Raw genomic sequence first — 115,343 nt, forward strand, 5'->3', positions numbered from 1 at the left:
ACGTCGAGGAGCACCCGAACACCGAGCCCGGCTGTACCAGGCTGGTGCGCGCGGACAACCTCGCGAAGGCGCTCGGCGTCAAGCGGATCTGGATCAAGGACGACACCGGCAACCCGACGCACTCCTTCAAAGACCGCGTGGTCGCCGTCGCGCTGGCCGCCGCCCGCGAGTTCGGGTTCAAGGTGCTGGCCTGCCCGTCCACCGGCAACCTCGCCAACGCCGTCGCCGCTGCCGCCGCCCGTGCCGGCTGGGACTCGGTGGTCCTCGTCCCGTCCAACCTGGAGCGGGCCAAGATCCTGATGAGCGCGGTCTACGACGGCTCGCTGCTCGCGGTGGACGGCAACTACGACGACGTGAACCGGCTGGCGACCGAGCTCGCCGCCGAGCACGAGGACTGGGCGTTCGTCAACGTCAACGTGCGGCCGTACTACTCGGAGGGTTCCAAGACCCTCGGGTTCGAGGTCGCCGAACAGCTCGGCTGGCGGCTGCCGGAGCAGATCGTGGTGCCCATCGCCTCCGGCTCGCAGCTGACCAAGGTGGACAAGGGCTTCCGCGAGCTCGGGCAGACCGGCCTGGTCGAGCAGAGCCCGTACCGGATCTTCGGCGCGCAGGCCCACGGCTGCTCGCCGGTCGCCAGCGCGTTCAAGCAGAACCACGACGTGGTGCAGCCGGTGCGGCCGGACACCATCGCGCGTTCGCTGGCCATCGGCGCCCCCGCGGACGGCCCGTACGTGCTGGACGTGGTCCGGCGCACCGGCGGGGCCATCGAGGACGTCACCGATGAAGAGGTCGTCGCGGGCATCCGGCTGCTGGCCCGCACCGAGGGGATCTTCGCCGAGACCGCCGGTGGCGTCACCGTGGCGACCGCGAAGAAGCTCATCGAGGCCGGTCAGATCGACCCGGACCAGGAGACGGTGCTGCTCATCACCGGCGACGGCCTCAAGACGCTGGACGCCGTACAGGACCAGGTCGGTCCGAAGGCGACGGTCGCCCCGAACACCGATGCCGTGAACGAGGCCCTCGGCCTGTGATCGGTGGCCGTGGGCCGCGGTGCGCCGCGGCCCACGGCTCGACTTCCCCGTCACCTCTCGTCCGGCCGCAGCGGATCGCCCCGCTCCACGGCGGCGCGCCCTTGGCCTTCCGGCACGACCGCGATGTCGCCGGCCTGATCGGTGCGGTGGATCCGGGCGCCCATCCGTTGCAGCTCGCCGAGGATCAGCGGGCTGGGATGACCGTAGTCGTTCCCGGCTCCGACGCTGATCACCGCCAGTTGCGGGCGCACTCGCGCGAGCAATCTCGGCGTCGTGAACCGCGACCCGTGGTGGGGCACCTTGAGCACCTCCGCCCGCAGGTCCGCACCTGAGGCCAGCAGCGCTGCCTGACCTGGCAGCGCGACGTCCCCGGTCAGCAGCACCCGCCCCGCCGGAGTGGTCGCCTTGACCACCAGCGAGGCGTCGTTGGCGTCCTCCGCCGAGTCGCTGCGCGCGAGCGCTCCTCGGGGACCGAGCACGTCGAGCACCAATCCCGGCCACCGCAACCGCTGGCCCGCCCGCAGCGGGACGACGGGTGTGCGGTGGGCGCGCGCGGTCGCCCGCACCTCGCGAGCCGCCCAGGCCGGTTCGCCCAGCGGTCCGACGGCGACCGCGCCGACCTGCCGCCCGGACAGCACCGCCGAGATGCCACCGACGTGGTCGGCGTGCAGGTGGGTCAGCAGTACCAGCGGGACGCTGCGGATCCGCAACCGGCGCAGGCATTCGGCCATCGGTGCCGGGTCCGGGCCGGTGTCGACCACGACCGCTTCCCGGTCCCGGCCGGTGGCCAGCACCAGCCCGTCTCCCTGTCCCACGTCGCAGGCGACCAGCGACCACCCCGGCACCGGCCACGGGAACACCTGGTGGCGGACCGGGATCACCACCACCACGACGACCAGCACCAGGCTGGTCAGGACCAGCCGAGCGATGCGCCCGCGCAGCACGATCAGCAGCACCAGCGCGAGCACCGCCAGCGAGGTCCCGCCCACCACTCCGGACGGCCAGTCGACGGCGGCTCCCGGCACGGCCGCCGAATGCCGGGCGACCGCGAGCACCCATTCCAGTTCGGGCCCGGCCAGCCACACCAGCGCACCGGCCAGCGGCGCGCACCACGGGACCACCACCGTCGCCGCGACGCCGAGCACCGTCGCGGGTGCCACGAGCGGCCCCGCCAGCAGGTTCGCCAGCACCGCGACCAGGCTGACCTGCCCGGAGATCGCCGCCACCAGCGGTGCCGTGACCAGGTGCGCCGCCGCCGGTACCGCGAGCGCCTCGGCGAGCCCGACCGGTACTCCCCTGGCGTGCAGCGCCGCCGACCAGCCGGGTGCCAGCAGCACCAGCCCGGCCGTCGCGGCCACCGACAGCGCGAACCCCGCCGTGGTCGCCAGACCCGGTGCGAGCAGCAGCAGGCCGATGACGCTGCCCGCCAGCGTCGGCAGCGCCGAGCGTTCCCGGCCCAGCGCCAGGGCGAACAGCGTGATGGCGCCCATCACCGCGGCTCGCAGCACGCTCGGTTCCGGTCCCGCGAGCACCACGAACCCCGCCATCGCCGCCCCCGCGCCCAACGCGCACGGCACCGGCCCCGCGCCGACCAGGCGCAGCACCAGCAGCACCGCCCCGCACACGATGGCCAGGTTCGCCCCGGACACCGCCATCAGGTGCGTCAGCCCGGAGGTCTCGAACTGCTCCACCACCTCCGGTGGCAGCAGTCCGGTGTCGCCGACGACCAGGCCCGGCAGCAGGCCCGCCGCTTCCGGCCCCAGCACGGTCCGGGAGGTCGAGCGCAGCCCTTCCCGCAGGTCCTCCGCGATGCGCTGCCAGCCGGGTGGTGGGCCCACCTGCTCCGGTGCCCGCCCGATCTGGACGGCGGCGGTGAGCAGTTCCCCTCCGCGCGGCGGCACGGCCCGGCCGGTGGCCGTCACCTCCTGGCCCGCGATCAGCGAGCGCCACGGTTCCGTCGGAACCAGCAGCAGCGCTCGGCCGCCGACCGCGGTCCGCCTGCCGTCGACGTGGACCGAGCGCAGCCGCACCTGCACCACCGAGCGGTCCTGGGCGCGCCGGGCGCCGTAGGACGCTCCCCGCAGCGGCTTCGGCCGCGAGGTGAGCGATGCCCGAACCTCGACCCGGTCGCCCTGCTGCGCGGCGAGGTGCAGCGGGTGCACGGCGGTCGAGTGGGCGCGGACGCCCACGCCGGTCGCGGTGATCCCGGCCAGGACCAGAACCGCCAGCAACCCGTTGCGCCAGCGCCGGATCCGCCGAGCCCGCACCAGCGGCAGCAGCACGACCGCGGCGATCGCCAGCGCTGCCGCCACTCCCCACCCGCCGAGCAGCCCGGCCAGCGTCACGGCCCAGGTCACCACGGCCGCGGGCACCAGCCGCAGGTCGAGCACACCGGTCCGCGGGTACGACGTGACCTTCACACCTGGACCAGGTCGCGCAGCTTGGCCAGCTTGGCCGCGCCGATGCCGTCGACGTCCTGGAGTTCGTCGACGGAGCCGAAGCGGCCGTGCTCGGTGCGCCACTGCACGATCCGCTTCGCGGTGACCTCGCCGACTCCTGGTAGTGCATCGAGCTGCTCCTCCGTGGCGGTGTTCAGGTCGGTCTTGGCCGCCGCCCCGGAGCCGGGTGGGCTCGCGGCCTGGCCGGTGTCCGCGCCGGGCGGTACCGGGACGGCGACGTAGAGCTGTTCCCCGTCGGTGAGCCGGCGGGCGAGGTTGAGCGCGGTGATGTCGACCTCCGGCCCGGTGGTGCCACCGGCGGCGCGCACCGCGTCGGCGACCCGGGATCCGGGTGGCACCGCGACCAGACCGGGGCGGGTCACCTCGCCGACGACGCTGATCACCAGCTCGGGCGGGGGCGGCTCGGGCGCGGCGGGGGCCGCGGCCAGCGGGAGCGGCGGGGTCGGCGCGGGCTCGGCGACGGGTCGATCCAGCCAGGTCGTGACCGCGACGGCGAGCAGCGCCAGCACGGCCGCGAGCAGCAACCCGATCCGCCCCGCGCGTCCGGGGTCGATTCTGGCGCGCAGCACGGAATCGGGCAGCCACCTCTGCAAGTGCCTGCCGATTCCGGCGAACTGCCCGCGGGACGGTTCACGGGCGGAATGCCTACCGGTGGAATCGGGTCCGGCGCGCGATTCCGGTTCGCCCGCCACATCGGGTGGATCGGTGATTTCGTCGTCGGACGGGCGGAACCGGAGCGCTCGCCCGGTGCCCGCGCCGTCGCGCTCCGCCTGCTGCTTCAACGCCAGCAGGCGGCTGCGCGGGGTGTCGTCGGGGGCGGCGGAATCGTCGAGGATGCCGCGGAAGAGAGTGGGGACGGCCATGAATTCGACGGTAAGAACGGACGCCGACTTCGACCAGCCCCGAGTTCGACATCTGTGGATGGATCGCCGACCTGTGGACAACTCAGCACAATTCATCACGAACGGGCGACGGAGAATTCCCCCGAAAGGAATCGAATCCGAATTCGCCTACTGGAAATTCATCCCGCGAGCCGCCAGCCACCGGGCAGCACCACGGCCCCGAGCGCACCGGGACCGATGTGCGCCCCCACCACCGGCCCCACCTCGGAGACCACGCAGTCCAGCGCCACCGACGCCTGGCGCCGCAACTGCTCGGCCAACCGCTCCGCCCACTCCGGGGCGTCCAAGTGGTGGATCGCCACCGACAGCGAACCCGACTCCGCCCCCCGGGCCACCAGGTCGAGCAGCCGGGCGTGCGCGCGAGCCGTCGTCCGCACCTTCTCCAGCAGCTCCACGCGGCCCTCGTGGACGTGCAGCAGCGGTTTGATGGCCAGTGCCGTGCCCAGCACCGCCGCCGCGGCACCGATCCGGCCACCGCGGCGCAGGTGCTCCAAGGTCTGCACGGAGAACAACGTGCGGGTCCGCTGCGCGATCAAGGCCGCCCGGCTCTCCACCGCCGACAGCCCGGCTCCGGCCCGGGCGCTGTCCGCCGCGCCCAGCGCCGCGAAACCCAGCCCCATCGCGGCGGACCGCGAGTCGACCACCCGGATCCGCTCCGGATCGACCTCGCGCGCCGCCAGCCGCGCCGCGTCCCAGGTCCCCGACAACCGGCGGGACAGGTGCACCGACACGACACCGTCCGCGCCGCCCTCCAGCGCTTCCCGGTAGGCGGTGGCGAACTCGCCGACGCTCGCACCGGACGTGGTCACGCGCTCCTTGCGGTCCCACGCGGCCGTCAACCGGCCCGAGTCGAACTCGTGCTCCGGAACGGAATCCGCGCCCTGCACGCTCACGTGCAGCGGCACCACCCGGAGCGCGTGCCGCTGCGCGAAACCCGCGGGCAGGTACGCGGTCGAATCGGTGACGACGGCTACGGACACGCGCGCAACCCTAACCAGGAGCGGTGCTCAGGCGGGGACACCACCGTTGTACGTGGTCAGCCGCCACCGGTCGGTCCCGGTGCGGCGCGTCAGCACCACCCAGTGGCAGTTGGAGATCCCGCCGAGGCTCGGCCACAACTCCACCGGCAGCTCCAGCATCCGGGCGGTGAGCCCGGTGATGAGGCCGCCGTGCGCGCAGACCAGCGCGGTCTCCTGGTAGGTGGTGTCCAGCTCCGACACGACCTCGAAGGCCCGCTCCGCCACCTCGACGCGGGACTCACCGCCCGGCGGGGACCAGGTGGCGTCCGAGCGCCACACGGCCATCGAGCCCGGCCAGCCGTGCTCCACCTCGGCGCCGCTGAGCCCCTGCCACTCGCCCAGGTGCGTCTCCCGCAACCGCTTGTCCTGGCGCACCGGCATCCCGGAGAGCTCGGTGAACGCGGCCGCGGTGGCGCTCGCGCGACGCAGGTCCGACCCGACCGCGACCTCCGGTTCGAAGGCCGCGACGACCGGGGCGGCCCGCTGCGCCTGCGCGATGCCCGCGTCGGTCAGGGAGGTGTCCAGGTGCCCCTGGATGCGGCCGGCGGCGTTGTAGTCCGTCTCGCCGTGCCGCCAGAGCACCAGGCGAGCCAAGCTCACTCGTCGCCGTCCCGCTGCTCGGCGCTGTCCACGAAGTCGATCCGCGGGCAGTCCTTCCACAGCCGTTCCAGCTCGTAGACGGCGCGTTCCTCGGTGTGCTGCACGTGCACGACGACGTCGACGAAGTCGAGCAGCACCCAGCGCCCCTCGCGGGCGCCTTCGCGCCGCACCGGCTTGGTGCCCGCGGCGCGCATCTTCTCCTCGACGTTCTCCACGATCGAATCGACCTGGCGCTCGTTCGCCGCCGAGGCGATCACGAAGCAGTCGGTGATGACCAGCTGCTCGGAGACGTCGAGCAGCACGAGATCGTTCGCCTTCTTGTCGGCCGCGGCCTGCGCCGCGACCAGGGCCAGCCTGCGGGCTTCCTCAGTGGCTGCCACGTCTCTCCTCTCAGGCGGGCACGGTTCCGCCCACGCGACCCAGGATAGCCAGCGCGTGCACGCCTCCCGCGACCCGCCGGGGTCGGACGGCGGAACGGGAAAACCGGTTGCCACCGATCGGATGCTGGAACGGTGCGAGGAGGCGAGATGCGGATACGTCCGGCACGGCAGGACGACGAGCGGGCGCTGGCGCGGATCGTGCGCGCCGCGTGGACCCCGGAATCGTCCGTGTTCCCCCGACCCGCCGCCGACGCCCCGTTCTTCCGCGCGCCGGTCGTCCCGGAGAACGTGCTCGTGGCGCTCGCCGCGGACGAACCGATCGGCTTGATCAAGCTCGTGCCGATGGCGACCGCCCAGCCCGGGCTCGGCGCGGCCGCCGCGCACGTGCAGCAGATCTACGGCCTGTCCGTGGTTCCGGAGCACCAGGGCCGCCGGGCCGGGACCGAGCTCCTCGGGGCCGCTCGCGCGGAGGCGGTCGCCCGGGGCGCGCGCCGCATCACCCTGCGGGTGCTCGGCGGCAATCCGCGGGCGCAGCGGTTGTACGAGCGGCTCGGCTACCGGGTCGAGGGCGTCGAGCGCGAGCAGTTCCTCCTGGGCGGGACCTACGTCGACGACGTCCTGCTCGCCTTGGACCTGACCTGACGGCCACCCCGCGCAGTCGGGGCGGCGCGCCGAGTCCGGTGCTCGAGCGCGTACCGCTGCCGACAGCCCACCGGCCGAGCGCCCGGCACGGTCTCGACGGCGGCGAAGTGGTTCCACTACGGCCGCACGAGGGCTCCGGACCGCTACGTTGGCTTGCGTGACTCCGGAGCGGACGCCGCCACTCGAACCGGCGATATCGGCGGACGTCCACGGTCTCCACCGGCTTCGGCGAGAGCTCGAGGACTGGCTCCAGGCGAAGGACGTCGACCAGTGGAAACCCGGCGAAGTGAGCCCGCACGACATCGCGGCCCAGACCGCGCGACACGAGTGGTACGTCCTGCGAGACGCCGATCTCGGTCTCGTCGCCGCCTTGCGGATCCTCCGTGCCGACCCGGCCTTCTGGGGCGACGACCCCACGCCGGCCGTCTACGTCCACGGCCTCATGGTGAGTCGGCGGAGAGCGGGACAGGGCTCGGTTCTTCGTTGTTGCGCTGGGCCGGTGATCGAGGTCGGGCGAGTCGGGCTCGGTTCCTGCGGCTGGACTGCGACGAGTCGAACGAGGTCCTCCGCGCCTTCTACCGCGGCCTCGGTTTCCGCGAGGTGGGACGCCGCGATCTCACCGACGGGCTGTTCAGCGTCACCCTGTTCGAGAAGGGGCTCTGACCGCGCCGGGGACGGCTCCCGGTCTGAGTCGTACCGAGGTCGTACCGGACGCTCACGGCCCCCACTCCGGCGCGGGTCCGGCGTCGTCGGGCCGGTAGAGGCCGCGCTTGGTGATGTACTGGACGATCCCGTCGGGGACGAGGTACCAGACCGGCAGCCCGGCGTGGACGCGTTGGCGGCAGCCCGTGGAGGAGATCGCCATCGCCGGGATCTCCACCAGCGACACCGACCCCTGCGGCAGGTGCGCGTCGTCGAGCGAGTAGCCGGGACGGGTGACGCCGATGAAGTGGGCGAGCTCGAACAGCTCCTCCACCCGGTGCCAGGACAGGATCTGCTCCAGCGCGTCGGCGCCGGTGATGAAGTACAGCTCGGCGTCCGGGTACAGCGCGCGCAGGTCGCTGAGGGTGTCGGCGGTGTAGGTGGGGCCGCTGCGGTCCACGTCCACCCGGCTCACCGAGAACCGCGGGTTGGAGGCGGTGGCGACCACCGTCATCAGGTAGCGGTCCTCGGCAGGGCTGACCGCCTCGTGACCCTTCTGCCACGGCTGACCGGTCGGCACGAAGATCACTTGTTCGAGGCCGAACTGGGCCTGCACTTCACTGGCCGCTACGAGGTGGCCGTGGTGGATCGGGTCGAAGGTGCCACCCATGACCCCGATACGGCGCCGACGAGACATGACTGCAGACCCTAAACGAGCGACGCCCCGACCAGCCCCGACGAACGTCGTGACGGTGACCGATCCCACCCCGGGGACCGGTCACCGGCGGACTCAGCCCGCGGGCCGCACGTGCCCGTCGCCGTACACGAGCCACTTGGTGGAGGTCAGCTCCGGCAGCCCCATCGGGCCGCGCGCGTGCAGCTTCTGGGTGGAGATGCCGATCTCGGCGCCCATCCCGAACTCGGCGCCGTCGGTGAACGCGGTCGAGGCATTGACCATGACGGCCGCCGAGTCGACGCGGGCGGTGAAGGACCGGGCGGCGCGCACGTCGTCGGTCACGATCGCCTCGGTGTGCCCGGAGCCGTGCGCGCGGATGTGCTCGGTGGCGGCCTGCAACGAGTCGACGACGGCGGCGGCGATGTCCAGCGAGCCGTACTCGGTGTCCCAGTCGGAGTCCTCGGCGGCGACGACGCCGGAGCCGCCGAGCCGGGCGACCTCCTCGTCGCCGTGCACGGTGACGCCCGCGGCGCGCAGTTCGGCGACGGCGCGGGGCACGAACTCGTCGGCGATGTCCCGGTGCACCAGCAGCGTCTCGGCCGCGTTGCACACGCTGGGACGGCGGGCCTTGGAGTTCAGCAGGATGCGCAGCGCGGTGTCGATGTCGGCGCGCGCGTCGACGTAGACGTGGCAGTTGCCGACGCCGGTCTCGATGGTGGGCACGGTGGACTGCTCGACGACCGTGGAGATCAGCCCGGCGCCGCCGCGCGGGATCACCACGTCGACCAGCCCGCGCGCGGTGATCAGGTGCCGCACCGAGGCGCGGTCGTGGCTGGGCAGCAGCTGGATCGCGTCCGCGGGCAACCCCTGCTCGACGAGGACGTCGCGCAGCACCCCGACGAGCGCGGTGTTCGAGCGCTCGGCGGAGGCCGACCCGCGCAGCAGGACCGCGTTCCCGGACTTCGCGGTGAGCCCGGCCGCGTCCACGGTCACGTTGGGCCTGCCCTCGTAGACGATGCCGACGACGCCCAGCGGAACCCGGACCTGCTGCAGCTGCAGCCCGTTGGCGAGCACGCTGCCGCGCACCACCTCACCGGTCGGGTCGGGCAGCCCGGCGACGGTGCGCAGGCCGTCGGCGATGCTCGCGACGCGGTCGTCGGTCAGGCGCAGCCGGTCGATCAGCCCGGCGGCGGTGCCGTTCTCCTCGGCCCGCGCGACGTCGAGCTCGTTCGCCGCCAAGATCTCCGGGGCCCGTTCGACCAGCGCGTCGGCCATGGCGCGCAGTGCGGAGTCCTTGGCGCCGCGCGGCAGCAGGGCCAGTTCCGCGGCGGCGTCGCGGGCGGCGCGGGCCGCCGCGCGCACCTGCTCGCGGAGCTCGTCGCCGGAGTCCTGCGCGTGCTGGTCGGTGGAGGCATCGATGCTCGTCGTCACGCACCCCAGCCTAGTGGGGCGGCGCAACGGAGTTCCGCTGGTGAGGAACCGGCGGGCGGTGCCGGGCGCGTCGGGGTCGTCCGGTAGGAATCGTGGCGTGGACGAACAAGCCCTGCGGGAACTCGCCGACGAACGGCTCCGCGCGCTGGCCGGTCCGGACGCCGTGCTGCGCGACGACCAGTGGCGCGCCATCGAAGCGCTCGTGCTGCACCGCCGCCGCGCGCTCGTGGTGCAGCGCACCGGCTGGGGCAAGTCGGCGGTGTACTTCCTGGCCACGGCGCTGCTGCGCGAACTCGGCGAAGGCCCCACGGTGATCGTCTCGCCGCTGCTGGCGCTGATGCGCAACCAGGTCGAAGCCGCCGAGGCCGCCGGGGTTCGCGCCGCCAGCATCAACTCGGCGAACCCGCAGGCGTGGCAGGCCATCGAGGAGCAGATCGCCGTCGGCGACGTGGACGTGCTGCTGGTGAGCCCCGAACGGCTGAACAACCCGGATTTCCGGGACACCGTGCTGCCCGAGCTGACGCACAGCGCGGGCCTGCTCGTGGTGGACGAGGCGCACTGCATCTCCGACTGGGGCCACGACTTCCGCCCGGACTACCGCAGGTTGCGAACGCTGCTGGGCGAGCTCCCCGAGGGCGTGCCGGTGCTGGCCACCACCGCCACCGCCAACGACCGCGTCGTGCAGGACGTGTCCGAGCAGCTCGGCGTCGGCGGCGAGTTCAGCGACCCGCAGGAGACGCTGGTGCTGCGCGGCACCCTCGACCGGGAGAGCCTGCGGCTCGGCGTGGTGGAGCTGCCGACGGCGCAGGCGCGGCTGGCGTGGCTGGCGAGCAACCTCGGCGAGCTCACCGGTTCCGGGATCATTTACACGCTCACCGTCGCGGCGACCGAGGAGGTCGCCGGCTACCTGCGCGACCAGGGTTTCGAGGTGGCGTCCTACTCGGGCCGCACCGACCCGGAGGAACGGCAGCGAGCCGAGGAGGACCTGCTGGCGAACCGGGTGAAGGCGCTGGTCGCCACCTCGGCGCTGGGCATGGGCTTCGACAAGCCCGACCTGGGGTTCGTGGTGCACCTGGGGGCGCCGTCCTCGCCGATCGCCTACTACCAGCAGATCGGGCGGGCCGGCCGCGGCGTGCGGCGGGCGGAGGCGCTGCTGCTGCCCGGCCCGGAGGACCAGGAGATCTGGCGCTACTTCGCATCACTGGCGTTCCCACCGGAGGCCACGGTGCGCGCCATCCTCGCCGGGCTCACCGAAGCAGGCACGTTGTCCACGGCCGCGCTGGAGCCCCGCGTCGACCTGGGCCGCTCCCGGCTGGAGATGGTGCTCAAGGTCCTCGACGTGGACGGCGCGGTGCGCCGGGTCAAGGGCGGTTGGGAGGCGACCGGCGAGCCGTGGACCTACGAGGCGGAGCGCTACGGGCGGATCGCCGCGGAACGCGCCGCCGAGCAGCAGGCCATGCTGGACTACCTCGCCACCCCGGACTGCCGGATGGAGTTCCTGCGCCGCCAGCTCGACGACCCGCACGCGCAACCGTGCGGCCGCTGCGACAACTGCACCGGGCAGCGCCACTCCGCCGAGGTCGACGAGCAGGTGGTGCAGCGAGCGACCGAACGGCTGCACCGGCCCGGCGTGGAGCTGGAACCGCGCAAGATGTGGCCCACCGGGATGGACGCGCTGGGCGTGCCCGTGTCGGGGCGGCTGCCCGCGGCCGAACGCGCCGAGCAGGGCCGGGCCGTCGGCAGGCTGACCGACATCGGCTGGGGAAACCGGCTGCGCGAGCTGCTGGGCAACGGCGTACCGGACCAGGAGCTGCCGGAGGACCTGTTCCAGGCGTGCGTGCAGGTGCTCGCCGCGTGGAAGTGGGAGCAGCGGCCGGTCGGCGTGGTCTCCGTCGGCTCGAACAGCAGGCCGCTGCTGGTGCGCAGCCTCGCGCAGCGCATCGCCACCATCGGCAGGCTGCCGCTGCTCGGCGAGGTCGCCACCAACCCGGACAGCACGCCGCGGCGAGGCAACAGCGCGCAGCGCGTCGGCACGCTCCGCGGCCAGTTCAAGATCCCCGACGAGCTCGCGTCGCGGATCGCCGAGCTGGACGGCCCGGTGCTGCTGATGGACGACTACGCCGACACCGGCTGGACCGCGGCGATCGTGGCCCGCACGCTGCGGCTCGCGGGCGCCCCCGCGGTGCTGCCGTTCACCCTCGCCTCGACGGGCTGACCGCGGTTCCCGGGAGCTGGGAAGGGTTCCCAACCGGGCACGGACCGCCATAGTGTGACGCGGTCTGTGCGGGGGAGGCTGCGGATGGTGACGTCGAGGTCGGAGGTGCCGGAGCGGCACCGGCTTCCGGTGCGCAAGCTGGTCGCGGCCAGCATCGGCAATGCGATCGAGTGGTACGACTGGACGATCTACAGCGCGTTCAGCGTGTACTTCGCGAGCCGCTTCTTCCCCGGTGAGCTGGCGCTGGTGAACACGCTGGCGACGTTCGCGCTGGCGTTCTTCTTCCGCCCGCTCGGCGGCTGGCTGCTGGGCCGGTTCGCCGACCTGCGCGGGCGCAAGACGGCGATGCTGCTGACGATCGCGCTGATGGCGGGCGGCTCGCTGCTGATCGGGGTGCTGCCCACCTTCGACCTGATCGGCTGGGGCGCACCGGTGCTGCTGGTGCTCGCGCGCATCGGGCAGGGGCTGTCGCTGGGCGGTGAGGTCTCGAACGCCTCCGCCTACCTGGCCGAGATCGCCCCGGCGAGCAGGCGCGGCCGGTACTCGTCGTTCTTCTACATCTCCACCGGGGCGGCGCTGCTGGTGGCCTCGCTGCTGGGGTACCTGCTGACCTCGGTGCTGACCGAGCAGCAGCTGACCGCGTTCGGCTGGCGCATCCCGTTCGTCATCGGCGGGGTGCTCGGCCTGATCGGCATCTGGCTGCGGCGGTCGCTGGAGGAGACCGAGCAGTTCGCCGACAACCGGGAGAAGGCGCGGGCGCTGCGCAGTCCACTGTGGACGACGCTGCGGCTGCACCCCCGGGCCGTGGGCATGCTCATCGGGTTCAGCATGCTCTCCACGCTCTGCTACTACACGTTCTTCAGCGCGCTCACCCCGTTCGCCGTGGACACCCGGCACGCGGACGCGACGGACGTGTTCCTCGCGCTGTCGGTGGCGACGGTGCTGTTCATCGCGCTGCAGTACCCGATGGGAGTGCTCTCGGACCGGTTCGGGCGCAGGCCGCAGCTGCTGGTGTGGTCGGCGGCGACGGCGGTGCTGATCGTGCCGCTGTCCGCGCTGGTCGGGCCGGGACTCGGCGGGCTGCTGGTGGTGTTCTGCGTCGGCGTCGGGCTCTACTCGGCGATGACCTCAATCGCCCCGGCGATCATGTCGGAGCTCTTCCCGACGGAGCTGCGCGGCCTCGGCATCGGCGCTTGGTACAACCTGACCGTCGCGGTGTTCGGCGGGACGGCGCCCCTGGTGATCCAGGCGTTCGCCGCGTTCGGCGCGGAGGGGCTGTTCTTCTGGTACATCGCGGCCGCGGCCGTCATCACGTTCTTCGTGATCTTGGCGCTGCCGGAGACCCGGGGCAGCGAACTGCGCTAGCGCAGCGGCACCAGATCGTCGGCGTGCACCACTTCGCGGCGCTGCTCGGCGGGCAGCTCGTGGCTGGACCGGCCGACGAGCTCCGGCAGTTCCGCCGCGTCGTAGGCGACGACGCCGCGGGCCACCACGGCTCCGGCCGGGTCGACGAGTTCCACCACGTCCCCGCCGTCGAACGCGCCCTCCACCGAGGTGATCCCCGCGGCCAGCAGCGAGCGGCGCCGCCGCACCACGGCCGCGACCGCGCCGTCGTCGAGCCACAACCTGCCGCGCGCCCCCGCCGCGTGCGCCAGCCAGAAGCGCCGGGCGGAGAGCCTGCTGCCGGTGGTGGCGAACGCGGTGCCCACGTCGGCGGCGCCGAGGGCCCGTGCGGCCTGCGCCGCCGAGGTCAGCAGCACCGGGATGCCCGCGGTGCACGCGACCCGCGCGGCCTCCACCTTCGAGGCCATGCCACCGGTGCCCACCCCGGAACCCGAGGCGCCGGCGTCCACCCCGGCCAGGTCGGCGGCGCTGGTGACCTCGCGGATCGCCGACGCCCCACCGCCGCGCGGATCACCGTCGTACAGGGCGTCCACATCGGACAGCAGCAGCAGCGCGTCGGCGCCGACCAGGTGCGAGACCAGCGCGGCCAGCCGGTCGTTGTCGCCGAACCGGATCTCGGCGGTGGCGACCGTGTCGTTCTCGTTCACCACCGGCACCACGCCGAGGGTGAGCAGCCGGTTCAGCGTGCGCTGCGCGTTGCGGTAGTGCGCGCGCCGCACCACGTCGTCGGCGGTGAGCAGCACCTGCCCCACGGTGCGCCGGTAGCGGGCGAAGGACTCGGCGTAGGCGTGCGCCAGCGCCTGCTGCCCCACGCTGGCCGCGGCCTGCTTGGTGGCCAGGTCGCGCGGACGGCGGCGCAGCCCCAGCGGGGCGATGCCCGCGGCGATGGCACCGGAGGACACCACCACGACCTGGCAGCCGGTGGCGACGCGCGCTTCCACCGCGTCCACCAGGGCCGCGAGCCGCGCCTGGTCCAGCGCGCCCCGGCCGGTGGTCAGCGAGGACGAGCCGACCTTGACGACGATGCGGTGCGCCGCCGCGATCGAGTCGCGGGTCGGCGAGGACTGCACCGCGCCGGTCACTCGTCCTCCTCGGCTCCCCCGGCGTAGCCGCCTTCCGCGTCGAGGTTCCCGCGGCGCGCCTTCTTCGCCGCCTTCCGGTCGGCCGCGCCGATCCGGTCGGACGCGTCCAGGCGAGCGTCGGTGCCGCGGCCGGTGAGCACGGCCGCGACCCCCGCCGGGGTGGACGGCTCCCAGTCGAACGTGACGCCGCCGATGGTGACCTGGCTGCCCGGTTCGGCACCGGCCTTGCCGAGCGCCTCCTCCACGCCGAGCTTCGCGAGCCGGTCGGCGAGGAAGCCCACCGCCTCGTCGTTGTCGAACGCGGTCTGGCGCACCCACCGCTCCGGCTTCTCGCCGCGCACGACGAACGCCTCGTCGTCCTCCGGGTCGGTCTCCACGGTGAAACCGCTGTCGCCGATGGCGTGCGGGCGCACCACGACCCGGGCCGGTTCCGGTTCGGGCAGCGAAGCCCGGTAGCGCTCGACCTCCTCGGCCATCGCGAACGACAGCTCGCGGAGACCTTCGTGGCTGGCCGCCGACACCTCGAACACGCGCAGGCCGCGGGACTCCAGGTCGGGGCGGATCAGCTCGGCCAGCTCGCGGGCCTCCGGCACGTCCACCTTGTTCAGCACCACCAGCCGCGGCCGGTCGCCGAGGTCGCCGTGCTCGCCCTGCAGCGCGGGCGTGTACCGGGCCAGCTCTTCTTCCAGCGCGTCGATGTCGGACAGCGGGTCGCGTCCCGGCTCCAGCGTCGCGCAGTCCACCACGTGCACCAGCACCGCGCACCGCTCGATGTGCCGCAGGAAGTCCAGGCCGAGCCCGCGCCCGTCGCTGGCACCGGGGATCAGGCCGGGGACGTCGGCGACGGTGAACACGGTCTCGCCCGCGGTGACCACGCCGAGGTTCGGCGCCAGCGTGGTGAACGGGTAGTCCGCGATCTTCGGCTTGGCCGCGGAGACCACCGAGATCAGCGAGGACTTGCCCGCGGACGGGAAGCCGAGCAGCCCCACGTCGGCGACGGACTTCAGCTCCAGCACCAGGTCCTGCTCGTCCCCCGGCTCGCCGAGCAGCGCGAACCCGGGCGCCTTGCGCGCCTTCGAGGCCAGCGCCGCGTTGCCCAGCCCGCCGCGGCCGCCTTCGGCCGCGATGAACGTGGTGCCCGGCCCGACCAGATCGGCCAGCACCTCACCGCTCTCGGTGAGCACGACCGTGCCGTCCGGGACGGGCAGCACCAGGTCTTCGCCGATGGCGCCGTTGCGCAGGCTGCCGCGCCCCTGCTTGCCGCTGGCCGCGGTCGCGTGCGGGCGGTGGTGGAAGTCGAGCAGCGTGTGCACGCCGGGGTCGACGACGAGCCGCACGTCGCCGCCGCGGCCGCCGTTGCCGCCGTCGGGGCCGCCGAGCGGTTTGAACTTCTCCCGGTGGACCGAGGCGCAGCCATTGCCCCCATCGCCTGCGGCGATGTGGATGGTCACGCGGTCAACGAACCGCGACACGAGTCCCTCCAGGTGCGGGGAGTGCTGACATTCGATGCGTTCCGCGAACGCGAACGAGGGGCGGGCCGGTGCAGAGACCGGACCCGCCCCTCGTCGGGAACTGCTGGTGCCGAGAGCCGGGTCAGACGACCTCGGCCGGCACGATGTTGACGGTCTTGCGACCGCGCTTGCTGCCGAACTCGACCTCACCGGCCGACAGCGCGAACAGCGTGTCGTCCTTGCCGCGGCCGACGTTCAGGCCGGGGTGGAACTTGGTGCCGCGCTGCCGGAGCAGGATCTCACCGGCCTTGACGACCTGGCCGCCGTAGCGCTTGACCCCGAGGTACTGGGGGTTCGAGTCGCGGCCGTTGCGAGAGCTGGAAGCGCCCTTCTTGTGTGCCATGACTACTCAGGTCCTCACTTGGTGATGCCGGTGACCTCAACGCGGGTCAGCTTCTGACGGTGACCCTGGCGCTTCTGGTATCCGGTCTTGTTCTTGAACTTGTGGATGCGGATCTTGGGGCCCTTGGTCTGCTCGACCAGCTTCCCGGTCACCGAAACCTTCGCCAGTGCGTCGGCGTCGGCGGTGACGTCGGTGCCGTCGACGACCAGAACAGCCGGGAAGGTGACCTCGGTGCCGGAGTCGCCTTCGAGCTTCTCGACCTCGACGACGTCCCCGACCGCCACTTTGTACTGCTTGCCGCCGGTCTTGACGATCGCGTACATGAGTCGGAAGTCTCCTGCTACTCGGTTCGCTTGGTTCACCCGTTGACGCCCTCTCCGGCGAACCGGAGTTCCTACCGCCCGGCCGAGCCGGGCTTCGGGGGGTTCCTGCGTCGCGACCCTCGTCCCCACGAGGGGCACACCGGGTTCTACAGGCGTTTTGCCTCTCCGCCCGTCCGGCGGCGAGAAGTGCTCACACAGCATACAGACCACCCGGTGGCGCCCGACCACGAGGGGTCGGAGCAGCCGCGAGCGGGCAGGACGACAGCGTATGCCAGGCCGGATCCGGCCCGACGCGCACCCCCGGAACGGCCCGTCGGACGTGGCGAACGGCGCACCGATCAATGCGGGCGAAGGCCCCGGAACCCGCCGGACCGCTTGCTACGGTGGGTCGCCGTTCGACCGTGACATGGGGAAATTCGCGTGACCGAGATCGCAGCCGAGTCCGTTCCGGGGCGCGACGAGCACACCGAATCCGAGGGCCGGGACGACCTGCCGCGCGACCGCTTCCGGCGGCTGCGCGAAGGTCCGCTCGGGCCCCGGTTGCTGCTGCTGTCGGCCCTCGTACCGCCGCTGATGATGCTGCGGGAGGTGCTGCGCGCGCCCCAGCTGCACTTCTACGACTACTGGTGGGTCCTGCTGGACATCACCGGCGAGGACGGCTCGCTGCGGCCGGAGGCGCTGTTCGGCTTCCGCAACGAGCACCCGTTCGTGCTGCCGAGCCTGCTGTTCTGGCTCAGCGCCCGGTTCGGGCACGGGCTCAACCACCCGCTGGGGCTGGTGGTGCTGGCGTTCGGCGTGGGCTGCGTGCTGCTGGTGCTGGCGATGCTGCCCGCCTCGCTGAGCCGGTGGCAGCGGGCGGCGCTGGTGGTGGCGACCTCGACGCTGGTGTTCAACCCGCACGGCATCCACAACTTCGTGCGCTCGATGAGCGGCGCCTCGTGGATCTTGGCGATGCTGCTGGTGCTGGGCGCGCTGCTGGCGATGCAGCGGGGGCGGCTGCTGCCCGCGGTGCTGCTGGGGCTGCTGGCCTCCATCAGCTACGGCACCTCGTTCGCGGTGTGGCCTGCGCTGTCGGTGGTCGGCTGGATGCGCGGCGAGCGGCGCGGCCGCGTCGCCACCCCGATGGTCGTCGGCGTGGTCGTGGTCACCACCTGGCTGCTGCTGCGCGGCCCGCAGGGCGGCGGCGGTTCCTCCCCCACCGACGATCCGGCGCAGGCCCTGCTGGCGGGGCTGAGCATGCTCGGCATGGTGTGGACCGGCACCGAGCCGTCGCTGGCGCTGGTCGCCGGGGTCGCGGGGCTCGCGGTGCTGGCCCTGCACCTGCCCGGCTGCCTGCGCCCGGAGCACCGCGCGGCCAGCGCGCCCTGGTGGGGCCTCGCCGTGTACGCCGCGGGCTGCGCGGTGATGATCTCCGGTTCGCGGGCCGCGTTCGGCGAGTCCGCCGGGTTGCAGAGCCGGTACAACAGCATGACCGCGGCGCTGTGGATCGCGGTGCTGGTCATCGCCGTCGCCTGGGCGCGGTGGCCCGGAGTCCGGTCGATCGCGGTGTTCACCACCGTGCTCAGCACCGTCGCGCTGGGCGCGCCGATGGCGCAGGCGGTGCGCGAGGACGCGCCGAACCAGAACCTGCTGGCGGTCGCCGCGAAGGTCGGCACGACGGACGCGTTCACCGACCGCTTCCCCTCCCCCGAGCGGCTGCTGCCGCGGCTGCGGGCGCTCGGGCACTACCCGTTCTCCGACGAGTTCACCCTCGGCTGCCGCGACGACGTCGAGATCGGGACCCGGGTCGACACCGCGGACTGGCGGGTGCCCAGCATCGGCAGCTACCGGGAACCGCGGCCCGCCGGCTGGGACGTGGTCCTCAACGTGGAGACCGACCAGGTCCAGGGCGGCGCCCGGATGCTCAAGGGCTGGGCGATCTCCGGCATCGAACGCGCCCGCTGCGTCGCCGTCCTCGACCAGCGGGGCGAGGTCGTCGGCGGCGGTGTGGTCGACATCCCGCGCTCCGACGCCGAGAGCCAGACCCCCGGCATCGAGATCGGCCTCGGTTACCGCGCGGTGGTCCCCGCCGACACCGCCGGGCCGCTGCGCGTCGCGTTCCGCTTCCCCGACGGCTGGTGGATCCGCCCGCTCACCGAACAGCCGGAGGTGGTGTCGTGACCGAGCCCGCCGCGACCGTCGAGGTGTCCCTGCTGACCCCGGCGAAGGACGAAGCCGAGAGCCTGCCGAGGCTGTTCGCCGAGATCACCGCCGTGATGGACGCCCAGCAGCGCAGCTGGGAGCTGCTCGTCGTCGACGACGGCAGCTCGGACGGCAGCTGGCGGGTCATCACCGAGCACGCGGCCGCCGACCCGCGGATCCGCGGCCTGCGGATGCGGCGGAACTTCGGCAAGGCCGCCGCGCTCGCCGCCGGGGTCGCCGAGGTGCGCGGGCGGCTGCTGGTCACCCTCGACGCCGACCTGCAGGACGACCCGGCCGAGGTGCCGCGGCTGCTCGCCGAACTCGACGCGGGCGCCGACCTGGTCAGCGGGCACAAGGCGCAGCGCAAGGACCCGCTGGGCAAGCGGCTGCCGTCGAAGTTCTTCAACTGGATGACCGGGGTCATCACCGGGCTGCGGCTGTCCGACCACAACTGCGGGCTCAAAGCGGCCCGCACCGAGGTGTACCGGCGGGTACCGCTGTACGGCGAGCTGCACCGCTACATCCCGGCGCTGGCCCACCAGCTCGGCTACCGGGTGCGGGAGCTGCCGGTGCACCACCGGGCCCGCGAGCACGGCACGTCGAAGTACGGGCTGGAGCGCTACGTCCGCGGCGCGCTGGACCTGCTGACCGTGGTGGCGCTGACCCGCTACGGGCGGCGGCCCGCGCACCTGTTCGGCGGGCTGGGCATGGCCGCGGGCTCGGCGGGGACGCTGATCCTGCTTTACCTGACCGGGGTGTGGGTGTTCACCGAGCAGTCGATCGGGACGCGGCCGCTGCTGACGCTGGGCATCCTGCTGGAGATCTTCGCGGTGCAGATGATCTCCACCGGGCTGCTCGCGGAGCTGGTGCTGCACCGCACCGGGCGCGACGCGGACGTCACCGACCTGGTCGCCGAGGACACTCGCTGACCCTGTTGTGCGGTGCTCGGGTGGCGGGTGGTCGTTCTGCGTGCGTGGTCGGCGGCTCAGCGGCTTCGCCGCTGACAGGAAACAGCCCAGGCCCGCGTGCGCCTCGGCTGCTGAGAAATCGAGGGGACGGGGTGGGGGCCTGCGCCTAGCATCGGGCCCCATGCTCACCGATGCGGACCTCGAACTGGTGCGGCGGGCCACCGCCGTGCTCGACCGCGCCACGCTCGACGACGGCCACCAGGTGTCGGCCGCCGCCTACGACGAGCGGGGCGCGGTGTTCACCGGGATGAACGTCTCGCACTTCACCGGCGGCCCGTGCGCGGAACCCGTCGTGATCGGCCAGGCCGCCGCCTCCGGGTCCGCACCGCTGACGACGGTGGTCGCGGTCCTGGCGACCGGCCGGCAGGTCATCCCGCCCTGCGGCCGGTGCAGGCAGCAGCTGTTCGACTACTTCCCGCGGTCGCGGGCGATCATCCGCGGCAAGAACGGGCTGGAAGCGGTCCCGATCACCGACCTGCTGCCGTTCCCCTACGACTACCGGAACTACGAACCGGGCGGGCCTGCCCCGGAACTGCACGTGTGGGACCGCTACCTGGACGCGGTCCGCGACGGCGCCAAGCGCAGCACCGTGCGGGTGCACGATCCGGTGCGGCCCGGCCCGGTGCGGCTGGTGTTCGAGCACGCGGACGGATCGGCGACGACGTTGGCGGCCGAGGTGACCGGAGTGGAGCGCAAGCCCGCGGACGCGCTGACCGACGAGGACGCGGTGCTGGACGGCTTCGCCGACCTGGCCGAGCTGCGGGCCGCGCTGGCGAGGCACTACCCCGGGCTGGCCGGGTCCGCCGAGGTCGACGTGGTGCGGTTCGAACCCGCCTGGTGACCGCCTGCCGCCGAAGCGGAGGACGGGGCGGTGCAACGACCGCGGGCGGGGCCGGGGAACCCCCGGCCCCGCCCGCGGCGGTGCTGCTCAGCTCTCGGAACTCGCTCCGGCGGTGGCGTCCGCGGCGTCGCCGGGGGCGGCCTCCGGGGAGTTCGTCGGCGCGCCCGCGGCCCGGGACGCCGCCCGGCGCCGCGGCCTGCGGGTGACCGAGGCCGTCGCAGGCGCCGGCACCTCCGGGACCCCGTTGGTGGCGGGCTCGGCCGGCTTCTCCACCGCGAGGACCACCGGCTCGGCCGATGCTCCCGCGCTGCCCGCCGGGCGGCTGACCTTGCGCCGCCGGGAGCGGCCGTTGGTCTCCCCGGACTCCGGCTGCTGGGCGGCCGGGGATGCGGGCTGCTGCTGCGCGGAGTGCTGCTCGGACTGCTGCTGCGCGGAGTGCTGCTCGGGCTTCTGCTGCGCGGGCCGCTGCTCGACCGGGGCGGCGGGTTCGGCCGCCTGCTCCTGCTTCGCGGGCTTGCCGCCCTGCTCGCCAGGGGCCTGCTCGGCGGTGTCCTGCTTACCGCCGTCCTTCCGGCCCGAGTCCTGCTCGGCGGGCTTGCCCTGCTCGCGCTTGCCGCCGCCGTGCTTGCCGCCGTCCTGCTTGCCGGAATCCTTGGCCGACTCGTGCTTGCCGGAGTCCTGCTTGGCGGAGTCCTTGCCCGACTCCTGCTTGCCCGAATCCTTGCCGGACTCCTGCTTGGCAGAGTCCTGCTTGCCGGAGTCCTGCTTGCCGGAGTCCTGCTTGCCGGAGTCCTGCTTGCCGGAGTCCTGCTTGCCGGAGTCCTGCTTGCCGGAGTCCTGCTTGCCGGAGTCCTGCTTGCCGGAGTCCTGCTTGCTCTGGGCGTCCTTCGAGGACTGCTCCTGCACGGCCCCGTTGCGCTCGCCGTGCTGCGCACCGTCCGAGTCCCCGGAGCCGTCGTGCTTGCCCTTGTTGCGGTTCCGGCGCGAGCCGCCGCCACCGCCGCCGCCGGAGTTCCCACCGCCGTGCTGGTGCACCACCGGGTCCGTCGAGACCATCAGGCCCCGCCCGCGGCAGTGCTCGCACGTGCTGCTGTAGGCCTCCAGCAGACCGGTGCCGACCCGCTTGCGGGTCATCTGCACCAGCCCGAGCGAGGTCACCTCGGCGACCTGGTGCCGGGTGCGGTCCCGCCCGAGGCACTCGGTGAGCCTGCGCAGCACCAGGTCCCGGTTGGACTCCAGCACCATGTCGATGAAGTCGATCACGATGATGCCGCCGATGTCGCGCAGCCGCAGCTGGCGCACGATCTCCTCGGCCGCCTCCAGGTTGTTCCTGGTGACCGTCTCCTCCAGGTTGCCGCCCGAGCCGGTGAACTTGCCGGTGTTGACGTCGATGACGGTCATCGCCTCGGTGCGGTCGATCACCAGGTAGCCACCGGAGGGCAACCAGACCTTGCGGTCCAGCGCCTTCGCGATCTGCTCGGTGATCCGCTGCTCGGTGAAGACGTCGCCCTTGCCGGTGTGCTTGGTGAGCCGGCTCATCAGGTCCGGCGCCACGTGCTGCACGTAGGCCTCGATGGTGTCCCACGCGTCGCCGCCCTGGACGACCAGCGAGGAGAAGTCCTCGGTGAACAGGTCCCGCACGACCTTGATCAGCAGGTCGGGCTCCTCGTAGAGCAGCTGCGGCGCCTGGGCCTTCGGGGTGTCGGCCTTCTCCTTGATGACCTCCCACTGGGCCTGCAGGCGGCGCACGTCGCGGTCCAGGGCCTCTTCGCTGGTGCCCTCGGAGGCGGTGCGGATGATCACACCGGCGTTGTCCGGGACGATCCGCTTGAGGATCTCCTTGAGCCGCTTGCGCTCGTTGTCCGGCAGCTTCCGGCTGATGCCGGTGGCACCGCCGCCCGGCACGTACACCAGGAACCGGCCGGGCAGGCTGATCTGGGTGGTCAGCCGGGCGCCCTTGTGACCGACGGGGTCCTTGGTGACCTGCACCAGGACGCTGTCGCCGGTGGACAGGGCCTGCTCGATGCGGCGCGCCTTGCCCGCGAGCCCGGCGGCGTCCCAGTCGACCTCGCCCGCGTACAGCACGGCGTTGCGGCCGCGGCCGATGTCGACGAACGCGGCTTCCATGCTGGGCAGCACGTTCTGCACGCGGCCCAGGTACACGTTGCCGACGAGCGAGCCGGAGCCGGAGGCGGTGACGAAGTTCTCGACGAGGACGTTGTCCTCCAGCACCGCGATCTGGGTCTGGTCGCCGTTCTCGCGCACCACCATGCTGCGGTCCACCGCTTCGCGGCGGGCGAGGAACTCGGACTCGGACAGCACCGGGGCCCGGCGGCGACCGGCTTCGCGGCCGTCGCGGCGGCGCTGGCGCTTGGCCTCCAGCCGCGTGGAGCCCTTGATCGCGCGGACCTCGTCGTCGCTGCTCTCCGGGCGGCCGTTGTCCTGCCGCTCCTCCCGGACGTGCACGACGGTGTTCGGCGGATCGTCGTCCCGCGACGGTCCGTCGTCGTCCCCGGCGCCCTTGCGGCGGCGGCGACGGCGGCGACGGCGGCTGGAGTCCTCACCGCCGCCCTCGGCGGGCGCGTCGGCGGACTTGGTGTCCTTCTCGTCCTCGGCGGCCGCGTCGGTGGAGTCCTCGCGGGCGTCGTCCTTGCGGCCGCCGTCCTTGCGGGAGTCCTTCCGGCCCTTGCCGGGCTTGTCCTGCTTGCCGGGCTTCTCGGCCTCGTCCTCGGGCTGCTCGTCGCCCGCTTCGGACTGCTCGCCTTCGCCGCCCTTGCCCCGGCCGCGGCCGCGGCGGCCGCGGCGGCGACGGCGGCGGCCGCCGTTCTCGTCGTCGCCCTCGGCCGATTCCTCGCCGTCGGCGGAGTGGTCGGAGTCGTCGTCCTCGTCGTCGGTCTCGGCGACCGGTTCCGGCGCGGCGGGCGCGGGGCGGGCCGCGACGGGCTCCGGGGCGAGGAACATCGCCTGCGGGGCCGCGAACACCGGGTTCAGCGGGGTGGTCTCAGCCGGCTGCTCGGGCGTCTCGTCCTGCTGGGCGGGCTGCTCCGGCACCGGATCCTGCTTCGCGGCCGCGGCGGGCTGCTCGGCGGCGTCCTCGGCGACGATCTGCTCGGGACGCAGCTGCTGCACCACCCGGAGCGCGACCTCGCGCGTGATGTTGGACTGCGCGCTGCGCACGGCCTCGCCGAGCGAATCGAGGGAGGTGATGACCTCCCGGCTGCTGGCCCCCAGCAGCTTCGCCAGCGCGTGCACTCGCAGCTTGGCGGGCAGTTCGAAGGTGCCCGAGCCGCTTTCCTGCGTGGATGTGGGCGATGGCCCGCTGGCGTTCCCAGCGGGCGTTTCCGTGTTCGACATTCAACTCCTCCGCCCCCGGGCGCGTCCGTTGGACGCGGCCGCACAGGAGCATGTGCGTTCTGCGGTCTTCCGTCGCCCGGGGGCGACGGCAATTCTGCTGGTCCCCTCCGTCCCGGCTCTGGGTGAACCGGGAAGTCCCACGGTGGGTCCGACGGTGTCCGCGCCTTGGCACGTCACCCGGCCGGGATTGTCTCCCGCTGGGCCACGGCCGTCGCCCTGTCCTGGGCGAACGGGTCGGCGAGCCCTCCCTCGTCGTCGAGCCGACCTTGTTCCCACCGGGTCGCTCGAGCGGCCGTGGACGGGTCCAGATCGGCGACGACGCGCAGGGCGTTCAGCACATCGTCGGGTCGAACGACGGGTGTTGTCTGCCGCACGACCGTTACGAGTATCCCATACGGTGCAGGGCCCTTCGGCCAATCGTCCACTTGGGCGACGGAAGCGGAAGATTGGTCACACACCGCAGCCGGATCTGCACTGTCCAGGACTTCCGCCGACACGAGCGCCGCTCGCGCGTCCAAGGTCCGGCGCCCGTCCTTGGTCATCCGCTCCACTTCGACCGACTCGGCGGCGAGCAGGGCGGCGACCGCGGCGCGCAGCGGTTCGACGCCGACGTCCGGCAGTTCGACCGCCCAGCGGCTCGCGGTGAGGCGTTCGGCCAGCGCGCCCGGCCCGGCCTCCACCACTTCGACGAGCTCCATCCCGGGCGGCAGGACCCGGTTCAGCTCCGCCCGCAGCAGGTCCGGTTCCACCCGCTGCACCAGCTGCAGCTCGACGTACTCGGCTTCGCTGGCCACGCCCGTCGGCACCGCACCGGCCCAGGAGATCTTGGGATGGGGGCTGAACCCCTGCGAGTACGCCATCGGTACCCCCGCGCGGCGCAGCGCCCGCTCGAACACCCGGGCGAGGTCGCGGTGCGAGCTGAACCGCAGGCGCCCTCGTTTGGTGTAGCGCAGGCGCAGCTTCTGCACCGGCGCCGCGGACGGGTTGGGGTGGTCGCGGCGACTCACCAGGGCTCCTCCCGGGTGCGGCCGCACGTGTCGGCCGATCGTGATCAGCGCCGGCCCGGGAGCGGAGCCACCGGGCCGTGCCACGACGGTACCGCCTGGTTCCGCGCAGGTGGTCGAGCACCGCGCGGTATGTTCTTCCGGCCCTTGTACCGCCCGGTGCGGGCCGCCTAACGTCGCGCGTGTCCCGGCGGCCGCCAGCGGGCGATCGCCCGGTCACGTGGGAGGTTCGACGTGCCCCTCGCCCGGTCGGCCGGTGCCGCCGCGGCCAGCCTCGCGTTGCTGGGCCTGCTGGCCGGACCCGGCCCCGCCGCCACCGCGGAACCGGACCCGTCCTGCACCGCGGGCGGTCCCGCGCTGCGCTACGTCGTGCTGTTCGACCCCGGTCTGCCCCGCGCCACCGCGGAATCCGAGGCAGCGGGTCAGTGCGGGTCGACGGCGGCGTACTACCCGGAGATCGGCGTGGCCGTCGTGGACTCGGCCGAACCGGACTTCACCGGGCGGATGGGGCGGGACCGCGCCTACAGCGCCGAGCGGCAGGTCCTCGCGGACCGCGTCGAGGCGGAGCGCGGCGAGCAGGCAGCGGGTGCGGGCACCGCCCCGGACCAGCAGTGGAACCTGCGCGCGATCCACGCCGCGGACGCGCACGCCACGACCCGCGGCGCGGGCGCGCTCGTCGGGGTGCTCGACTCCGGCGTCGACGCCGCGCACCCGGAGCTGGCGGCCGCGCTGGACGTGCGGCGGTCCGCGAACTGCCTCACCCCGGAGGACCCGGAGCTCGACGCCCCGCCGGAGGGCGACGCGCACGGCACCCACGTGGCGGGCATCATCGCCGCCGCGGACGACGGCGCGGGCGTCACCGGCGTCGCCCCCGAGGCCCGGCTGGCGTCGATCCGGGTGGTCAACGCGGACGGGTACGTGCACCCGGAGGCCGCGGTGTGCGGGTTCGTGTGGGCCGCCGAGCACGGCGTGGACGTGGTGAACAGCAGCTTCCTGGTGGAGTCCGCGCAGCTGGGCTGCACCCGAGCCGGATCCCCGGTGCCGCGGGAGGCGGTGCGCCGGGCGGTGCGCTACGCGACCGAGCGGGACGTGCTCACCGTCGCGGCCGTCGGCAACGAGAGGGCCGACCTGACCGCGGTGCCGCCGGAGCGCGAACCGGTGTGCGATGCGGTGCCGACCGAGCTGGACGGGGTGGTGTCGGTGGCCGCGGTCGGTCCCGACGAGGTGAAGTCCGGTTACAGCTCGTACGGGCTCGGCGCGGTGGACGTGGCGGCGCCGGGCGGCGAGCAGCGCGACGAGCAGTGCGTGCGCTCGACGGCGCCCGGCGGGGACTACCGCTCGACCTGCGGCACCTCGATGGCGGCGCCGCACGTGGCGGGCGTGGCGGCGCTGCTGGCGTCCCGCGATCCGGACGCGGGCGCCGCCGAGCTGGGCCGCAGGCTGCTGGAGACGGCGCGGCCGCTGCCGTGCCCTGCGGACTACGACCTCGACGCGGACGGCGCGCAGGACGCGCTGTGCCGCGGCTACGCCACCTACAACGGCTTCTACGGCCATGGCCTCGTCGACGCCCGGGCTGCCCTCGCTCCGCCGGGCTGACACCCGAGCGGCCGGTCAGCCGAACGCGGGGTTGCTGACCGGGGAGCCCTTGCCGACCGGGCTGATCGGCAGCAGCGCGCGCCCCGACGGTCCGATCTCGATGTCGGTGCCCATCGTCGGGCACACCCCGCAGTCGAAGCACGGCGTCCACCGGCAGTCGTCCTGCTCCCGGGCGTCGAGCGCGTCCTGCCAGTCGGCCCAGAGCCATTCCTTGTCCAGCCCGGAGTCCAGGTGGTCCCAGGGCAGGATCTCCTGCTCCCCGCGTTCCCGGGTGGTGTACCAGGCGACGTCGACGCCGAACCGCGCGAGCTCCTCGGCGGCGCAGTCCACCCAGCGCTGGTAGGAGAAGTGCTCGTTCCACCCGTCGAACCGGCCGCCCTCGCGCCACACCCGCTCGATGACGGTGCCGAGCCTGCGGTCGCCGCGGGACAGCAGCCCTTCGACCAGCGAGGGCTTGCCGTCGTGGTAGCGCATGCCGATGTTGCGCCCGAGGGAGCGGTCCGAGTTGACGGCGTGGCGGAGCTTGCGCAGCCGCTCGTCCACGGTGTCCGGATCGCACTGCGCGGCCCACTGGAACGGGGTGTGCGGTTTCGGCACGAACCCGCCGATGGAGATGGTGCAGCGGATGTCCTTGCGCCCGCTGACCTGCCGTCCGGCGCGGATGACCTCCTTGGCCATCTCGGCGATCTGCAGGACGTCCTCGTCCTCCTCGGTGGGCAGGCCGCACATGAAGTAGAGCTTGACCTGCCGCCAGCCGTTGGCGAACGCGGCGGACACGGTCCGGATGAGGTCCTCTTCGGACACCATCTTGTTGATGACGCGGCGGATGCGTTCGCTGCCGCCTTCGGGCGCGAAGGTGAGCCCGGAGCGGCGGCCGTTGCGGGACAGCTCGTTGGCGAGGTCCACGTTGAACGCGTCGACGCGGGTGGACGGCAGCGACAGGCTGGTGTTGGAACCCTCGTAGCGGTCGGCGAGGCCCTTGGTGACCTCGGCGATCTCGGAGTGGTCGGCGGAGCTCAGCGACAGCAGCCCGACCTCCTCGAACCCGGTCGCTTCCAGGCCCTTCTGCACCATCTCACCGATGCCCTCGGGCGAGCGCTCCCGCACCGGCCGGGTGATCATCCCGGCCTGGCAGAACCGGCAGCCGCGGGTGCAGCCGCGGAAGATCTCCACGCTCATCCGCTCGTGGACGCTCTCGGCGAGCGGCACCAGCGGCTGCTTCGGGTACGGCCACTCGTCGAGTTCCATGGTGGTGCGCTTGAACACCCGGTAGGGCACGCGCTCGTGGTTCGGCACGACCTCGGCGATGGTGCCGTCCTCGGCGTAACGCACGTCGTAGAACTTCGGCACGTACACGCCACCGCTCTCGGCGAGCCGCAGCAGCAGCTCGTCGCGCCCGCCGGGGCGCCCCTCGTCCTTCCAGCGCCGGATCGCGGCGGTGATCTCCAGGACGGATTCCTCGCCGTCCCCGAGCACGGCCGCGTCGAGGAAGTCGGCGACCGGTTCCGGGTTGAACGCGGCGTGCCCGCCCGCGAGCACCACGGGGTGCTCCTCGGTGCGGTCGACGGCGTGCAGCGGGATGCCCGCGAGGTCCAGCGCGCTGAGCAGGTTCGTGTAGCCGAGTTCGGTGGCGAAGCTGACTCCGAGCACGTCGAAGGCGCCGACCGGGCGGTGCGCGTCCACGGTGAACTGCGGGATGCCGTGCTCCCGCATGAGCTCCTCCAGGTCCGGCCACACCGAGTAGGTGCGCTCGGCGAGCACGTCGGAGAGCTCGTTGAGGATCTCGTAGAGGATCATGACGCCCTGGTTGGGCAGCCCGACCTCGTAGGCGTCGGGGTACATCAACGCCCACCGCACGGTGGTCGCGTCCCACTCCTTGACGGTCGCGTTGAGCTCCCCGCCCACGTACTGCACGGGTTTGGAGACGCGGGGCAGCAGCGGCTCCAGGCGGTCGAACACGGACTCCACACTCACACCGGCCAGGGTAGTGGCCGGGGTCGCAGCAGGTCCGGGGGCGGTGGGCGCGGCCCCGATCAGCAGGTCCGGGGCCGCGCCGCGGTCCGGTCCCGGCGGCGGTCCGGCCGGGTGGCCGGACCGGGCCGGAGACCGTCCGGGTTCAGCGGCGTCCCGGTCTCAGAGGCTGGGGAACCAGAGCTTGATCTCGCGCTCGGCGGACTCCGGCGAGTCGGAGCCGTGCACCAGGTTGTACTGCACCTCCAGGCCGAAGTCGCCGCGGATGCTGCCCGGGGCGGCCTTCTCGACCGGGTCGGTGCCACCGGCGAGCTGGCGGAACGCCGAGATGGCACGGGGGCCCTCGACGACGGCGGCCAGCACCTGGCCGGAGGTGATGAACTCCAGCAGGGAGCCGAAGAACGGCTTGCCGTCGTGCTCGGCGTAGTGCTGCTTGGCGAGGTCCTCGTCGACCTGGCGCAGTTCCAGCGCGACCAGCTTGAGGCCCTTGCGCTCGATCCGGCCGATGACCTCACCGACCAGGCCGCGCTCGACCCCGTCGGGCTTGACCAGGACCAGGGTGCGCTCGCTCACGTTGCTCTCCTTCGGGTGGGCGGCGCGGGTTCTCCGCGCCCGTGTTGCGGAAAAGGGTATCGGCGCAGGTGGCGCGGCCTCCCCCGGGGCGACCGGGCACCGCTGACCTCGGCCCCGGTGATCATCGGCCGCGAGTGGCCCGCGCCCGCCGGTGTACCCGGGTCCGGCGTCGGCCCGGCGACCTGCGGACGACGAGCGGCCGGACCTCCGGTCCCTGGTGTCCCCGGAGATCGCGGGCTAGATTCGCCCCCGGCCGTACCGACCGGCCGGTCCGACGAGGAGGTCCGGATGCGAGCAGCCGTGCACACCGCCGTGAACGAGCCGATGACCATCGAGGAGATCGCCGACCCGCACCCGAAGGCCGGGGAGGTCGCGATCGACGTGCTCTCCTGCGGCGCCTGCCACTCGGACCTGCACGTGCTCAAGGGGGAGCTGCCGTTCCCGACGCCGGCCGTGCTGGGACACGAGGTGGCCGGTGTCGTCTCCGAGGTCGGGCCGGGCGTGACCGGGGTGCGGGTGGGCGACCGAGTGGTCACCAGCTTCATCATGCCGTGCGGCCGGTGCGCGCAGTGCACGCGCGGGAACTCCGAGATCTGCCTGGAGTTCTTCGCGCACAACCGGGCGAAGGGCCTGCTCTACGACGGCCAGACCCGGCTGTTCCGGCCCGGTGGCGAGCCGGTGTGGATGTACTCGATGGGCGGGCTGGCCGAGCGGTCGGTGACGCCGGTGACCTCGGTCTACCAAGTGCCGGACGAGGTGGAGCTGGCGGACGTGGCCTCGGTGGGCTGCTCGACGATGACCGCCTACGGGGCGCTGCGACACGCCGCGGACGTGCGGGTCGGCGATGCGGTGGCGGTGGTCGCCGCGGGCGGGGTGGGCAGTTCGCTGATCCAGCTGGCCGCGCTGTTCGGGGCGTCGACGATCGTGGCGGTGGACATCTCCGCGGACAAGCTGGACGCGGCGAGCGCGCTGGGCGCCACGCACGTGGTGAACTCGGCGGAGGTGGACGCGCCGGAGGCGATCCGGGAACTCACCGGCGGTCGCGGCGTGGACGTGGCCTTCGAGGCGCTGGGCAGCCCGGCGACGTTCGGCGTGGCCCGCGATTCCGTGGTGGAGGGCGGTCAGGTCGTGGTGGTCGGCATCGCCCCGAAGGGCAGCGTCGGCGAGTTCGACCTGGCGACCATCGCGCGGCGGAAGCTGCAGATCAAGGGCTCGTACGGCGCGAAACCCCAGCGGGACATGCCGGTGCTGCTGGACCTGGTGGCGCGCGGGCGGCTGCGGCCGCAGGACACCGTGAGCCGCCGGTTCGCCTTCGACGAGGTGCAGGACGCCTACGACGCGCTGAACCGCCGCGAGATCCGCGGCCGGGCGGTCATCGACATCGCCTGAGCCCCCGGGCGCCCTGAACACCCGGACGCCCCTGAACACCCGGGCGCCACTGAATCCCCGGACGCTCAGCGCCGCCGGTCGGTGTCCAGGCATTCCACCAGCGCGGCGTCGTCGTTGACGACGATGCCGGGCCGGGGTTCGGCGAGCTCGCCGGGCGGGAACGGGAAGCTGCGGGTGCGCAGCGGCGGCTGCCGGTCCTGCGCGCGGTCCTTGTTGATCTCCATGTGCCATGGATACCGATGATCAACACCGGCGTCGAGGCCACGATCAGGTGCCGTCGCCGAGCGGCCCCGCGTTCCGCAGCAGCTCCTAGTCCAGCGGATGGCGCCAGCGCAGGCCCGGGTACCGCGCGAAGCCCCGATCGGCCGTGATCCACTCCGCGCCGTGCTCGATCGCGATGGCGGCGAGGTAGGCGTCGGGGATGTGGTTCGCCTTCGCCTCGGTCTTCCGGCACAACTCGGCGAAGATCCCCCAGTGGGCCGCTCCCGGTTCGATCTTGGCCACGTTCCCCGCGTGCGCGAGTTCGTCGGCGAGGTCGGCGGCCGTGTGCGTGAGCAGGGGCTCCCGGAGGATCTTCCGGTTGGTCATGATGCGCATGAACCCGCTCAGGACGAGCGAGGGCAGACCGACGAGCTGGGGACCCGAGAGCGCCTCGCCGAGCCAGTCCGCGTACTCGGGCTGCCGTGGATCATCCAGGTTGTACGCGGACACCAGGATGTTGACGTCGCAGGCGATCATTCGCGCTCCATGAGGTCGTGCAGCGCTGCGCTGTCGGTGATGTCGACCCCCGGCTGATAACCGCCCGTGCGCACGGCTCGCACCGTGAACGGCGCCGATCGTTGGCGCATCTTGGCGAGGCGCTCCCGGACGCTGTCCTGGATGAACTCGCTGACGGTCATGTGGTTCTGGAGCGATTGACGCTTGACCTCGTTCAACAGGTCGGCGTCAACGGTGATCGTGGTTCTCGTGCTGTGCGTCATGCACTGAAGTGTACGAGTTCCGCATCATGATGCACCACGACCCGATCAGGCGGTGATCACTGCTCCGGCGGATACCCCTCGGGGTGTCCGAGCTGGTCGTACAGCCGGCCTTCGCGCATCCGCTTCGCCACGTCGTGGCGCAGGTACAGCATGTAGCCCCACACGGCCGCGAACAGCAGCCCCATGATCCCGACGGCCGGGTGCACCAGGTAGCAGGCGACCATCGCGACCTGCAGCACCAGCGCGAACGGCAGCCCCCACGGCTTCCGCTGGGTGAACCCGGCGATGAGCATGAGCACGGTCAGCACCGCGACGGCGGAGAACCCGATGCCGGTGACGCCGCCGCCGAACTGCCACACGACGGGAAGCGCGAGCCCGAAGGTGAGGAACTCCATCACCAGCGTGCCCGCCATGACGCCGCGCAGGCCCTTCCACGGGTCGCGCACGCCGTCCGGCGCGGTGGGCAGGGACAGGAACGATCCGGATTCGGTCACAACGGCTCCTTGCCGAACAGGGCGCGCCCCTCACCGGCGGTCACCACGGACCCGGTGATCACCACGCCGCCGCCGGAGACGGTGTCGGAGTCCCCGGTGGTCTCCTCCGCCATCTGGATGGCGGTCTCCACGGCGTCGTCCAGGCGGGGCTCCACGACGATGCGTTCCGCGCCGAAGATGTCCTTGGCCAGGGCGGCGAGCTCGTCGGGGTCCATCGCCCGCGGCGAGGAGTTCTTGGTGAGCACGACCTCTTCCACGACGGGTTCGAGTTCCCGCAGCAGCCCGCGCACGTCCTTGTCGGACAGCACGCCGATCACGGCGACGAGGCGGCGGAAGGAGAACTCGGAGCTGAGCGCGTCGGCAAGGGCGCGGGCGCCGTGCGGGTTGTGCGCGGCGTCGACGAGCACGGCCGGGGCGGCGCGGACCCGCTCCAGGCGGCCGGGGGTGATGACCGCGGCGAAAGCCTCCTGCACGGCTTCCGGGTCGAGCTTCTGCTCGGCCCCGGCGCCGAAGAAGGCTTCGACCGCCGCGAGCGCGAGGGCGGCGTTGCGCGCCTGGTGCTCGCCGTGCAGCGGCAGGAAGATCTCGTCGTAGGTGCCGCCGAGGCCCTGCAGCTTCAGCATCTGGCCGCCGACGGCCACGGTCCGGGACAGCACGCCGAACTCGTTGCCCTCGCGGGCGACGGTGGCGCCGACCTCGGCGACGCGCTCCAGGATCGGGGTCTGCACCTCGGCGGTCTGCGCGGCGAGCACCACGATCGAGTCCGGCTTGATGATCCCGGACTTCTCCCGGGCGATGCCCGCGAGGTCGGTGCCGAGGTAGTCGGCGTGGTCCAGCGCGATCGGGCAGAGCACCGCGATGTGCGCGTCGGCGACGTTGGTGGCGTCCCACCCGCCTCCGAGGCCCACTTCCAGCACGGCGGCCTCGACGGGCGCGTCGGCGAAGGCGGCGAAGGCCATGCCGGTCAGCACCTCGAACTTCGACATCTTCACGTCGTGGTGCGAGTCCACGATGGACACGTACGGCGCGATGTCGCGGTAGGCCTCGACGTAGGCCTCCGGGGTGATCGGCTTGTTGTCGATGCTGATGCGCTCGGTGGCCAGTTGCAGGTGCGGGCTGGTGTAGCGGCCCGTGCGCAAGCCGATGCGGGTCAGCAGCGAGTCCACCATCCGCGAGACCGAGGACTTCCCGTTGGTCCCGCCGATGTGCACCACCTGGTAGCTGCGCTGCGGCTCGGCCAGCAGGTCGGTGAGCGCCCGGATCCGGTCCAGCGACGGCTCGATCTTCGTTTCCGGCCAGCGCTCGTTGAGCTCGGCCTCCACCACGCGCAGCTCGTGCAGCGCACCGGACTCGGTGCCGGACAACTGGCACACTCCCCTACCCCGACGACAAACGTCCAGCTCAAGTCTACGTCGGTAGGTGCACGCACCCGGCCTGCGCCCCCAGGGCAGCCGGGCACCAACCGCAGCGAGCACACCAAGATCCCACTAATGACCCGTACGGATGATTCAAATCATGAGTCATTGCACGGGTCGTTTCAGGCATGCAACATGGGAGTCATGTCGATACCAGCAGCGCACGCCGTCTCCAAGCGGGAGAACCTGCCCCTGCTTCCCGATGAAGTCGACCTCGTCGAGCGCCTGATGACCCCGGAGAGCCCGGAGCGCATCGCGCTGGAGAACCTGGTGCCAGAAGTCGGCACCAGCAAAGCGGCGGTGCTACGTGCGGCCTTTCACGCCGGCATCGACAACATCCGCGCACAGGCACTGGACGAGTCCTACCGGCGAATGGCCGCCGAGATGACCGACGCCGAGCACGCGGAACGTCGCGCGCACACCTCCGCGCGACGCGAACGCCTCGCAGCGAGGAATGACGAGTGAACGCTCAGCGCCATCGCACCATCGTTCGCGGGCGCATCTACGGCGCGATGATCGGCGATCGCGGGGAGAAGTTCTACCTCGCGGTGTCCAACAACAGCCGGAACGCACGGCTCGGCGACTTCCTCGCGGTGCGGTTGACCACGACCCGCAAGCCGAACTACCCCAGCATCGTGGTCCTCGACGACAAGGACTCCGACTGGGTGGGATCGGTGCTCTGCGACGACATCGAACCGATCTTCCACGAAGAGATCAGTCGGGACGCGGGCGCGTTGCACCCCAAGGACATGCAACGGGTGGACCAGGCCCTGCGCGTCGCGTTATCACTCTGATCAACAGGCGCCTGCACGAGTGGGAGCCGAGAAGTCGAAGCGGCCCGTCTTCGCGTCCGCCAGGAACGCACCCCACGCCCCCGCCGAGAACGCGAACACCGGGCCCGAAGGTTCCTTGGAATCGCGGACGCCCACTTCATCCGAGCGGAACCGCACCTCGACGCAGTTGTCGCTGGCCGCCGCGCTGTGCCTGCTCTTGAACCACCCGGTGTCCATCACGCCTCCTGAATCCCGGCCGAGTCACCACACCCCAGTCTCACCACCGGCCCCCGCCAAGTGAATGGCCCATCAGCCCAGCCTCACGAGGCGAATGGGTCATTCACCTCGGTGATCTCGGGGTGTCACGCTGGGAGGTCGAAGCGGCCCCTCTTCGCGTCCGCCACGAAGGCGCCCCACGCCGTGCCCGAGAACCCGAACACCGCCCCCGACCGCTCCTCCGAATCCCGCACCCCGACCTCGCCGGAGCCGAACCGAACCTCCACGCAGTTGTCGCCGGCGGCCGCGCTGCGACTGCTCTTGAACCATCCGTCGTTCGCTGCACCTGTCACCGGCCCACCTCCTCCTCCGGTCGGTCGATCAACCTCGCCACCCCGGCGGCCGAGCGCTGAGCCCGGAGAGGCGAACGGCCCGCCCGACCGTCGTGGCTGGTCGAACGGGCCGTTCACCTCAGGTGCGGACGGGAGCGGTCACGCCGTCGGCAGGGCCGCCAGGCGGGATTCGATGCGGGTGATGTCGGTCTGCGCCGTCTCGCGGCGGACCTTGATCTTCTCGACGACCTCGGCGGGCGCCTTGTCGGTGAAGGAGGGGTTGCCGAGCTTCTTCTCGGTGCCCTCCAGCTCCTTGCGGGCCGCCGCCAGGTCCTTCTCCAGCCGCTTGCGCTCAGCGGCCACGTCCACGGCGCCGGAGAGGTCCAGCTCCACCTCGACGGTGCCGCCGACCAGGCCGATCTCCAGCGACGCCGAGGAGGTGAAGTCCGCGCCGGGCTCGTTCAGCTTCGCCAGCGACCGCACCGCGGGCAGGTGCTCGACCAGTCCGAGCGCGTCCAGGCCGCTCAGCCGGGCCGCGACCCGCTGACCGGGCTTCAACCCCTGGTCCGAGCGGAACCGGCGGATCTCGGTGATGAGCTTCTGGGTGGCCTCCACCCGCCGCGCCGCGTCCTCGTCGGCGGGCGTGCCCGCCGCCGTCGGCCAGTCGGCGATGACCACGGACTCGCGGCCGGTCAGGGTGGTCCACAGCGTCTCGGTGACGAACGGGATCGTCGGGTGCAGCAGCCGCAGCAGCACGTCCAGCACGTGCCCCAGCACCTCGCGGGTGCGTTCCGCGCGGTCACCGCCCGCGTCGATCTGGACCTTCGACAGCTCCAGGTACCAGTCGCAGAACTCGTCCCAGGTGAAGTGGTAGAGCGCCTCGGTGGACTTGGCGAACTGGAAGTCCTCCAGCAGTTCGTCCACATCGGACGTCAGCCGGTCGGTGCGGTCCAGGATCCAGCGGTCCGCGTCGGTCAGCTCCGCGCGGTCCGGCAGTCCGGACGGCACCCGCGCGCCGTTCATCAACGCGAACTTGGTGGCGTTGAACAGCTTCGTGCAGAAGCTGCGCGAGCCGGCGACCCACTCCTCGCTGATCGGCGCGTCCGCACCGGGGTTGGCGCCACGCGCCAAGGTGAACCGGAGGGCGTCGGTGCCGTAGTTGTCCATCCACTCCAGCGGATCGACCGTGTTGCCCGCGGACTTCGACATCTTCTTGCCGTGCGCGTCGCGGACCATGCCGTGCAGCGCGATCACGTCGAACGGCGGCACGCCGTCCATCGCGTACAGGCCGAACATCATCATCCGGGCGACCCAGAAGAAGAGGATGTCGTAGCCGGTGACCAGCACGCTGGTCGGGTAAAACTTCGCCAGGTCCGGCGTCTCGTCCGGCCAGCCCATCGTGGAGAACGGCCACAGGCCGGAGGAGAACCAGGTGTCGAGCACGTCCTCGTCCTGGTGCCAGCCCTCGCCGGACGGCGGCTCCTCGTCCGGGCCGACGCACACGACCTCGCCGTTCGGGCCGTACCAGATCGGGATCCGGTGGCCCCACCACAGCTGCCGCGAGATGGCCCAGTCGTGCAGGTTGTCGACCCAGTCGAAGTAACGCTTCGCCATCTCCGGCGGGTGCACCGCGACCCGGCCGTCGCGCACCGCGTCCCCGGCGGCCTGCGCGAGCGGGCCGACCTTGACGAACCACTGCAGCGACAACCGCGGCTCGATCGGCTCCTTCGACCGGGAGCTGTGCCCGACGCTGTGCAGGTACGGGCGCTTCTCCGCGACGATGCGTCCTTCGGCGCGCAGCGCCTCGCGGACGGCGACGCGGGCCTCGAAGCGGTCCATGCCGTCGAACTCGGTGCCGGTGCGGGCGATGCGGCCCTGCTCGTCCATGATCGTGAGCATCGGCAGGTCGTGGCGCCGGCCGATCTCGAAGTCGTTCGGGTCGTGCGCCGGGGTCACCTTCACCGCGCCGGTGCCGAACTCGGGGTCGACGTGCTCGTCGGCGACGACCGGGATGCTGCGGCCGGTCAGCGGCAGCTCCACCTCGGTGCCCACGACGTGCCGGTAGCGCTCGTCGTCCGGGTGCACCGCGATCGCGGTGTCGCCGAGCATCGTCTCCACCCGGGTGGTGGCCACCACGATCTCCGCGTCCCCGGAGCCGTAGCGCATCGAGACGAGCTCGCCCTCGACCTCGCGGTGCTCCACCTCGATGTCGGAGATCGCCGAGCGCATCGCGGGCGACCAGTTCACCAGGCGCTCCGCCCGGTAGATCAGGCCGTCGTCGAACAGCTTCTTGAAGATGGTCTGCACCGCGCGGGACAGCCCCGAGTCCATCGTGAAGCGCTCGCGGCTCCAGTCGACGCTGTCCCCGAGGCGGCGCATCTGGGACAGGATCGAGCCGCCGTGCTGCTCCTTCCACTCCCACACCCGCTCCAGGAACTTCTCCCGGCCGAGCTCGCGGTGGTCGACGCCCTCCTCGCGGAGCTGCCGCTCCACCAGGGCCTGGACGGCGATGCTGGCGTGGTCCATGCCGGGCAGCCACAACGCCTCGTAGCCCTGCATCCGGCGACGACGGGTGAGCACGTCCATCAGGGTGTGCTCGAAAGCGTGGCCGATGTGCAGGCTGCCGGTGACGTTCGGCGGCGGGATCACGATCGAGAACGGCGGCTTGTCGCTGTGCGCGTCGGCGGTGAAGTACTCGGCGGCTACCCAGCGCTGGTACAGCTCGGCCTCGACGTCGGCCGGGTTCCAGCTCGACGGAAGTTCACGGGGCTGTGCGGGTGCGCTGGTCTGTGTCACACGCCGATTCTACGAACCGCCCGCGGCGGCCTCACCGGGCCTCACCTCCCGCGTTGAGCCGGCCGTGTGAACCACATCACGCGGGCTGTGCCGAGTCGACCTCGACGGGGGACCCTGGGAAGCATGTCGCGCAAAGCCCCCGAACAGGACATCGACGAGTCGGCGCTGTCCACGCACCACCCGAAGGACCACGCAGCAGGCGTGAAGGCGGTGATGGTGTCGTTGCGCCGCGGCTGGGAGCAGATGGGCGCCGGCCGCACCATGCTCACGTTGCCGCTGCTCAACCAGCGTTCCGGGTTCGACTGCCCGGGTTGCGCGTGGCCCGACCCGCAGGAGGCGGACGGGGACAAGCGCAGCGTCGCCGAGTTCTGCGAGAACGGCGCCAAGGCCGTGGCCGAGGAGGCCACCACCCGGCGCGTCGACGCCGAGTTCTTCGCGAAGCACTCCGTCGCGGAGCTCGCGGACAAGAGCGACTACTGGCTGGGGCAGCAGGGGCGGCTCACCCAGCCGATGATCAAGCGCAGCGGTGACACGCACTACCGGCCGATCGACTGGGACGCCGCGCTCGACGTCGTCGCCGAGGGGCTGCGCGCGCTGGACTCGCCCGACGAGGCGGCGTTCTACACCTCGGGCCGCACCAGCAACGAGGCCGCGTTCCTGTACCAGCTGCTGGTGCGCAGCTTCGGCACCAACAACCTGCCGGACTGCTCGAACATGTGCCACGAGTCCTCCGGCTCGGCGCTGACCGAGACGATCGGCATCGGCAAGGGCTCGGTGTCGCTGGCCGACGTCGAGCACGCCGACCTGGTCATGGTGGTGGGGCAGAACCCGGGCACCAACCACCCGCGGATGCTCTCCACCCTGGAGAAGGTCAAGGGCCACGGCGGCAAGATCATCGCGGTGAACCCGCTGCCCGAGGCCGGGCTGATGCGGTTCAAGAACCCGCAGAACGTGCGCGGTGTCGTCGGCAAGGGCACCGCGCTGTGCGACGAGTTCGCCCAGATCCGCATCGGCGGCGACCTCGCGCTGTTCAAGGCGCTGACCGCGCTGCTGGCGAAGGCCGAGCTGGACGCGCCCGGCACCGTGCTGGACCGCGAGTTCATCGAGCAGCACACCCACGGCTTCGACGAGTTCTACGCGCAGGCCACCGACATCGACTGGGACGCGACGCTCAAGGCGACCGCGCTGTCCCGCGAGCAGATCGAGAAGATCGCGCGGATGCTCATCGAGTCCGAGCGGACCGTGATCTGCTGGGCGATGGGCCTCACCCAGCAGAAGAAGGCCGTGCCGACGATCCGCGAAGCGGTCAACCTGCTGCTGATGCGCGGCATGATCGGCAAGCCGGGCGCGGGCGTCTGCCCGGTCCGCGGCCACTCCAACGTGCAAGGCGACCGGACGATGGGCATCTGGGAGAAGATGCCGGAGAAGTTCATGGACGCCATGGAGGCCGAGTTCGGCATCCCCATGCCGCGCAAGCACGGCTACGACACCGTCGACGCGCTGCACGCGATGCAGGCCGGCGAGGTGAAGGCGTTCTTCGCCGTCGGCGGCAACTTCGTGTCCGCCACACCCGACACCGCGGGCACCGAGCGGGCGCTGCGCGGCTGCGACCTGACCGTGCAGGTGTCGACGAAGCTGAACCGCTCGCACGCGGTCGCCGGGGACACCGCGCTGATCCTGCCGACGCTGGGCCGCACCGAGAAGGACGTGCAGGAGTCCGGGCCGCAGTTCGTCACCGTCGAGGACTCGATGTCGGTGGTGCACGCCTCTCGCGGCAGGCTCTCCCCCGCCTCCGACACCCTGCTGTCCGAGGTGGCGATCGTGTCCCGGCTGGGCCGCAAGCTGCTCGGCGACGGGCACCCGGTGCAGTGGGAGGAGTTCGAGAAGGACTACGACGCGGTGCGCAGGCACATCGCCGCCGTCGTGCCCGGCTGCGCCGACTACAACGAGAAGGTGCGCCGCCCGGACGGCTTCGTGCTGCCGCACCCGCCGCGGGACAGCCGCACCTTCACCACCACCACCGGCAAGGCCAACTTCACGGTGAACGAGGCGGAGCCGCTGGAGGTGCCGGAAGGCCGGCTGCTGCTGCAGACGCTGCGCAGCCACGACCAGTACAACACCACCATCTACGGGCTCTCGGACCGCTACCGCGGCATCGAGGACGCGCGCCGGGTGGTCATGGTCAACGAGAAGGACATCGCCGCGCTCGGCTTCGCCGAAGGCGACCTGGTGGACATGGTCTCCGAATGGCCGGGCAAGCCCGGGCCCGACGGCGAGTCCACTGTGGAGGAACGGCGGGCGGAGGCGTTCCGCATCGTCGCCTACCCGACCGCGCGGGACTGCGCCGCCGCCTACTACCCGGAGGCGAACCCGCTGGTGCCGCTCGGTGCGGTGGCGGAGAAGTCGAACACGCCGGTCTCGAAGGCCGTGCTGATCCGCCTGGAGCGCTCCGCGGGCTGATCCCCCGCACCCGAGGACCGGGCCGCCACGCACCGCGCGGGCGGCCCGGTTCCGCGTTCACGGCCCGTCCGCGGCCGCGCGTCGGGGCGGGGCCGGTCCGTCAGGCGGCGAGGCGTTCCGGCAGTCCCCTGGCCAGCTTGTCCGCCGCGACGCGCGGACCGAAGCGCTCCACCACCGCGCGGCGGCACGGGCACCGCTCGACCTCGGCCGCGGACGCGCAGCAGAACACGCCCAGCACGCGAACCGCGAACGCCACCTCCGCCGGATCACCGACCCGCCGGGACACGGCGACCGCCACCGCCGCCGCGACCCGCCGCACCGCGTCGTCCCGCTCCGCGCCGCCGAGCACCAGGTCGTGCAGCCGCGCCGCCGAGAGCCGGTCGGCCCGCTCGACCCGGGCGGCGACGTCGGCGAGCACGCGACAGGCGCGGTTCGCGCGCTGCGCCAGGAACTCCTCCCACGTCGCACCGTCCACGACCGCCAGGCAGCGCTGCTGGACGGTGCGCGGCCACGGGTCGGCGACGAGCACGGCGACCGCCTCGCGCTCCCGGCGCCGCCGGTCCCGGACGTCGTCCGCGTGCACCCGGAACGCCCCCGGCGTCCGCAGAACCGGTGCTCCTTGCAGTACCGCGACGGGTAGCTCGACCTCACCTTGTTCCGGCAGGGCCGCCCGGACAGCGTCCGCGCGCTGCCGCACAGGTGGGAGCGCCCTCGTTTGATCCCCATCCCCCCGGGATCGGCAGGCCCCGCGAGCCCGCGTACCGCCCATCCAGCGGTCCCGCTCGGCCGAACGTGGGCATCGCGCGGGCGGGACCGGCACGGGCGGGGCGCGCGTCGGAGGTCACCGCCCGTGCCGGTCGGGCCCGGCCTGCGTGCCGCGCGGGGACACCGGGCCGCACCACGCCCACCGGGCCGGGAACCGGCGCTCGGCCGGTTCGCCGGGAGCGACGGGATCGCGGCGGCCGGGGCGCCGGTCGGCTTCCCGGCACCGCGGGCACGGGAGCGCCGGCGGCCGGGACAGCTCCGCCACCAGCACCAGGAGGCCGCAGCGGGCGCGGTACCGCCCCTGCCGACCGGCGAGCCCCTCGGCCATCTCCGCTTCGCCCACGAGGTGGTCGCGACCGTCGTGCGCGCTGGTCATGCGGATCAACCGATCCCCTCGTCGCCCCATGCAGCCAGCATCGGCGCCCGCACCGCGGCGCACCAGGGAACGCGCCGGGGCAACTCGGGGAACGTCGGCGAATGCGCGGCCACCTCGGCTTTCGGCGCAGCGGTACCGACCGATCGGGGCAACTTGGGGCAAGGTCGGCGACGCTGCGAAGCGAGGTGGATACACTCCGTACTCGTTGGGAGGCTGATCATCATGACCGGCGATTCCTCCGCCCGGCCCCGACCGGAGCGCAACGAGCGGCTGCGCCGCGCCCGGGAGGCCCTGCCCTCGCGGCTGGCGCCCGGCGAGCCGCTGTCCCGCGCCGAACTCGCCGAGGCGGTCAACGACTACCTGCTGGAGACCACCGGCAAGCGCTGGGCGCTCGACGCGCACCACATCGCCAAGTGGGAGCGCGGCGCGGTCCGCTGGCCCACCGCCGCCTACCGGGCCGCGCTGCGCGCCGTGCTGGGCGCCGTCGACGACGCGGCGCTCGGCTTCCGGCCCCGCGGCTCGACCGGGGCGGCGCGGAGCAGAGTGCCCGCATCCACAGTGGACTCGATCCGGGTGGTGTCCGCGTCCTTCCAGTCCGCCGACCGCAGGGTGGGCGGAGGCACGCTCTACGAGACGGTCCGGCACTACTTCACCACCGCGGTGCTGCCCCTGGTCCGGGAGGAACCGCGGCAGGCGGAGGTGCTGTCCGCGGCGGCCTCCGTCGTCGAGCTCGCCGGGTGGATGGCGCACGACAGCGGCGGCGACGTTCCCGCGCGCGAGCACTTCCACACCGCCTACCGGCTCGCGGCGGCCGCCGACGACCACGCGCTGCAAGCCGAGGTGTGCGCCTCGCTGTCCCACCTGTCCACCGAGCTCGGCCAGCCGCGGTCCGCAGCGGACTACGCGCTGAACGGGCTCACCCACACCATCTGCACCGGAGGCACGGCCCGCCTCGTCGCCCGGCTGCACGCGCTGCACGCGCGGGCGCTCGCCGCGCAGGGCGACCGGTACGGCACCGAACGGCACCTGGCGCTGGCCGGGGAAGAACTCGCCGTCCGCGACGAGGCCTGCGGCTGGATCGCCCCGTTCGACCGGGCCTCGCTGGCCAGCGAGACCACCGAGTGCTGGCGCAGCCTCGGCGACCTGCGCCGCGGCGAACGGCACGCCCGCGAAGCGGTCGGGTTGCGGCCCCCGGAACGCGTGCGCAGCAAGGCGTTGAGCCTGACGTCCCTCGCGCAGGTGCTCTTCGACGCCGGGCGCTACGACGAGGCGGCCGCGGCGGGCAGCACCGTGCTCGCCGAAGCCCCCGCCCTGTCCTCGGCCCGCGTGCACGAGCGGCTCACCGGCCTGGCGAACGCGCTGCTGCCGCACCACCGCGACCCGGCCGTGGCCGACTTCCTCGCCGCCCGCGCCACCCACCCGCTGCGCGACTCCGCTTGAACGGGACCCGGACCGCGCGGCCGGAGGGGACGCACGCGCACCTCGCCGAGGGCAACGCGCGGCAACCCCGCAAGCGGGTCACCGCCGACGTGCTGCTGCGCGACCGGCAGGACCGGGTGCTGCTGGTCGACCCCAGCTACAAGGAGCACTGGGACCTGCCCGGCGGGATGGCCGAGGCCAACGAACCACCCCGGCTCGCCGCCGCCCGCGAAGTCCGCGAAGAGCTCGGCGTCCGCGCGCCCGTCGGGCGGCCGCTGCTGGTCGACTGGGTGCGCCCGCGCGGACCGTGGGACGACCACCTGCTGTTCGTCTTCGACGGCGGCAGGTTGCCCTGCGAGCACATCGCCGCGCTGCGGATCACCGACCCGGAGATCACCCGCTTCCGGTTCGCCACGACCGCCCAGGCCCGCGCGCTGCTGCGCCCCGACATGTACCGCAGGCTCCGCCGCGCCCAGCACGCGCTGCGCACCGGCACCACCTCCTACGCGGAATGACGTTCAGGAGCGCGGGAAGTCGGCGGCGGTGTCCGGGAGGTCGGACCACGGGTCGGCCTTGCGGGCCAGGCGGCGCGGCAGGTTCCGGAGACCGTAGGACCGCGGGGTCGCCTTCGACAGTTCGGCGAAGTCCAGCGGCGTCGCCGCCGGGGCGCCGTCGCGGGCCCGCAGCGAGCAGGGCGCGATCATCGTCTGTCCGTAGGCGTTGCGCCCCACGTCCAAGAAGATCCGGTCGCCGCGCTCGTCCTTGCGCTGCTCGGTGGTGAGCCGGTCCGGGGCGGCGCGCACCGCGTCCTGCGCCATGTCCCGCACCGCCGCGCGCACCTCGTCGAAGCCGCGGCGGCCCGCCAGCGGAGCCACCACGTGGAAGCCCTTGCCGCCGGTGGTCTGCAGGTGCGGGGCGAGGCCCGCATCGGCGAACCGGTCCCGGAACTCGCGCACCACCGCCCGCAGCTCCGCGATCCCGGTCCCCGGCGGCGGGTCGAGGTCCACCACCGCCAGCACCGGCCGGTCCGGCTCCGCCGCCGCGGCCAGGCCCACGTGGAACTCCAGGCACGCCTGGGTCGCCAGGTAGACCAGCGTCGCCACGTCGTCGCACACCACGTGGTGCACCGGCCCGCCCGCGCCGCGCTGCGGCACCGGCACCACCCGCACCCAGTCCGGGAAGTGGCCGGACGCCTCCTTCTGGAAGAAGCCCGCCGCACCCACCCCGTCCGGGAAGCGGCGCATCGTCAGCGGTTTCCCGCGCAGGTGCGGCACCATCCGGTCGCCGACCGCGCGGAAGTACTCGGCGACGTCCCGCTTCCGGTAGCCGTCCGCCGGGTACAGCACCTTGTCCGGGTGGGTCAGCTCGACGCGCTCGGCACCGGCGGACAGCACCTCCGCCCCGCTCATCGGCCGTTCTCCCGCTCGGCGGCGAGGTCGGCGTTGGTGCGGCCGGAGAGCACCGACTCGGGCTGGGTGCGCGCCGGGGTGCGGCGCCGGTCGGCGCCCTCGTCGTCGACCTTCACCAGCAGCCACTCCTCCCGGCCGCGCATCGGGGTGCGGGTGAGGGCGAACGCGCCGGTCAGCTTGCTGCCCTCCAGCAGCACCTTCACGTGGCCGCGTTCGAGCGCGTCGGCCATCTCCACCGGTTTCCCGCGGTGCTCGGTGAGGTTCCGGTACGACCCGGTGTCCCACACGACGACGGTGCCCGCCCCGTAGCCCTCCGGGATGGTGCCCTCGAAGGACGCGTAGTCCAGCGGGTGGTCCTCGGTGGGCGTGGCCAGCCGCTTCTGCCGCGGGTCGGTGGACGGCCCCTTCGGCACCGCCCACGACTTGAGCACGTCCCCGACCTCCAGCCGGAAGTCGAAGTGCACCGTGGAGGCGTCGTGGCGCTGCACCACGAACCGCGGCAGCTCCCCCGGCGCGCCACCGCCCGGTTCGCCGGACCGCGCCAGGTCCCGCTTGCTCCGGTATTCGCCGAGCCCGTCCCGTGCCATGCCGCAGCCCTACCCGGCGCGGGCGCGCGGCACACCCGCGTCAGCCGCCGCTGCTCAGCTGCACTGCCAGAGGAAGCGCCCCTGCCCGCTGGCCTCGTCGAGGAACGCGTACCCGACCCCCGCGTCGCCGAAGTCCACCTCGAACGGGAAATCGACCGAGCTGTCGAACTGCCCCACGAACCGGAACGGCTCCCCCGGCGACTCGTCGCCCTGCAACCACTGCGGCGCCCCGCCGAGCCTCGTCGCGAAGTCGTCCACGTCCACCTCGCCGTCGAACGGCGCCAGCTCCACCCGGTGGTCCGGCCCGAACGTCGGCCCCTTGGCGATCGTCGCCACCTGGTAGAAGTCGGCCGGCTCCCCGGGCTGGGCGAAGAACGCGTTCTCCCCCGAGTCGGGCGCGAACGTGTCCACCACCTCGTCGGCCTCCTCCGGGTAGTCCTCGGTGAGGAACAGGTAGGCGAGCCGCACCTGCTCCCCGGGCAGCCGGATCTGCCCGAGGAACCGCATCGGCCTGCCCAGCGCCTCCGACATCGGCCACGCTGGCGTCGAGAGCCACACCGGCTGGCCACCGAACTTCGTGACCGGTTCGGTGATGGGCTCCTCCGATTCGACGAAGCGGAGGCTCTGGCGGGGCTGGGCGGCGAGGTCGGGCATCGGAATCCTTGCTGTAGCGGGGTTCCCCGGGGCGTGTCGGGCGTCCGGCGAGACCCTAGCGATCTCACCCGGCGGAACCATCCTCCTCCGGGTGGGCGGTGCCGATGTCACACCCGAACGGAGCAGCCCACGACGGCCCCACCGGCGGGCCGAGCACGCGGCGCATACTGGTCCCGGCATCCGAGCAGAGCCGACCCAGGAGGCTGACGATGGGACGAGTCACCGTGCGGCGCCCCGTGCTGCGAGTGACCGAGAGCGGTTCCCGAACCCGGCCGGACACCCTCGCCGCCGAAGAACCGCTGGAGATCCGGGTCAACGGCCGCGCCCTGTCGGTGACCATGCGGACCCCCGGCCACGACGTGGAGCTCGCCCACGGCTTCCTGCTCACCGAACGCGTCATCGCGGACAAGGACGACCTGCACAGCGCCCGCTACTGCGACAGCCCCGGGCCGGACGGACGCAACACCTACAACGTGCTGGACATCCTGCTCGCGCCGGGCGTCACGCCACCCGACACGTCCGTGGAGCGCAACTTCTACACCACCTCCTCCTGCGGGGTGTGCGGGAAGGCCGCGCTCGACTCGGTGCGGCTGAGCACCCGGCACTCCCCTGAGCACGACCCGCTGGAGATCACCCCGGAGACGCTCGCCGCGCTGCCCGACCGGCTGCGGGCCGCGCAGAAGGTCTTCGACTCGACCGGCGGGCTGCACGGGGCCGCGCTGTTCGACGGCGACGGGAACCTGCTGGTGTGCCGGGAGGACGTCGGGCGGCACAACGCGGTCGACAAGGTCCTCGGCTGGGCGGTGCTGGAACGCCGGGTGCCGCTGCGCGGGTGCGTGCTCATGGTGTCCGGCCGGGCCTCGTTCGAACTGGTGCAGAAGGCGGCGATGGCCGGGGTGCCGCTGCTGTCCGCGGTGTCGGCGCCGTCCTCGCTGGCGGTGGAGCTGGCCGCCGAGCAGGGCATGACGCTGGTCGGCTTCCTCCGGGGCAGCTCGATGAACGTCTACACCGGCACGCACCGCATCCTCGAACCCGACGCCGCACCGGTGCCCTGACCGGTGCCGGGCCGCCGGACTCAGCCGTGGTCGGACTTGTCCGGGGCGTAGCCCCCCACGAAATCGACGACCTCCGGGAGCGCGAGCCGGTAGTACCGGCTGTTGTGACCGCCCGGGGTGCTCACCGACGCCACCTCCGGGCGGGCCTTGCGGACGAACTTGCGGGTGCCGGTGATGAACCGGTCCCGGGTGCCGCACCACACGCCCAGCGGCACGTCGCCGAGCTCGGGGATGTGCCGCATCGGGTCGATGGCCCGCCAGTCGGCCTCGTCGGCGAACGCGCGGCGCCGCGCCATCTCCGGCCAGTTCGTGATCAGGGCCGGGGAGACGACGGCGGTCGCCTCCACCGGGATCTCCAGCTCGTTGCGGCGCCGCGTGTAGAGCAGCGCGCCGAACCCGCCCATCGAGATCCCGGAGACCGCGAACGGCTGGCCGTCGTCACCACCGATGCCGCGCTCCGCGAGCCAGCGCGGCACCTCGTCCAGCAACATCCACATCGGGTCGTCGCCGAACCGCTGGTGCCAGTAGCTGTTGCCGCCGCCGTCGACGGCGAGGAACGCGAACGGCGGCACCTTGCCGGTGGCGACCGCGGTGGTCAACCAGCTCGGCAGGCCCCCCGCGGACCTGCGGGCATCGCCGAACCGGCCGTGCAGCATCAGGCACACCGGGATCCGATCGCGGGACACCCCGCTCGGGTACATGGTGACGATCTCGACCTCGCGGTTGCGGGCCTGCGAGTGCACCCGTTCCACCGAGACGTTGCTCTGCTTGGCCAGCGGGAGCGGTTCGGCGGGGACCAGCGCGCCACCGGAGTCGCTGCTCAGCCCCAAGCCGAGCGCGCCCGCTCCGACCAGGCCGGAAGTGAGCAGGGTGCGCCGGTTCGGCATCGGGACGTTCCGCGGCTTCCCGCGCTGCATGGCACCTCCGGGCCTCGTTCCCTCCGAGCCGTCCATCGTGCCAACGGCCGTCTGCGCTACCGGACGGGCCCCGCCACCACCGAGAGCTCACCCACGTCGCACCGGTCGTGACCTCCGGTCAGCGGACCGCTTCCGGCACCGCGGACCAGCCGGCGACGTGCGGCGCGGTGTCGAAGCGGTCGGCCACCGGCACCGAGCCGTACAACGCCCAGCGCAGCAGCGCGGGCCACGGGCCGTAGCCCGCGGCCAGGTCCAGCGCGCGACCGTCGGCGAGCACGTCCAGCTCCACCCGCAGCCGGTGCGCGAGCGCGTGCGCCGCGCACACCGACAGCTCCGGGTCGTCGGTGCCCACCACCATCCGCGTCGGGCCGCCCGCCGCGCGCAGCGCCGGCGCGTCGGGTTCTGCCGCGCGCAGCGCCGGCGCATCCGGCTCCGCCGCGCGTGCTCCCGGCCCGTCGGGCTCCGCCGCCCCCAGCCCCCGTTCCACCGCGCGCGGACCCGGTCGGTCCGGGGACACGTCCGGCTCGGCCGGGGCGACCAGCAGCACCCGGTCCGCCCGGCGCGTCTCCGGCCCACCCGGCGCGGCCGCGTGCCGCAACCAGGTGCGGGCCCCGCCGCGGTGCGCCACCACGGCCAGCTCCGCCTCGGGCGGTACGCGCGCCAGCTCGGCCCGCAGCGCCGCCGTCGACTCCACCGGGCCCGGGCACCGGGTGACGACGGCGCCCGCTTCCCGCGAGCGTGCCGCCAGCCACTGCTGCCAGTGCCAGGGCCCGGAGCCGGACCCGTCCGGCACCAGCAGCACGTGCAGCTCGCTCATCGGGCCCTCCCCCAGCCGGACGACGCAACCTCCGCTCCGCATGATCATGCATCGCGCGGGACGCCGCTGGGCGATCCGGGGAACAGGTGCGGGAAACCACCCGCGCGGGCGCACGACGCACACCGCCGCCGCCCCGGAACGGGACGGCGGCGGTGGGTGGTGCCGCGTGCGGTGCTCGGGTCTCAGGCGGACTTCTCGCGGCGCTCCCGCCGCGTCGCCTGCCTGGCCACGATCGTGGGGTTGACGTTCTCCCGGACGGTCTGCTCGGTGATGACGACCTTCGCCACGTCGGTGCGGCTCGGGATGTCGTACATCACCGGCAGCAGCACCTCTTCCAAGATGGCGCGCAGGCCACGAGCCCCCGTGCCGCGCAGGATCGCCTGGTCGGCGACCGCCTCCAGCGCGGTTCGGGTGAACTCCAGCTCCACGTTGTCCATCTCGAACAACCGCTTGTACTGCTTGATCAGGGCGTTGCGCGGCTCGGTGAGGATCTGCACCAGCGAGGGCTTGTCCAGGTTCGTCACACTGGCCACCGTGGGCAGCCGGCCGATGAACTCGGGGATCAACCCGAACTTGATCAGGTCCTCGGGGAGCACCTCGGCGAACCGGTCCGCGGAGTTCGCCTCCTCCTTCGAGCGCAGCTGGGCGCCGAAACCGACGCTGGCCTTGCCCACCCGGTCCTCGACGATCTTCTCCAGCCCGGCGAAGGCACCGGCCACGATGAACAGCACGTTCGTCGTGTCGATCTGGATGAACTCCTGGTGCGGGTGCTTGCGGCCGCCCTGCGGGGGCACGCTCGCCGTGGTGCCCTCCAGGATCTTCAGCAGCGCCTGCTGCACGCCCTCGCCCGAGACGTCCCTGGTGATCGACGGGTTCTCGCTCTTGCGGGCGATCTTGTCGACCTCGTCGATGTAGATGATGCCCGTCTCGGCCCGCTTCACGTCGTAGTCGGCGGCCTGGATGAGCTTGAGCAGGATGTTCTCGACGTCCTCGCCGACGTAGCCCGCCTCGGTGAGCGCGGTGGCGTCGGCGATCGCGAACGGCACGTTGAGCATCTTCGCCAACGTCTGCGCCAGGTAGGTCTTCCCGCAGCCCGTGGGACCGAGCATCAGGATGTTCGACTTCGCGAGCTCGACGTTCTCCTCGCGGCTGTCCCGGGCGCGCTCACCCATCTGGATGCGCTTGTAGTGGTTGTAGACCGCGACCGACAGGTTGCGCTTCGCCGGGTCCTGCCCGATGACGTACTGGTCGAGGAACTCGTGGATCTCGGTCGGCTTGGGCAGCTCGTCGAGCTTGACCTCACCGGCCTCCGCCAGTTCCTCCTCGATGATCTCGTTGCAGAGATCGATGCACTCATCGCAGATGTACACGCCGGGGCCGGCGATGAGTTTTTTCACCTGCTTCTGGCTCTTCCCGCAGAAGGAGCACTTCAGCAGGTCGCCGCCGTCACCGATACGTGCCATGACCGCTGACCCCGTCCCCTCCGGCACGCCGTCCGGTGACGTGCCTGACCGTATGTGCTCGTTCCGACGGTACCTGCCGCTCCCCCGGTTCGGGGAGACTCGCAGACTCCGCTGCTCGCCAGTCTCCGGCATGCACCGGGTGCGACGGCCGGTGGCCGCGCTCCCGGCGTGTCGCGGACGCCGGTGCGCCGAGCGCACCACAGCATCCCACTTCCCGGAACGCTCCCGCGACCGGCTTTCCGCACCGCACCGCGCTGATCAGCGGAGCGGCCCCGCCGGAGATCAACATCTTCTCAGCGGCGGCACTCCGTGCCGCGACCGCCCCGGGTGCGCGGCGACCCCCTCACCTCGGACCGGCCGGCCGAACCGCCGGGCCGGGCGCGAGGAGGCCGCCGGAGCACCACCTCCGGTCGCCACGCGGGCCGACCGGATCAGGACTGCGCGGACAGCTTGCGGTAGGGCAGGACCTCGTCGACGATCCCGTACTCCCGCGCCTGCTCCGCCGTCAGGATCTTGTCCCGCTCCACGTCCCGGCGGACCTGGTCCTTGTCGTTGCCGGTGTGCGTGGCCAGCGTCGTCTCCATCAGGTCGCGCATCCGCTGCACCTCGTTGGCCTGGATCTCCAAGTCGGAGACCTGGCCGTAGATGCCCTCGGTGGACGGCTGGTGGATCAGGATGCGGGAGTTCGGCAGCGCGAGCCGCTTGCCCTTCGTGCCCGCGGCCAGGATGACCGCCGCCGCCGACGCCGCCTGGCCCAGGCAGATCGTGCGCACGTCCGGGCGGACGTACTGGATGGTGTCGTAGATGGCCATCAGGGCCGTGAACGAACCACCCGGCGAGTTGATGTAGATCTGGATCTCGCGGTCCGGGTCGTCGGACTCCAGGAACAGCAGCTGCGCCATCACGTCGTTCGCCGAGGCGTCGTCCACCTGGACGCCGAGGAAGACGATGCGCTCCTCGAACAGCTTGTTGTACGGGTTGGACTCCTTCACCCCGTACGCGGTGCGCTCGACGAAGGAGGGCAGCACGTACCGGGACTGCGGAAGCTGGAATGAGCTCACGACAGGTGACTCCTCGTTAGTGGTTCCGGGCGCGCGGTCAGCTGGGCAGGTTCGCCGCGGAGGCGATGTGGTCCACGAAGCCGTAGTCGCGGGCCTCCTCCGCCGTGAACCAGCGGTCGCGGTCGGAATCGGCCGTGATCTTCTCCACCGTCTGCCCGGTCTGAGCGGCGATCAGCTCCGCCATCTCCCGCTTGTGCTTGGTGAACACCTCGGCCTGGATCGCGATGTCCGAGGCCGTACCGCCGAGACCCGCCGACGGCTGGTGCATCATGATCCGCGCGTGCGGCAGCGTGAACCGCTTGCCGCGAGCACCGGCGGACAGCAGGAACTGGCCCATCGACGCCGCGAAGCCCATCGCGACGGTCGCCACGTCCGGCTTGATCAGCTGCATCGTGTCGTAGATCGCCATGCCCGCGGTCACCGAACCGCCCGGCGAGTTGATGTAGAGCGAGATGTCCCGCTCCGGGTCCTCGGCCGCGAGCAGGAGCAGCTGCGAGCAGATCTGGTTGGCCATGGTGTCCTCGACCTGGGAGCCCAGGACGATGATCCGCTCCCGCAGCAAGCGCTCGTAAACCGAGTCGTTGAGCGAGAGCCCGTTCGTCGACCGCATGTGCGGCGTCGAGTCCGACGCCGGAACAGTCAGGTGCTGCGTCACGTCTCCCCTGCCTTCTTCCACGATGAGGGCTTCCACAATGGACCGGTCACACCGGCCGTCGGCCGCCGACCCGCTGGGAACGCCTTGCTTTTCCGTATCCGGTGATCCGCTTGCAACCGACCCTAACGAACGTGGGCGGCACCAGCTTCCCGGTACCGCCCACGTTCGCTCAGAGCTTGTGCATTGCTCCCGCCGTTCGCAGAATCCTTCCGCTCACGGCGAAATCACCGCGAAAGAACCGTCACTCGGACTTCGTCGCGGCGGACTCGTCCTTCGCATCGGACTTCGCGTCCTCGGCCTGCTCGACCTCGCCCTGCACGACCTCCGGCTGCTCACCGGCGTCGTCCTGCGAACCGAACAGCTCGTCCAGGTCCAGCTCCGCGCCGGACGCGTCCACCACGGTGGCCTGGCGCACGACGGAGAACAGCGCCTTGCTGCGCCGCACGTCCGCGTAGATCGCCCCGAGCTGGCCGGACTGCTGCGCCTGCTGGACGTACTGGTCCGGGCTCACGCCGAAGCGCTGCGCCTGGTAGATGATCCGCTCGGTCAGCTCGTTGTCCGAGACGGAGACGTTCTCGGCGTCCGCGATCGTGTCCAGCACCAGCTGGGTGCGGACCGCCTTCTCCGCCTCCTCGCGGGTCTCCGCGTCGAACTGCTCGCGGGTCTGGTCCTGCTGCTCCAGCCACTCCGCGAACTTCGCCTCGTCGTGGTCGAACGGGTGGATCGCGTCGTGCTCGCGAACCTCCACCTCGGACTTCACCACGTTCTCCGGCAGCGGGACCTCGACGGTCTCCAGCAGCGCCTCCAGGACCTTGTCCCGGGCCTGCATGCCCTGCTGCATCCGCTTGACGCGGCCCAACCGCTCCCGCAGGTCGGCGAGCAGCTCCTCGGCCGTGTCGAACTCGCTGGCCATCTGGGCGAACTCGTCGTCCGCCTCCGGCAGGTGCCGCTCCTTCACCGACGCCAAGGTCACCGTGACCTCGGCCTCGCGGCCCGCGTACTCGCCGGCCACCAGATCGGTGTTGAAGGTGTTCGTGTCACCCGCCGACGCGCCGATCAGCGCGTCGTCGATGCCCTCGATGAGCTGGCCGGAGCCGATCTCGTACGACAGGCCGCTGGTGCGCGCCTCCTCGACGTCCTCGCCGTCGACCGTGGCCGACAGGTCGATGCTGACGAAGTCGCCCTGCTGCGCCGGACGGTCCACGCCGGTCAACGTGCCGAAGCGGGCGCGCAGCTCGTCCAGCTGCTCCTGCACCTCGTCCTCGGTCGTCTCGACGTCGTCCACCGACACCGACAGCTCGCCGAACGCCGGAACGGTGATCTCCGGACGCACATCGACCTCGGCGGTGAACTCGATCTGGTCCCCGTCCTCGATCTTGGTGACCTCGATCTCCGGACGCCCGAGGGTGCGCACCTCGGTGCCGTTGATGGCCTCCATGTACTTGGCCGGAACCGCCTCGTTGACGACCTCGTCGAGCACAGGACCCCGGCCGATGCGGCTCTCCAGCACCCGGGCGGGAACCTTGCCCGGCCGGAAGCCCGGGATGCGGACCTGGTTGGCCAGTGCCTTGTACGCGCGGTCGAAGTTCGGCTTGAGCTCGTCGAACGGCACCTCGACGTTGATCCGTACGCGCGTCGGGCTCAGGTGCTCGACGGTGCTCTTCACGTGGTCTCCTAGTGCGAACGTGCTTCGGACCCCGGCGGTGCCGGCGGGAGCGCCACCCCACGTCGGGGGCGCTCCGGCGACGCCGGGCTGACCTCCGAGTCTATTGCCCAGGCGAGACCGGAGCCCCCGGGGGTTGCCTCAGGGCGCCACCCGCTACCCACCGGCCGCGAGCGCGCGGGCCCGCGCGAACCGGGCCCCGCGGCCGATTCCACGCCAGGAGCGCGAATTCCCGCCGCGGCACGCCGGGCGAGCCGTCACCTCGGCGCCGAGAACACCGCGTCACCGGCCACCTCACCGGCACCGCCCACCGAACCCAGCGGCGTCGGGATCACCGCCGTCCCGATCCCCACCGTCGGCGGCGCGACGTGCCCGCCGGGAACGTCCACGAACAACGACACCCCGACCAGCAGCAGCACCGCGAGCGCCAGCAGCACCCCCACCACCAAGGCGGGGAGCCGGACCCGGCGCGCGGCCCTCGACACAGCAACGTGAACGTGCACGACCGCGAAATCGGGCGGCGGCTGCTCACCGTTACCGGAAGTCGAACGAATCACCCGGGAAGATCACGTTCCGTGAGACCACCCGGACGTGAAGAAGGAGGCGCGGCCGCACGACCACGCCTCCCGGAGGACCGTCGGGGTGGCGGGATTTGAACCCACGACCCCTCGCACCCAAAGCGAGTGCGCTACCAAACTGCGCCACACCCCGTCCTACCTGCACCGCACCCCCACTGCCCGGGTGCGTTGCGGAGAGCCTATCGCGACGCGTTAAGCTGGGGCACGCAAGGTCGGGAAGACCTCGGCGGAACACCGCCGGGACACGTCGACCGAGCACGCGGGCGTAGCTCAATGGTAGAGCCCCAGTCTTCCAAACTGGCTACGCGGGTTCGATTCCCGTCGCCCGCTCCAGGTCGTGGGAGAGGTGTGCCGAGATCTTTGATCTTGGCCCCTCTCCCTTTCGCATTTCCGTACGGGGGCCGAGCCCCCGTAGGCCCCCACGGTGCGGTGGGCACCTGTGGAGGGCGCGGCGGATCTCGCACCGAGACGGGCTGAGGGAACGACGGGAAACTTCGCGGGGGTCCGGACAGGATCCCGGGCCCGGCCTGGGCCGTCCTTTGATCTTGGCCCCTCTCCCTTTCGCATTTCCGCATGGGGGCCGAGCCCCGTAGGCCCCCACGGTGCGGTAGGCACCTGTGGAGGGCGCGGCGGATCTCGCACTGAGGCAGGCTGGGGGACGGCGGGGAACTTCGCGGGGGTCCGGGCGGGATCCCGGGCCCGGCCTGGGCCGTCCTTTGATCTCGGCCCCTCTCCCTTTCGCATTTCCGCATGGGGGCCGAGCCCCGTAGGCCCCCACGGTGCGGTGGGCGACCTGTGGAGGGCGCGGCGGGTCTCGCACTGAGACGGGCTGAGGGGACGGCGGGAAGCTTCGCGGGTGTCCGGGCGGGATCCCCGCCTCGGTCTGGGCCGTCCACCTCTCGCCCGGGACACGGTCGCCGGCTCGCGGCCGACGACGGCAGAGCCGGCACTGGCGTTCGAAGCGTGGACAGCCGCCTGTGCGGGCACGTCGGAACCTCGGCCGGTGCGGTCGTGGGCGCGGCCCCCGCCAGTGGGGCGGACCCGCGCGCACTCCACGAGCGGGAACTCCGCGGAGCCGCTCCATCGACCGTTCCGGCTCCCGAATACGGCGATCCGCTCACCCGGGCCGATGTGATGTCCACCGGACCGCAGAAGCCGTCGGACGAGATCCTCGCGGCGTTGCTCGACCCCACCGACGGTCCGGAAGATAGGCTCCGGAGTCGCCTTCGCTGTGCCCTGACCACGGCCGACGGTGCCGCGATGCCGGTGTGCGTCCGCTCTGCGCGGCGCGGCGGACCCAAGGAGACGAAGGGACCCCGATGTCACTCGAGTCAGACGTCCGCTACCTGTTGGATCGTCTTGAGATCCAGGACGTGATCGCGCGCTACGGACTCGGTCAGGACTTGCACCAGCCCCACGACGAGAACCTCGACGTGCTGGAGCACTGGGCGGACGTTTTCACCGAGGACGCCGTACTCGACTACTCCGAAGCCGGGATGCCGGCAGCGATGAGCCGTGAGGAACTCGCCGACATCATGCGCGGCCCTCAGCGCGACGGCGGCATGGCCAACATCTACAACGTGTGGCAGCACGTCGAAGGACACGCCACCGTGACGATCGACGGCGACCGGGCCACCGCCGTGTCACCCCACCTGCACACCCACGAGACCAAGGCCGGCGAACCGGCCAACGTCATCGCGGCGGGCATGTTCTACGACGCTCTGGAGCGGCGTCCCGAGGGATGGCGGATCGTGCGTCGACAGCTCAAGAACCTCTACGTGCACACCGTCGATCGGTCCCCGAACGAGAGTTGATGCCCTCCCTCGCCGGGTGGGGTCCCGGGCCCGGTCTGCGCCGTCCTTTGATCCCGGGCCCTCCCCTCTCGCAGTTCCGCACGAGGCCCCCGCGGTGCGGTGGACACCTGTGGAGGGCGCGGCGGGTCTCGCACTGAGACGGGCTGAGGTGACGGCGGGAAACTCCGCGGGGGTCCGGACGGGATCCCGGCACCTCGTCCCTCGGGTGGCGATTCGACGGTGCCGATGCCCCGCGGTCCTCCCGTAGCGCAGGCTCCTGCACGGGTCGGCGGGGGTTCTCCTGTTCGGACTTCGCGGGAGCGTCAGGGGGTCGGGGTGAGCGCTCCCAGGACCGCCAGGGCCGTTCGGATCGGGTCCAGGACCACGGGCGCGTCGGGGTGCTGCTCGGTGTCCACTGCGGAGCAGCCGTTGATGACGGCGGTGACGCCCGCGGCCGCGAACGCGGCCAGGGGGTCGCGCATCGCCGCCGACCAGCGGGCCGGGTCGGTGATGTCCTCGACCGCCAGGTTCAGGACCGCCACTTCGGCGAAGGAGCTCGACCAGCCGTAGTCGTCGATGCGGTGGCGCAGCTCGGCGGCGATCGCCGCGTTGCGGGTCACCGCACCGATCCGGTGCCCCGCCGCGACCGCGGCTCCCACCGCCAACCGGAGCAGGCCCAGCGCGGGACGGCCCCCGAGCAGGCCCCCGTCCGCGGGCACCGCCGGATCCAGCACGCAGTCCGGCAGCACCGCGTCGCACTCCGGCGCGGCCGCCAGCGACTCCGCGACCAGCTCCGTCGACCGGCGCACGTCCGCCGCGGACTCCAGGGCGCGCGGGCCGCCCGCGGGCAGGTCCGACAGCACCACCCGCACCCCCGCGGGCGAGAGCGCGTCGTAGCGGGCCTGCCTGCGGGCGACCTCCCGCGGCCCGACGACGATCGGCGTGACGGCGTGCACGAGCATGGTGTTCCTCCTCATCGGACCTGGCACGAAGCGCCGAGCGCACGCAGCTCCGCCGCGGCGTCCACCGCGTCCGGCAGCGCGGCGCACCGCTCCCGGACACCGGCCACCACCTCCGGGGCGCCCAGCAGCTCGCCGAGGACGCGGACCCGGTCCGCGGCGGAGAACGGGTGGAAGGCGGCGTCGCCGACCGGGTTCGGGCGCTCCGCCACGACCCCGGCCGCGGTGAGCCGCACCGGCCGCTCCGCGGGCAGCCGGGCGTCCAGGTCCGGCGCCGCGCGCACCACGACCCGGCGGGCCAGCTCGGCGGTGCCCGGGTCGGCCAGCGCCGCCGCGGAGAACTCGGCCGGGCCCACCCGCCCCCGCCGCAGCGCCGTCGCCACCACGAACGGCAGCGAGAACCGCGCCGCCAGCGGCGTCGGCCAGCTCGTCCGGTCCAACCCGGCGCCGAGCGAGTGGATCTCGACCAGGACCTCCGCCGGGTCCGGCCCCACCTGCTCCCGCACCGACAGCGCCGCGTCGATCGCGGCGTGGGTGAACGAGCACGAGGAGTGCTGCTTGAAGTAGCCGCCGAGGACCTCCCAGCCCCCGCCGGTCAGCACCGCCGGGTCCAGCTCGCCCAGCAGGCCGCCCAGCGCGTCCGCCGCGACCCCGGTGACCTGCCCGGCCCCGGACGCGGCCAGCCGCGCCGCCGCCAGCCCCGACTGGTTCGCCGCACCCACCCAGGCGTCCCGCACCGGGTTGCCGTCCAGCGCCGCCGAGAACGGGCCCGCGACCGGCAGGCCACCGCCCGCGTCGATCGCCGCCGCCGTCTCCGCGGGTCCCAGCCCGAGCAGCCGCGCGCAGCCCGCCGCCGCACCCGGGACGCCCCAGTTGCCGTGCGGATGGGTGCCCGGCCGCAACCGCGTCGCCCGGCCGAACCGGGCCGCGACCTCGTACGCCGCCAGCAGGGCGCAGCACAGCTCCGCGCCGCGCACCCCCCGCCGCGCGGCCAGCGCCAGCACCGCGGGGAAGCCGTGCGCCGCCGGATGCCCCGCGGCGAGCCGGTGCCCGTCGTCGAGCTCCAAGCGCACCGCGGCGACCGCGTTCAACCAGGCCGCCGCGTCCACCGCGACCGCGCGGCCCGTCCCGAACAGCGGGGACGGCCCGTCCGGGGCGTCCCACGCGGCGACCAGCGCCCGCTGCGCCGGATCCCGCGAACCGAGCGCGGTGACCGCGATCGAATCGGTGAGCACCACCAGCAGGCGTTCCCGCACCTCGGCGGGCACCTCAGCCCAGCTCAGCTCCGAGACCCACCGGCCGAGCCCGCCGACGGCCTGCCAGACCTCCGCCGCCCCGCTCATGCCCGCTCGCGCACGACGCGGCCCGCCGGTGCCGCCGCGGCGACCGGCTCGCGGGGCACCAGCAGCATCAGCAGCGCACCCGCCACCGCCAAGCCGGCCATCACGACGAATCCGCTGGTGAAGCTCCCGGTGCCGGCGACGATGAAGCCCATCACCGACGGGGCCACGATCCCGGAGGACGCGAACGCCGCATCGGCGAACCCGGCGGCGCTGCCCGGCTGGTCCGGTGCCGCGTCGATCGAGGCCACCCACCAGATGCCGCCGGTGACGAACCCGAAGCCGACGCCCAGCGAGATCGAGAGCAGCGCCACCGTCAGCGTCGGCGCGATCGCCAGCGGGATCAACGAGCACCCGGCCAGCAGCAGCGCCGCGCCCATCACCGCGAACCGGGTGCGGATCCGCGGGCTGCGCCGGTACACCCGGTCCACCACGTAGCCGCCGACCAGCGCGCCGACGATGCCGCACGCCCACGGCGCGATGGAGAACGCGCCCGCCTGCTCCACGCTCAGGCCGTAGGCGTTCGAGAGGAACGACGGCAGCCAGTACATGAAGCCCCAGAACATGAAGCCCCACGCGAAGTACCCGCCCGCGACCACCCACAGGTTCCGGTTCGTCAGCAGCGGCCGCCACCGCACCCGGGACCGGCCCGGCGCCGAATCGGACTCCTGCCCGGCCGCGATCAGCTCCCGCTCCGCGTCGTTCACCCGCGCCGACTCCGAGGGCAGGTCGCGCAGCAGCAGCACGGCCAGCACCGCCCACACCACGCCGAACAGGGCCAGCGTCCAGAACATGCCGCGCCAGCCCACCAGGTCGGTCAGCCCCGTCAACAGCGGACCGGAGATCAGCAGGCTCCCGGAGACCGCGACCCCGCCGCACAGCGCCAGCGCCACCCCGCGTTCGCGGACCGGCAGCCACCGGCTCACCGTGCGGGTCGCCGCCGGGAACGCCGGTGCCTCCCCGATGCCCAGCAGCAACCGGATGACCAGCAGCCCGGCGAACGAACCGGCGATCGGGATGAGCGCGGTGGTCACCGAGAACAGCGCGATCGCCGACAGCAGCACCCGCCGCGTCCCGAACCGGTCCACCAGCGGCCCGGACAGGAACGCCGCGACCATGTAGCCGATGGAGAAGACGGAGCTGATGATCCCGTACTGCGCGGTGGTGATCCCGAACGCCTGCTCCAGCGGTTCCACCGCGTAGGAGACCGCGCTGCGATCGATGTAGTTGATGACGATGAGGCCGATCACCAGCCCCAGCGTCACGAAGCGAAACCGTGTGCTCATGGCGTGTTCCTCGATTCCGGGAGGGGAATCGTTCGTTCCGTTCGAACGGAGCGGACGAGACGTCGTTGTCTGCCAGTGCTCGGTGCGCGGATCAGCCGTCCAGGTCGGACGCGGCGAGCGCGGCGTGGACGCCGCCCATCACCTCGGCGACCGCGCGGTTCGCGCGCAGGTCCCACACCGCGGCGACGACGTCCGCCGCCCGGTCCGGCCCCACGGCCCGGCTCGCGTTGCCGGTGAACTTCGCCGCCAGCTCGTCGGCGGACAGCGGGCGACCGGGGCCGCCGCGGTTCTCGGTGATCCGCTCGGTCACCGTGCTTCCGTCGGTGAGCTCGGCGGTGAGGACGGCGGGGAACTGCCGGGGGAATCCGGCGGTGGCCTGCTCGTCGGCGACGACCCGCACCCGGCCGGCCAGTTCGAGGCGACGCGGGTCGGCCGCGGCGGCGTCGGTGAAGTCCTCGTGGAACACGCCGAGCCCGCCGCCGCCCAGCAGCGCCGCCGCCACGGTGTAGGGGCCGGAGAACGCGGCGTGGTACCCGGAGCGCGGGTGGCGCTTCTCCGCGGCCGGTTCGGCGATGGTGCGCAGCACCGGGGCGGGCACCCCGAGCACCAGCTCGCGGACCTGCTCGGCCGCCACGCCCCGTTCCCGCAGCCGCAGCGCGGCGTCGATGCCGGCGTGCGTGAAGTGGTTGCACGGGTAGGGCTTGAAGAACACGCCCGGCGTCTCCCAGTGCTCGCCGAGCCCGTCGGTGACGCGTTCCGGGTGCACCCGCTCGCCGCAGAACGCGCGCAGGAACCCGAACCGTCCTTCGATCACCGTGGGCGGGCCGGTGAGCCCGTGCCGCGCCAGGTCGGCGGCGGCGACCCCCGAATGCGCGGCCCAGCCGCAGTGCACCCGCTTGATGGTGCCGCCGGTGCGGTTCGCCTCGATGACGCCGGCGCCCATGCTGGCGGCGATGCCGACCGCGGACGCCAGCGCCTCCGCGTCGAGCCCCTGCAGCATCCCGGCGGCGACGGCGGCGCCGATCGCGCCGCAGATCGCGGTGGCGTGCTGCCCGTGCTCGAAGAACACCGAGTTGCCGAGCTCCTCGTCGTAGCCGGCCATGCCGAGGCGGCAGGTGACCTCGATGCCCATCGCCGCCGCGGCCAGCAGGGCGCGGCCACCCGCGCCGGTGCGCTCCGCGGTGGCCAGCGCCGCGGGCACCACCGAGGCCGACGGGTGCAGCACCGACGGCAGGTGGGTGTCGTCGAAGTCCAGGCTGTGCGCCAAGGTCCCGTTGACCAGCGCCGCCGACGGCGCGGGAACCCGGCCGGGCAGGCCGATCGCGGTCGCCGCGGGCTGCCCGCCCCACTCGGCGACGACCGCCCCGGCGATCCGCGCCGGTTCCTCGCGGACCGCGGCGAGGGAGTTGCCGAGCACGTCGACGATCCGGCCGGCCACGTCGTCGGCCAGCGCGTCGTCGATGCCGTCGGCGGCCAGCCGGGCGCCGACCTCGCCGATCCGCTGCGCGGGAGTGGTCACGGCTGCACCACCGCCAGCGGCCGCACCGGGGCACCGGTGCCGCCGACGATGCGCAGCGGGGCGAACACGGCGAGGAACTCGCCCAGGCCGGCTTCGGCGGCGTCCTCCAACGCCAGGTGCTCCACGATGTGGATGCCGTGCTCCACCAGCAGCACCCGGTGCACCGGCAGCACGCGGTGTCCCGCACCCGCCGGGATCTGCTCGTAGGCGGTGGTGTCGCCGCCGGTGGCGACGATGCCGCGTTCCACGAGCCATTCGGCGCCGTCCACGGTCATCCCGGGCACCCCGGTCTCCTTGCCGACGTAGGCGACCGGGTCGCCGAACAGGCGGCCCCACCCGCTGCGCACCACGGCGACGTCGCCGGGGCCGGGTTCGGCGCCGGCGCGCTCCGCGGCCCGCGCCAGGTCGCCGGCGGTGATGCCGTAGCCGGGTTCCAGCACGTCCACGCCGTGCACGGCGGCCACGTCGAGGAACACCCCGCGGGTCACCATCGGCGGGATCGTCTCGGCGCCGTGCACGGTGTGCTTCCCGCCGCGCTGCGCTTCGGCCGCGTCGGCGCCGCCGTGCAGCTTGCCGTCGTGGCTGACGTGGGCGAGCGCGTCGACGTGGGTGCCGGTGTGCCCGCCGGTGACGATCACCTCGTTGGACGCCGAGCCGCCGTCGGGGCGGACCGCGTCGCCGTGGCGGCGCTCCAGGGTCATCCGGAAACCGGGGTGGTTCGGCGAGCCCGCCATCCCCGTGTACAGCGGGTGGCCGAGCTCGATGATGCGGGTCCCGGCGCGCACGGCGCCGAGCAGGGCGTCGGTCACGGGTTCTCCTTCCCGGCCGCGGCACGGCCCGGTTCGTGGTGCTGCTGCAGCTCATCGGCCAGTTCGGTGACCCAGAGGGCACCGGCGACGACGGCCGGATCGACGAAGCGGCCGTCGGCGTCCACCCAGGCGGCCGCACCCGCGGCGCCGACCGAGGCGAGCAAGGACCGCGCCCGCGCCACCTCGTCCTCGCCGGGGGTGAAGGCCTGGTGGACGGGGGCGATCTGGCCGGGGTGGATCACGGAGCGGCCGAAGAACCCGGCGTCGCGCAGGGTGGCGCTGTCCGCGGCGAGTCCGGCGGTGTCGGCCAGGTCGGTCCACACGCTGGCGATCGGGCTGGGCAGCCCGGCCGCCCGGTTCGCGGTGACGATCCGGGCCCGCGCCCAGCCGAGTTCGGCGCGGTCCCGGATCCGCAGGTCGGCCGCCAGGTCCGTCTCCCCGGGGGAAATCCCGGCGACCAGCGGGTGGCAGGTGGCGAGTTCGAAGGCCCGCTCCAGGCCTCGGGCGTTCTCCACCAGCAGGTGCAGCGGCAGCCCGGTCCGCTCGGCCAGCGCGGCGACCGCGGCCGGGTCCTCGGCCTTCGGCACCCGCAGCCCGGCGGCGCCGGACCCGGCCAGCGCTGCGGCGTCGGCCTCGGCCCACGGGGTTCCGGAACCGTTGATACGCACCCAGGTCCGCTCGCTCGCGCGGGCCGCCGCGCAGGTGCGGGCCCGGTCCTTCGCCGCGGGCGGGACCGCGTCCTCCAGGTCCAGGACCACGGCGTCGGCCGCCCCGCCGAGGGCCTTGTCGACCAGGTCCTCCCGGTGCGCGGGCACGTACAGCCAGCTCCGCGCCCGGCCGAGGGCGCTCACACGACCCCCTGCTCGCGCAGCCGGTCCAGCTCACCGGCGTCGACGCCGAGGGAACCCAGCACCTCTGCGGTGTGCGCGCCGAGCCGCGGGCCGGTGGTGCGGACCGAACCGGGCGTGTCCGAGAGCCGGAAAGGGGTGTTCTGGAAGCGGACCGGGCCCAGCTCCTCGTCGTCGATCGTCACGATGCTGCCGAGCGCGTTGAAGTGCGGGTCGGCGAGCACGTCCGCCGCGGTGTAGATCGGGGCGACCGCGGCCTGCGCCTCCTCGAAGGCGGCGACGACCTCGTCCCGGTCGCGGGCGGCGATCCAGGAGCCGACGGCCGCGTCCAGCTCCTCCACGTGCTCGGCCCGGCCGGCGCCGCTGGCGAACCACGGTTCGTCGATCAGCTCCGGGGCGCCGACCAGCCGCACCACCCGCTCGGCGATCGACTGAGCGCTGGTGGAGACCGCGACCCAGCGGCCGTCGGAGCAGCGGTAGGTGTTGCGCGGCGCGTTGTTCGACGAGCGGTTCCCGGTGCGCGGCTGCAGCACCCCGAGCTGGTCGTAGGCGATCAGGCCCGGCCCGAGCAGGTGCAGCAGCGGTTCGATGATCGCGGTGTCCAGCACCTGGCCGCGCCCGGTGCTCTCGCGGGCCCGCAGCGCGGTGAGGATGCCGAAGGCGGTGGTGAGCGCGGCGACGCCGTCGGCGAGCCCGAACGGCGGCAGCGTCGGGGGGCCGTCCGGTTCCCCGGTCATGGCGGCGAATCCGCTCATCGCCTCGGCGAGGGTGCCGAAGCCGGGCCGGGACGAGTACGGGCCGGTCTGCCCGAACCCGGTCACCCGGGCCAGCACGAGCCGCGGGTTGCGGGCGGAGAGCTCTTCCCAGCCGAGGCCCCAGCGCTCCAGGGTGCCGGGCCGGAAGTTCTCGATCACCACGTCCGCGTCGGCCGCGAGGTCGAGGAACAGCTCCCGGCCGCGCGGGGTGGACAGCACCAGGGTGATCGCCCGCTTGTTGCGGGCCAGCATCTTCCACCACAGCCCGACGCCGTCCTTCTGCGCGCCGTGCGTTCGCGCCGGGTCGCCGCGCGGGTGCTCGATCTTGATGACGTCGGCGCCGTGGTCGCCCAGCAGCGTCGCGGCCAGCGGCCCGGCGAACAGGGTGGAGGCGTCGAGGACTTTCAGGCCGTCCAGCGCCGGGAGTCCGGCTCCCGCGAGGTGGTCGTGGGTCATCGCGTTCCTCCACTGGTGACGGGGCGCTGCGGGGCGACGCCGCCGAGCCGGGCGGTGACCCGGTCCGCGGTCTCGATCAGCTCGGGTGCGGTGGCGGCCACGAACTCGTCGGTGACCCGGAAGCGGGGCCCGCACACCGAGACCGCGCCGACGAGCCCGCCGGGGCCGAACACGGGGACCGCGACGGAACCGGCGTCGCTCTGCCGCTCGCCTTCGGAGGCGGCGTAGCCGAGCCGCCGGATCCGCTCCAGCTCGGCGCGCAGCGCGTCCGGATCGGTGGGCGTGGCGGGGGTGAGCGCGGCGAGTTCCCCGGCGAGCAGCCGGTCCACCTCGTCCGGCGCGGAGTGGGCGAGCATGCACTTGCCGGACGAGCCGGCGTGCAGCGGGAACCGGCGGCCGAGCTCCACCGACATGGTGATCTCGTGGGTACCGACGACCTGGTCCAGGTAGACGCGCCCGCCGTGCACCTTCGCGCTGATCGTGACGGTCTCGTGCAGCCGGTCGCGCAGTTCGGCGAGGAACGGCAGCGCCGTGGCCCGCAGGTCGGATTCGCGCAGCGCCCGGCTGCCCAGGGCCGCCGCGGCCGGGCCCAGCCGGTACTCGCGGCTCGCCGCGTCGTAGGCGATCAGGTCCCGGGCGGTGAGCGATTGCAGGATGCGGTGCACCACGGCCTTCGAGAGGCCGAGCTCGCGGGACACCCGGCTCACGCCGAGCGTCGGCGGGCCGTCGGTGAACAGCAGCAGCACGTCCGCCACCCGCTCGGTGGCTCCGGTGCCCCCGGTCATCTCCGCCACGTCGTCCCCTCCGATTGCCCCGATCGTCGTACCGCTTACCGGAACGACAGTGCGTGCTCGCACCTCGCAATGTCAAGAAATCCGTGCAGGTTCTTGCATAGAACCAGGCAGGGTGCTCTTATCGAAACACCAGCCGCTTTCGGACCTGTTCCGCTCAGCGAAACAACCGGAAGGCGCTGGTAGTGAGGAGAAAGCGATGACGATCGATGTCGATCTCGTGGTCGCCGGAGCGGGCGGTGGGCTGATCGCCGCGATCCGCGGGGCGCAGCTGGGGCTCGACGTGCTGGTGGTCGACTCGGACGCGGACTTCCGCCGCGGCAACAACACCTCGATGTCGACCGCGATGATCCCGGGGCCCGGATCGCGCTTCCAGGCCGCCGCCGGGATCACCGACTCCCCTGAGCTGTTCCTCGCCGACGTCGACCGCAAGACCGGCGGCACCGCCGACCGGCGCATCGCGGCGGCGCTGGCGCAGGTGGGCGCCGAACTCGTGGAATGGCTGGCCGACGACGTGGGCCTGCCGATCGAGCTGCCCACCGACTTCGACTACCCGGGCCACGCGGTCCCGCGGGTGCACAGCCTCCCCGGGCGGCACGGCTCGGCGCTGCTCGGGCACCTGCTCGACGCGGTGGACCGCAGCGCACGGATCGACCTGCTGGCCCCGGCCCGGCTCGTCGGCGTCGCACCGGCGCCGGAGGGCCGGACCGCCGTGCTGGAGAACCCGGCCGGGCAGCGCGAGGAGATCACCGCCCGCGCGGTGCTGCTGGCCACCAACGGCTACGGCGCCGACCGCGAGCTCGTCGCGGCCCACCTGCCGGAGATCGCGGACGCGCACTACCACGGCGGCGAGCACTCCCGCGGCGATGCGCTGCGGATCGGCGGGGAACTCGGCGCCGCCACCGGTTTCCTCGACGCCTACCAGGGCCACGCCGCGCTGTCCGCGGCCGCCCGGACCCTGGTGACCTGGACGGCGGTGATGCACGGCGGCGCCGTCGTCGACTCCGGCGGCACCCGGTTCGGCGACGAGACGACCGGCTACTCCGAGTACGCCGCGGTGCTCGCCGGGCGGCCCGGTGGCCGCGGCTGGCTGGTCTTCGACGAACGGATCGACGGGCTGTGCCGCGCCTTCGGCGACTACCGGGACGTGCTCGCCGCCGGGGCCGTGCGGCGCGCCGACGACCCGGCGGGGCTCGCCGAGCTGATCGGGGCACCCGCCGCGGCGCTGGAACGGGAGCTCGCCGACCTCGCGGACGTGGCCGCCGGGACCCGCGCCGACCGGTTCGGCCGCGCCGCGACCACCGCGCTGCACCCGCCGTACCACGCCGTCGAGATCGTCCCCGCGCTGTTCCACACCCAGGGCGGGCTGCTCGTCGACGAGCACGCCCGCGTCCTGGACACCGCCGGGGAACCCGTTCCCGGCCTGTACGCCTCCGGTGGCGCCGCCGCCGGGATCTCCGGTCGCGGCGCGGCCGGATACCTGGCGGGCAACGGACTGCTGCCCGCGCTGGGACTCGCCTACCTCGCCGCCGGGCACCTCGCCCGGTCCACCCGCAACCCCTCGGAAGGTGCCCGATGACCCGACCCGACCTGATCGTCCGCGACGTCCGAGTCGTCCGCCCCGGCGGCGGCGAACCGTTCCGCGCCGACATCGCGATCGCCGACGGCGTCGTCGCCGAGGTCGGCCCGGACCTGGCGGTGCCGGCGGGCACCGAGGTCCACGAGGGCCGCGGGCTGCTCGCCTTCCCCGGCGTCGTCGACGCCCACCAGCACTGGGGCATCTACAACCCGCTGTCCGAGGACACCGCCACCGAGAGCCGGGCCTGCGCGCAGGGCGGGGTGACCACCTCGCTCACCTACATGCGGACCGGGCAGTACTACCTGAACCGCGGTGGCCCGTACGCCGAGGTGTTCCCCGAGGTGCTCGGCGCGGCCGATGGTCGCTCGTACGTGGACTACGCCTTCCACCTCGCCCCGATGCAGTCCGCGCACATCGACGAGATCCCGGCGCTGGTCCGGGAGCACGGCGTCACCTCGTTCAAGATCTTCATGTTCTACGGCAGCCACGGGCTGCACGGGCGCTCCACCGACCAGAGCGACTTCCTGATGATCCCCGAGGGCGAGCGCTACGACATCGCGCACTTCGAGTTCGTCATGCGCGGCATCCAGGCCGCCCGCGAGGCGAACCCGGACATCGCCGACCAGATCTCGCTGTCCCTGCACTGCGAGACCGCGGAGATCATGACCGCCTACACCCGGCTCGTCGAGGAGGAGGGCGAGCTCGCCGGGCTGGAGGCCTACAGCGCGTCCCGGCCGCCGCACTCCGAGGGCCTGGCCGTCACCATCGCCTCCTACCTCGCGCACGAGACGGGCCTGCCCACCATCAACCTGCTGCACCTGTCGTCGGCGAAGGCGATGGAGGCGGCGATGGTGATGGCGAAGGCCTTCCCGCACGTCGACTTCCGCCGCGAGGTCACCATCGGCCACCTGCTCGCCGACGTCACCACCGCCGACGGCGTCGGCGGCAAGGTCAACCCGCCGCTGCGGCCCCGCGCCGACGTCGAAGCGCTCTGGGAGCACCTGCTGGCGGGCGACGTCAGCTGGGTCGTGTCCGACCACGCCTGCTGCAAGGAGGAGAAGAAGTTCGGCGACGACTCCGCCGACGTGTTCGCCGCGAAGTCCGGGTTCGGCGGCACCGAATACTTGCTGCCCGGCCTCGTCGGCGAAGGCCGCAAGCGCGGGCTGCCGCTGTCCTCGGTCGCCGAACTGCTGTCCACCAATCCGGCCCGGCGCCTCGGTCTGCCCACCAAGGGCGACATCGCCCCCGGGTTCGACGCCGACATCGCCCTCGTCGACCCGGACCGGTCGTTCGTCGTCGACCCCGGCGATTCCGAGTCCACCCAGGAGTACACGCCGTTCCGCGGCATGGAGATCGGCGCGACCGTCGAGACCACGTTCCTGCGCGGGAGGCGGATCTTCGACGGCGGCGCGGTCCGCGGCGAACCCGGCGGCCGCTACCTGCACCGGCCCACCGGGCGCTGACTCCGGAGCCCGCGGGTGGCCGGAGACCGTTCGCCGGCGGACGTCCTCGCGTCGACGTCCGTCGGCGAACCGGTCGGCCGGCTGCGCCCGGTCTCGCCGGTGACGGACGGCGCGGCCCCGGGGTAAGAGGAGCACGGGTGCGGCATCCGGTCATCGCGCGGCGGCCCCCGCGACCGGCCCGCGGCGTTCGCGCCACCAGACGAACGCCAGCGCCGCCAGGAAGAACGGCACCGGGACCAGCAGGTGCGGCCCGCCGGGCACCGCCGATCGATCGAGGACCAGGGCTCCGCCCCCGGCGAACAGGACGTTCAGGATCGAGGTGAGCGCGTTGTTGGCGATGTGCAACGCGATCGACGTCTCCAGCCCGCGGCTGATCACCGCCATCGCGGCGAAGCAGACCCCCAGGAACGCGTAGTAGGCGATCTGCCACGGGTCGAAGGCGAAGTGGGACAAGGCGAACACGGGGCTGGACGCCAGCACGCCGAACACCAGCGCGGGCGCGACCGGGCGGACCCAGGACGCGAGCGCGGGCATGATCGCGCCGCGGAACATGAGTTCCTCGGCCAGCGACTGCACCGGGATGGTCAGCACCACCACCAGGAGCAGCATCACGGTCGTACCGGTGATGCCGAACGTGGTCCACGTGGTCGCCTCCGGCGCCAGGACCGCGAGAGCGGCGTCGGCCCCCGCGACGAGGACGAGCGCGCCACCGAGGTACCGGAGCAGGCGGCCCCGGTCGAAGCGCCGCGGGAAGCTGAGGACGCGGCGCCAGGGCACCCCGGCGAACCGGGCGGCGACGGGGATCGCCAGCAACCCGGTGATCCCCATGCTCAGGTTCACCGCCAGCAGGCGCAGCGGTGTCAGGACGTCCGGCTCCTGGTCGCCTTCGATCATCGCCACGCCCCGGAACAGGGCGATCTGCAACAGCAACATCGAGAGCGGGAGCCCGATCACGACCACGAGCGGTTTCCACCAGCTCATCCGCAGGTGCGCGCCGAAGGGACGAGGCGTGCCGTCGAACTCGGCCGGCGGGTGCGGCGGTCCGGCTGCCGCGGCGGTCCCGCTGCCGCGGCGGTCCGGCTGCCGCGAGGGTCCGCGGTGCGCGGTCGGGCCGCGGGGGCAGGGGTGAACTCATGCTGGGGCCTCTCGGTAGGCGCTCCCGCGGCGCGCGAACGGCGACGCCGGGCGCGGGACGGTCGCGCATCGGTGCGGTGTCCGTGCTCGGGCCCGCGGGACGGGCCGGTCCGGCGGTCGTTCTCGCGGTGCGCGGCGCGGGCCGCTCCGGTCCCCGATGCCCGACGACACTTTTCCAATACGGTGTATTACTTTTATGGCACACCGTATTAGAACAGTTCGGGCCCTCGATCCCCCGCACGGCCGGGACGTGGTGAGGCCGAAAACCCGTGGTCCCCCGTCGGTGGGGTGCCTCATGCTGGGGAGGGTGCGCGCCACGCCACCGCAAGAGGGGAGCCGGGGACATCAGTGCGACGTCTTGAGTACAAGTGGCTGGTCGGGATCACGTTCGTCCTCGGCCTGATCATGCAGATCCTGGACATGACCGTCCTCAACGTCGCGCTCGCGACGCTCGGGCGGGAGTTCCACGTGGGCGAAGGGGCCCTGCAGTGGGTGCTGACCGGCTACATGATCAGTCTCGCCGTGTTCGTGCCCTCCTCCGGCTGGATCGCCGACCGGTTCGGCAGCAAGCGCACCTTCGAGCTCGCCATCGTGCTGTTCACCCTCGCGTCCGTGCTGTGCGGGCTGGCCACCGAGATGTGGATGCTCATCGGCGCGCGGATCCTGCAAGGCGTCGGCGGCGGCATGCTCGTGCCCGTCGGGCAGGCCATGCTGTTCCGCGCGTTCCCCGCCAACGAGCGCGCCAAGGCCTCCGCGGTGCTGTCCATCCCGATCACCATCGCGCCGACCCTCGGGCCGCTGCTCGGCGGCGTGCTCGTGCAGTACGCCAGCTGGCGGTGGATCTTCTTCATCAACGTGCCCGTCGGGGCCGTGGCACTGCTGTTCACCGTGCTGTTCCTCAAGGAGGAGCAGCGCGACCGGCCGGGCCGCTTCGACCTGCCCGGGTTCGTGCTCGCCGGGGCCGGGCTGGCCACGCTGCTCGTCGCGCTCGACCAGGGCGCCCAGCTCGGCTGGGGCCGGCCCTCGGTGTGGGGCGTGCTGCTGGCCGCGGTGCTGCTCATCGGCGGGCTCGTCGTGCGCGAACTGCGCACGCCCGAGCCGATGCTGGACCTGCGGCTGCTCGGCGACCGGCTGTTCGGCACCGGGAACGCGCTGCTCATCTGCTCCACCGGGGCGATCTTCGGGACGCTGTTCCTGCTGCCGCTGTTCCTGCAGAACCTGCGCGGCTACACCCCGCTCGAATCCGGGCTGGTGCTGATGCCGCAGGCGCTGAGCATGCTCGTCGCCACCCAGGTCGTCAGCCGCGTCTACGGGCGGGTCGGCCCGCGCAGGCTGCTGCTGGTGGGGTTCGGCGTGCTCATCTCCGTCGGGTTCGCGCTGCAGCTGCTCGACACCGGCACGCCGGTGTGGTTCCTGGTGGTGCTGCTCATGTGGCTCGGCCTCGGCATGGGGCTGCTGATGACGCCGTTGCAGACCGCCGCGTTCGCCCGCATCAGCGGGCCCGCGATGGGGCACGCCAGTTCGCTGTTCAACGCCAGCAGGCAGGTCGCGACCGCGCTCGGCACCGCCGTGTGCGCGACCATCTTCGTGGCGCTGAGCACCGCCTACGCGTCCACCGCGGACATGGGCGTGGCCGGGGCCGCGCAGCAGGTGCAGATGGCCGCCTACCGGGGCGCGTTCCTCGCCTCCATCGGTTTCGGCATCGCCGGGCTGCTGCTGTCGCTGCGGGTCCGCGACTCCGATGCCGCCGCCACCCTGGACCACGTGCGGAAACCCCGTGCGCGGCCCGGGAAGCACGGCGGCGACCACGCCGACACCTCGACCGTGAGATAGCTCAAGGTCGCCCCACAGCGGCCCCCGCCGGTGCACTATTTGAAGGGTGACCGAATTGCCGCACGCCGACCAGGTCCGCAACCACGCCCGCTGGCGACCCGGATGGCACTCCGGCCGCACCAGCTACGCCTGGCTGTTGCCGTTCGCCGACCAGCCCGGCCTGCGCAACCTGGTGAACCAGTACCAGTACGCGCTGCGCGACCTGCCCGGGTTCGACCTCGTCCCGCTCGAATGGATGCACATCCTCGTGCAGGAGGTCGGGTTCACCGACGAAGTCCCGCCGGAGCGGACCGACGAGCTCGTCGCCGCCGCCGGCGAACGCCTCGCCGGGTTCAACCCGCTGGCGCTGGCCTTCCACCGGGCCGTGGTGCTGCCCGAGTCGCTGTCGCTGCCCGCGGAACCGCAGACCTCGCTGTGGGACCTGCGGGAGCGGCTGCGGGCCGCGACCGCGGACGTGCTCGGCGCCGAGCAGCTGCCCGCCGAACCCGAAGAGGTCGACCGGCACATCAGCCTCGCGTTCTCCACCACCGAAGGGCCCGCGATCTTCGCGGTCGCCACCCTCGGCGGCACCGACGTCGACCCGACCACCGCCAAGAGCTCCGCGGTGTCGCTGGTGCGGCTCAACCGCGACCACTCCTGCTCCGAGTGGGAGACCATCGCGCAGGTCCCGCTGGGCTGACTTTCTTCCTCCCCCTTCTGCTGCTCGGTGCTCCGGTGGCGGGTGCTCCTCCTGCTCTGGTGGTCGCTGCTCAGCGGCTTCGCCGCTGACGGGAAACGGCCTGCTGCGCGGGTCGAACGCCGGGGGTGCGTCCGGTGCCGGGTGCGAACGGCCGGTCGCGCAGGGTTGCGCGACCGCTCCGGCACTTCCTCCGAACGGGTACCGTCGAAAGTGTGGACGCGGCGGCAGGTCCGCCCTGGAACGGCTCGGAGGGACCATGGGCGCACTCATCCTGATCGTCGTCGCCGCGATCGTGATCATCGGTGCGGTGTGGTGGTCCCGCAGGCAGAACCTCGCCCACCAGCAGCGGGAACTCGACGACTCCCGCGCCGAGGCGCGGCGCTGGGTGGAGCGGCTGGGCGGGCAGGTCCTCAACATCGACGGCACCGACGACGCCTCGAAGCAGGCCATGGCCGACGCCGCCGAACGGCACGGCGCCGCCGTCTCCCAGCTCGACCAGGCGTCCTCCGCCGAGCAGTGCAGGCTCACCACGCAGACCGCGATGGAAGGCCTCTACTACGTGCGCGCCGCGCGCACCGCGATGGGACTCGACCCCGGGCCCGAGCTGCCCGACCTCAGCCACGGCGCCGGGAAGGTCACCGAACACCGCGAGGTCGAGGTCGACGGCAAGCAGCAGGTGGCCTCTCCCACGCCCGGCGACGCCACCCCGCACTACTACCCCGGCGGGCGCGTCGCGGGCCGCCCGGTGCCCGAAGGCTGGTACAGCGAGCCGTGGTGGAAGCCCGCGCTCGTCGCCGGGGCCTGGGGCGCCGGTTCGTTCCTGCTGATGAGCGCCATGTTCAGCGGCATGGCCGGCGTGCCGGAGGCCGCCGCGGCCGGTGACGTCGGCGGCGGGGACCTCGGGGACCCGGGCGCGCTCGGCGACGGCGGGGACCCGGGAGACTTCGGCGGCGACGATCCCGGCGGGGACTTCGGCGACTTCGGAGACTTCGACTTCGACCTGGGCGACTTCGGCTTCTGACGGGTGCGGGGCCGTCGCGCTCAGGCGGCCGGGCTGGTCACCGCGCGGATTCCACCGGCGTCGACTGGCAGACCGGGCACCAGTACAGGTTGCGGCCGGACAGGCCCGCAGTGGCGATCGGCGTCCCGCAGACCAAGCACGGCGCCCCCGCCCGGCGGTACACGTAGACCTCTCCCCCGTGCCGGTCCTGGCGCGGTTCCCGCCCCATCGCGCCCGGCTCGTGCTCCGGGCGCACCGTGTCGATGCGGCCGACGCGCACCCCGTCGGCCATCAGCTCGACCAGGTCGGTCCAGATCGACTTCCACACCCGCTCGCCCAGCTCGCGACCCGGCGTGTACGGCGGGATGCCGTGCCGGAACAGCACTTCCGCGCGGTACACGTTGCCCGCACCGGCCAGCACCGCCTGGTCCAGCAGCAGCGCCGCGATGGAGCTCCGGGACCGCGAGATCCGCGCCCACGCGCGCTCCGGTTCGGCGTCGGCGCGCAGCGGGTCCGGTCCGAGCCGGTCGCGCAGCGCGGCCACCTCGTCGAGGGTGATCAGCTCGCAGGCCGTCGGGCCGCGCAGGTCGGTGCCGCAGCCGGGCCCGACGATCCGCATCCGCACCTGCCCGCGCGGTTCCTGCGGCGGCAGCGGGAATTCGGTGAACCCGCCGTACAGCCCGAGGTGCACGTGCACGACGTCCGGGCCGTAGAAGTGGAACAGGTGCTTGCCGTGCGCCTCGGCGCGTTCGAACCGCGCCCCGTCCACCCGCGCGGCCCCGCCCGCGAACCGGCCCTGCGGGCTCGACACCCGGACCAGGTGACCGCCGAAGCGGGAATCGTGCAGCCCGGCGAGCCGGTGCAGCGTGTGCCCCTCAGGCATCACGGGCCTTCCGGGTCGCCGCGCTCAGAACAGCACCCACAGCACGATCGATTCGACCAGGTAGGCCAGCACGCAGCAGGCCGCGACGAGCAGCCCGCGCCGCACCGCTCCCGGCGCCGCGCCCTTGGCCAGCGCCACCGCGGTCCCGGCGACGAAGGCCAGGCACACCGCGAGGAAACCACCGAGCAGCAGCCACAACCCGACGCCCAGCACGCAATCCGGCGCGGTGCACACCGCGCCCGGGCCACCCGCGAGGTACGGGCTCAACGCGCGCTGCGCGAAGAAGAGGACGAGCACGCCCAGCACCGCGCCGCCGAACGCCACCAGCGGCGTCAGCAGCGCGGTCGCCGGGCGTGCACCGGTCATGTCAGTTCACTCCGCGGGCAGCGCCGGCGGCTCACCGGTCCGCTCGTAGTCGGAGAGCAGGTCGATGCGGCGCTGGTGCCTGCCGCCTTCGAACTCGGTGCCGAGGAACGCCTCGACGATCTCCTCGACCTCCTCGACGGAGTGCATCCGCGCGCCGATGCCCGCGAGCAGCGCGTTGTTGTGCTGGCGGGCCAACTTCGCGGTGTCGACGTTCCAGGTCAGGGCCGCGCGGGCGCCGGGGACCTTGTTGGCGGCGATCTGCTCGCCGTTGCCGGAGCCACCGATGACCAGCCCGAGGCTGCCCTCGTCGGCGACGACGCGGCGAGCCGCCTCGACGCAGAACGGCGGGTAGTCGTCCTGGGCGTCGTAGGCCGCCGGGCCCACGTCGGTCACCTCGTGGCCGCGCTCGGTCAGCCACGTGACCAGGTGGTTCTTGAGGTCGAAGCCTGCGTGATCGGATCCTAGGTAGACGCGCACGCAGGCAGTGTGCCAAACGCCCCACCGCCGTCCCGCACCCTGGTTACGGTTCCGCCATGACCCGGATCCGCACCATCCGCTCCGACCAGGGCGAGCACGGTCCCGCCACCTCGGCCCCGCCCGCGACGGCGGTGCCGTCGTGATCGGGCGGTGGGTGGCCGTCGGGGAGGCGGTGTGGGTCCGGCGGTACGCGGAGCTGGACCTCGGCACCGGGCTGGTGCTGGGTGCCGAACGCGCGCTGGTCGTCGACACCCGCGGCGACCAGCGGCAGGGCGCGGAGCTGGCGGCGGCGGTGCGGGCGAAGACGGCGCTGCCGTGCGAGGTGGTGCTCACCCACGGCCACTTCGACCACTGCTTCGGCACGGCAGCGTTCCGGCCCGCCCCGGTCCACGCCCACGAGCGCTGCGCCGCCTACCTGCGCGGGCACGCCGAGCGGCAGCGCCGCGAGTGGAGCGCGCATTACCGGGACGAGGGACGCCCGGAGGTCGCGGCGGCCTTGGAGCGCACCGAGGTCGTCCCGCCGGACCGGCCGGTCGGCGACCGGACCGAACTCGACCTCGGCGGCCGGCGGGTGCGGCTGCACCACTTCGGCCCGGCGCACACCGACCACGACCTGGTGGTCGAAGTGCCGGACGCGGCCGTGGTCTTCGCCGGCGACCTCGTCGAGCAGGGCGCCCCGCCGGACTTCGAGGACGCCCATCCGCGGACCTGGCCGGACGCGCTCGACGCGCTGCTCGCGCTGCGCCCCGAGGTCGTCGTCCCCGGCCACGGGGAACCCGTGGGCGCGGCGGACGTGCGCGCCCAGCGGGACGAGCTGGCCCGGCTGACCGCGCTCTGCGCCGCCCACGAGCGGGGCGAGCTGACCACCGCGGAGGTGCTGCGCGACTCCCCGTACCCGGCCGACACCACCGAGCACGCCCTGCGCAGCCACCACTAGTCCGTTCGGACGCCCATGCTGGGCCGAACGGAGCCAATTCCGCTCCCAGGGGCACCGATCGCCGATCGCGGACGTCATGCTCGGCAACGGCCGGAGAACCCCCGGCCCACCACCCGCACAACGGCACTGCGCTGGGGCGATCTCGACGGTTGTGCGGCGAACAACACCTGGGAGGCGACGGTGTCCAGTCCGGACCAGTCCGATGCGGCGCGGCGGCAGCAGCTGCAGGCGAGCAACGACGCGTTGCGCGGCCAGATCGACGGCATGCTCGCGGACCTGCGCCGCCGCACGGCCGAGATCCAGGAGAAGCAGTCCGAGGCGGCGGCCAAGACCCACGAGGTCACCTCCGAGGACGGCGTGATCACCGCGCGGGTGGACGCGACCGGCACCTTGGAGCAGCTGCTGCTGTCCCCGAAGGCCTTCGAACGCACCACCCCGGAACAGCTGGCCCGCACCATCACCAGCGTCGTCCGCGAGGCCACCGGCAGCGCGCAGCAGTCGCTGCAGTCGGACTTCGCCTCGCTCGCCGAAACTCCCGAACTGCCGGACCTGTTCGCCGGCGCCCCCTACCTGGCGGACTTCATGCCCAGCAGCGGCCCGCTCGTCGCCCCGCCCGACCCGGCCGCGGAACGCGCCGCCCGCACCGGCAAGCAGTCGCCGAAGCCGCAGCGGGAGCGCCCCGCCGATGACGACGACGAACCGCCGCAGTCGTTCATGGCGGAGGGGCGCTGGTGAGCGACCGGATGCGGATGCGCCCGGAGGAGATCCGGGCGGGCGGCACCCGCATCGGTGCCGCCGGGGACCGGTTGGACGAGGTCCTCAAGCAGCTCAAGTCCAGCCTGGACGGCGAAGGCGAGTGCTGGGGCGACGACGAGGCCGGGCAGAAGTTCGCCGAGACCTACGTCAAGAACAGCACCGATGTCACCGACGGCATCGGGAAGCTCGCCGAGGCGCTCGGCAACATCATGGACAACCTCAAGGCCACCGCCGACGACACCGAAGGCCGCGACGCCGAGTCCGCCTCCGACATCGCGAACGTGCCGCAGAGCTGACAACCGGCCCGCGGGCCGAAGATCGACTGGGGAGTCGTACCGCGATGAGTCTCGAGATGCCCGACGAGGTCAAGTGGCTGCTGCCGATCGTCGTCGGCCAGTCCTGGCCGGAAGGTGACGAGGACGCGCTGCGCCGCCTCGCCGACGCCTGGCGCGCCGCGGGCGACGGCGTCGAAGGCGTCACCACCGACGCGAACGGCGGCGCCGGCCAGTCGCTCAGCGGCATGGAGGGTCAGACCCACGATGCGTTCGAGCAGCTGTGGCAGGGCATCGGCGACGGCGGTGAAGCCGCGCTGCCGAAGATCCAGGAGGCGTGCGAGCAGCTCGCGCAGGGCTGCGACGACGCGGCGCTGGACGTGGAGCACACCAAGCTCACCATCATCGCCTCGCTGATCGCGCTGGCCATCCAGATCGCCGCGATGATCGCGAGCGCGGCGTTCAGCTTCGGCGCGTCCACCGCGGGCATCCCCATCGCCCAGGGCATCACCCGCACCGTGGTGATGCAGATCTTCAAGCAGCTCGTGCTGAGCATCGCCAAGAACGTCGCCATCGAGGTCGCCACCTCCGTCGCCATCGAGGCCGCGGTGCAGGGCATCCAGATCGCTTCCGGCGAGCGCAAGGGCCTCGACGGCGGGAAGTTCAAGGACGCCGCCATCAGCGGCGCCATCAGCGGCACCGTGGGCGGCGTCTTCGAAGGCGTCGGCAACGTCGCCGCCCGCAAGGCCGCAGGCGCCGTCGGCGACGCCGCGGGGGACGCCGCCGGAACCGCGGCGGGCGCGGCCGGGCGGGCCGCCGGGGACGCCGCGGGCGATGCGGCGGGCAGCGCGGCGAGCGCCGCCGGGCGGGCCGCGGGCGATGCCGCCGGAGCCGCCGGGGAGAGCGCCGCGAAGAACGTCGGCGCCGAAGCCGTGAAGGGAGCGGCCACCGGCGCCGCGCAGGGCGCCATCGGCAGCGCCGCCGAACAGCTCATCACCGAAGGCGAGATCGACTGGAGCGACGTCGGCAGCGGTGCCCTGTCCGGCGGGGCGATGGGCGCGGGGATGGGCGCCGGGGGCGCCGCGCTGTCCAACCACTTCGACACGCCGGACGTGCCGGACACGGGCGGGGCCGGGGAATCCGGGGACGGCTCGGAAGCTTCGTCGTCGAGCAGCTCGGCCTCGGGTGGCTCGGACGCAGGCGGCTCGGATTCGGGTGGATCGGATTCGGGTGGCTCGGGACTGGGCGAGCCGGGTTCCGGCTCGGGTGGCTCGGATTCGGCCGCGGACGGTGGTTCCACCGGGTCCCGTTCGTCCATTGAGGACATGTTGTCCGGCGATTCCGGTGCGGGGTCGGGAGATTCCTCCGGGTCGGCGAGCAGCGGGTCGTCGAGTGGTTCGGATTCCGGGTCCTCAACCGGGTCGGACTCCAGCTCGTCGGACGGATCGGGCTCCGGCTCGTCGGACGGATCGGCTTCCGGCTCGTCGGAATCCGGGTCGTCCGGGGCGCACGGCGACGGCGGGCAGTCGGGCTCCGGCGGCGGCGAATCCCGCTCCGGGGCGGAGAGCGGATCCGGCCAGAGCGGAACCGACGGCGGCCCCACGCGATCCGGGGATGCGGACGGCGGATCGACACGATCGACCGACACCGACAGCGGCTCCACGCGCTCCGCGGACTCCGATGCGAGTTCCGGCCGCGCCGCGGAGTCCGAGGGTGGCGCGACGCGATCCGCTGATCCGGAGGGCGGGTCCACGCGCGCCCCCGATTCCGACGGCGGGTCGACGCGAGCCGCGGACTCCGACGGCAGCACCTCGCGCGGGACGGACTCCGATGGCGGCCGCGCCTCGGGTCCGGACGGTGGTGCGACGCGGCCCGGGGACGCCGACGGTGGTTCCGCGCGGTCCGCCGATTCCGATGCGAGTACGCAGCGGGCCGGCGCAGCGGACGGCGGCTCCGCTCGAACTCCGGACGCCGACGGCGGTGCTGCCCGCACCTCCGACGCCGACGGTCCCGCCACCCGGTCCACCGATTCGGCGGGCGCGCACTCCGATGGCGGGTCTGCGCGCGCTGCCGATGCCGACGGCGGGTCGACGCGGTCCGCGGACACCGGCGGTTCGCCGCGCGACGAGGGCGGTGCCTCCCGCGCCGCCGCGCCGGACGGTTCCGGTGCTCCCGCGCGGGCGGACTCCACCGGTTCGGGCTCGGGGAGTTCCGGCGGCGCGGCGGAGTCCGGCTCGCGCGGCGACGGCGCTGGTTCGTCGGGCGCCGCCGGGTCCGGTGGCGGTCTGGGCGGCGCCGGTTCGGCCTCGCACGGCGGCGCGGATGCCGCGCACCGCAACCAGTCGGGGAACAACGGTCCGGCGAGCACCGCGTCCGCGTCCAATGTGGACGCGCCGGTGCGGCCGGCGGAGCCGACGGGCTCCCCCACCTCGCAGGGCACGCCCGCTCGCGGTGATCAGGCCGGTGCAGCGGGCGGTGGCGCGATGGGCGGCGCTCCCGCAGGTGGTGCCCCCGCCGGCGGCGCCCCCGGTGGCGCGGGCGCTGCCGGTTCCGGCGGGTCCCGTCCCGGTGCGGGCGGCGGCTGGACCGGAACGTCCGGCACTCCGGGCGCCGCGGGCCGACCGATCGGCGGCGACTCGCCGAGGTCCGGTATCCCGCGCGGCGATCGCGCACCGGCGGCTCGGGGCGCGGAAGCACCGGCGGCACCGCAGTCCGGCGGCAGGCACGCCCAGCCCGCGGACGTCCCCGGGCAGCGCTCGGCGCCCTCCCCCGCCCGCCCGGACGGCTTGCCCGGTCGCTCGCATCCGGACGGCCCCGCGAGCCCGGCACGGCCGGACGGACCACCGCGGGCGAACGGCCCGGCAGGCGACGCACCCGCCCGTCCCGGCGGCCGCGGAGACGCACCGCCGGCGAGCGGCCCGCGGCACTCCGGCGACCTCGCCACCCCGCCCAGGACCGATGGCCCACCGAGGACGGACGGCCCGGCACACCGGGCCGACTCCAACGCCCAGCAGCATTCGGGCACCACGGACCACCGCACCGGTGGCGCAGCCGACACGGGCCCCGCGAACCGGCCGGACGCGGCTGCGCCGCCGCGCACCGCGGACGGCCTGGAGACCGGCGGCCCGAACCGCACCGACGCACCGCACGACCGGCCGGACCCCGGTTCGCCGGACCACACCGACGCCTCGCCGCACGAGCGATCCGACGCCGGCGGCGCGGAACGGCCGCGCGCGGACGGCCCCGACGCCACGCACGCCGAAGGAGCCGCACGCCCGAACGCCCCTGCTCGTCCCGAGGGGCCGGTCCAGGACGGCGCCGAACCGCGCCCGGACCGCCCGCACGACGCGCCCGAGCCGCACGACGCCCGCCAGCACGACGCCGACCAGCGCCCGCACGACGCCGACTCCTCGCACGCCCGGGACGCCGAACCGGGCACTCCGGAACGCCGGCACCAGCTGGACCAGGCGGAGGCGACCCGCGAGCACACGCCGGGCGGGTCCTCTTACCACCACGAGCCGGGCCTGCGGGACCTCGCGCAGCGCGTCCCCGACGACGGCGTCCACCACACGGTGGACGTGCACGCGCTGCCGGACGGCCGGATCCGCGTCGGTGATCACGCGTTCAGCGCGCAGGAGTTCGCGGACGTGCTGCGCCGCGACCCGAACTGGGACGGGAAGCCGCTGCGCCTGCTGTCCTGCGACGCGGGCACCAGCGGACTCGCCCGCGACCTGGCCCACGAGCTGGGCGTGCCCGTCACGGCCCCGCGCGGCCTCGCCTGGACCGACGGCAACGGCCGCGTCTTCGCCTCCGACCTGGGCCCCGACGGCCGCCCCGGCTGGCCCCCGAACGGCGGCTGGGACACCCACCACCCCGACGGCACCCACACCCCCGCCGGCACCGACGGCTTCCACCCCACCCGAGACGGCGAAGACCCCGGCCCAGCACCGGACGACGCGGAGAGCCGGGGGGACAACGAGGACCGTTTCGAGTCTCATCGACGACCGCACGTACCCTCGGACATCGCTTTGGGCCAGGAGCTGGAACGCGTTGGCGCCCAGGACGACACCCGCCATATCGACTACGAAGGCGGCGTCATCACTCATATCGACGGTTCTCCCGTCCACCAATACGTGCGCGACTCCGTCGAATCACGCCAACAAGGAATCCAGAATGCCGTGGAGGACAATTTCAAGGGCGGCAAGCTGAAGAGGGATGCCCCGCACACTGACGAGAACGACGTCCCCTACACCAAGAGGTCCCTCGGCAAGGTTCGTGCCGCCGTCAACGCCGTTGCAATCGATCGACGTACCGGCGTGGTAGCGGAGGGAATCAATGGAACACCGGACAAGACGCCCCTGAACAGGGATCTGCACCCCGAACTGCGAAAGCACATCGCGGCGATGAGCGACAACCCTGCACAAACCGATCTGAGCGACATTCCCCAATCCGAATTCCCGCACCACGACACCCCACAACGCCATGCGGAAGTCAAGGCACTCAACGAGCTCATGCGAACACGGGAGAAGATCACCGGGGATTCCATCGATTCACCCGAGAAGTTCCAAGAATTCCTCGATGACGTGTATGTCGATGCTCGCTTCACCTTCAAAGACGAGCCGCACGACATTGCCACGTGCTGCGCCAACTGCGCCCGCATCGTTTCCGGCCCCGACTCGCTGCCCGCCAACAAGCACGATGAAGCCGACCTGTCCGCAGGGGCGGCGATGGCGCCAGGCGGATACACCATTGGGGAAGACCCTGAAAGAAAGGGTTCGCGCGAACGTGTTCCGACTGAAGTGGCGAACCCGGACTACCATGAACCACTGGGCCGGCAAAATGCCGCCCGAAAGGCCAGATGACGCAAGGGGAAAGAATGCTCCGAGTCCGCGAAGATGAACTTGACGAGGGCCCCGAAGGACGTGTCCACTACCAAGGACAACCGTTCACCGGAGCAGAGGAGGACTCTTCGGAAGACGGCACGCTGCTGTACTCCACCGAGTACGCGGACGGCCTCCAAGAAGGTCTCGACCGCGAGTGGTACCCGGACGGCAACCTCAAATCCGAGGGCGCCTTCCACCGCGGATCTCCGACGGGAACACACCGCACCTGGCGACCGAACGGGACGATCGCAACCGAGGTGGACTTCGCCGAGGGCGGGCAGCTGATCCGCCGCAGAACTTTCAGCGCGACTGGAGATCTCGTCGCGGAAGAAACGAACTGAGCCGGTCCACCGCGCACCAGGGGGTCAACGGGTACGGGCGACCGCGTCCCCACTTCGCCGACGCACGGTGCTCCGGCGTGCACTGAGCTTCTCCGGCCGGGTCGGCCCACATGCGGGAACGGATCAGAGGACACGATGACGAACCTGGAACTGGACCCCGTCGAGCAGAAGGCGCTGCTGGACGAGGTCACCGACCTCGTCCAGCGCTCCGCACCGCAGGACTGGAGCCGCCTCGCCGTCGAGTACAAGGCGATCGGACGCCACGTTCAAGTAGGCGCGGGTGCGAAGAACTCGGCGGGCGAACTGGTCCAGTGGGCACCTCCGGAGGAGGTGTGGAACCTGCTCTGGCGCCTGCGCGTCGGCATGCACCGGCCACGCCTGGGCACCTGGTTCTCCACGTTTTACCGGCTGAACCCACCCGCCGACTTCGAGATCGTCTACAACCGGGACAACCCACCGCAGTGGCACGACGAACCACCGTTGCGCGCGTACACCGACGAACAGGCCATGTTCCCCCGGGACGAGCCGAACCTCCCGGCGTGGTTCGCCGACAAACTGCGCGCAGCGGAAGAAGCGAGCTGATCCGCCCCGGCACTCGCGCGGAGCCGAGCAGCGCGGAGGACCGCCGTGGGTGAGATTCACGTCGACGAGGACGACATCGAGATGGATCCCACCGGTCTGGTCTTCCACCGCGGCGAACCGTTCACCGGCGTCGTGGTGGAACGGTCCGCGGACGGCGAACTCGTCTCCACCCGCTCGTACTTCGCCGGATACCCCGACGGCCACTACCAGGAGTGGCGGTCCTCGGGACGGCTGCGGAAGGACGGCCGGATGCGGGATGGCCGGTCCGTCGGCAGCCAACGCGAGTGGCACGCGAACGGCCGCCTCGCCGAACGGCGCGAGTTCGACGCCGCCGGGAACCTCGTGCGCCACGAGCGGTGGGACCGCGGCGGAAACCTCGTCGTGGAGCCGACCGGGCGCCGGTGACCGGAGCGGGCGCGCTCAGGTGCCGCGGGCTTCGGCGCGGCCCAGCCGGTCGGCGGTGCGCGTGGTCTCCGGCAGGCGGTAGTGCGGGGTGAGGCGCAGGACCAGCTCGCACGCCTCGTCGAGGGTGCAGCGGTGGCCGACCGAGACGAACACCGGCTTCACCGCGCGGCGGGTGCGCAGCGCGGCGCCCACCGGTTCGTCGTCCAGCAGCAGCGGAGCCCGATCACCGCGTTCCGGGCCGGGCGGGTCGTAGCGGCCCAGCGCGGTCTTGCCGACGCCGACGCTCGGCAGGTCCGTGAGCACCCCGAGGTGGCAGGCCAACCCGAACCGCCGCGGGTGCGCCAGCCCCTGCCCGTCGCAGACCAGTACGTCCGGCTCCACCTCCAGCCCGGTCAACGCGGCCAGCAGCGGCGGTGCTTCGCGGAACGCGAACAGGCCCGGCACGTAGGGGAATGCGACGCGGGACCGCACCACCGACCTGTCCACGACGGACAGCTCGGCGAGGTCGAGCACCGTGACCGCCGCGATCACCTCGTCGTCGTCCGCGCCGTAGGCGACGTCCAGCCCGGCGGCCGTGCGGACCTCCGCGGGGAACCCGTCGAACCGCACCTCCGACCGCAACCGTTCCTGCACGGCGACGGCCTCCGCCTCCGCCGACGGCCACTCGTGCCACTCCCGGACCTCGATCACGTCACCAGGTTAAGCAGCGGGAGCCGGCGGGGTCAGGTGCCGGTCCAGCACTCGTCGAGCCGAGCGCTCGCCTCCTCCCGGACCTAGGTCTCGGGGAGCCGCACCGTGTTGATCAGCAGGTCTCGACCCGGGAGCGGTCCGGAGCGCCGGGCCGGTCGTGCGCGACTCACCGGAGGATGGCCTTGACCTCCAGGAATTCTTCGAGGCCGTGCCTGCCGAACTCGCGGCCGTTGCCGGACTGCTTGTAGCCGCCGAACGGGGCGTTCGGGTCGAACGCGCCGCCGTTCACCGCGACCTGCCCGGTGCGCAGCCGCCGCGCCACCGCCAGCGCCCGCTCGTCGGAGCCGAAGACGGCGCCGGACAGGCCGTACTCGGAGTCGTTGGCGATCGCGATCGCCTCCTCCTCGTCGCGGTACGGCAGGATCGACAGGACCGGGCCGAAGATCTCCTCGCGGGCGATCGTCATGTCCGGGGTGACGCCGGTGAACACGGTGGGGCGCACGAAGTAGCCGGTGTCCAGCCCCTCCGGCGCGTCCGGCCCGCCCACCGCCACCGAGGCTCCTTCGGCGATGCCCTGGCGGATGTAGTCGACGACGCGGTCGCGCTGCACGTCCGAGACCATCGGACCGATGCGGGTGGTCTCGTCCGCGGGGTCGCCGACGGTGTACTTGGCGACGGCGCCGACCGCGAGCTCCACCGCCTCCGCATAGCGGGATTCGGGGACGAGCATCCGGCTCAACGCGTTGCAGCTCTGACCGCCGTTCGGGAAGCAGCCCGCGACGCCCAGCTTCACCGCCTTCGCCAGGTCCGCGTCGTCGAGGACCACGTTCGCCGACTTGCCGCCGAGCTCCAGCGCCACCCGCTTCACCGTCCGCGCCGCCACCTCCGAGACGCGGCGACCGGCGCGGGTGGAACCGGTGAACGACACCATGTCCACGTCGCGGTGCGCGGCCAGCGCCTCCCCCACCACCGGGCCGGTGCCGTGCACCAGGTTGAACACCCCGGCGGGCAGCCCGGCCTCCGCGACGACCTCGGCGAAGATGGCGGCGGTGAGCGGGGCGACCTCGCTGGGCTTGAGCACCACGGTGCAGCCGGCGGCGAGCGCCGGGGCGACCTTCGCCACCACCTGGTGCAGCGGGTAGTTCCACGGGGTGATCGCCGCGACCACTCCGATCGGTTCCCGGACGATCAGCGAGCCACCGGACTCCTCGCTCCACTGGTAGCCCTGGTCGAGCAGGTCGGCGATGCCGCGGGAGGTCGCCACCGGCACGCTCGCGTGCACCTGGGTGGCGAACGTGATCGGCGACCCCATCTCGGCGGTGACCGTCGCGGCGATCTCGTCGCGGCGCCGCGCGATGCCCTCCGAGATGCGGCGCACCGCGGCCGAGCGCTCCTCGACCGGACGCGCGGCCCAGTCGTCGAAGGCGGCGCGGGCCGCGGCCACCGCCGCGTCCACCTCCTGGACCGTCCCGGCGGGGACCGAGCCGATCACCTGCTCGGTGGCCGGGTCGACCACCTCGATCCGCTCCCCGGCCCCGGCGACGTACTCGCCGCCGATGACGTGGTCGGTCCGGCTGGTCGTGGGCGCCGCCATGGGTCTCCTCCGGCAGATCAGCGATCAGGGTCTTCGCCGAGCCTGGCACACCGCGGATCGCGGGCGCACCACCCGAAGATCGGAACTTCCGGACGTGCGACCCCCGAACGCGTCCCGAGCCGCGGTTCAGGACAGCCGTTGCAGGAACCGCGCCACCTCCGCGCCGAAGCGCTCCGGCAGCTCCACCGGCGGGGTGTGCCCGCACTCCAGCAGCACCGGTTCCGGGGCGCCGAGCAGCCCGGCCAGCTCCCGCGCGTGCCCCGGTGTCCGGGCGGCGTCGAACCGGCCGTGCACCACCAGCGCCGGGAGCCCCGCGAGCTCGCCCAGCCGCGGAGCCAGGTCGGTGTCGCGCTGGCTGCGCAACACCGCCAGCACCGCGTCCCGGTCCAGCCCGGCCGGGTAGGCGTCGAGCCGGTCCGCGACGGGCGCGGGCGGCGGCAGGTGCACGGATCGGCGCGCCACCGCCCGCCACAGCTCCGGGCCCCACTGCCGCGCTACCCGGTCGATGATCGCGTCCACGTCGCCGTGGCCGCGCATGTTCGCGCCGCTGTCGCAGCACAGCACGCCGCGCACCGCGCCGGATGCCCGGTCGTGCAACGCCGCGCACAGCGCAATCACCGCGCCGGTGGAGTGCCCGAGCAGCACCACCGGCGCGTGCTCCGCGGCCAGTTCCGCGACCCGGGCGCCGAGCGGCACCACCTGGTGCGGCCCCGGCCACTCCAGCCACGGCGCGACCAGCACGTCGGTGCCGGTCGCCACCGCGAGCCCGTCGAAGATCACCGGGTCGCACATCGTGCCCGGCAGGCACAGCAGCGCCGGCGCACCGGGCGCGCGCTCCCGCGACCGCGTGATCAACACTTCGGCGCCCACCACGACACCCCCGCAACCCGAACACCACCGGCCCGAGGACGCTACCGCGCCCCACCCGCGGTCCGAGCCCCGGCGGCGAAGCCGCCGAGCAGCGACCCCGCACGCGGCCCGGCCCCCGCGGGTTCTCAGCCGTTTCCCCGCGAGGCCAGCGATTCCTCCGTGGCGGCGCCACCGGTGGAATCGATCCCGCAGCGAGAAGGCCGCTGGGGTTCCGCCGCCCGACCCCCGAGCGACAGCGGTCGAGGATCAGTCGAACCGCGGGGACTCCGTGCGGGTGCGCTTGAGCTCGAAGAAGTACGGGTAGCCGGCCAGCGTGCGCGCCGCGTCGAACAGCTCGCCCGCCTGCTCCCCGCGCGGGATGCGGGTGGTGATCGGGCCGAAGAACGCCACCCCGTCCACGTGGATGGTGGGCGTGCCGACGTCGTCGCCCACCGGGTCCATCCCGGCGTGGTGGCTGGCGCGCAGCTTCTCGTCGTAGTCGGTGACCTCGGCGGCACCCGCCAGCGACGCGGGGAGCCCGACCTCGTCCAACGCGGCGGCGACGACCTGCTCGAAGTCCTTGTTCCCCTCGTCGTGGATCCGGCGCCCCAGCGCCGTGTACAGCGGGCTGAGCACCTCCTCGCCGTGCTGCTCGGCGGCGGCGATCGCGACCCGGACCGGGCCCCACGCCCGCTTCATCAGGTCCTGGTACTCCGCCGGGAGGTCCCGCCCCTCGTTCAGCACCGCCAGGCTCATCACCCGGAAGTTCAGGTCGATGTCCCGGACCTGGGCGACCTCCAGCATCCAGCGGGACGAGACCCAGGCGAAGGGGCAGGCCGGGTCGAAGTAGAAGTCGACCTTCGGACGCTCGGTGCTCATGGACGAACCCTCCACAGTGCTACGTGCTCCGTGCCCCGGCACGGAGATCGATCGGCGCGGGCGGACACCCGCCATCCGTACAACCCGGCCCGGCCCGCCGCTCTTCCCGTTCGGCCCGAACGAGTGTGGAATGTGCCGGTATTCCCGGATGAACGGCGTCCGAGCCGCGAATTCCCCGGAATTCCCGGGCTCGCCGACACGCCCGGCGGCGATGATCAGGCGTCGGGCGGCACGGCCGCGCCCCGGCGTGATTGGATTTCCAGCGCCCCGCACCGGCGCGGATCGTCCGGTGCGCCATCCCAACGAACAACGAGGTGATCCGTGGCTCCGCCGAACCTCACCCAGGACCAGGCTGAACAGCGCGCCGCGCTGCTCGACGTCGAGTCCTACGTGATCGAACTGGACCTCTCCGACGGCGCGAACGGGCCGGACGTGCGGACCTTCGGTTCCACCACGACGGTGCGGTTCCGCAGCACCCGGCCGGGCGAGTCGACCTGGATCGATCTGATGGCCGCGCAGGTGCACGGGGCGACGCTCAACGGCGTCGAGCTCGACGTGTCCGGCTACGCCGAGGACACCGGGCTCGCGCTGCCGGAGCTCGCCGCGGACAACGAGCTCGTGGTGCGCGCCGACCTCTCCTACACCAACACCGGTGAGGGGCTGCACCGCTTCATCGACCCCGTCGACGGCGGCGTCTACCTCTACAGCCAGTTCGAGACGGCCGACGCGAAGCGGATGTTCACCTGCTTCGACCAGCCCGACCTCAAGGCCACCTACCGGATCACGGTGCACGCGCCCGCGTCCTGGAAGGTCATCTCCAACGCGCCCGCCGAGATCACCGGAACCGGTGATACCCGCACCCACGCGTTCGAGACCACCGAACGGATGTCGACCTACCTGGTCGCGCTCGTCGCGGGCCCCTACGCGGAGTGGCGCGACGAGTTCCCCGGCGAGGACGGCCAGGACCCGATCCCGCTGGGCCTGTACTGCCGCGCCTCGCTCGCCGAGCACCTCGACGCGGAGCGGCTGTTCACCGAGACCAAGCAGGGCTTCGCCTTCTACCACAAGGCGTTCGGGGTCCCCTACCCGTTCGGCAAGTACGACCAGTGCTTCGTGCCGGAGTTCAACGCGGGCGCCATGGAGAACGCCGGCTGCGTCACCTTCCTGGAGGACTTCGTCTTCCGGTCGAAGGTCACCGGCTACCTCTACGAGCGCCGCGCCGAGACCGTGCTGCACGAGATGGCGCACATGTGGTTCGGCGACCTCGTCACCATGCGCTGGTGGGACGACCTGTGGCTCAACGAGTCGTTCGCCACCTGGGCCAGCGTGCTCGCGCAGGTCGGCGGCACGCAGTACACGAGCGCCTGGACCACCTTCGCCAGCGTCGAGAAGTCCTGGGCGTACCGGCAGGACCAGCTGCCCTCCACGCACCCGGTCGCCGCCGACATCCCCGACCTGCAGGCCGTCGAGGTGAACTTCGACGGCATCACCTACGCCAAGGGCGCTTCGGTGCTCAAGCAGCTCGTCGCGTACGTGGGGCTGGACAACTTCCTCGCCGGGCTGCGCGGCTACTTCGAGCGGCACGCGTGGGGCAACGCCACCCTGAACGACCTGCTGCTGGCCCTGGAGGAGGCGTCCGGGCGCGACCTGTCCTGGTGGAGCGCCCAGTGGCTGCAGACCACCGGCCTGAACATGCTGCGCCCCCGGTTCAGCACCGACGACGAGGGCCGGTTCACCGAGTTCACCGTCGTGCAGAACGGCGCCCGCCCCGGTGCGGGTGAGCACCGCACCCACCGGCTCGCGATCGGCGTCTACGACGACGACCCGGCCACCGGGCGGCTCGTGCGCACCCACCGCGTCGAACTGGACGTCAGCGGTGAGCGCACCGCGGTGCCGGACCTGGTCGGCGTGCACCGCGGCAAGCTGGTGCTGGTCAACGACGACGACCTCACCTACTGCACGATGCGGCTCGACCCCGAGTCGCTGGCCACGCTCATCGACCGGATCGGCGACATCGAGCAGTCGCTGCCGCGCGCACTGTGCTGGTCCACCGCCTGGGAGATGACCCGGGAGGCGGAGCTCAAGGCGCGCGACTTCGTCAGCCTCGTGCTCGGCCGCTCCGCCGACTCCGGGATCGGCGCGGAGAGCGAGATCGGCGTGGTGCAGCGGGTCCTGCTGCAGACCCAGACCGCGCTGGCCTCCTACGCCGACGCCGACTGGCAGCCCGAGGGCTGGGACCGGTTCTCCACCCGGATGCTGGAACTGGCGCGGGCCGCCGAACCGGGGTCGGACCACCAGCTGGCGTTCGTGAACACGCTGGCCTCCTCGGTGCTCGGCGAGCAGCACCTCGCGGCGGTGCGCGGCTGGCTGGACGGCACGGAGCCGCTGCCGGGGCTCGCCGTCGACACCGACCTGCGCTGGCTGCTGCTGCAGGCGCTCGTCGCGCACGGCGCCGCCGCCGAGGACGAGATCGACGCCGAGCTCGACCAGGACCGGACCGCCACCGGCCGCCGCAAGGCCGAGCGGGCGCGGTCGCTCATCCCCACCCCGGAGTCCAAGGAACGCGCCTGGCAGCGCGCCGTGCACGACGACGAACTGCCGAACGCGGTCAGCGACGCGATCATCGCCGGGTTCCAGCACCCGGGGCAGCGCGAGCTGCTGGCCTCCTACGTGGAGCGCTACTTCGCCGAGATCGACGAGGTGTGGCAGCGGCGGTCCAGCGAGCGCGCGCAGCCCACCGTCATCGGGCTGTTCCCGTCCTGGGCCGTGCGGCAGAGCACCGTCGACGCCGCCGACGCCTGGCTCGCCGAGGAGCGGCCGGCGGCGCTGCGGCGGCTGGTCTCCGAGGGGCGGGCCGGGATCGTGCGGGCGCTGGCCGCGCGCGAGTTCGACCGCTCGTAACCCGCGGGCACGAGAACGGGGGCGGACCTGGTCGGGTCCGCCCCCGCTTCACGTTCGGGTCGAGCGCCGGGTTCGGCTCAGCGCTGGGTGCCGGCGGCGTCGGCGAGCATCCGCAACGCGCTGAGCAGCCCTTCGATCATCTCGCCCTCCTTGAACGAAGCGACCATCGTCATCAGCGCCAGCTGGCAACTGCGGTCCGGGACGCGGCGCTTCGACTCCTCGCCGGTCACGATCTCCACCGCCCGCTGCTGCGGCGACACCGCCAGCAGCACCCCTTCGGCGGCGCGCGCCCCGAGGTTGGCGTGCAGCTCGCCCGCGGTCTCCCGGGTCTGCTCGCCGAGGTCGCCCAGGTACACCGCGAACTCCAGCCCGGTGCTGCGGCTGGAGAGGGTGAGCGCCTCGTCGAGCCGGGCGAGCTGACCGGTGCTGAACGGCAGGTGCGGCCCTTCCGGGCGGACGCGCCGGGCGATGGACAGCCGGCCGGTCGCGGTCACCGCCTCCCCGGTCGCCAGGTCCTGGTCGCCGCCGGAGCGGCCCTCGCCGGTGATCTCACCAGTGGCCACGTGCGCCTCCCCGGTCGGTGCTGTGCGCGTGCTCGGCTGCGGCGGACGCCGTCTCCGCGGAGTCCTGGTCGCCCGGCGGCGCGGTGCTCACGCGCGCCGGATCGGCCACCCAGAACACCGGGGCGAACTCCCAGTCCTGCCCTGCGCGGTATCGGGAACGGGTCAGCTTCGAGCGGAGGGTGATCAGCGCGACCAGGAGGTACACGGACGCCGGGATCACCGCCAGCACGAGGAAGGTCTCAACCGCAGTCACGCTGAGCACGGTAGCCGATCACGTCGCCGCGTGGGACGACGCCACGGCACGCCCGTGTCCTCCGCCCGAGGTCCGGCCGCCGCCGCGAACCGGCCTGTGGACAGCCCGGCATTCTTGTGGACAACTCCGATCCGCTTTTCCGCGCACGCGGAACAAGACCGGCGAGACCTCTCCGCCACCTGGGGAAACGACAATTCCTCGCGCACCGGATCGCGCGGACCGGTGCAGAATCCGATCGGCGGAATCGGTACCGCAGCCGGTCGATCCGCCCGCGCCCGGGAGCACGCGACTTCAATTTCCGGTGAAAACACGTGCGTCCGAACGGGTGAGCCGGGGCCGTTCTTGACACGAGAACGGTTTCGTGCGAGGAACCTGCTCTTCGGACCCGCCCCGCCACCGCGGTCACTCCTGGTGCCGGGGACCGGCGCCGAACAGGGGATTCGCCCCGCGGAACGGGCTCGGCAGGACCATCCCGAGCGTCGCCGGCGACTCCCGCGACCGCCGACGCCGACCGCCGCGGCGGCGCACGGGCCAGGCCACGCCTGGTGAGCAGCGCACGTCGATTCCGTGACCGCACGTGACCATCCCGGCCCTGAGCAGGACAAGGGCTACCGAAAGTCACTAGTCAAGCGTGTCGCGCCTCACGTAATGTAACTCTTTCAGCGCAATCGCCGCCGCCGAATGGAGCCCATCCAGAAGGTCGCAGCGGGCGGCGAGTTGGCGGCTTGTTTGAACGCTCCCGCGCTTCTAGTTTTTCACCTGTATGGGTCTTGCATATTTGATCACTAGCCCCATGGACAGTCCATTCGCCTGCGGGAGGCACACCATGTCGTCGATCAACACCGCCGCTCAGCGCAATCTTGGCACCATTTTCCAGAACGCGCAGCCCCTTGTCGAACACGTTCCGCACACGGCTTCCGGCATCCGCATCAGCGGGACGGATCGCGGGGTCCGGATCAGCGGTGCCGACCGGGGCGTGCGGATCAGCTCGCAGTCCGGAGTCCGCATCAGCGGCGCCCGGCGCGGGGTGCGGATCAGCTCGGCGGACCGCGGGGTCCGGATCAGCGGCGAAGACCGGGGCGTGCGGATCAGCTCGCGGGGCGTGCGCATCAGCGGCGGCGACCGCGGCGTCCGCATCAGCGGCACCGAACGCGGCGTGCGGATCAGCGGCGAGGACCGCGGTGTGCGGATCAGCTCGCGCTGCGGGGTCCGGATCAGCTCGCGGGCAGGCGTGCGGATCAGCGGCGAGGAGCGCGGTGTCCGGATCTCAGGTCAGGAGCGCGGTGTCCGGATCAGCTCGCGGACCGGCGTCCGGATCAGCGGCACCGAGCGGGGCGTCCGGATCTCCGGCCACGACCGCGGCGTGCGCATCAGCGGTGCGGACCGCGGCGTGCGGATCAGCTCGCAGGCAGGCGTCCGGATCTCAGGTCAGGAGCGCGGCGTCCGGATCAGCTCGCGGACCGGCGTCCGGATCAGCGGCACCGAGCAAGGCGTCCGGATCTCCGGCCACGACCGCGGCGTGCGCATCAGCGGTGCGGACCGCGGCGTGCGGATCAGCTCGCAGGCAGGCGTCCGGATCTCAGGTCAGGAGCGCGGCGTCCGGATCAGCGGCGAGGACCGCGGCGTGCGGATCAGCTCGCGCTGCGGGGTCCGGATCAGCTCGCGGGCGGGCGTCCGGATCAGCGGCGAGAACCGCGGGGTCCGGATCAGCTCGCAGCGGCGCGGCGTCCGCATCAGCAGCCGGGCCGGCGTGCGGATCAGCGGCCAGCAGGGCGTGCGCATCAGCAGCACCGACCGCGGCGTCCGCATCAGCTCGCGGGCGGGCGTCCGGATCTCCGGCCAGGACCGCGGCGTGCGGATCAGCGGCCGGCACGGCGTCCGGATCAGCAGCACCGACCGCGGCGTCCGGATCAGCGCCGAGGACCGCGGCGTCCGGATCAGCTCGCAAGCAGGCGTCCGGATCAGCGCAGCCGAGCGCGGCGTCCGCATCAGTGCGGCGGACCGCGGCGTCCGGATCAGCTCGCAAGCAGGCGTCCGGATCAGCGCAGCCGAGCGCGGCGTCCGCATCAGTGCGGCGGACCGCGGCGTCCGGATCAGCTCGCAAGCGGGCGTGCGCATTAGCTCGGCCTACCGCGGCGTCCGGATCTCCGGCCAGGACCGCGGCGTGCGGATCAGCGGCCGGAGTTCCCGTCAGCTCACCGCGGCGGCCTGACGTGTCCGCAGCGCCGTCACGCCGCCGATTCGCCCAGGTACGGCAGCCACAGCGGGTCCGTCTCGGACAGCCCGGCGATCAGCCGCCAGTGCCTGCCGCGCGGAGCGTGCGGGGCCACCGGCAGCTGCCAGCCCAGTTCGCTGAGCGTCTTGTCCGCCTTGCGGTGGTTGCACCTGGTGCAGCAAGCGACGCAGTTCTCCCACTCGTGCGGCCCGCCCCGGCTGCGCGGCACCACGTGATCGATCGTCTCGGCCCGCCCCCCGCAGTACACGCAGCGATGCCCGTCGCGGTGCATCAGCGCGGACCGGGTGAGCGGAACGCGCCCCCGGTACGGGACGCGGACGAAGCTGCTGAGCCGGATGACCGACGGCACCTGGTGGCTGCTGGTGGCCGAGTGCAGCACCAGCCCCGCCGAGTCGCCGTGCACGACCTCCGCCTTGCCGCAGACCAGCAGCACGATCGCCCTGCGCAGCGGAAGCGCGGTCAGCGGTTCGAAGGTCGTGTTGAGCAGCAGCACCCGCCGCTTGCGCCAGGCGGGTGCGGAAGTGCCCGACTGCCCGGCGGGCGGCGCGTGGCACAGCGTCGCCCGAGGCGCGAGCCCGGCGGCCGCGCCTGTCGGAGTCGGTATTCGGTCGTGCACGCGACCACCTCCACCGGTTGGCAAGGACCAGTCGACCACAATCGACACCCCGAACGCACGTGTGATTCACCACGTGCTAGCCACCTGCGCCGCGGGCCGAGCCCGAGGTCGCGGCGGACCTGAGCGATCTCCGAGGTCCGACCGGCACCACTGCGCCGATCGTATGGGCTCCGGTGTTGATCGTTCAGGGTGAATTCGGCGAGGTGCCGCCGCACCCGCACCGGCCCCGGCCCGTTCCCCCGTATCGTCGGCGGGCGTGACGAAGGTTCAGCCGCCCCTGTCCTATCCGCACGCCGAACGCGCCGACGTGGTCGACGACCTGCACGGCAGGAGGGTTCCCGACCCGTACCGCGCGCTGGAGGACCCGGCCGACCCCCGGACCGAGGAGTGGTCCGCCGCGCAGGACGAGTTCGCCCGCGCCCGGCTCGACGCGCTGCCCGGCCGCGCGGAGATCGCGCAGCGCCTGACGTCCCTGCTCTCGGCGGGATCGGTGTCGGCCCCGGTGTGGCGGGCCGGTCGCGCGTTCTTCACCCGCCGCGCGCCGGGCCAGGAGTTCCCGGTGCTGTACCTGCTCGACGAGGACGGTTCGGAGCGGCCGCTGCTGGACGTCACCGAGCTGGACCCGTCCGGCCTCACCACGCTGGACCGCTGGTCGCCGAGCCTGGAGGGCGACCGGCTCGCCTACCAGGTCTCCGTCGGCGGTGACGAGGAGTCGCTGCTGCACGTGCTGGACGTGACCACCGGCGAGCTGCTGGAAGGCCCCATCGACCGGTGCCGCTACTCGTCGATCTCGTGGATGCCGGGCGGCAACGAGTACTTCTACGTGCGGCGGCTGCCGCCGGAAGCCGTGCCGGACGGCGAGGAGCAGTTCCACCGCCGGGTGTGGCGCCACCAGGTGGGCGCGCACCCGGACGACGACCTGCTGGTGCACGGCGACGGCCTGGAGCACACCTTCTACTACGACGCCCGCGTGTCCCGGGACGGCCGCTGGCTGCTGGTGCACGGCAGCCCCGGCACGGCGCGGCGGGACTCGATGTGGATCGCGGACCTGTCCGGGGACGGGCGGCTGCGCCAGGTCGTCGACACCTCCGAGGGCATCCGCGCCTCGGCGTGGGTGGAGCGCGACGGCCGGCTGTACGTGCAGACGACGCTGGACGCCCCGCGCTGGCGGCTCTGCGTCGCCGACCCGGAGGCACCGGAACCGGCGAACTGGCAGGAGCTGATCCCCGAGGACCCGGATTCGGTGCTGGAGGCGGTGCGCTGGTTCGACGACGGCACCGACGACCCGAAGCTCGCGGTGCTGCGCACCCGGCACGCGGTGTCCGAGCTGGCGCTGCACGACCCGGTCACCGGCGACCGCACCGAGCAGGTCCCGCTGCCGGGCACCGGTCAGATCACGGCGCTGACCGCCGTCGACGAGGAGACCGAGGGCGACCGGGACCGGCTGTGGATCGGCTGGACCGACTTCGCGACGCCACCCTGCGTACACCTCTACACCCGGGCCTCCGGCACCACGCGGCAGGAGCGGCGCGCACCGGGCGCGGCGGAGCTTCCGGAGGTGCGCTCCTCCCAGGTCGAGTACACCTCGAAGGACGGCACCACCGTCCGGATGTTCCTGCTCTCGCCGACCGCCGAGCCGGACGTCCCGCGGCCCGCGCTGGTCACCGGTTACGGCGGGTTCTCGCTGTCGATGGAACCGTCCTACTCCCCCACCGCGCTGGCCTGGGTCGCCGCGGGCGGGGTATGGGCGCTGCCCTCGCTGCGCGGCGGCGGCGAGGAAGGCGAGCAGTGGCACCGCGCGGGCATGCGCGAGAGCAAGCAGAACGTGTTCGACGACTTCCACGCCGCGGCCGAGCACCTGGTGTCCACCGGCTGGACCTCCCCGGACCGGCTGGCGATCACCGGCGGCTCCAACGGCGGGCTGCTGGTCGGCGCGGCGCTGACGCAACGCCCGGAGCTGTACCGGGCGGTGGTGTGCTCGGCGCCGCTGCTGGACATGGTGCGCTACGAGAAGTTCCTGCTGGGCCGCACCTGGAACGACGAGTACGGCACCGCCGACGACCCGGAGGAGCTGGACTGGCTGCTGTCGTACTCGCCGTACCACGCGGTCGCCGAGGGCACCGGCTACCCGTCCGTGCTGTTCGCGGTGTACGAGTCCGACACCCGGGTCGACCCGAACCACGCGCGCAAGATGTGCGCGGCCCTCCAGCACGCCACGAGTTCGGACCCGCAGCAGCGGCCCGTGCTGCTGCGGCGGGAGACCGAGGTGGGGCACTCCGCCCGGTCCGTTTCGCGTACCGTGGGCCTGGCGACCGACCAGATCGCCTTCCTAGCGGAGGCCACCGGGCTCCCCCTCGCCTGAGCGGTCGCCACCTCTGACAACTCAGTCGCGGTAGGCGCGTGCCCGTCCAGCGGTGCGCGGCCGGCTCCGGGAACTGCGGACGGCGGGGCGTCCGCAGCTCCCGGCAGGCAGTCGGCCGGCACCGGCGCGGGGCGCGTCCTGCCGCGGTGCGATTCGACGTTCGCAACACCCGAGCATGGAGACCCCCGACCCATGACACCCCCGCTGTTGACCCAGCCGCTGCTGACCCAGCCGAACTGCGTCGAGGACGACGGCAGCTGGTGCCAGACCGTCTTCTCGTGGACCGGCAACGAGTGGCTGGCGATGTACTCCGAGCTGCTCATCGCCAAGCCGCTGAACATCCTGATGATCGTCATCATCGCGCTCCTGGTGCGCTACTTCGTGCACCGCACCATCTCCCGGCTCACCAGGGGCAACGGCGGCAAGACGCCGAAGCTGCTGGTGCCGCTGAAGGAACGCCGCCCGGAGTCCTCGGCGATGGCGCTGCTCTCGGAACGCCGGATGCAGCGGGCCCGCACCATCGGCTCGGTGCTCAAGTCGCTGTCCTCGTTCGTGATCTTCGGCTTGGCGCTGATGTACGCGCTGAAGTCGCTGGGCATCGAACTCGCCCCGATCCTGGCCTCCGCCGGGGTGCTGGGCGTGGCCGTCGCGTTCGGCGCGCAGAACCTCGTCCGGGACTTCCTGTCCGGGATGTTCATGATGGTCGAGGACCAGTACGGCGTCGGCGACATCGTCGACCTCGGCGAGGCCAGCGGCACCGTGGAGGCCGTGGGCCTGCGCGTCACGACGCTGCGCGACCTCAACGGCACCGTCTGGTACGTGCGCAACGGCGAGATCCTGCGCGTCGGCAACTCCAGCCAGGGCTTCGCCGTCGCCGTCGTCGACTTCCCGATCTCGCACACCAGCTCGGTGGAGAAGGCCATGGAGGTCGCGCTCCGCGTCGCCACCGAGGCCGCCGCCCGGGAACCGCTGTCGAAGGACGTGCTGAACCCGCCGGACATGCTCGGCGTCGACAAGATCACCTCGGACACGATCACGCTGCGGCTCACGGTGAAGGTGCGGCCCAGCACCCAGTGGGCGGTGCAGCGCAGGCTCCGCGTCGCGATCAAGCGGGCCTACGACGAGGAGAACATCGAGCCGCCGTACCCCCACGGCCGGCCGCAGCTGGACTCGGCCCAGGTATGAGCGGTGCCGCCGGCAGGGGAGGATGGCGGGTGTGAGCGCACCGGAGACCTTCTACGACCAAGTCGGCGGCGAACCCACCTTCCGCTTCATCGTGGCGCGGTTCTACGAGGAGGTGGCGAAGGACGAGCTGCTGCGCCCGCTCTACCCGGAGGAGGACCTCGGTCCCGCCGAAGAGCGGCTGCGGCTGTTCCTCATGCAGTACTGGGGCGGGCCGCACACCTACTCGGATCGCCGGGGCCACCCCCGGCTGCGGATGCGGCACGCACCGTTCAAGGTGGGTCCTGCGGAGCGGGACGCGTGGCTGCGCTGCATGCGGATAGCGGTGGACGAGGCCGACCTGGGCGACGAACATCGCGAGCAGCTCTGGCAGTACTTGGAGATGGCGGCGCAGAGCATGATGAATTCGTGGTTCTAGGAGCCTGATCGCTTGTCATGAACGCACCGGTGGGGGACTCGGGAGCGGCTCCGGCCGCCCCCTGGTGGCGCGATGCGGTGTTCTACCGGCTGGACCTCCGGTCGTTCGCCGACGCCAACGGTGACGGGGTGGGGGACCTCGACGGAGCCCGGCTGCGCCTCGGCTACCTGGAGCTGCTGGGCGTGGACGCTCTGTGGCTGACCGCGGTGGCGTCGGCGCCGCTGACCGATCCGCTGCGGGGTCGCGGCGTCGACCCGGTGCTGGGCGAGCTGGAATCGTTCGAATCGCTGGTGGACGAGGCGCACGCCGCGGGCCTGCGGGTCGCGGTGGACGTCACCGCGCAGCGCGACCGGATCGAACAGCTCACCGCACCGGAGCACGAGGTGTTCGCGGAGTCGGCGCGGTTCTGGCTGGACCGCGGCGTGGACGCGCTGCGGGTCGCCTCGGTGCCCGGCGCGGGCGCCCCGGCGGGAGCCGCGGTCCGCGAGGTGCTGCGGGCGCTGGCGCCGGTCATCGCCGACTACCCGGGCCGCGGTGTCGGCGTGCTCATCGACGAGTCCTGGTTCGACGCCTACCAGGACCACGACGGCTGGGACATCGGCATCGACCTGCGGTTGGGCCGCACCCTGTTCGACGCGGGCGAGCTGCGGGAGGTCATCACCCGGATGCTGGCGTCCGCGCGGATGCTCGGCGTCCCCGCCGTGTGGGTGGTGGCCGGGGAGGACCGGACGCACCCGGTGACCCGGTTCGGCGGCGGCGCCGCCGGGGAGGCCCGCGCACGGGCGCTGGCCCTGGTGTCGCTGGGCCTGCCGGGGATCGTCGGCCTGGACACCGGTGAAGAGCTGGGTCTGCCGAGCGCCGGTGCCGGATCCCGGTCGGCACCGCCCGCGCGCGGCCCGATGCCGTGGGAGGGCGACGAGCCGTCGTTCGGCTTCTCCCCCGTGCCGGGCGGCTGGTGGCCGATGTCGGCGGAGTGGGCCGACTACACCGTGGAAGCCCAGCTGGAGGACCCGGACTCGACGCTGTCGCTGTACCGCCGGGCGCTGGAGCTGCGCAAGGAGCACCCGGCGCTGCGCGGCGACGAGGTGGCCTGGTTCGGCGCCCCGGCGGGCTGCTTCGCGTTCCGGCGGGAACCGGGCGCGCTGACCTGCGCGTTGAACGCCTCGGCGGAACCGGTGACGCTGCCGCCGGGCGAAGTGCTGCTGGCCAGCGGCGAGCTCGACGGCGACCGGCTGCCGCCGAACACGGCGGTGTGGCTCATCTGACCCCCGCAGGCGGGGCGGCCGGCTGCTCCGGACGGAGCCGCCGGGAGCGACCGGTGCCGCTCCGACCGGCCGGGCCGGCCGCGGAGATCGGGTCGAACCGCAGGCCGCCGAGCCGGTGACGGGTTCCCCGACGCGCCCGGTGACCTTCCGATCGACCCGGCGCGACCGGCGGGTAAGTTGTGCAACGCCCGAGTTCCGCCTCAGTATCCCCAGGACGTCATGCCCGCAGCGAGCCCGGCACCGCACCACGCCACCCCGCAGCGCACCGAGGGCTCCACCAAGGCCCGCGGTACCCGCCTGCTCGGGGTGGACCTGGCCCGATTCGTCGCCATCTTCGGCATGTTCGTGATCCACTTCGGGGCGCCGTTCTGCGGCGGATTCGTGGAAGTGGGGCTGGCGCAGGCCTCCAGCGGACGCGCGACCGCCCTGTTCACCTTCCTCGCCGGGGTCTCCCTGGCGATGCTCACCGGGCGCGGCAGGCCGCTGACCGGCAGCGCGCTGCGGGACGCGCGGGTGCGGGTCGCGGTCCGCGCCGTGCTGCTGCTGCTGATCGGGCTGGCGCTGGCGAAGTCCACCGAGGCCACCGGCTTCCTGCTCACCGTGATCATCCCGTTCTACGGGGTGTACTTCCTGCTGTCCCTGCCGTTCCTCGGGATGAGCCCGCGCGGCACCGGGATCGCCGCCGCGGTGCTCGTCCTCGCCGGGCCGCAGCTGTCGTTCCTGCTGCGCTGGTTGCTCGCCGGGGACAACGCGGTGGCCGCCGCGGCCGGGGCGTGGCACTCCGTCGACCCGGGCAACCTGATCGCCGACCTGGGCGTGGTGGACCTGCTGCTGACCGGGTTCTACCCGGCGGCGACGTACCTGGCGCTGGTGCTGGCCGGACTCACCCTCGGCCGGCTCGACCTGCGGTCCCGCGCGCTGCGGCTGCGGCTCGGCATCGGCGGGGCCGCGGTCGCCACCGCCACCTACGTGACCACGGCGCTGCTGGGGCTGACCTACCCACCGCTGCCGGACGTGCTCACCGAGGGGACCGTGCCGCTGGAGCACCCGGAGCTGCTGCTGGCGGCCCGCGCGCACAGCGGTTCCTCGTTCGAGCTGATCGCCTCGCTGGGCATCGCGGTCGCGATCCTGGCGCTGTGCCTGGAACTCGCGGACCGCTACGAGCGACCGCTGCTGCCGCTGATCAAGGCGGGCACCATGGCGCTGACGCTGTACGCGCTGCACGCCCTGGTGATGTCCTGGCAGATCGTCGTCGGCGGCTGGCCGCTCAGCGGCGTGCCGGAGACGCTGGACGAGCTGGCCAGCATGGGCCCGGAAGCCGAATGGGTGCCGAACCTGCCCGCGTTCCCCGCCGACGGGCACCGCCCCGAAGGCATCGTCGGGTTCGTGAACACCTACATGTCCGAGCTGTTCCTGCTGTTCTCCCTCGGCTTCGCGAACCTGTGGAAGCGCTTCTTCCGCCGCGGTCCCCTCGAAGGCGCCGTCAGCGCCGCGGTGGACCTGTGCACCCGCAAGCTCTCCTACCGCTGAGCAGTGGTCTTGTCAGCTCGTCAGCGGCGAAGCCGCTGAGCGGCGACCACCACCCGCGGGTTCTCAGCGGTCCGCTCGCGAGGACGGCGATTTCTCAGGTGGCGGAAATCGATCCCGCGGCGAGAAGACCGCTGCGGTTCCGCCACCCGCCCCCGGAGCAGGACGAACCGATCACATCAACAAGGACAGCAGCGCGTGCCTGCGGCGCACCACGGCCCCGTAGCGGGAGTCCATCCGCAACCACGAGTCGGTGGCGCTGACCCGCACGATCTCCGACTCGGCCGGTTCCGCGACGAGGAACCCCATGCCGGAGAGCACGAACAGGCAGCGCAGCGGGATCTTCACGTCCAGCCCGGACCCGCTGACGGTGAAGACCTCCTGGTCCAGCAGCGACGCGGGCGGGGTGCCCTTCGGGCCGACGTTCTCCTTCGCCATGGCGATGCCGCGGTCGGCGACCTCGCCGACGAGCTTCGCGGGCAGGTCGTCCACCCGCCGCCACCCCTCCGGCGGCGGCAGCTCGGAACGCCACAGCAGGTCCCGCTGCGGCCCCGGATCCATCTCCGGCCCGCCCGCGACGGTCAACGAGGCCAGCAGTTCGTTGCCGGACACGGTGACGTCGGCGGGCTCCACCTCGCCTTCCACCGAGCGGGTGCACAGCGCGTCGAAGGGGGTGGCGCCCCACACGTCGAGCCGGCCGGTGCCGCCGCGGTTGCGCAGCCGGATCACCGACTGCCCGTCGAGGCGCACCGAACGGGCCACGAACGCGCCGAGGTCCTCGCGCTCCACCTGGTCGGGCATCCGCAGCTCAGGCACGGTCGCCCGCTTCCGCCTGCGCGAGCACCGGCTGCCACTCGGCGAGGAAGTCCCGTTCGTCGGTGCTGAGCCTGCGCGGCCGCCCGGCCTTCAGGTCGTAGGGCACCATCAGCGTCTCCGCGGTCGCGACCTCCGCGGACCCGCTGGTCGACGCCGAGTAGTCGATCACGAAGGACGCCGGCTTCAGGTCTCGCACCGACATCCGCACCTGCAAGGTGCCCGCCGAGTGCGACACCGGGATCCGGTAGTCGACGGCGAGGCGCGCGACCACCATGCCCTCCGCCATGCCCAGCAGCCCCTGCCTGCCCGCCTCGGTGAACAGCAGCTCCACCCGGGCCTCCTCCAGCAAGGTCACCGTTCTGGCGTGGTTGACGTGCCCGAACGCGTCCATGTCGGACCAGCGCAGCGGAACATCGGCTACGAAAGCACCCACTCGGTGTCCTTCCCGTGTGATGGCTGAGGTTCGCCCCGATCGTAGTCCGGACGCGGACCGGCCCGGCGGCCCCGCGGACGCGGGAGGGGCGGACCGTCCGGCCCGCCCCTCCCGACATCGAGACCGCGCGGTCCCGCCGACCACCCGAGCCCCCGCAGGCGCGGGGGCGGGTGATCAGCGGACCATGCTGCGCAGCTGCCGCGTCGCCACCGACAACGTCGCCAGGTCGAGCCCGCCGGAGCGCTTGATGGCCTCCAGCGACGTCCTGGCCCGCTCGATGCGGGACGCGTTCGTCGCCTCCCACTGGGCGATCTTGTCCGCGGCCGGTTCCTCCGGGTCGCTGGTGCTGAGCACGTCGATCGTCAACGCCCGCAGCGAGGCGTACATGTCGTCGCGCAGCGCCAGCCGGGCCAGCGAGTGCCACCGGTTGCCGCGCTCCAGCCCGTTGACCGCGACCAGCAGCCGCTCCATGTCGAGGTGCTCGGACAGCGTGTAGTACAGCTCCGCGCTCTCCATCGGGCTGCGCTCGGCGCTGACGCCGTTGTCCCGCTCGGCCAGCTCGGCGATCTCGGTGATGTCCAGCAGCGCGTAGGTGTCCAGCAGGGCACCGATGCGCTCCGCCAGGTCCGCCGGGACGCCCTCGGAGATGAGCTGCTGCTTCTTCTCCTCGGCGGCGACGGCCGCCTGCCCGCGCAGCAGGCCGGGCACGCTGGCCGCCAGCTCGGACACGACCGGCCGGAACCGGCTGATCTCCGCGCCGATCGCCAACGGCTGCGGGCGGTTCGACAGCAGCCAGCGGGCCGCGCGGTCCAGCAGCCTGCGGCTGGCCAGCACCATCTCGTCGGCGACGCGGCTGGCCACCACGTTGTCCAGCTCGTCGATCCGCCGCCACAGCTCCGGCAGGTCGTAGACGCTGGTGACGACCGCGTAGGCGCGCACCGCGTCGGTGGCGCTCGCCGCGATCTCCTCGGACAACCGGTAGGCGTAGGACACGCCCGCACCGTCGACGACCTCGTTGACCAGCAGCGTCGAGGTGATCTCGCGGCGCAGCGGGTGCGCCGGGATCGCGTCGGCGTAGCGCTCCCGCAGCGGCTTCGGGAAGTAGTCCGGCAGCCGCCCGCTGAACGCGTCCGCGTCCGGCAGGTCGCTGGCCAGCACCTGCTCCTTCAGCGACAGCTTCACGTGCGCCAGCAGCGTCGCCAGCTCCGGCGACGTGAGCCCGGTGCCGCTCTTCTCGCGGTCCCGCAGCTCCTTCTTGCTCGGCAGCGCCTCCAGGTCGCGGTCCAGGCCGCCTTCCTCCAGCGCGGTGATCTGCCGGGCGTGCACCGACACCATCGGCGCCGCGTGCGCGCGGGACACGCCCAGCACCTCGTTCTGCCGGTAGTTGTCGGCCAGCACCAGCTCGGCGACCTCGTCGGTCATCTCCGCCAGCAGCTCGTTGCGCTGCTCGCCGTCCAGCTCGCCCTCGGCGACCAGGTGGTCCAGCAGGACCTTGATGTTCACCTCGTGGTCCGAGCAGTCCACGCCGGCCGAGTTGTCCAGCGCATCGGTGTTGACCTTGCCGCCGGCACGCGCGAACTCGATGCGGCCGCGCTGGGTGAGGCCGAGGTTGCCGCCCTCGCCGACCACCCGCACCCGCAGGTCCGCGCCGTCCACGCGGACCGCGTCGTTGGCCTTGTCGCCCACCTCGCCGTGCGTCTCCGTGGAGGCCTTCACGTAGGTGCCGATGCCGCCGTTCCACAACAGGTCCGTCGGGGCCTGCAGGATCGCCTTGATCAGCTCCGCCGGGGGCAGCGCCGTCACCGACTCGTCGATGCCCAGCGCGGTGCGGACCCGCGCGTTCAGCGGGATCGACTTCAGCGACCGCGACCACACGCCGCCGCCCTCGCTGATCCTGCTGCGGTCGTAGTCGTCCCACGTGGAACGCGGCAGCTCGAACAACCTGCGCCGCTCCGCGTACGAGCTCGCCGCGTCCGGCTCGGGGTCGATGAACACGTGCATGTGGTTGAACGCCGCCACCAGGCGGATGTGCTCGGACAGCAGCATGCCGTTGCCGAACACGTCCCCGCCCATGTCGCCGATGCCGACGACGGTGAAGTCCTCGCGCTGGGTGTCCAGGTCCAGCTCGCGGAAGTGGCGCTTGACGCTCTCCCACGCGCCCTTCGCGGTGATGCCCATCGCCTTGTGGTCGTAGCCGACCGAACCGCCGGAGGCGAACGCGTCACCCAGCCAGAAGCCGTAGGAGCGGGCCACGTCGTTGGCGACGTCCGAGAACGACGCGGTGCCCTTGTCCGCTGCCACCACCAGGTACGTGTCGTCGCCGTCGTGGCGCACCACGCCCTGCGGGGGCGCCACCTCGCCGCCCACCAGGTTGTCGGTCAGGTCCAGCAGGCCCGAGATGAACATCCGGTAGCAGGCGATGCCCTCGTTCAGCGTCGCCTCCCGGTCCTTCGCCGGGTCCCCCGTGGGCAGCGGCGGGCGCTTCACCACGAACCCGCCCTTCGCGCCGACCGGCACGATCACCGCGTTCTTCACCGCCTGCGCCTTCACCAGGCCGAGGATCTCGGTGCGGAAGTCCTCCTGCCGGTCCGACCAGCGCAACCCGCCGCGTGCCACCGAACCGAAGCGCAGGTGCACGCCCTCCACCCGCGGGGAGTACACGAAGATCTCGTAGGCCGGCCGCGGCTCCGGCAGCCCCGGGATCTCCTTCGGCTCCAGCTTCATCGCCAGGTAGGAGCGCTCCGGAGCGCCGTCCGCGTAGTAGTTGGTGCGCAGCGTCGCGGTGATCAGGCTCAGGTAGCTGCGCAGGATCCGGTCCGCGTTGAGGCTCGTCACCTCGTCGATCAACCGGGTGATCTGGGTCCGCAGCTCGTCCTGCCGGGCGGCCCGCTCGTCCTCGGCCAGCTTCGGGTCGAAGCGCACCTCGAACAGCCTGGTCAGCGCCACCGTCGTCGCCCGGTGCGTGAGCACCACGTCCGCGATGAACTCCTGGCTGTAGGGCACCCCCGTCTGGCGCAGGTACTTCGCGTAGGCGCGCAGCACCGACGCCTGCCGCCAGCTCAACCCGGCGCGCAGCACCAGCGAGTTGAACCGGTCCACCTCGGCGTCGCCCAGCCAGGCCGCGCGGAACGAGTCCTCGAACCGCTCGCGCAGCGTGTCCAGCCGCTCGGCGCCCTCGGTCTCCAGCAGCCCGCTCTCCAGCCGCAGGCCGAAGTCGTAGATCCAGCACTCGGCGCCGCTCTCCGGCACCACCTCGTACGGCCGCTCGTCCACGACCTCCACGCCCATGCTCTGCAGCACCGGCAGGACGCGGGACAGCGTCACCCGCTCGCCCGTGACGTAGATCTTGAACCGGCGCTCGCCCGGAGCGGCGTCCTCCGGCGTGTAGAACGACATCCGCAGGTCGCGCTCACCGGACAGCGACGCCAGCTTCCGCAGGTCGCGCAGGCCCTCCCCAGCGCTGAAGTCCTCCTTGTACGCCTCCGGGAACGACGCGGCGTACTGCTGCGCGGCCTCGCTGGCGGCCTCCGAGCGGCGCACCCGGCGCGGCTCCTCGGCGTCGCCGGGGGCGATCTCCACCTCGTCGACCATCTGGTCTTCCCAGGTGTGGATCGCCTCGGACAGCCGCTCCTGGATGCGGGCCAGGTCCGGCTCCGGGGCCTCGCCGCCCGGCTTCGTGTGCACCACGAAGTGCACGCGGGCCAGCGCCGACTCGCCGACGCGGGTGCTGTACTCGACGCTCGCGCCGCCCAGCTCCGCCAGCAGCACCTCCTGCATCGCCAGCCGGGACCGCGTCGTGTAGCGGTCCCGCGGCAGGTACACCAGGCAGGAGAAGAACCGGCCGTACGGGTCGCGGCGCACGAACGGCTTCAGCTTGCGGCGCTCGGCCAGCGCCAGCACGCCCGTCACCGTCTCGCGCAGCGTGTCGAGATCGGTGGAGAACAGCTCGGTGCGCGGGTAGTTCTGGATCTCCTCCAGCATCCGCTGGCCCGAGTACGACTCCAGCGGGAAGCCGGCGCCGTGGATCGCCTCGCGCACCCGGCGCTCGATGAACGGGATGTCCAGCACGTTCTCGTGCAGCGCGGTGGTGGTGAACAGGCCGATGAACCGGTGCTCCCCGGTGACCGCGCCGTTCTCGTCGAAGGTCAGCACGCCCACGTAGAACGGGTGCACCGAGCGGTGCACCGTCGACGGGGTGCTGGCCTGCGTGAGCACCAGCGGCTCCCCGGAACGGGTGCTGGTCAGCACGTCCGGACCGGTCGTGAGGTCCTCGGCGGCGACCGCGTCGCTGCGCAGCACGCCGAGACCGGACCCCAGCACCGGGCTCAGCGCGGGCTTGCCGTCCTGCTCGACGAGCTCGTTGTGCCGGTAGCCGAGGAACGTGAAGTGCCCGTCGGCCAGCCAGCGCAGCAACCCGGCGCTGTCCGCGGCCTCTTCGCCGGGCAGCGCCCCCGGGTGCGACTCCAGCTCGTCGGCCAGCGAGCGGGCGGTGGTCAGCATCCGCTCGGTGTCCTCGACGACCTCGCGGACGTCACCGAGCACGGTGCGCAGGCCCTGCTCCAGCGCCTGCAGCCGGTCCGCGTCGGTGATCCGGTCGACCTCGGCGAGCATCCACGACTCGGCGAGCGCGTCCGCGGGCGGCGCGCCCGGGTCCGCGTGCGGCAAGACCTCCAGCAGCGCGCCCGCGGCATCGCGGCGCACCACGACGATCGGGTGGATGATCCGCTGCACCTCGGCACCGTGCCGGGTCAGCTCGGCGATCACGCTGTCCACCAGGTACGGCATGTCGTCGGTGACCAGCTGCAGCACGGTCGCCTGGTTCCGCCAGCCGCCGTCGTCGAGGCTGGGGTTCACCACCTGCACCAGCGGACGGCCGGCGACCCGCTCGGCGGCGAGCGCGTGGTGCGAACGCAGCGCCTCCACGAGCTCGTCGGGTTCGTCACCGGCGAGCTCTTCGGCAGGCACATGCCGGAAGTAGGTCCGCAGCAACTCGCCGAGCTCCCCCGCGGACTCGGCGGCGCGGTCGAGCAACCAGGCCTTCGCGGCCTCCGGGTTCTCTAGCACGGCGGCCCCGCCGGTCGCGGCGTCGGGGATGGCGGATCGGGGTTTCGAGGTCATCTTCAGCTGCTCCACGCTTGACGGCACCGCGTTGTGCCAACACGGCTTCCACCCTAAGCCTGCCAGGCCGCGCGCCGATCAGGTGGGAGCGGCACCGTTCCCACCGGAAACCTCCTGCGACGTTCCGATTTCCGGGTGGTTCCGGAGGTGCGCGGACTGCGCGAACGGGGGCGTGCAGGTGGGCGGGTGTGGAGGATCACGGTGCCTCCGGACGAGTGGTCCGGCGGTGCGCGACGCCGGGCGGACGGGAACCGGGCGGCGTCTCGATCGGCGCTCGCGCGGGCGAGGTCGAGACACCGGCCGGGTCGCCGGAACTCGCGGAGGTGCCGGGATGCGGCGGGACAGGGCGCGATCGCGTCACCGCGCCCGCGCGCACCGGGACGAACGCCGGGCGGGATCGCGCGGCGGTGGCTAGGCGTCCGATCACCGCAGCCCCCGCGCGACACCGCTGCGGGCACGGGTCCGCGGCTCAGTACCGGGGCGTCCAGGTGTCCTGGGCGGGACGGCGGTGCCGAGGCCGCGCGTCGGGATCCGGCTCCGCCTCGTGCTGGTGCGGCAGGCCGATCGGATGACCGTTGGTACCCGGCCGGCCGTGCCGCCCCGGTCCGTCGTCGTCCTGGCGCCTGCCGTTCTCGTAGGCGAGCAGCGCCTCGGCCAGCAGGTCCGCCAGGCCGACCTCACCGGCGGGTTCCTCCGCGGCCTGCGTGCTCCCGTCCTGGTGCCGGGCCAGCAGCTCCGCCGCCGATTCGAGGCGGTCGGCGGCGGTACCACCGGGTGCGGCGAAGGGCTGGTCGTCGGACTCGGACGCGTCGTGCACCGGGCCGAACTCGGGGCGGGCGCGGTCGAACGGGGAGATCTCCGGCTCGCCACCGCCCGGGTACGAGGTGGTCCCGGTGGGCTCGGACAGCATTCCCAACGTCGGCGGCAACCCGTCCGCCGACTCGACCGTCCCTTGTGGACCGGCCGTCCCTTGTGGACCGAACGGGTCGGGGGCGGCGTGCGCGGACGACGGCCGGTCCCACGGCGCCGCGTCCCAGCGCGGCGGATCCGGCGCGGTGCCGCCGAACCGGTCGTCCGGGTCGGCGTGCCGGGCGCGGCGGCGACCACCGGAACCCGAAGTCTCCTCGCTCGCACCGGCGGTGCCGGTCGATCCGGTGTGCCTGTCGCCGGTGTGCTGACCGCCGGAACCGCCCTCCCCGGCACTTCCCCGCTCGTCCAGGAAGGCGCCCAGGTAGCGGTCCGCCCACGAAGCCCCGGACCGCGGCGGATCCTCCGGCAGCGACTCCTCGTACCCACCGGCGTCGGCGGGCTCCGGCGCCGCGCGGCGCGACCGGGCGCCGTCCTCGCGGCCGTGGCGCTGCATCTCGGCGAGGCTCTCCCGGATCTCGGCGAGGGTGCGGCCGCGCGAGCGCCTGCCACCCTCCTCGTGCGTCCCCGGAGCCGCGTCGGCATCCGGCTCCGCACGGTCCTCGTCGAGGTGCTCGACCGCACCGACCTGCGAGGTCGGCGGCGGCTCGTGGTCCGGCACCGAGATGACCGGCATGATCGCCGTGACGTCCGGGAAGCTCGGCTCGCCCGGTGCGCCGCGATCCCACGGGGCGCTCACCTCGGTGGGCGGCGGCTCGGCGACGTCCTCCCGGCGCCGGGAGCCGCGGGTGCGCGGAGCGAGCCCGTCGTCCGGTTCGGCGGTGCGCGCGCGTTCCGGTTCCGGCTCCGGGACCGCCGGTCCGCTGCGGGAACCGAAGTCGTAGACCGGGAAACCTTCGCCGAACGGCGCCGAGGTGACGCGGCCGACCGGGACGTCCATGCCGCCGTGCCGACCGGAGTCCTCCGCCGCGGGTTCCTCCGGTTCGGGGGCGCGGCGCTTGCCGCCGGTGCCCGCGGCCTCCGGCTCGGGCGCGCGCGGAGCCGGCATGGCACCGAGCGGACCGGGGTCCCGGCGCTGCTCGCCCTGGTCCTGGTGCGTCCTGCGGTCGTCGGCGACGCGGCTGGTCAACGTGTCCATCAGCCTGCGCGCCGCGTCGCGCACGCTGCTCTCCCCCGGCTTGCGGTACTCGTCGAGCGGGTCCTCCGGAGCGATGCGGTTCGCGGCCCCGGTCGGGACTTCCGGGGTCGCCTCGGCCGCGGGACGCTCGTTCGGCGGATCCGGAGCGGGCACGGGCTCCGCCGGTTCGGGCGGCGGGGGGAACCCGGAGTTCGCGGCGAACGCACTGCCGGTGGTGCGCTGCGGACGGCCCGTGCCGTCCGCGCGGCGGCGGCCCGCGGTCTCCTGCTGCTGCGGTGCTTCCGCGGCCGCGTCGTGCGCCCCGGCCGCGTCGTGCGCCCCGGCCACCGCCGGTTCCGCCGAGTGCGCGCGACGGCCGGGTCCCGCGGCGGGTGCGTCGGCGCCGGAGGACTCGGCCACGGTGGTTCCGGTGCTGCCGAAGGACTCGGCCGGAGCGCGGGCCGGGACGTCCGCCGACGTGGTCAGCGGTGGTGCGGCGACGGGGAGCGGCGCGGCGGCCTCCGGCGCGGCGGTGGTCGTGCCCGCCGGTTCCGGTGCCGCCGAGGGAGGCCCGGTGCCGGTGGCCAGCGCCGGGAACTCCTCCAGCAGCCGGACCCGGGCGGCGTGCACGGCGGCCCGCCAGCGCCGGTCCGCGGCGTACGCGCGGCGCAGCGTGGCCAGCGCCTCGACGAACTCCTCCGCCTTCTCGTGGGTCTGCGAGGACATGCTCAGCGATTCGGTGAGCAGGCAGTCCAGCTTGTGGCGTTCCGCGTTGGCGGCGGCGTCGTTGAGCAGCCGCACCGCCGCGGCGAGATCCCCGGCGGGCAGGTGCACGCGGGTCGCCAGCGCCAGCCGCAACCAGCCGGACGGCCCGGCCGCGGCCGCGCGCACGGGCGTGCGGATGACCGGCGAGGCGGCCTCGACGGCCTCGGTGCGGCGCCCGAGGTCCAGCAGGGAGTGGACCCGCTCCAGCACCAGGCGCGCGCGGATCTCACCGCTCTCCGCGGCGGGGTCGCCGAGCCGGTCCAGCAGGGCCAGCCCCTCTTCGGCGGCCCGGGCGGCCTGCTCGAAATCGCCGTTGCGCCGCAGGTGCCCGGCGCGCGCGGTGCGCACCCGTGCCAGCAGCAGCCTGCTGGTGTCCCGGTTCAGCTCGGAGGCCGCCGCGTAGAGCCGGTCGGCCTCGTCGAGCGCCTCGGCCCGTTCGGACTCCCGCTGCTTGCCGGGCAGCGCGGCGGCGAGCTCCAGCAGCGCGTGCGCGCGCAGCGCCGGTTCGATCCGCTCGCGTTCCAGCACCGGTTGCAGCACCCGCAGGGCGACCTCGTGCCCGCCCGCGGTGCGGGCGCAGCAGGCGAGCTCGACGCGCAGCTCCGCGGCGATCTCGTGATCGCCCGCGCGCTCCGCGTCCCGGACGGCGCTGATGGCCCGCTGGGTGATCGCGACCCCGTGCCCGAGGCGGTTGGACGCGAACAGCGCCACCGCCTCGGCACGGAGCCGCAACGCGCGGTCACCGATGCGTCTGGCCTCCGCCACGGCTTGATCGCCGAGCATCAGGGCGAGCTCGGGCACCCGCCAGCGCATCTGCCAAGCGGGTTCGAACAATTCCTGCGCACCGCCCGGATGAGCTCCGTGCACGCTGGCCAAGACGCCTCCCCGTTCAGGTTCAGCCCCGGGTCAACTTCCGGTGGGTGACTCTGTGCGGACGGGCGGCTTCCTGCCCCAGTCTGTCGATCTTGTTCTTCTCGTAGCCCTCGAAGTTGCCCTCGAACCAGTACCACTTGGCCGGGTTCTGGTCGTCGCCCTCCCAGGCCAGGATGTGCGTGGCGACGCGGTCCAGGAACCACCTGTCGTGCGAGATCACCACGGCGCAACCGGGGAACTGCTCCAGCGCGTTCTCCAGCGAGCCCAGCGTTTCGACGTCCAAGTCGTTCGTCGGCTCGTCCAGCAGGATCAGGTTGCCGCCCTCCTTGAGGGTCAGCGCCAGGTTCAGCCGGTTGCGCTCACCACCGGAGAGCACGCCCGCGGGCTTCTGCTGGTCGGGACCCTTGAAGCCGAACGCGCTGACGTAGGCGCGGGACGGCATCTCGACCTGGCCGACCTGGATGTAGTCGAGACCGTCGGAGACCACCTCCCACACGTTCTTCTTCGGGTCGATGCTGGCCCGGTTCTGGTCGACGTAGGACAACCGGACGGTGTCGCCGACCTTGACGGTGCCCGCGTCCGGCTGCTCCAGCCCGACGATGGTCTTGAACAGGGTCGTCTTGCCGACGCCGTTCGGGCCGATGACGCCGACGATGCCGTTGCGCGGCAGGTCGAACGAGAGCCCGTCGATGAGCAGGTTGTCGCCGAAGCCCTTCTTGAGGTTCTCGACCTCGACGACCTGGTTGCCCAGCCGCGGACCCGGCGGGATCTGGATCTCCTCGAAGTCCAGCTTCCGGGTCTTCTCCGCCTCGGCCGCCATCTCCTCGTAGCGGTCCAGGCGGGAGCGGGACTTGGTCTGCCGGGCCTTGGCGTTGGAGCGGACCCACTCCAGCTCTTCCTTCAGCCGCTTCTGCAGCTTCTGGTCGCGCTTGCCCTGCACCGCGAGGCGTTCCTGCTTCTTCTCCAGGTAGGTGGAGTAGTTGCCCTCGTACGGGTAGGTGCGCCCGCGGTCGAGCTCCAGGATCCAGCCCGCGACGTTGTCCAGGAAGTACCTGTCGTGCGTCACGGCGAGGACGGCGCCGGGGTAGTTCGCGAGGAACTGCTCCAGCCACAGCACGCTCTCGGCGTCCAGGTGGTTCGTGGGTTCGTCCAGCAGCAGCAGGTCGGGCTTGCTCAGCAGCAGCTTGCACAGCGCGACGCGGCGGCGCTCACCACCGGAGAGGTGGCTGACCTGGGCGTCCGGCGGCGGGCAGCGCAGCGCGTCCATCGCCTGGTCGAGCTGGGAGTCGATCTCCCACGCGTCCGCGTGGTCGAGCTCCTCCTGGAGGCGCCCCATCTCCTCCATCAGCTCGTCGGTGTAGTCGGTGGCGAGCTGCTCGGCGATGGCGTTGAAGCGGTGCAGCTTCTCGATGATCTCGCCGACGCCCTCTTCGACGTTGCCGAGGACGGTCTTCTCCTCGTTGAGCGGCGGCTCCTGCTGCATGATGCCGACGGTGTAGCCGGGCGAGAGGAACGCTTCGCCGTTGTTCGGCTGCTCGAGTCCCGCCATGATCTTGAGCACGGTCGACTTGCCGGCGCCGTTCGGGCCAACGACGCCGATCTTGGCACCCGGGTAGAACTGGATGGTCGCATCATCGAGGATGACCTTGTCCCCGTGTGCCTTCCGCACCTTCTTCATGGTGTAAATGAACTCGGCCATGCCCTGAATCGTAGTTGCGTCCCGTGTCGGCTCGTGCACCGCCGTCGATTGCCGCGCCGGCAGCCGCGCACAGCCCGCACCGCACCTGCTCCACCGCTGGTCACCGACCTACCGGGTGGCGCGGAGATCACCCGTCGCGGGCCGCCGCGACGTCCGGCCGGCCGGTTCCGGGGCCGGTCGCGGCGGCGTCGCGTTCGGCGGCCGGGCGCTCGGCCGATCCGGGGAACCGGTTGCCCCGGGCCAGGTCCAGGCCCACCGCCGCGGCCTCCACCTCCACCGACGTCCGCCGACCGGCGGCCGACTCGAACTCGCGGGTGTGCAGCCGCCCGGACACGACCAGCGGCGTGGCCTTGCCCACCACGCCGAGCACCCCGTCGGCGACCCGGCGCCAGCAGTTCACGGTCACGATCAGCCGGTCGCCATCGGTCCAGCGCTCGGCCTCCCGGTCGTAGCGGCGGGAGTTCCCCGCCAGGCGGAAGGACACCACCCGCTCTCCGCCGGGGGTGGTGCGGATCCTCGGTTCGGTGAGCACGGTCCCCACCACGGCCACGGTCGTCTCGAACATCTCGCCACCTCCTGGAACGCGGAGCCGTCCGTCGGCTCGGGTTCCAGGATGCGCGGCGTCGATCACCCACCGCTACCCCGGTTTCACGATCTGTGCACAGATCGCGCCGCTGTGGACCGATTCATCGGAATCCGGTGGTTAACCCCTCATCGAGGGTCACCCGTCGGAGCGAGAGGTCGGGTTCTGCGCCCCCGAAGCCGACGCGTCCCCGGCGGAGAGCCGCCGCAGCATCTCGTTGTAGGCCGCCAGATCCGCGTCCCCGTCCACCGCGGCCTTGCGGTCCAGCCGCCGCGCTTCCCGGTAGTCCGCGCGCGACCACTGGATCAGCAACGCCAGCATCACCACCACCAGCGGCACCTCCCCCGACGCCCACGCGAGCCCGCCGCCCAGGTTCTGGTCCGCCAGCAGGTCCGACGCCCACGGCAGCGAAAGACCGCGGTAGAAGTCCGACCCGATCACGGTGTTCGACATCATCAACGTGATGCCGAAGAACGCGTGGAACGGCATCGAGGCGAACACCATCCCCAGCTTCGCCAGCGACGGCAGCGGCCGCGGGGCCGGGTCGATCCCGATCACCGGCCAGTAGAAGACGTACCCGGCGAGCAGGAAGTGCGCGTTCATCACCAGGTGCGCCCAGTGCTGCGGCAGCGCCGCGTCGAACAGGCCGGAGAAGTACAGCGCCCAGAACGAGCCGGTGAACAACGCCAGCGCCACGAACGGATTCGTCAACCACCGCGTCAGCGGCGAGTGCAGGAACGCCAGCAGCCACTCCCGCGCCCCCGGCGGGCCGGCCTTCGCCGCGGGCCTGAGCACCCGCAACGCCAGCGACGTCGGCCCCGCCAGCACCAGCAGCACCGGCGCCAGCATCGACAGCACCATGTGCTGGCCCATGTGGACGCTGAACATCGCCGGCGCGTACCGGCCCACTCCGGACGAGGTGGCCACCAGGACGCTGGCGCAGCCGCACAGCCACGCGACCGTCCGCCCCACCGGCCACCGGTCGCCGCGGCGGTGCAGCACCCGCACCCCGTACAGGTACAGCCCGGCGAGCACCAGCGCCGCCGTGCCGAAGACCAGGTCGAAGCGGAAGTCGAACAGCAGCCGGAGGGCCGTCGGCGGCCCGTCCAGCGGGTAGCCGATCAGCAGCTCGGTGCGGTCCGGCACCGCCCCCAGCTCGGCCGGCGGCGGGGTGCGGCCGAGGGCGACGGCCACCCCGATCGTCGCGAACATGACGAGCACCTCGACCGCGCCGAGCCGCAGCAGCCCGCCGCCGCCCTCCGCCACGGTCCGCACCGCCCGCTCCCGCTGGAAGTGGCCGATGACGCCGAGCACCACCAGCAGCACCACCTTGACCAGCACCAGCGCCCCGTAGGTGGTGCTGAACAGCTGGTCCAGCGGCACCCGCGCGAAGGCGTTCACCACCCCGGAGGCGGCCATCACGATCCAGCAGACCAGCGCGATCCGCGAGAACCGGCGCGCCACCAGCCCCGCGTGCGCACCCCCGCGCGCCAGGTGCGCGAGGAGCGCGACCAGCCCGCCGACCCACAACGTGGCCGAGAACAGGTGGAACAGCAGGCTGTTCGTGGCGATGTCGTGCGCCCCGCCGCTCGCCGAGTGGCCGGTGGCGACCAGCGGGAACATGCCCAGCAGCGACACCGCGAACAGCACCACCGTCCAGCCCCAGGACAGCACCACGCGGCAGCCGACGGCCAGCACCAGCGCGATCCCCGCGGTCAGCAGCCACGCCTTCGCCTCCTCCAAGGCGTCGACGAGGCCGAACAGCACCTGGGCGTCGAGGACGTCACCGATCGGCCGCCCGGTGGCGTCGGCGGCGGTGAACGGCACGAGCAACGCAGCCCCCACGCACCACAGCCCGGCGGCCCAGCCCGCGGCCCGCACCGCCGCGTAGCCGTCGGCGAGCAGCGGGCCGGACCGGCTCGCCGGGATGCCGAACGCGGCCAGCAGCAACGAGCCGATGCACACCACCGCGCCGGTCTCGGCGAGGACCCGCACCACGGGCAGGCCGTACTCGGTCACCGCGCCCGGGTCGGGCAGGCCGTACGCCGCGTACGCGTCGCTCGCCGACAACGCGGTCAGCGCCGCCGCCACCACCGCGGCGAGGATCCCGGCCGTGACGACCAGGATTCCGACGGTGGTGGACCTGCTGCGTGCGCCGGGAACGGTCTCAGAAGCCACGGAACGAGCCTAACCGCCGGACCCTGACCTGCGGTTTCGGGTGCCCTCGCGCCTCGTCGCCAGGTCGCGGGCCCGGTTGGGCGGTGACCGGCCCCGATTCCGGCCACCGCCCGCCGCTCCCGCCCGAGGCGGGTCGCGGTGCGCCGACGTCGGTCCCGGCCCCCGTGCCGGGTCCCGCCGCCGATCGTCGTCAGAGCCCGGCGGGCCGCTGCGAGCCCGAGTTGCCCGCGTCGGGCAGCGAGATCCACCCGGTCTCACCGCTGTCGCAGCGCACGGTGATGGTGTTCGCGTCGCCCTCCGGTGCGGGCACCTGGTTGGGAACCCGCAGCGAACCGATCAGCACGCCGGCGTCGGCGGCGGGCCCGAGCCGGGCGACCGATCCGAACGACGAGGTGGCCGTGGCGCCGAGGCCCGGGCAGTCGGCGGTGACGGTGATCTCCTGGTTCGGCTTGACCAGCCCGTCCGCGATCACGTGCAGCTCGTCGCCACCGGCCGCGAGCGCGACCCCGGGCGCCCCGAGGAGCAGACCGGCTCCGGCGACCGCCAGGGTCAGGTTCCGCATGCGCATGGTGTTTCCTCTCCGTTCGCTTCCGGTGTTCCCACCGCTCGACGACGACGCTAGGGAGCGGACCTCACGGCAGCCCGGAGCTCGTGCAACGGTCACCCATCGGTCGAGGCTCAGTCGTGTTTCAGCAGTTCGTGGCCTCGTCGAGTGGATTTCGCGCGCCGCCTGTTACCCGGCCGCCGGGTCACCGCGACGATCCACGCCTACGTTCGGGTGCGTTCCGCGGGTGAAGGAGGACGAAGGTGCGAACGACGATCCGCGCGGCCGCGGTGCTGGCGGTGTCGGCCGGGTGCGCCGGATGCGGAAGTCCCGCGCTGCGGGTCGAGGGCCCGGCGCTCGCACCGCCGCAGCCCGCCACGACCGCCGAGGTGGCCCCGCCGACCGGCGCCGAACTGCGCAACATCCGCAACATCGACCTGCGCAGCACGGTGCTCGCCGATCCGAAGGTGCCGGACGAGGTGAAGCGGATCCTGCGCGGCTGCTCGGTGTGCGGGCTGGAGGACCCGGTGTACGCGGACGTCACCAAGGACGGCGAGGCCGACGTGCTGGCCCCCGTGCACGACAGCGGCAGCGGCGGCACCAAGGCAACGCTGGTCTACAGCGTCCGCGACCAGCAGGTCTCGCTGGTGTTCGGCTACCTGGGCCCGGACGCCGGGCTCCGCGCCGAAGGGGGTGATCTGGTGCTGGACCGGGACCTCTACGCGCCGGACGACGCGCACTGCTGCCCGACCGCCACGGAACGGCTCCGGTTCAGCTGGGACGGACACCGGTTCGCGATGGCCGAGCGCACCGGCGGCGCGCCCGGCACCACGCCGTACGGCGGTTGGGGGACCATCATCCGATGAGCTGGGACGTCCGAGGCACCACAGTGCTGCTCGTCGAGGACGACGAGGTGATCCGGGAGGCCACCGAGCTGGCGCTGCGTCGGTACGGGTTCGAGATCCGCACCGCGGGCGACGGGCTGGCCGGGCTGGCGGCGTTCCGCGAGCGGGAACCCGACGTCGTGCTGCTCGACGTGATGCTGCCCGAGCTGGACGGGATCAGCCTGTGCCGCGGCATCCGGGAGGAGTCCTCGGTGGCGATCCTGATGCTGACCGCGCGCAGCGACGCGGTCGACGTGGTGCAGGGCCTGGAGGCGGGCGCCGACGACTACGTGACCAAGCCGTTCGACACCATGGTCCTGGTCGCCAGGCTGCGCGCCGCGCTGCGGCGGCGGGAACCGGTACGGCCCGCCGAGGACGCGTCCGCGGGCGACCGGCTCGCGTTCGGCGACCTGGAGCTCGACCGGGATTCGCTGGAGGTGCGCCGCGGCGGGCGGCTGCTGTCGCTGACGCCGACCGAACTGCGCCTGCTGCTGGAGTTCACCGGTGAGCCAGGCCGGGTGCTGTCCCGCGGACGGCTGCTGGAACAGGTGTGGGACTACCCG

Annotated in this window: 100 protein-coding genes and 2 tRNA genes (2 of these 102 running past the window's edge); 39 read left to right on the forward strand and 63 right to left on the reverse strand. The window is 72.8% G+C overall.

The window, feature by feature from the left end:
• On the forward strand, positions 1-1,031 hold the 3' portion of the coding sequence (gene thrC, locus H1226_RS22120) for a threonine synthase (RefSeq protein ID WP_224978268.1). Its footprint begins 238 nt before the window's first position; only the last 1,031 of its 1,269 coding nucleotides appear in the window; its start codon lies beyond the left edge, outside the window; the stop codon is at positions 1,029-1,031.
• Between the two features lie 50 nt (positions 1,032-1,081).
• Here the strand turns inward: thrC and H1226_RS22125 are convergent, their stop codons facing one another.
• The 5 genes from H1226_RS22125 to rsfS all read right to left on the reverse strand — a co-directional run bounded on the left by H1226_RS22125 (position 1,082) and on the right by rsfS (position 6,391).
• Positions 1,082-3,451 (reverse strand): ComEC/Rec2 family competence protein, encoded by a 2,370-nt coding sequence (locus tag H1226_RS22125; RefSeq protein WP_258342346.1) that lies wholly within the window; start codon positions 3,449-3,451, stop codon positions 1,082-1,084.
• A complete protein-coding gene (locus H1226_RS22130) occupies positions 3,448-4,353 on the reverse strand; it encodes a ComEA family DNA-binding protein (protein ID WP_258342347.1) in 906 nt (301 codons plus the stop codon). The genes H1226_RS22125 and H1226_RS22130 overlap by 4 nt, the downstream gene beginning before the upstream one ends.
• 158 nt (positions 4,354-4,511) lie before the next feature.
• Positions 4,512-5,372 (reverse strand): DegV family protein, encoded by an 861-nt coding sequence (locus tag H1226_RS22135; RefSeq protein WP_225044723.1) that lies wholly within the window; start codon positions 5,370-5,372, stop codon positions 4,512-4,514.
• A gap of 27 nt (positions 5,373-5,399) precedes the next feature.
• A complete protein-coding gene (locus H1226_RS22140) occupies positions 5,400-6,011 on the reverse strand; it encodes a histidine phosphatase family protein (RefSeq protein WP_224961949.1) in 612 nt (203 codons plus the stop codon).
• Entirely contained in the window at positions 6,008-6,391 is a 384-nt protein-coding gene (gene rsfS, locus H1226_RS22145; RefSeq protein WP_224977844.1) for a ribosome silencing factor, read from the reverse strand. The genes H1226_RS22140 and rsfS overlap by 4 nt, the downstream gene beginning before the upstream one ends.
• Positions 6,392-6,538: 147 nt before the next feature.
• On the opposite strand from rsfS, the gene H1226_RS22150 reads away from it, so the two are divergent.
• A complete protein-coding gene (locus tag H1226_RS22150) occupies positions 6,539-7,033 on the forward strand; it encodes a GNAT family N-acetyltransferase (RefSeq protein ID WP_224961944.1) in 495 nt (164 codons plus the stop codon).
• Between the two features lie 327 nt (positions 7,034-7,360).
• On the forward strand, positions 7,361-7,696 hold the full coding sequence (locus tag H1226_RS28385) for a GNAT family N-acetyltransferase (protein WP_373690087.1): 336 nt from the start codon (positions 7,361-7,363) through the stop codon (positions 7,694-7,696).
• 52 nt (positions 7,697-7,748) lie between these two features.
• Here H1226_RS28385 and nadD read toward each other — a convergent pair whose 3' ends face one another.
• Both nadD and H1226_RS22165 read right to left on the reverse strand, forming a co-directional pair.
• Complete coding sequence (gene nadD, locus H1226_RS22160) at positions 7,749-8,372, reverse strand: nicotinate-nucleotide adenylyltransferase (RefSeq protein WP_224961940.1); 624 nt, start codon at positions 8,370-8,372, stop codon at positions 7,749-7,751.
• Positions 8,373-8,465: 93 nt separating this feature from the next.
• The gene (locus H1226_RS22165; protein ID WP_373689976.1) at positions 8,466-9,782 is read right to left on the reverse strand and encodes a glutamate-5-semialdehyde dehydrogenase; all 1,317 of its coding nucleotides are present in this window, start codon (positions 9,780-9,782) and stop codon (positions 8,466-8,468) included.
• Between the two features lie 97 nt (positions 9,783-9,879).
• On the opposite strand from H1226_RS22165, the gene H1226_RS22170 reads away from it, so the two are divergent.
• Positions 9,880-11,997: a RecQ family ATP-dependent DNA helicase gene (locus H1226_RS22170; RefSeq protein ID WP_258342349.1), complete on the forward strand. Its 2,118-nt coding sequence runs from the start codon at positions 9,880-9,882 to the stop codon at positions 11,995-11,997.
• 84 nt (positions 11,998-12,081) lie between these two features.
• Positions 12,082-13,362, forward strand: coding sequence for an MFS transporter (locus H1226_RS22175; RefSeq protein WP_258342350.1), 1,281 nt, complete (start codon positions 12,082-12,084; stop codon positions 13,360-13,362).
• Here H1226_RS22175 and proB read toward each other — a convergent pair.
• The 4 genes from proB to rplU form a co-directional block, all read right to left on the reverse strand.
• Entirely contained in the window at positions 13,359-14,483 is a 1,125-nt protein-coding gene (gene proB, locus H1226_RS22180; protein ID WP_224961933.1) for a glutamate 5-kinase, read from the reverse strand. The two genes, H1226_RS22175 and proB, sit on opposite strands and share 4 nt — an antisense overlap.
• The gene (obgE, locus tag H1226_RS22185) at positions 14,480-15,967 is read right to left on the reverse strand and encodes a GTPase ObgE (protein ID WP_225044730.1); all 1,488 of its coding nucleotides are present in this window, start codon (positions 15,965-15,967) and stop codon (positions 14,480-14,482) included. Before obgE ends, proB begins: the two co-directional genes overlap by 4 nt.
• Before the next feature lie 109 nt (positions 15,968-16,076).
• A complete protein-coding gene (rpmA, locus tag H1226_RS22190) occupies positions 16,077-16,337 on the reverse strand; it encodes a 50S ribosomal protein L27 (protein WP_224961931.1) in 261 nt (86 codons plus the stop codon).
• 14 nt (positions 16,338-16,351) lie between these two features.
• Positions 16,352-16,660: a 50S ribosomal protein L21 gene (gene rplU, locus H1226_RS22195; RefSeq protein ID WP_224961929.1), complete on the reverse strand. Its 309-nt coding sequence runs from the start codon at positions 16,658-16,660 to the stop codon at positions 16,352-16,354.
• Between the two features lie 420 nt (positions 16,661-17,080).
• Between rplU and H1226_RS22200 the strand changes: the two genes are divergently transcribed.
• From H1226_RS22200 to H1226_RS22210, 3 genes are all read left to right on the forward strand, one after another.
• Positions 17,081-18,820, forward strand: a complete 1,740-nt coding sequence (locus tag H1226_RS22200; RefSeq protein WP_258342351.1) for a DUF2339 domain-containing protein — start codon at positions 17,081-17,083, stop codon at positions 18,818-18,820.
• Positions 18,817-19,770, forward strand: a complete 954-nt coding sequence (locus tag H1226_RS22205) for a glycosyltransferase family 2 protein (protein ID WP_224967261.1) — start codon at positions 18,817-18,819, stop codon at positions 19,768-19,770. Before H1226_RS22200 ends, H1226_RS22205 begins: the two co-directional genes overlap by 4 nt.
• 160 nt (positions 19,771-19,930) lie before the next feature.
• Positions 19,931-20,650 carry an ASCH domain-containing protein gene (locus H1226_RS22210; protein ID WP_258342352.1) on the forward strand — a complete coding sequence of 240 codons (720 nt, stop codon included), beginning with the start codon at positions 19,931-19,933 and terminating at the stop codon, positions 20,648-20,650.
• Between the two features lie 87 nt (positions 20,651-20,737).
• Here the strand turns inward: H1226_RS22210 and H1226_RS22215 are convergent, their stop codons facing one another.
• Positions 20,738-24,004 carry a translation initiation factor IF-2 N-terminal domain-containing protein gene (locus H1226_RS22215; protein ID WP_258342353.1) on the reverse strand — a complete coding sequence of 1,089 codons (3,267 nt, stop codon included), beginning with the start codon at positions 24,002-24,004 and terminating at the stop codon, positions 20,738-20,740.
• Between the two features lie 173 nt (positions 24,005-24,177).
• Positions 24,178-25,011: a TIGR03936 family radical SAM-associated protein gene (locus H1226_RS22220; protein WP_373689977.1), complete on the reverse strand. Its 834-nt coding sequence runs from the start codon at positions 25,009-25,011 to the stop codon at positions 24,178-24,180.
• A 231-nt stretch (positions 25,012-25,242) separates the two neighbouring features.
• Here H1226_RS22220 and H1226_RS22225 point away from each other — a divergent pair, with 231 nt between their 5' ends.
• Positions 25,243-26,604 carry a S8 family peptidase gene (locus tag H1226_RS22225; RefSeq protein WP_258342354.1) on the forward strand — a complete coding sequence of 454 codons (1,362 nt, stop codon included), beginning with the start codon at positions 25,243-25,245 and terminating at the stop codon, positions 26,602-26,604.
• 15 nt (positions 26,605-26,619) lie between these two features.
• On the opposite strand, the gene H1226_RS22230 is transcribed toward H1226_RS22225, so the two are convergent.
• Together H1226_RS22230 and ndk are read right to left on the reverse strand one after the other, a co-directional pair.
• Positions 26,620-28,578: a TIGR03960 family B12-binding radical SAM protein gene (locus H1226_RS22230; protein ID WP_258342355.1), complete on the reverse strand. Its 1,959-nt coding sequence runs from the start codon at positions 28,576-28,578 to the stop codon at positions 26,620-26,622.
• Positions 28,579-28,737: 159 nt separating this feature from the next.
• Positions 28,738-29,148, reverse strand: a complete 411-nt coding sequence (ndk, locus tag H1226_RS22235) for a nucleoside-diphosphate kinase (RefSeq protein WP_224959664.1) — start codon at positions 29,146-29,148, stop codon at positions 28,738-28,740.
• A gap of 288 nt (positions 29,149-29,436) precedes the next feature.
• On the opposite strand from ndk, the gene H1226_RS22240 reads away from it, so the two are divergent.
• Positions 29,437-30,537 (forward strand): zinc-binding dehydrogenase, encoded by a 1,101-nt coding sequence (locus H1226_RS22240; RefSeq protein ID WP_224967265.1) that lies wholly within the window; start codon positions 29,437-29,439, stop codon positions 30,535-30,537.
• Between the two features lie 65 nt (positions 30,538-30,602).
• Here the strand turns inward: H1226_RS22240 and H1226_RS22245 are convergent, their stop codons facing one another.
• From H1226_RS22245 to folC, 5 genes are all read right to left on the reverse strand, one after another.
• Positions 30,603-30,761: a hypothetical protein gene (locus H1226_RS22245; RefSeq protein WP_224959660.1), complete on the reverse strand. Its 159-nt coding sequence runs from the start codon at positions 30,759-30,761 to the stop codon at positions 30,603-30,605.
• A gap of 85 nt (positions 30,762-30,846) precedes the next feature.
• A complete protein-coding gene (locus tag H1226_RS22250; RefSeq protein WP_258342356.1) occupies positions 30,847-31,275 on the reverse strand; it encodes a TA system VapC family ribonuclease toxin in 429 nt (142 codons plus the stop codon).
• Positions 31,272-31,517 (reverse strand): ribbon-helix-helix domain-containing protein, encoded by a 246-nt coding sequence (locus tag H1226_RS22255; RefSeq protein ID WP_258342357.1) that lies wholly within the window; start codon positions 31,515-31,517, stop codon positions 31,272-31,274. Before H1226_RS22255 ends, H1226_RS22250 begins: the two co-directional genes overlap by 4 nt.
• A 56-nt stretch (positions 31,518-31,573) precedes the next feature.
• Positions 31,574-32,011: a DUF4233 domain-containing protein gene (locus H1226_RS22260; protein WP_258342358.1), complete on the reverse strand. Its 438-nt coding sequence runs from the start codon at positions 32,009-32,011 to the stop codon at positions 31,574-31,576.
• Positions 32,008-33,375, reverse strand: a complete 1,368-nt coding sequence (gene folC, locus H1226_RS22265) for a bifunctional tetrahydrofolate synthase/dihydrofolate synthase (protein ID WP_258342359.1) — start codon at positions 33,373-33,375, stop codon at positions 32,008-32,010. The genes H1226_RS22260 and folC overlap by 4 nt, the downstream gene beginning before the upstream one ends.
• A 195-nt stretch (positions 33,376-33,570) precedes the next feature.
• Between folC and H1226_RS22270 the strand changes: the two genes are divergently transcribed.
• A complete protein-coding gene (locus H1226_RS22270) occupies positions 33,571-33,891 on the forward strand; it encodes a hypothetical protein (protein ID WP_258342360.1) in 321 nt (106 codons plus the stop codon).
• Complete coding sequence (locus H1226_RS22275; protein WP_258342361.1) at positions 33,888-34,220, forward strand: type II toxin-antitoxin system PemK/MazF family toxin; 333 nt, start codon at positions 33,888-33,890, stop codon at positions 34,218-34,220. Before H1226_RS22270 ends, H1226_RS22275 begins: the two co-directional genes overlap by 4 nt.
• On the opposite strand, the gene H1226_RS22280 is transcribed toward H1226_RS22275, so the two are convergent.
• The 3 genes from H1226_RS22280 to H1226_RS22290 form a co-directional block, all read right to left on the reverse strand.
• Complete coding sequence (locus H1226_RS22280) at positions 34,221-34,436, reverse strand: DUF397 domain-containing protein (RefSeq protein WP_258342362.1); 216 nt, start codon at positions 34,434-34,436, stop codon at positions 34,221-34,223.
• 125 nt (positions 34,437-34,561) lie between these two features.
• Positions 34,562-34,768 carry a DUF397 domain-containing protein gene (locus tag H1226_RS22285; protein WP_258342363.1) on the reverse strand — a complete coding sequence of 69 codons (207 nt, stop codon included), beginning with the start codon at positions 34,766-34,768 and terminating at the stop codon, positions 34,562-34,564.
• 138 nt (positions 34,769-34,906) lie between these two features.
• A complete protein-coding gene (locus H1226_RS22290) occupies positions 34,907-37,543 on the reverse strand; it encodes a valine--tRNA ligase (RefSeq protein ID WP_258342364.1) in 2,637 nt (878 codons plus the stop codon).
• 123 nt (positions 37,544-37,666) lie between these two features.
• On the opposite strand from H1226_RS22290, the gene H1226_RS22295 reads away from it, so the two are divergent.
• Positions 37,667-40,003: an FdhF/YdeP family oxidoreductase gene (locus tag H1226_RS22295; RefSeq protein ID WP_224977855.1), complete on the forward strand. Its 2,337-nt coding sequence runs from the start codon at positions 37,667-37,669 to the stop codon at positions 40,001-40,003.
• A 100-nt stretch (positions 40,004-40,103) separates the two neighbouring features.
• On the opposite strand, the gene H1226_RS22300 is transcribed toward H1226_RS22295, so the two are convergent.
• Positions 40,104-40,586 (reverse strand): hypothetical protein, encoded by a 483-nt coding sequence (locus H1226_RS22300; RefSeq protein WP_258342365.1) that lies wholly within the window; start codon positions 40,584-40,586, stop codon positions 40,104-40,106.
• A gap of 258 nt (positions 40,587-40,844) precedes the next feature.
• Positions 40,845-41,144 carry a hypothetical protein gene (locus H1226_RS22305; RefSeq protein ID WP_258342366.1) on the reverse strand — a complete coding sequence of 100 codons (300 nt, stop codon included), beginning with the start codon at positions 41,142-41,144 and terminating at the stop codon, positions 40,845-40,847.
• A 222-nt stretch (positions 41,145-41,366) separates the two neighbouring features.
• On the opposite strand from H1226_RS22305, the gene H1226_RS22310 reads away from it, so the two are divergent.
• Entirely contained in the window at positions 41,367-42,584 is a 1,218-nt protein-coding gene (locus H1226_RS22310) for a helix-turn-helix domain-containing protein (RefSeq protein WP_258342367.1), read from the forward strand.
• On the forward strand, positions 42,581-43,078 hold the full coding sequence (locus H1226_RS22315; RefSeq protein WP_258342368.1) for an NUDIX domain-containing protein: 498 nt from the start codon (positions 42,581-42,583) through the stop codon (positions 43,076-43,078). The genes H1226_RS22310 and H1226_RS22315 overlap by 4 nt, the downstream gene beginning before the upstream one ends.
• Positions 43,079-43,081: 3 nt before the next feature.
• On the opposite strand, the gene ligD is transcribed toward H1226_RS22315, so the two are convergent.
• The 3 genes from ligD to H1226_RS22330 are packed head-to-tail and all read right to left on the reverse strand — an operon-like array spanning position 43,082 to position 45,213.
• Positions 43,082-43,972: a non-homologous end-joining DNA ligase gene (ligD, locus tag H1226_RS22320; RefSeq protein ID WP_225044130.1), complete on the reverse strand. Its 891-nt coding sequence runs from the start codon at positions 43,970-43,972 to the stop codon at positions 43,082-43,084.
• Complete coding sequence (locus tag H1226_RS22325) at positions 43,969-44,559, reverse strand: DNA polymerase ligase N-terminal domain-containing protein (RefSeq protein WP_258342369.1); 591 nt, start codon at positions 44,557-44,559, stop codon at positions 43,969-43,971. The genes ligD and H1226_RS22325 overlap by 4 nt, the downstream gene beginning before the upstream one ends.
• Positions 44,560-44,613: 54 nt before the next feature.
• The gene (locus tag H1226_RS22330; protein ID WP_224959638.1) at positions 44,614-45,213 is read right to left on the reverse strand and encodes a DUF1963 domain-containing protein; all 600 of its coding nucleotides are present in this window, start codon (positions 45,211-45,213) and stop codon (positions 44,614-44,616) included.
• A gap of 209 nt (positions 45,214-45,422) precedes the next feature.
• Between H1226_RS22330 and fdhD the strand changes: the two genes are divergently transcribed.
• Positions 45,423-46,268 carry a formate dehydrogenase accessory sulfurtransferase FdhD gene (gene fdhD / locus H1226_RS22335; RefSeq protein ID WP_224959636.1) on the forward strand — a complete coding sequence of 282 codons (846 nt, stop codon included), beginning with the start codon at positions 45,423-45,425 and terminating at the stop codon, positions 46,266-46,268.
• A 20-nt stretch (positions 46,269-46,288) separates the two neighbouring features.
• On the opposite strand, the gene H1226_RS22340 is transcribed toward fdhD, so the two are convergent.
• The 8 genes from H1226_RS22340 to H1226_RS22375 all read right to left on the reverse strand — a co-directional run bounded on the left by H1226_RS22340 (position 46,289) and on the right by H1226_RS22375 (position 53,555).
• Positions 46,289-47,185, reverse strand: coding sequence for an alpha/beta hydrolase (locus H1226_RS22340; protein WP_258342370.1), 897 nt, complete (start codon positions 47,183-47,185; stop codon positions 46,289-46,291).
• A 118-nt stretch (positions 47,186-47,303) separates the two neighbouring features.
• Positions 47,304-48,002: an alpha/beta hydrolase gene (locus H1226_RS22345; RefSeq protein WP_258342371.1), complete on the reverse strand. Its 699-nt coding sequence runs from the start codon at positions 48,000-48,002 to the stop codon at positions 47,304-47,306.
• A 182-nt stretch (positions 48,003-48,184) separates the two neighbouring features.
• Complete coding sequence (gene clpX, locus H1226_RS22350) at positions 48,185-49,465, reverse strand: ATP-dependent Clp protease ATP-binding subunit ClpX (RefSeq protein WP_224959630.1); 1,281 nt, start codon at positions 49,463-49,465, stop codon at positions 48,185-48,187.
• Between the two features lie 431 nt (positions 49,466-49,896).
• Positions 49,897-50,526, reverse strand: a complete 630-nt coding sequence (locus H1226_RS22355) for an ATP-dependent Clp protease proteolytic subunit (protein ID WP_224959627.1) — start codon at positions 50,524-50,526, stop codon at positions 49,897-49,899.
• Between the two features lie 37 nt (positions 50,527-50,563).
• Positions 50,564-51,136: an ATP-dependent Clp protease proteolytic subunit gene (locus H1226_RS22360; RefSeq protein ID WP_224959666.1), complete on the reverse strand. Its 573-nt coding sequence runs from the start codon at positions 51,134-51,136 to the stop codon at positions 50,564-50,566.
• Positions 51,137-51,422: 286 nt separating this feature from the next.
• The gene (tig, locus tag H1226_RS22365) at positions 51,423-52,847 is read right to left on the reverse strand and encodes a trigger factor (RefSeq protein WP_224959625.1); all 1,425 of its coding nucleotides are present in this window, start codon (positions 52,845-52,847) and stop codon (positions 51,423-51,425) included.
• 254 nt (positions 52,848-53,101) lie between these two features.
• Complete coding sequence (locus H1226_RS22370; RefSeq protein ID WP_224959622.1) at positions 53,102-53,329, reverse strand: hypothetical protein; 228 nt, start codon at positions 53,327-53,329, stop codon at positions 53,102-53,104.
• 152 nt (positions 53,330-53,481) lie between these two features.
• A tRNA-Pro gene (locus tag H1226_RS22375) sits at positions 53,482-53,555 on the reverse strand.
• Between the two features lie 126 nt (positions 53,556-53,681).
• Here H1226_RS22375 and H1226_RS22380 point away from each other — a divergent pair.
• Positions 53,682-53,755, forward strand: a tRNA-Gly gene (locus H1226_RS22380).
• 986 nt (positions 53,756-54,741) lie between these two features.
• Positions 54,742-55,236: a nuclear transport factor 2 family protein gene (locus tag H1226_RS22385; RefSeq protein ID WP_258342372.1), complete on the forward strand. Its 495-nt coding sequence runs from the start codon at positions 54,742-54,744 to the stop codon at positions 55,234-55,236.
• A gap of 302 nt (positions 55,237-55,538) precedes the next feature.
• Here H1226_RS22385 and H1226_RS22390 read toward each other — a convergent pair whose 3' ends face one another.
• From H1226_RS22390 to H1226_RS22425, 8 genes are all read right to left on the reverse strand, one after another.
• Positions 55,539-56,177 (reverse strand): aspartate/glutamate racemase family protein, encoded by a 639-nt coding sequence (locus H1226_RS22390; RefSeq protein WP_258342373.1) that lies wholly within the window; start codon positions 56,175-56,177, stop codon positions 55,539-55,541.
• An 11-nt stretch (positions 56,178-56,188) separates the two neighbouring features.
• Positions 56,189-57,517: an MmgE/PrpD family protein gene (locus tag H1226_RS22395; protein WP_258342374.1), complete on the reverse strand. Its 1,329-nt coding sequence runs from the start codon at positions 57,515-57,517 to the stop codon at positions 56,189-56,191.
• The gene (locus H1226_RS22400) at positions 57,514-58,800 is read right to left on the reverse strand and encodes an MFS transporter (protein ID WP_224960909.1); all 1,287 of its coding nucleotides are present in this window, start codon (positions 58,798-58,800) and stop codon (positions 57,514-57,516) included. The genes H1226_RS22395 and H1226_RS22400 overlap by 4 nt, the downstream gene beginning before the upstream one ends.
• Positions 58,801-58,891: 91 nt before the next feature.
• Complete coding sequence (locus tag H1226_RS22405; protein WP_258342375.1) at positions 58,892-60,319, reverse strand: MmgE/PrpD family protein; 1,428 nt, start codon at positions 60,317-60,319, stop codon at positions 58,892-58,894.
• Positions 60,316-61,128 (reverse strand): cyclase family protein, encoded by an 813-nt coding sequence (locus H1226_RS22410; protein WP_224966788.1) that lies wholly within the window; start codon positions 61,126-61,128, stop codon positions 60,316-60,318. Before H1226_RS22410 ends, H1226_RS22405 begins: the two co-directional genes overlap by 4 nt.
• Positions 61,125-61,979, reverse strand: a complete 855-nt coding sequence (locus tag H1226_RS22415; protein WP_258342376.1) for an HpcH/HpaI aldolase/citrate lyase family protein — start codon at positions 61,977-61,979, stop codon at positions 61,125-61,127. The genes H1226_RS22410 and H1226_RS22415 overlap by 4 nt, the downstream gene beginning before the upstream one ends.
• Entirely contained in the window at positions 61,976-63,187 is a 1,212-nt protein-coding gene (locus H1226_RS22420) for a CaiB/BaiF CoA transferase family protein (protein WP_258342377.1), read from the reverse strand. Before H1226_RS22420 ends, H1226_RS22415 begins: the two co-directional genes overlap by 4 nt.
• A complete protein-coding gene (locus tag H1226_RS22425; protein WP_258342378.1) occupies positions 63,184-63,972 on the reverse strand; it encodes an IclR family transcriptional regulator in 789 nt (262 codons plus the stop codon). The genes H1226_RS22420 and H1226_RS22425 overlap by 4 nt, the downstream gene beginning before the upstream one ends.
• A 205-nt stretch (positions 63,973-64,177) precedes the next feature.
• Here H1226_RS22425 and H1226_RS22430 point away from each other — a divergent pair, with 205 nt between their 5' ends.
• Both H1226_RS22430 and H1226_RS22435 read left to right on the forward strand, forming a co-directional pair.
• Entirely contained in the window at positions 64,178-65,557 is a 1,380-nt protein-coding gene (locus tag H1226_RS22430) for an FAD-dependent oxidoreductase (RefSeq protein ID WP_258342379.1), read from the forward strand.
• Positions 65,554-67,020 carry a dihydroorotase gene (locus tag H1226_RS22435; RefSeq protein WP_258342380.1) on the forward strand — a complete coding sequence of 489 codons (1,467 nt, stop codon included), beginning with the start codon at positions 65,554-65,556 and terminating at the stop codon, positions 67,018-67,020. Before H1226_RS22430 ends, H1226_RS22435 begins: the two co-directional genes overlap by 4 nt.
• A 150-nt stretch (positions 67,021-67,170) precedes the next feature.
• Here the strand turns inward: H1226_RS22435 and H1226_RS22440 are convergent, their stop codons facing one another.
• A complete protein-coding gene (locus tag H1226_RS22440) occupies positions 67,171-68,001 on the reverse strand; it encodes a CPBP family intramembrane glutamic endopeptidase (protein WP_258342381.1) in 831 nt (276 codons plus the stop codon).
• Between the two features lie 501 nt (positions 68,002-68,502).
• On the opposite strand from H1226_RS22440, the gene H1226_RS22445 reads away from it, so the two are divergent.
• From H1226_RS22445 to H1226_RS22455, 3 genes are all read left to right on the forward strand, one after another.
• Entirely contained in the window at positions 68,503-69,987 is a 1,485-nt protein-coding gene (locus H1226_RS22445; protein ID WP_224960895.1) for an MDR family MFS transporter, read from the forward strand.
• Positions 69,988-70,033: 46 nt separating this feature from the next.
• Positions 70,034-70,666, forward strand: coding sequence for a 2'-5' RNA ligase family protein (locus tag H1226_RS22450; protein WP_258342382.1), 633 nt, complete (start codon positions 70,034-70,036; stop codon positions 70,664-70,666).
• 256 nt (positions 70,667-70,922) lie between these two features.
• Positions 70,923-71,687 carry a hypothetical protein gene (locus H1226_RS22455; RefSeq protein WP_258342383.1) on the forward strand — a complete coding sequence of 255 codons (765 nt, stop codon included), beginning with the start codon at positions 70,923-70,925 and terminating at the stop codon, positions 71,685-71,687.
• Positions 71,688-71,724: 37 nt separating this feature from the next.
• Here the strand turns inward: H1226_RS22455 and H1226_RS22460 are convergent, their stop codons facing one another.
• From H1226_RS22460 to H1226_RS22470, 3 genes are read right to left on the reverse strand one after another with little or no spacing between them, the layout of a single operon-like run.
• Positions 71,725-72,549: an Fpg/Nei family DNA glycosylase gene (locus H1226_RS22460; RefSeq protein ID WP_258342384.1), complete on the reverse strand. Its 825-nt coding sequence runs from the start codon at positions 72,547-72,549 to the stop codon at positions 71,725-71,727.
• Between the two features lie 24 nt (positions 72,550-72,573).
• On the reverse strand, positions 72,574-72,915 hold the full coding sequence (locus H1226_RS22465; protein ID WP_224960887.1) for a hypothetical protein: 342 nt from the start codon (positions 72,913-72,915) through the stop codon (positions 72,574-72,576).
• A gap of 6 nt (positions 72,916-72,921) precedes the next feature.
• Positions 72,922-73,392: a ribose-5-phosphate isomerase gene (locus H1226_RS22470; protein WP_258342385.1), complete on the reverse strand. Its 471-nt coding sequence runs from the start codon at positions 73,390-73,392 to the stop codon at positions 72,922-72,924.
• A 139-nt stretch (positions 73,393-73,531) separates the two neighbouring features.
• On the opposite strand from H1226_RS22470, the gene H1226_RS22475 reads away from it, so the two are divergent.
• From H1226_RS22475 to H1226_RS22505, 7 genes are all read left to right on the forward strand, one after another.
• A complete protein-coding gene (locus H1226_RS22475) occupies positions 73,532-74,329 on the forward strand; it encodes an MBL fold metallo-hydrolase (protein ID WP_258342386.1) in 798 nt (265 codons plus the stop codon).
• A gap of 180 nt (positions 74,330-74,509) precedes the next feature.
• Positions 74,510-75,064, forward strand: a complete 555-nt coding sequence (locus H1226_RS22480) for a YbaB/EbfC family nucleoid-associated protein (RefSeq protein WP_258342387.1) — start codon at positions 74,510-74,512, stop codon at positions 75,062-75,064.
• Positions 75,061-75,381: a WXG100 family type VII secretion target gene (locus tag H1226_RS22485; RefSeq protein ID WP_224977859.1), complete on the forward strand. Its 321-nt coding sequence runs from the start codon at positions 75,061-75,063 to the stop codon at positions 75,379-75,381. Before H1226_RS22480 ends, H1226_RS22485 begins: the two co-directional genes overlap by 4 nt.
• Positions 75,382-75,425: 44 nt before the next feature.
• Positions 75,426-80,219 carry a WXG100-like domain-containing protein gene (locus H1226_RS22490; RefSeq protein ID WP_258342388.1) on the forward strand — a complete coding sequence of 1,598 codons (4,794 nt, stop codon included), beginning with the start codon at positions 75,426-75,428 and terminating at the stop codon, positions 80,217-80,219.
• 14 nt (positions 80,220-80,233) lie between these two features.
• Positions 80,234-80,581 (forward strand): toxin-antitoxin system YwqK family antitoxin, encoded by a 348-nt coding sequence (locus H1226_RS22495; protein ID WP_225044123.1) that lies wholly within the window; start codon positions 80,234-80,236, stop codon positions 80,579-80,581.
• Between the two features lie 135 nt (positions 80,582-80,716).
• A complete protein-coding gene (locus H1226_RS22500) occupies positions 80,717-81,163 on the forward strand; it encodes a hypothetical protein (RefSeq protein ID WP_258342389.1) in 447 nt (148 codons plus the stop codon).
• 45 nt (positions 81,164-81,208) lie between these two features.
• Positions 81,209-81,568 (forward strand): toxin-antitoxin system YwqK family antitoxin, encoded by a 360-nt coding sequence (locus H1226_RS22505; RefSeq protein WP_258342390.1) that lies wholly within the window; start codon positions 81,209-81,211, stop codon positions 81,566-81,568.
• 15 nt (positions 81,569-81,583) lie between these two features.
• Here the strand turns inward: H1226_RS22505 and H1226_RS22510 are convergent, their stop codons facing one another.
• The 4 genes from H1226_RS22510 to H1226_RS22525 all read right to left on the reverse strand — a co-directional run bounded on the left by H1226_RS22510 (position 81,584) and on the right by H1226_RS22525 (position 85,580).
• The gene (locus tag H1226_RS22510; protein WP_258349479.1) at positions 81,584-82,255 is read right to left on the reverse strand and encodes an endonuclease V; all 672 of its coding nucleotides are present in this window, start codon (positions 82,253-82,255) and stop codon (positions 81,584-81,586) included.
• A 169-nt stretch (positions 82,256-82,424) separates the two neighbouring features.
• Positions 82,425-83,852, reverse strand: coding sequence for an aldehyde dehydrogenase family protein (locus H1226_RS22515; protein ID WP_258342391.1), 1,428 nt, complete (start codon positions 83,850-83,852; stop codon positions 82,425-82,427).
• A 126-nt stretch (positions 83,853-83,978) separates the two neighbouring features.
• On the reverse strand, positions 83,979-84,722 hold the full coding sequence (locus H1226_RS22520; RefSeq protein ID WP_258342392.1) for an alpha/beta fold hydrolase: 744 nt from the start codon (positions 84,720-84,722) through the stop codon (positions 83,979-83,981).
• A gap of 246 nt (positions 84,723-84,968) precedes the next feature.
• Entirely contained in the window at positions 84,969-85,580 is a 612-nt protein-coding gene (locus H1226_RS22525; RefSeq protein WP_224959370.1) for a mycothiol-dependent nitroreductase Rv2466c family protein, read from the reverse strand.
• 321 nt (positions 85,581-85,901) lie between these two features.
• Here H1226_RS22525 and pepN point away from each other — a divergent pair, with 321 nt between their 5' ends.
• Positions 85,902-88,481, forward strand: a complete 2,580-nt coding sequence (pepN, locus tag H1226_RS22530) for an aminopeptidase N (RefSeq protein WP_258342393.1) — start codon at positions 85,902-85,904, stop codon at positions 88,479-88,481.
• 77 nt (positions 88,482-88,558) lie between these two features.
• On the opposite strand, the gene H1226_RS22535 is transcribed toward pepN, so the two are convergent.
• Both H1226_RS22535 and ctaJ read right to left on the reverse strand, forming a co-directional pair.
• Entirely contained in the window at positions 88,559-89,044 is a 486-nt protein-coding gene (locus H1226_RS22535) for a DUF5130 family protein (RefSeq protein WP_224959368.1), read from the reverse strand.
• Positions 89,031-89,297, reverse strand: a complete 267-nt coding sequence (ctaJ, locus tag H1226_RS22540; RefSeq protein ID WP_224959367.1) for an aa3-type cytochrome oxidase subunit CtaJ — start codon at positions 89,295-89,297, stop codon at positions 89,031-89,033. Before ctaJ ends, H1226_RS22535 begins: the two co-directional genes overlap by 14 nt.
• An 826-nt stretch (positions 89,298-90,123) precedes the next feature.
• Between ctaJ and H1226_RS22545 the strand changes: the two genes are divergently transcribed.
• Positions 90,124-91,509 (forward strand): right-handed parallel beta-helix repeat-containing protein, encoded by a 1,386-nt coding sequence (locus tag H1226_RS22545; protein WP_258342394.1) that lies wholly within the window; start codon positions 90,124-90,126, stop codon positions 91,507-91,509.
• Positions 91,510-91,525: 16 nt separating this feature from the next.
• Here the strand turns inward: H1226_RS22545 and H1226_RS22550 are convergent, their stop codons facing one another.
• Positions 91,526-92,149: an HNH endonuclease gene (locus H1226_RS22550; RefSeq protein ID WP_373689978.1), complete on the reverse strand. Its 624-nt coding sequence runs from the start codon at positions 92,147-92,149 to the stop codon at positions 91,526-91,528.
• Positions 92,150-92,405: 256 nt separating this feature from the next.
• Here H1226_RS22550 and H1226_RS22555 point away from each other — a divergent pair, with 256 nt between their 5' ends.
• The 5 genes from H1226_RS22555 to H1226_RS22575 all read left to right on the forward strand — a co-directional run bounded on the left by H1226_RS22555 (position 92,406) and on the right by H1226_RS22575 (position 98,906).
• Positions 92,406-94,511: a prolyl oligopeptidase family serine peptidase gene (locus tag H1226_RS22555; protein WP_224959365.1), complete on the forward strand. Its 2,106-nt coding sequence runs from the start codon at positions 92,406-92,408 to the stop codon at positions 94,509-94,511.
• Between the two features lie 192 nt (positions 94,512-94,703).
• On the forward strand, positions 94,704-95,696 hold the full coding sequence (locus H1226_RS22560) for a mechanosensitive ion channel family protein (RefSeq protein ID WP_258342395.1): 993 nt from the start codon (positions 94,704-94,706) through the stop codon (positions 95,694-95,696).
• A gap of 22 nt (positions 95,697-95,718) precedes the next feature.
• Complete coding sequence (locus H1226_RS22565; protein ID WP_224959363.1) at positions 95,719-96,111, forward strand: globin; 393 nt, start codon at positions 95,719-95,721, stop codon at positions 96,109-96,111.
• A gap of 17 nt (positions 96,112-96,128) precedes the next feature.
• Positions 96,129-97,376, forward strand: coding sequence for an alpha-amylase family glycosyl hydrolase (locus H1226_RS22570; RefSeq protein WP_225044119.1), 1,248 nt, complete (start codon positions 96,129-96,131; stop codon positions 97,374-97,376).
• A 219-nt stretch (positions 97,377-97,595) separates the two neighbouring features.
• Complete coding sequence (locus H1226_RS22575) at positions 97,596-98,906, forward strand: DUF418 domain-containing protein (RefSeq protein ID WP_224959359.1); 1,311 nt, start codon at positions 97,596-97,598, stop codon at positions 98,904-98,906.
• 171 nt (positions 98,907-99,077) lie between these two features.
• Here the strand turns inward: H1226_RS22575 and H1226_RS22580 are convergent, their stop codons facing one another.
• The 8 genes from H1226_RS22580 to H1226_RS22615 form a co-directional block, all read right to left on the reverse strand.
• Complete coding sequence (locus H1226_RS22580; RefSeq protein ID WP_225044118.1) at positions 99,078-99,719, reverse strand: hypothetical protein; 642 nt, start codon at positions 99,717-99,719, stop codon at positions 99,078-99,080.
• The gene (locus H1226_RS22585; RefSeq protein ID WP_258342396.1) at positions 99,712-100,152 is read right to left on the reverse strand and encodes an acyl-CoA thioesterase; all 441 of its coding nucleotides are present in this window, start codon (positions 100,150-100,152) and stop codon (positions 99,712-99,714) included. Before H1226_RS22585 ends, H1226_RS22580 begins: the two co-directional genes overlap by 8 nt.
• 174 nt (positions 100,153-100,326) lie before the next feature.
• On the reverse strand, positions 100,327-105,270 hold the full coding sequence (locus H1226_RS22590) for an NAD-glutamate dehydrogenase (RefSeq protein WP_258349481.1): 4,944 nt from the start codon (positions 105,268-105,270) through the stop codon (positions 100,327-100,329).
• 469 nt (positions 105,271-105,739) lie between these two features.
• Positions 105,740-108,895, reverse strand: a complete 3,156-nt coding sequence (locus tag H1226_RS22595) for a hypothetical protein (protein ID WP_258342397.1) — start codon at positions 108,893-108,895, stop codon at positions 105,740-105,742.
• A gap of 19 nt (positions 108,896-108,914) precedes the next feature.
• Positions 108,915-110,591: an energy-dependent translational throttle protein EttA gene (gene ettA, locus H1226_RS22600; RefSeq protein WP_224959354.1), complete on the reverse strand. Its 1,677-nt coding sequence runs from the start codon at positions 110,589-110,591 to the stop codon at positions 108,915-108,917.
• Between the two features lie 127 nt (positions 110,592-110,718).
• Positions 110,719-111,156, reverse strand: a complete 438-nt coding sequence (locus H1226_RS22605) for a single-stranded DNA-binding protein (protein WP_258342407.1) — start codon at positions 111,154-111,156, stop codon at positions 110,719-110,721.
• 156 nt (positions 111,157-111,312) lie between these two features.
• A complete protein-coding gene (locus H1226_RS22610; protein WP_373689979.1) occupies positions 111,313-113,352 on the reverse strand; it encodes a cytochrome c oxidase assembly protein in 2,040 nt (679 codons plus the stop codon).
• A 190-nt stretch (positions 113,353-113,542) separates the two neighbouring features.
• A complete protein-coding gene (locus H1226_RS22615) occupies positions 113,543-113,920 on the reverse strand; it encodes a hypothetical protein (RefSeq protein WP_258342409.1) in 378 nt (125 codons plus the stop codon).
• A 239-nt stretch (positions 113,921-114,159) separates the two neighbouring features.
• Here H1226_RS22615 and H1226_RS22620 point away from each other — a divergent pair, with 239 nt between their 5' ends.
• Together H1226_RS22620 and cseB are read left to right on the forward strand one after the other, a co-directional pair.
• On the forward strand, positions 114,160-114,762 hold the full coding sequence (locus tag H1226_RS22620; RefSeq protein ID WP_258342411.1) for an LppP/LprE family lipoprotein: 603 nt from the start codon (positions 114,160-114,162) through the stop codon (positions 114,760-114,762).
• Positions 114,759-115,343: the 5' portion of a two-component system response regulator CseB gene (cseB, locus tag H1226_RS22625; protein WP_258342413.1), read on the forward strand. 111 nt of this gene lie beyond the right edge of the window; the window shows 585 of its 696 coding nt (coding positions 1-585); its start codon is at positions 114,759-114,761; its stop codon lies beyond the right edge, outside the window. The genes H1226_RS22620 and cseB overlap by 4 nt, the downstream gene beginning before the upstream one ends.

The sequence above is a fragment of the Saccharopolyspora gregorii genome (assembly GCF_024734405.1).
GTDB lineage: Bacteria > Actinomycetota > Actinomycetes > Mycobacteriales > Pseudonocardiaceae > Saccharopolyspora_C > Saccharopolyspora_C gregorii.

Coding starts and splice junctions, on each gene's coding strand:
- H1226_RS22130 (WP_258342347.1), bottom strand. CDS start 4,353: ATGGCCGTCCCCACTCTCTTCCGCGGCATCCTCGACGATTCCGCCGCC.
- H1226_RS22150 (WP_224961944.1), top strand. CDS start 6,539: ATGCGGATACGTCCGGCACGGCAGGACGACGAGCGGGCGCTGGCGCGG.
- nadD (WP_224961940.1), bottom strand. CDS start 8,372: ATGTCTCGTCGGCGCCGTATCGGGGTCATGGGTGGCACCTTCGACCCG.
- H1226_RS22175 (WP_258342350.1), top strand. CDS start 12,082: ATGGTGACGTCGAGGTCGGAGGTGCCGGAGCGGCACCGGCTTCCGGTG.
- rpmA (WP_224961931.1), bottom strand. CDS start 16,337: ATGGCACACAAGAAGGGCGCTTCCAGCTCTCGCAACGGCCGCGACTCG.
- rplU (WP_224961929.1), bottom strand. CDS start 16,660: ATGTACGCGATCGTCAAGACCGGCGGCAAGCAGTACAAAGTGGCGGTC.
- H1226_RS22210 (WP_258342352.1), top strand. CDS start 19,931: ATGCTCACCGATGCGGACCTCGAACTGGTGCGGCGGGCCACCGCCGTG.
- H1226_RS22215 (WP_258342353.1), bottom strand. CDS start 24,004: ATGTCGAACACGGAAACGCCCGCTGGGAACGCCAGCGGGCCATCGCCC.
- H1226_RS22240 (WP_224967265.1), top strand. CDS start 29,437: ATGCGAGCAGCCGTGCACACCGCCGTGAACGAGCCGATGACCATCGAG.
- H1226_RS22245 (WP_224959660.1), bottom strand. CDS start 30,761: ATGGAGATCAACAAGGACCGCGCGCAGGACCGGCAGCCGCCGCTGCGC.
- H1226_RS22250 (WP_258342356.1), bottom strand. CDS start 31,275: ATGATCGCCTGCGACGTCAACATCCTGGTGTCCGCGTACAACCTGGAT.
- H1226_RS22255 (WP_258342357.1), bottom strand. CDS start 31,517: ATGACGCACAGCACGAGAACCACGATCACCGTTGACGCCGACCTGTTG.
- H1226_RS22270 (WP_258342360.1), top strand. CDS start 33,571: ATGTCGATACCAGCAGCGCACGCCGTCTCCAAGCGGGAGAACCTGCCC.
- H1226_RS22280 (WP_258342362.1), bottom strand. CDS start 34,436: ATGGACACCGGGTGGTTCAAGAGCAGGCACAGCGCGGCGGCCAGCGAC.
- H1226_RS22295 (WP_224977855.1), top strand. CDS start 37,667: ATGTCGCGCAAAGCCCCCGAACAGGACATCGACGAGTCGGCGCTGTCC.
- H1226_RS22305 (WP_258342366.1), bottom strand. CDS start 41,144: ATGACCAGCGCGCACGACGGTCGCGACCACCTCGTGGGCGAAGCGGAG.
- H1226_RS22310 (WP_258342367.1), top strand. CDS start 41,367: ATGACCGGCGATTCCTCCGCCCGGCCCCGACCGGAGCGCAACGAGCGG.
- ligD (WP_225044130.1), bottom strand. CDS start 43,972: ATGAGCGGGGCGGAGGTGCTGTCCGCCGGTGCCGAGCGCGTCGAGCTG.
- H1226_RS22325 (WP_258342369.1), bottom strand. CDS start 44,559: ATGGCACGGGACGGGCTCGGCGAATACCGGAGCAAGCGGGACCTGGCG.
- H1226_RS22330 (WP_224959638.1), bottom strand. CDS start 45,213: ATGCCCGACCTCGCCGCCCAGCCCCGCCAGAGCCTCCGCTTCGTCGAA.
- fdhD (WP_224959636.1), top strand. CDS start 45,423: ATGGGACGAGTCACCGTGCGGCGCCCCGTGCTGCGAGTGACCGAGAGC.
- H1226_RS22340 (WP_258342370.1), bottom strand. CDS start 47,185: ATGCAGCGCGGGAAGCCGCGGAACGTCCCGATGCCGAACCGGCGCACC.
- H1226_RS22345 (WP_258342371.1), bottom strand. CDS start 48,002: ATGAGCGAGCTGCACGTGCTGCTGGTGCCGGACGGGTCCGGCTCCGGG.
- clpX (WP_224959630.1), bottom strand. CDS start 49,465: ATGGCACGTATCGGTGACGGCGGCGACCTGCTGAAGTGCTCCTTCTGC.
- H1226_RS22360 (WP_224959666.1), bottom strand. CDS start 51,136: ATGCGGTCGACGAACGGGCTCTCGCTCAACGACTCGGTTTACGAGCGC.
- H1226_RS22385 (WP_258342372.1), top strand. CDS start 54,742: ATGTCACTCGAGTCAGACGTCCGCTACCTGTTGGATCGTCTTGAGATC.
- H1226_RS22390 (WP_258342373.1), bottom strand. CDS start 56,177: ATGCTCGTGCACGCCGTCACGCCGATCGTCGTCGGGCCGCGGGAGGTC.
- H1226_RS22395 (WP_258342374.1), bottom strand. CDS start 57,517: ATGAGCGGGGCGGCGGAGGTCTGGCAGGCCGTCGGCGGGCTCGGCCGG.
- H1226_RS22400 (WP_224960909.1), bottom strand. CDS start 58,800: ATGAGCACACGGTTTCGCTTCGTGACGCTGGGGCTGGTGATCGGCCTC.
- H1226_RS22420 (WP_258342377.1), bottom strand. CDS start 63,187: ATGACCCACGACCACCTCGCGGGAGCCGGACTCCCGGCGCTGGACGGC.
- H1226_RS22425 (WP_258342378.1), bottom strand. CDS start 63,972: ATGACCGGGGGCACCGGAGCCACCGAGCGGGTGGCGGACGTGCTGCTG.
- H1226_RS22430 (WP_258342379.1), top strand. CDS start 64,178: ATGACGATCGATGTCGATCTCGTGGTCGCCGGAGCGGGCGGTGGGCTG.
- H1226_RS22435 (WP_258342380.1), top strand. CDS start 65,554: ATGACCCGACCCGACCTGATCGTCCGCGACGTCCGAGTCGTCCGCCCC.
- H1226_RS22440 (WP_258342381.1), bottom strand. CDS start 68,001: ATGAGCTGGTGGAAACCGCTCGTGGTCGTGATCGGGCTCCCGCTCTCG.
- H1226_RS22455 (WP_258342383.1), top strand. CDS start 70,923: ATGGGCGCACTCATCCTGATCGTCGTCGCCGCGATCGTGATCATCGGT.
- H1226_RS22460 (WP_258342384.1), bottom strand. CDS start 72,549: ATGCCTGAGGGGCACACGCTGCACCGGCTCGCCGGGCTGCACGATTCC.
- H1226_RS22465 (WP_224960887.1), bottom strand. CDS start 72,915: ATGACCGGTGCACGCCCGGCGACCGCGCTGCTGACGCCGCTGGTGGCG.
- H1226_RS22490 (WP_258342388.1), top strand. CDS start 75,426: ATGAGTCTCGAGATGCCCGACGAGGTCAAGTGGCTGCTGCCGATCGTC.
- H1226_RS22495 (WP_225044123.1), top strand. CDS start 80,234: ATGCTCCGAGTCCGCGAAGATGAACTTGACGAGGGCCCCGAAGGACGT.
- H1226_RS22500 (WP_258342389.1), top strand. CDS start 80,717: ATGACGAACCTGGAACTGGACCCCGTCGAGCAGAAGGCGCTGCTGGAC.
- H1226_RS22515 (WP_258342391.1), bottom strand. CDS start 83,852: ATGGCGGCGCCCACGACCAGCCGGACCGACCACGTCATCGGCGGCGAG.
- H1226_RS22525 (WP_224959370.1), bottom strand. CDS start 85,580: ATGAGCACCGAGCGTCCGAAGGTCGACTTCTACTTCGACCCGGCCTGC.
- H1226_RS22545 (WP_258342394.1), top strand. CDS start 90,124: ATGTCGTCGATCAACACCGCCGCTCAGCGCAATCTTGGCACCATTTTC.
- H1226_RS22560 (WP_258342395.1), top strand. CDS start 94,704: ATGACACCCCCGCTGTTGACCCAGCCGCTGCTGACCCAGCCGAACTGC.
- H1226_RS22565 (WP_224959363.1), top strand. CDS start 95,719: ATGGCGGGTGTGAGCGCACCGGAGACCTTCTACGACCAAGTCGGCGGC.
- H1226_RS22570 (WP_225044119.1), top strand. CDS start 96,129: ATGAACGCACCGGTGGGGGACTCGGGAGCGGCTCCGGCCGCCCCCTGG.
- H1226_RS22575 (WP_224959359.1), top strand. CDS start 97,596: ATGCCCGCAGCGAGCCCGGCACCGCACCACGCCACCCCGCAGCGCACC.
- H1226_RS22590 (WP_258349481.1), bottom strand. CDS start 105,270: ATGACCTCGAAACCCCGATCCGCCATCCCCGACGCCGCGACCGGCGGG.
- ettA (WP_224959354.1), bottom strand. CDS start 110,591: ATGGCCGAGTTCATTTACACCATGAAGAAGGTGCGGAAGGCACACGGG.
- H1226_RS22605 (WP_258342407.1), bottom strand. CDS start 111,156: ATGTTCGAGACGACCGTGGCCGTGGTGGGGACCGTGCTCACCGAACCG.
- H1226_RS22615 (WP_258342409.1), bottom strand. CDS start 113,920: ATGCGCATGCGGAACCTGACCCTGGCGGTCGCCGGAGCCGGTCTGCTC.